The sequence below is a fragment of the Bacteriovorax sp. HI3 genome, assembly GCF_059738875.1.
Genome location: NZ_AP026946.1, coordinates 633,889 through 747,803, shown reverse-complemented (window position 1 = coordinate 747,803; position 113,915 = coordinate 633,889). Strand labels below are relative to the sequence as shown.

Genomic DNA, 113,915 nt, shown 5'->3' with positions numbered 1-113,915 from the left:
CTCTTAATGTCATCACATAGTGAGGTCGCCTTTGTAAAATCCCCTTGGTTTCAAAAAGAATTTTGGCCGCGCGTGCATGGGGCGGAACATTTTTTATATATTCTGAAAGAGGTTTGGAAAGACGTTTACTTAAAACCAACTGGTCATCAAGCTCATGCGACTCGAGCTTTTTCATGGTTTCATCGATATATTCCTGGATGTCTTCTCCATAAAAGACTCGTCTGACGAGTTCGTATTGAAAGTTGCGGGCCAAAAGCGACCAGTCAGAACGGACATACTCCATTCCTGTAAGAACGATCTCTTCTACTTTTTTCCCATCAACCTCTTTTTCCGACAGACCTGCGTAACGTTTTTTCGCCCCTTCTTCCATATTTCTAGTGCTAGTAAGAATCAGCGTCTTAAAAAATTTGTCATATTGGATTTCAAGATGTGACTCCACATCGAAGTCATCTTTTAGTTTTTGTGTGAGGAAGGCATTGACTTCGACCACCAATTTTTTTGCCTGGTCACTGTATTGATCATAAGTTGGCAATTGAACAAAAAGTGAGTCCGTGTCTCCATAAAGCACGGCAAATCCTTTTCCTTCTAAAAACTCAATCACCGTTTTTAAAATCCACTGCCCGCTTCCCGTGATTCCATCAGGTAAATCTTCCTGATAAAAGCGACAGCCACTTGAGCCCATCACTCCATAAAAACTGTTCATCAGGATTTTAACGGCCTGTGAAAGGTTGGCATTTTTTTCTTTTTTTGCCTGAGTCCTGCGCTCTAAGAGTTCTGTGATTTTTCCCGGCAAAATATGATGAGAGCGCGAGAATGTAAGTCCTACCGGAGTTTTCAGCGGATCAATATGGCGTTGAAATCGTGAAAGAGGATCAATTAAAAAAGTCCTGATCACTGTCGGGTAAAGACTTTTAAAATCCATGACCAGCACATTGGGATGAATCCCAACTTTTGGATTGAGAACAAATCCACCTTTGGCCTGTCTGGCCCATCCAATATCATCCACGTTCGGAGCCACAACTCCGGCATCATGCAAATCCGGTAAATAAAAATGGTCAAAGGCCGCCACAGATCCCCCGATTCTTTCCATCAGCATCCCTGAAATATAAGAACGGGTTAAAAGCAGGTCCATCAATTTAATTTTTTCAAAAATATCTAAAACCAAAACAGCATCTTTGACATTGTAGCGGGCAAGGGCCATTTTATCTTCGCGAAAACGCCTCTCAATTTCATCCCACTTATCGTAAGACTCATCTTCATCAATATCTTTTGCTTCTCCTAAAAGTTCTTTTGCTACACTGTTGAGCTTAAAACTTTCAAAAGAAAAGAAGTTCATCTTCATGGCGCGAGGACCATCGATCACCACTCGCCCTTCCAGGTTTACTTGCCATTCGCCACGTGCGTTTTGGAACATATCAAGTGAGCGTGTGCCTCTGCCGATATAAAGTGGAACTTTTAGTTGTTTTGATTTCTGATTAATAAAATGAAAGTCAAATCCAATGACATTCCATCCAGTGATAACGTCAGGGTCTAATCGAGTGATGGCTTCCTGGAAAAAAAGCAGCAGGCCTTTTTCATTCAATGAAAAACGCACATCCTGCGTATTTTTTCCTTCACCTAAAACGACAGTACGGTCTTCATTCAACGCTTTTGAACGAAAACTATAAGCGAGAGAAAGAAGTTTCCCATCTCTTCCTGTTTCAATATCAAAAGATAAAATTTTATAGTCGGGATAATAATTTCCCGGTGTGATTTTAGGATTGTTGAAAGTCAGAAGTCCATTGACGAGCTTTGCCTCTCCTTCAATTTTCACTTGGGCATAAATGCGTTTATCCATCAAAAAACGATCAACTGCTTTAACATCGGCCTCAAAAGTCCTCAGTCCATCGCTTTCAAATTTTTGTCGTTTCGTTTTCAGGTCGGCCTGATTGTGACACAGGACTTTCTCTACCCAAAAACCATCAAGGCTTCTGTAAGAGGTAGTATTTTTGCTTTCCACAAAAAAATAATTCTGGAATTGATCAATCGTGACAAGAAATGAGCCTTGATTGGACTGCCCGTAAAGTTTTAAAATCTGGCGATTCTCCAGATCAAAACTACTTCCAGTAAGAATAAATGCTTCGATTTGTGTCTGCATCTAGGCTAGAATACCCTCATCAAATTTGAATTAAAAGGAAATATCATGAAAGAAATGTATCCGGAAATTGAACCCTATAACACAGGCTTTTTAAAAGTTTCTGATCTCCATACACTTTACTTTGAAGAAGCAGGAAACCCAAATGGAAAACCGGTTGTCTTCCTTCACGGAGGTCCAGGCGGAGGATTGATCGCCAATTACCGTCGTTACTTCGATCCAAAAAAATGGAGAATCGTTTTATTCGATCAAAGGGGTTGTGGAAAAAGCACTCCGTTTGCAGAACTAAAAGACAACACGACGTGGGACCTGGTTGCTGATATTGAAAAACTAAGAACTCACTTAAATATTTCAAAGTGGGCCGTTTTTGGTGGCTCATGGGGATCGACTCTCGCTCTTTCTTATTCAATCACTCATCCTGAAAAATGCTCAGAGCTTTTCCTGCGCGGGATTTTCCTCCTTCGCAAAAAAGAAATCGACTGGTTTTATCAGGAAGGATGCTCGAAGATCTTCCCTGATCTTTGGGAAGAGTATGTTAAACCTATTCCTGAAAATGAACGCCACGATTTTGTGACAGCTTATTACAAGCGCCTGACATCTCCGGATGCAGCTGTGAGAAAAGCGGCTGCTCATGCCTGGTCAGTCTGGGAAGGTTCAACCTCAAAACTTATGTACGATGCTGAAGCCGCTTCTCGTTTTGGTGATGATGAATTCGCTGACGCTTTTGCCCGTATCGAGTGCCACTACTTCACAAATAAAGGCTTCTTCACTGAAGACAACTTTCTTTTAAACAACGTCGATAAAATCAGAAAGATCAAAACAGTTATTGTTCAAGGACGCTACGATGTTGTCTGCCCGACAGACAGTGCCTGGGCCCTCCACCGTGCTTTCCCTGAAGCAGAACTACATATTATCGGTGATGCAGGCCACTCGCTTTCTGAAAAAGGAATCACGTCAAAACTTATCGAATACACAGATAAGTGGGCGTAAGACAAAAAAGGTAAAAAATGAAACTCAACTCACTTTCACTTCGAACAAATATGATCTTTGCCAGAAATGAAAGTGAGATCATTGAGCGAGAAAGCTATATTGTTGTTAAAACTCTAAGTAACCCCACTTTTCATTGGGGGAATTACCTTATTTTTAAAAAAGCTCCGGTTGATGGAGACATCGTCAACTGGATGAATATTTTCCAGCGCGAGTTTTCTCATTACAAAACTTTTAGGCATTATGTGTTTGCCTGGGATCAGAGTGCGGAACCCCAAAGCGTTGAGTATTTAAGCTACGGTTTTTCTTTGGAGAAATCAGTATCGCTGCAAACGACATCGGTTTTTCCTCCGAAACATTACAATCGTGATCTTAAAATCAGACTTCTCACCTCTTCTTCTGACTGGGATCAGGCCCTGGAGCTGCAAACGATTACCCGAGACCCCAAACACTCTTATGAGGATTTTAAAGAATTCAAACGTAAGCAGGATGAGTCTTATAAAAAGTTAATCAAAGATAACCGCGGTGGCCACTTTGGTGCTTTTAAGGGCGATCTTCTGATTGCTGATTTAGGAATTTATTTTGAAGGAGACCTGGCCCGCTATCAAAGTGTCGTCACTCATCAGGATCACCGGGGGATTGGTGCTTGTGGGACACTCGTTTATGAAAGTGGTAAATACGCTCTGGAGAACTGGGGAGTTAAAACTCTTTGCATGGAAGCGGACCCGGATTATCACGCGGCCAGAATTTATGAGTCCGTAGGATTTGCACCTAAAGAAAATTCTTATAGTCTATACTGGTATCAACCAACTTAAGGAAAGCCGATGAAGTATTTACTGCTCTTACTGTTATCTCTTCCCCTTTACGCCGCCGACGATCAGTGTGCTTATAACTTCACCGATGCAAAAAGCATCTTTGATCAAAATCCCAAGCTTTACTTAAGCATCACTCCAGTTAACAAAGATCAAAAAAACAAAATACTCACCCAGACAATCACAACTCATAAAGGAACAGTGATCACTTATAAAAAAGGGGGATGTGCTCATTACACCTTTTCTTTTCTCATTCGTCCCCGCAAACTAAACACAAAAAAACCTGAGCGCATTTTCATTCAAGCGCTAAGAGAATTAAGAGCTATTCCGGCAGCAGATAAGTCAGAAATCAATATTCTCAATGAAGCTTTGGATAGAACTAAATGGAAGAGCATCAAGTTTGAAAATGGTCAGTACAATCTTTCTTGTGGTGATGCTACCTGTGCCCTTAAGACGATTAAAGTTAAGGGCATCGAAAGCGATATGGAAATAAGCTACGATTTTGCCTTATAGATTATTGGCCTAAATAACGAGTGGGGATTTTCTCTTCCAGAACTTTCCCACTGTCACTTTTCACATAGTACGACGAAGCACTTGCCACCGAAGAGACCGACTCCACAAAAACTTCATTCTCAAAATAAACGGCAGCACTGTCATCACAGGCATAACCACTTTTAAGACCATTAAGAATCAAGTTGTGATAAGCGGGGCGTCTCTCTGCTTCCCCGTCAAAGTGCGGGCAGAATGAGCCTTTAAGCATGTTCATGCACGAAAGTTTTGTCAGGCTCCCCGGGATAGAATCCGTTACACCTTCTTCAAACCAGCAAAGACCGCCGGCCGAAAGTCCTCCAAGAACGACACCGTTGTTATAAGCTTCCCAAAGAATCTTATCCAGCCCCCACTCTTTCCACAAAGTCATCAGGTTTCGGGTGTTTCCTCCTCCGACATAAATAACATCTTTAGAAAGAACGTAATCGCGAAGAGAACCAACAGGTGCTTTAAAAAGTGAAAGATGTGAAGGCGTCACATCGTGGTCTTTCATGTAATCATAAAAACGATCAATGTATCCCTGAGCATCGCCACTGGCCGTGCCGATGAAACAAACATTTGGTTTCTGTTTTTCTGCCAAAGAAAAGAAGAATTGATCAAGCAGCAGGTTTCCCGGCTCCATTGAAAATCCTCCACCACCCATAGCAAGAATTTTTCTCGTCTTCATTATTTGTTCATTTGTAGTGAATAAATAACATCAAGGGCCACGCCTCCAAGAAGCGCTGACTCAGTTGAGCATTTATCGTTGAACTTGTATGAATCTACAAATGGTTCAGTGGCAGCAGTTTGAGTTTTGAGCTGCTTTGTTACCATATTGGCCGACATCACATTGTAGTTGATCATGGTTGCCAGAGCGTGTTTTTCAACCAGCTTTAGCTCGTTGCCAGCGATGGTTCCGACAATCGCTTCATCTGAGAGAAGATTTTTATTTTCATCGACCTTCAAACTCAACTCTTTACAACCGGAGTTGTAACCTTTGCAGTTTCCATTCCAGAAGATTTTATTTTCTACAACTTCAATTGAATAAGGGCCCCAGTAGTTTTGGTCTCTCCAAACAACACAGTTTGCATTTTTATTGATGCTGTCTACAGACGCACATGAAGCAAGTAACCCAAGCATAATAAACAGAAGAGATTTTTTCACAGGGATTCTCCTTAATATCTTTTAGAGTTCGACCTGAACTCCGACTTCCATTACACGCTTTCTAGGCAACTGGAAGAATGTTGTCGCATCCTGAGCGTTGGCCGTCATGAAAGCAAAAAGCTTTTCACGCCAGATGGCCATGCCTGGCTTCTCCGTAGCAAACAGCCTCTCTTTTCCAATAAAGTAAGTCGCTTCATTAGGGTTCAGGAGAATGTTTCCAATCTGCAGACCATCAAGCTCTTTAGGAATGTTTGGTCTCTCCATATACCCGTAGTGAACGAAGACCGTATAACAGCCATGTCCGATGCTGTTAACTTCCACACGTCTCGATTGAGGGACTTGTGGAATTTCTTCTGTGACCACTGAAAGGAAAATCAGGTGTTCATGAATTGATTTATAGTGCTCATAGCTTTGAATTAAAGCATACGGTGTATCTTTTAATCCGCTTGCCATGTAAATAGCAATTCCCGGATTTCTATAAGGTCTTTGCGTGTCGATCTTATCCAGGAAAAGACTTAGAGGAATAACTTCATCTCTGATTCTTTGAGCAAGAAGCTTTCTACCTTTTTTCCACGTCGTCATCATCACGAAGATGAAAACCCCGACAGCTAATGGAACCCATCCACCGTCGACAACTTTAAGCAGGTTAGCACCCCAGAATGAAAGGTCGATCACCAGGAAGAAACCACAGATAAGTCCTGCTTTCCATCTGCTCCATCTCCATTTTTGTCTTGCGACTAAGTAGAAGAGCACGGTCGTCACGCCCATCGTAGTGGTAACGGCAATCCCGTAGGCCGCAGCTAAATTACTTGATGTTTTAAAGAAGAAAACCAGAAGAATACACGCCACCATTAACATGCGGTTCATACTCTTCACGTAAATTTGTCCAAATTCTTTTTCTGAAGTGTGCTCAATCAGAACACGCGGAATGTACCCTAACTGCACCGCTTGCATTGTAATTGAGAAAACCCCGGTGATTAGAGCTTGAGACGCAATAACTGTTGAAAGTGTCGCCAGGATTACTAATGGGGTCAACATCCAACTCGGTGCCATTAAGAAGAACGGGTTTTTCGCAGCAAGTGGATTGTGAGTTAAAAGAGCACCTTGTCCAAAGTAATTTAAAACCAGACAAGGAAGCACAACTGCAAACCATGCACGTTGAATCGGCTGTCTTCCAAAGTGACCAAGGTCGGAGTAAAGAGCTTCACCACCCGTCACTACCAGAAATACAGATCCTAAAACTAAGAATCCATTCCATTGGTTTTCAGCAAAAAAGTGAAAAGCGTAATAAGGGTTCATCGCCATTAAAACAGATGGCTCCCTAACGATGTTGTAAATCCCTAACCCACCAAGAGTCAAAAACCAAAACAATGTTAATGGCCCAAAGATTTTTCCTACCGCATCTGTTCCGTATTTCTGTACGGAGAAAAGACCAATAAGAATCGCGATAGTAATAGGAATGATATAGGGAGAAAAAACCGGTGTGATAAGTTCAAGCCCTTCCACTGCAGATAAAACTGAGATCGAAGGCGTGATCATCCCGTCACCATAAAGTAGGGCCGTTCCAAAAAGACCTAAACGAATCAGGTTTTTTCTTTTCGTTGCATGCTTATCTGTTCTTGGAGTTACCAGCGCAGTAAGAGCAAGGATTCCTCCCTCCCCTTTATTGTCTGCTTTTAAAACGTAGCGAAGATATTTAAGAGAAATAACAATAATCAATGACCAGAAAATCAGTGAAAGAATGCCGAAGATGTTATCGTGAGTGATGCCAATGTTGTGGCCATGGTGAAATGATTCTTTAAGTGCGTAGAGTGGACTTGTTCCAATATCTCCGTACACAACACCTAATGCTGAGAGCGCCATTAAATACTTATAGCGCGTAGAAAGATTTTTTTCGTCCTGCCTAGCTGACACGGGCCACTCCCAGAAAAATACCAAATCCTAAAATAATGAATTAAAACCCATTTTATAAAATCTGGTATGAAATGTCGCTATTCCTTTTCAACAATAATGCACATAAATGTAGCCAGTTTGGAATATTTCCCAAACTTGTAAGGATCTAGTGTGCGAAGGGCATCTATCGGCTTTAGGTCTTCAACCTTAAGAATTTTAAACCCGGCCTTAATTAAAGGGTTAATCACCTCTTCAAAAGAACGATAGTAATCCGGCATAATGACAGGCTCTTCAGTAAACCCCTTCCACGAGGCTTCTACATATTGAACCCCAAAAGCAGATGTTGGTTTGTACCAATTCCAAGACCCAATTGGGTGTTGGATTGTGAAAACAAATTTCCCTTTTGGTTTTAGCAGTCGATAAAATTCGCTTAGAGGTACACTCCAATCTTCGATATAATCAATTGACAGACTCGCCACTACCATATCGAACTGCCCATCCTGCTCAATAGGAAGAGGCTTGGCCATATCAGCAACGAAGAAAGTTGCATTATCAGGCACGCGTTTTTTTGCCAGGTCAATCATCTTAGGGCTTACATCAAAACCCACAACCTTTGCCCCTTCATGCACTAAATACTCTGCTAAAATTCCCGGGCCACAGCCTGCTTCGAAAATTTTTTTCCCGCGCACATCCCCTACCGCTTTTCTCATCGCAGGTTGTTCAATGTAAGCGTTTTCCGCTTTCGCCGGAGCGATTTCAGAAAAAGCTTCCGCAAGTTTTTCGTAAGCTTCTAGAGCTATCGGTTTTTTAGTTTCAGTGTCACTCATGAGCAGGCCTTTATTTTAAAACGTTGAGTATATCTTTGAAGTACGCTGGCATTTCCGGACGCGGATACCACGCCAGGCAAATATCAGTTAAATCCAGGAATTTTCCGGGTTGTAAATCGACGAGGAGTTTACGATTAATCAGGTCACTTGCCAACTCTTGGGCCAGGACACTATAGCCTGCGCCATCGGCGATCATCGAGGCCAGGGCATCGGTGTTATTGACGTAGTGACGCGAGCTTTGAACATAGTCTTGAAGTTTATACTTCTCTAGGAAATCAAAGGTATATGTATCATTTTGGTCGAAATCAATGATGCTTTCATTTTGAAGAATGTCCTTAATCCCGCGCTTTTTCCAGGACTGTGGCCCTACCAAAATATAGCGCTCTGGTCTTAAAATCCGCGAGTCCATCTCCAGGGCGACATTCGGGCTGCGCACCAAAACAATTTGGGATGTTCCATTTTTTAGTTTATAGACCGCTGAGAGCTGGTCCATCAGGTCAAACTGCAAGCGTAAAAAAGGATATTTTTTGAGAAGCCCCGAGACATTGGGAATCACTCGCGAGCGCATTAAGCTCGAAGGCCCACTGATAGTCAGTGCGATTTCCTGTTGAGTGGATTCAAAAACCAATTGCCCTTCAAGCTCAACGGCACTCTGGCAATAGCGGTGCAAGGACTCACCTTCGGTAGTGAGCTTCATTCCAGAACGCGAACGGATAAAGAGCGTTGTCTGCAGCTCTTTTTCCAGCGCACGGATTCTCTGGGTCACACCTGTCTGGGTGAGCCCGATCTTTTTGGCGGCATCTTGAACGGTCTTTCGCTCAACAACGGCCATGAATGCAACTAAGTTAGGATGAAGTAAACTCATTTATATTCATATATAAATCATTATTATGAATTTATCAAATACATGATTAAAAGTTACATTGCCTCTACTTTCAAAAGGGGGTTAACAATGAAAGTACTAATGTCTTTTCTTTTTCTTTGCTTACTGTCTCTTAATACTTATGCCGTCGAGGCCACGCATGGCATGGTCCTTTTCGGCCAGGAGAAGCTAATGGCCTATCACCTGCCGATGTATCACAAAATCCACAACAAGCAGGTGGTTTTAGAATACTCTCTATCGGCAGAACTTAAAACAAAGCTTCTTTCACACATGACTGAAGGCCAGTTTTTAACTTTCGTTCCGGCACCTTTTGACCTGGAAGCTTTTTTACTTAAGCCTCACGCGCTGGTTGGCGACGTTTATGCCGGTCACTTTGAAAAAGAAGGTGTTGTGGTTATGGAGAATGTCACTTTGGACAATGTGAAAGTTCTCTACCAACGCACGCTTATTAAGCCTAATGCTCAGGCCAATCATTATCTTTTGTTTGGAACACCTTCTGACTTATATGAAGTGCACCTTTTAAACGGCGGACTACAAGTCGATCACATTCTCAAGGCCTCTGTGAATGCCAGTGATCGTGCGACGGTCAACTTAACAAATTATGCGATGAATACTTATTCACCAGTTATTAGTGAAGAGCTTTTAAATGACAAAGAGGAATCAAGCATTGAATTGTTTTATGAAGTCCCATGCCGTCGTAGACATTGTGATACTGTGACAAAAAAACTTAAAGTGACTGCCGAAAAAACCTATTTTAAAGACGATGTCATGTAATAAAAAAGGCCCGCTTCAAACGGGCCTTTTTTTATTTTAATGAGTTTTCTTTTGCACCAGAAACATCCCATCTCTAATCGGCATCAATGTCCCATAAAGATCAGGATTCCCAGCGATATAGTCATTCACCGCGCGGATGAACTCAGTGTTGCGGTCGCGCAGGTCACTGCCTGTCGACTCACTTCCCGGAAGAACTTGTCCACCCCATAAAACGTTGTCGATAACAATCATTCCATGCTCTGAAAGCATAGGCACAGTCAATTTCAGGTAATCAATATAGTTTCTTTTGTCTGCATCGATGAAAACAAAATCAAACTTTCCAGTTAACGTCGGAATGACTTCCAATCCAGGTCCAAGAATACTTTTAATCTTATGTCCGTGAGCTGATTTTCCCCAAAAGTCCTTAGCAAGATTCACTGTTTCCTGGTTAACATCGACAGTGATAATTTCAGATCCTTCCGGCATATTTTCGGCCATCGTCAGCGCCGAGTAGCCAGTGAAAGTCCCTAGCTCCAGAACTCGTTTTGCTTTAATTGAACGCAGAAGAAAACCAATGAAAGACGCTTCCATCTTTCCAATCAACATCCCTGCCCCATGGACGTTTGCCCTTGTATAGTCTTCGATCTTCAGGCAGTCCGTTCCCGGAATGTTACTTTTAGAGATACAGTATTCCTCAATTTTTTTATCGGTGATTTGCATATAAATTCCTTAGGTTTAGCCGCGTTTTGAGAAGAAAAAACCTTATTACAGGCCCCCTTAACATTAGCCTAAAAAGGGAGTAAGGTACAGCCCAAGGACATATATGAATATCGACGCACTTAATGAATGGCTCCCTCTTCCCGCTCCAGGTACACCGCTGGTTATTGCTGGCCCGTGTTCTGCTGAATCTGAAGAGCAGGTGCTAAGAACAGCTCATGCATTAAAAGAAATCCCTGCAGTAAAAGTTTTCCGCGCAGGAATCTGGAAGCCGAGAACGCGTCCAAATAACTTTGAAGGTCTGGGAGAGCTTGCCCTTCCATGGCTGGCAAAAGTAAAAAAGGAAACTGGTCTTTTAACAACAACTGAAGTGGCGACTGCAAAACACGTTGAACTGTGTTTAAAAGCAGGAATTGATATTTTATGGATTGGTGCTCGCACGACGGCCAACCCATTTTCTGTTCAGGAAATTGCCGACGCTCTCAAAGGCGTAGACATTCCTGTCATGGTAAAAAACCCAATCAACGCTGATCTACAATTATGGATTGGTGCTTTAGAAAGAATGAATCAAGCAGGGATTTCAAAACTCGTTGCTATTCACCGCGGGTTTTCTGTCGCTGAAAAATTAGAATTTAGAAATGATCCTCTTTGGAGAATCCCGATGGAACTGAAAGTAAAGTTCCCGGAGCTTCCTCTTCTTTGCGATCCTTCTCACATTACTGGAAAAAGAGACCTGGTTCAGAAAGTCTGCCAAAAAGCGATGGACTTGGATATGAATGGTCTAATCATCGAGACTCACCCAGATCCGGATAAAGCGTGGTCAGATGCTTCTCAACAGGTGACTCCAGAAAAACTTTTAAACATCATCTCGTCTCTTGCACTAAAGAGAGAATACTCTCAGGATAAAAACTATACTGAAGAGTTAAATGACCTGCGCGAACAAATCGACCGCCTGGATAATGAACTTATCCACACGCTGAAACTAAGACAGCAAGTGGTGGAAAAAATCGCGACTGCGAAAATCAACCAAAACATCACAGCTCTACAAAAAGGGCGTTTTGAAGAACTGATGAAAGACCGTTTAGTCTCAGCTGAAAAGATGGGGCTTTCTCCTGACTTCATTAAAGAAATCTTCGATTCTATCCACGAGCAATCAGTTCAAATCCAGACAGACCTTTTTGAAAAGAACAACAAGTAGTCATGAACTTTCTGCCTAAAGGCTTTATCGACATCATTACTGAAGACGGAACTCTCCAGTATTTCGAGCAGTATTCTGATATTAAAATCGACGACGTCATCGAAGGCATTAAATGGAGAAACGACTCCATCACTCTTTACGGAAAAACGTTTCCTCAACCTCGCCTCACCGCCTGGTATGGCGATCCGGGAGTAAAATACAGCTATTCTAACATCCACATGCAGGCCTTGCCCTGGACTCCTGTTCTTTTAAAACTCAAGACTCAGCTAGAGAATGATTTGAATGTGCGCTTTAATTCAGTCCTGGTGAACTACTACCGCGATGGAAACGATCACATGTCTTATCACTCTGACGATGAAAAAGAGCTGGGGCCTAATCCAACAATCGCCTCTTTGAGTTTTGGTGAAACCAGGTCTTTTCAATTAAAGCATAAATTCGACTTGGAGAAAAAAACCGTCATCATCCCTATCACGGATGGAAGTTTAGTCGTCATGAAAGATGAGCTCCAGCATTTCTGGCAGCATAAAATCTCCAAAACCAAAAAACTTATTGGCCCCAGAGTTAATCTGACATTTAGAATGATCTATTAACGACAAAATGTGTGATAATAATTGCCTTCAATTAGGGCACAATGATACTCGGCCTGTAGTTCGATTGACTCTTCGCTTTTATCGAGAACATTGTTGAGTTTGACGATATCTACTAACAGTTTTTGCACATCGTTTGCACTCAGTTTAATGAGCCCATGACTGATTCCCGTTACCGTGACATACGCACCGGCCATGGCCCTGAATCCCGGAGGGAAATAGGCCTTATAACTTCCAATAATAATTCCAATCACAATCAGTGAGCCTGCAATACTCTCAAATTTTAGATAAATGCTTTGTCCCTTTTTAGTGCGACGTAAATTGGTTTCAATATTTCCCAGATCGGAACGTTGCTTTTTCACCGTTAAGTATCTTTCTTCGAGTTTTGAGAGGGCCAGAGCACTGTCTTCGAGTAAAATATTTTCTACGCGCTCTGAAGAAAACGCAGTCTCTGTCACCATGGTCAGCGACAAACAAAGGCTCATGAATAAGTGAAAAATGGTTTTCTTCATTCCTCACTATCTTAAACTCTATTGATCTTCAGATGAGATGATCATGAAAAAAAACCAACCCTGTTCAAAAACAAGACAGTCTCATAAGTTCCCGATTTATCTCTCCTCAGCATTATTTTATGCAAATTAGTCGCATAAATTAATTGCAAATCAATCGCATAAAATATAGAAGTTCCAAAAACTGGAGGAACTATGAAAAACACTATCCTTGCTTTAGCCCTTCTGGCTTCGGCCAATGTTATGGCACATGTTGAATTTGTTGGAACAATTAAAGGTGGAACAGAACCTTGTTCTTTAGAGATCGAACAAACGTATTTTGAAAATAACTCAAATCGCCCGGAAGATTTCCGTGCCGAAGTTGTCGTTCATCTAGAAGCTGATGATCACAACCACCTAAAGCACAATGAAGAACACACTTTTATTATCAAACCTGGAGCAAATGCACTTGTTCTTAATGGAGTCGGAAGCAATCAAAAAGATCAGCTGAACGTTTTAAGACAAGATCAAAACAGCTTTATTCCTGTGAGTTTTGCTATGAAATGGCTTCACATCAATCACTACCACACAGTTCAATGCGTGAATCTAAAGCCAGCTCATGATTAATCTTTTCTTTATTTTTATTTCAAGTTTTCTTGCCTACGCTCACAACCTGGAAACAGATACGATTGTGGTCGTAGGCAAAAAAGAAACCTCTAAAGTCGACAAGTCCTCTGTAGTCAAAAAAGAAGTTCTTTCTAAGAATGAAATTCTACACAAGAACGCCACGAGTTTAGCTAAGGCCGTTGACTTAGAACCGGGAGTGCAGACGACCTTAACCTGTGCCAATTGTGGCTCACAACGAATTACCTTAAATGGACTGCGTGGCGAAAACACAACTGTTCTCATTGATGGAATTCCTGCCTTCTCTTCTGTCTCCTCTTTTTATGGAATGGAGGCGATCCCCATGGCGGGAGTGTCTTCACTGGAAATCATGAGAGGCGCGGGCGCTTCCTTAACGGCACCTGAATCTATCGGTGGGGCCATTAATATTGTTACCACTCCGGCCAATGAAAAACGTTTTATTTATCAGATCAAAGGCGGTAATCACCAATTTCTTAATCAGGAAGTCTTAGGAAGTTATGGAAACGCTAACGGCGGAACACTGATTGCCGCTCAATCAAATCTACTTGGTGCTTTTGATGAAGATAAAAACCATGTGGCCGAGTCTTCACGCCAATCTCAAAAATCTATCTTTATAAAACAAGAAAACCGCCTGAGTAATCAATTTAAATTCTCACTTCGCGGAGGTTATCAAGACCTAGAATTAATCGGTGGAGCAACCAGCGCTTACCGAGTCACCAAGTATCCTTCCGACATCGACACTCTCGATGATTTTGGAGCTGACCGCGATGTACGCAATCCCTACACCGGTGATCTAAGTAAAATTAGCGATCGCATCAGACTTAACCGTCTTGATACGGGAGGAAGTCTGACATTTTCACCTTCAAGTGAAATGGATATTAAAGCTTCATTTTCTCTGGCCAAACAAACACAGAAATCTATCTACTCTCACGGGTATGACTATAACAACGAAGACATGTTTCGTTTTTTTGATTTAAAAACAAACATTCTGCTCAATGATGCCCATTACCTCACAGTCGGTGTTGATCACCGCAATGAAGATATGCAATCAGACTCTGCTTATTTGTATGATCTGATGAACTATAAAAAAGACTCTTTCGCCTTTAAAACGATGGGAATGTACATCCAGGATGAATGGTACCTGACAGACAAAGATGAACTCAATCTCATCCTGCGAGTCGATCATTTAAAAGTTAATTGGCATGATCCACGTCTATTGCATACAAAACTCAACAAAACGGCGATTGCCCCAAGAATTCATTACAAACATTCGCACAATGACGAATACTCATCACGTATTGCCTATGGTGTAGGTTATCGCGCACCTCTTTCAATGTTTGAGTCTCAACACGGAACAAATGAAGAAGGTTTTGAACTCAACATTACTGAGCTTGAACGCGCTCACAACCTGACTTACACCTTAAATCGCTCGAGCGGAAACTCTGAATCCGCTTTTTCTTTTGCCTGGACGAGATTAGAGCACATGGCCTATGCAGATGAAGAGTCTTCACCTGTCTTGTTTCAAAACTCTTCCGAGGTCATGAATATTAAAACCCTTGGGCTTCTGCATATTCAAAAGATCACCCCGGACTGGAGCATGGAAGGAAGTTTTGACTGGTTTATCATGCCGGATAATTACAAGAGTAAACTTCCAACAGCGGCCCAGGAAACAAGGGCCCGCTTAATCTCTGATTTCCATTATGGGTCTCAAGAATTTGTGACTACTGTAAATGTGATTGGTCCGAGGAATTTATCTCCCTATGGTTACCAGAAAAATTACAACACTCTTATGGACGACCCCGATCCTATGAGCTTTGACAAAATCCCGGTGAACCGCAAAAAACAGCGCTCGCCTCTTTTTGCAACAGTTGATTTCTTTTACCAAAAGCAATTTCAAAAATTCAGCTGGATACTGGGAGTGAATAATTTACTTGATTACACTCAGACCAAAAAGGGTGAGTCTCCTCTTTCATGGAGAACCCATTTAAATCATGCCCATCTGGATAACCGCCATATTTGGGGACCAAATACCGGAAGGATTATTTACACTGGTTTAAAAATTGAGCTTTAAAGAATCGCAGGACACAACACCGGTAAAAGATTTTTTAGAATCTTTGCCGGTGATCCACATCATGGGAGTGACGCCTTTAAATTCATAAGCTGCGCGGGCAGCTGAATCCAAAAGGTAAGCTGAATAAGGAATTTTCTTTTTAGCCACTAAGCGCTTTAACTTGTCTTCACTTAGTTTAGATAGATTTTCCATCAGGACAATCACATCCCGATCAGCAACACAGTCTTTCATTTGATTAAGCTGATTCATGCAATGAGCACAGTTATCAGCAATAATGAGTTCATACTTGTGGGAAAAAGGCGTTACTTCCTCAACCTTTCCCGATTTAATTTCGAGTAAAGGCATGGCTTCGACAGAAAATGAAAGAAGAATTAAGCAAAGAAATTTCATGAGGACTTCATACACCAAACAACAAGCTTGGTCTATTCAGCTGGAGGATTTCTCATATTTCTACGGTTTAAAATGGTCTGAATCACCATGAAAACCCCCATGACGATAAAGAGCCCCGCCGTTTTAAAGAAGGCCCAAAGTGAAGTTGGAAACCACAGAGCTAGGACACCCATTAAAAGCCCATAACAGAAAAACAGGATGACCATGTTTCTTTCCATCGACAGGATAATATGATCCGGTGGCATTTTCCCATCCGGCCTCATCTCCATCATCATCTCTTTAAAAAAGCCCGAGCCTTTTCTAAGTTTTACCCACATGTAAACGGCCACGGCCCAAAGAGAAAATGTCGGTTGAAGTTTAAACCAGATTCCGTTTTCTTCCATCAGTGAAAAACCACCGAGGAAAACGACTAAGAAAAAGTTAAATCGTGAAAGCTGATGAATATGTCCGGTGAAGATCTTTTCAAAAAGAATTTCACCAATAGAAAGAGCAATACCACCCATTAAGGCGATTTTTACCGGATACTTCGTTTCCAGGTACCAATATAAGATGGCCGGAAGAAATGAAATAAGGAAAAAGTTATTGGACTTCTTTTTAGACTGCTGTTCCATTCACCAAGAATAATGCGAATTCGCTATAATTGGAAGAACTCTCTGATCTCTTCTGCTCTGTTATGAGCATCTTTATGGCCGATTTCCACTAGTTTTTGAGTGTAGGCCTTATCAAAGGCGATATAGCTTAAAAGATCTGCTCCACGGGCCTCTGTCGCACCAATACCGCTTAAGAGATAACGAAGCATTTTAGGAAAACGATGAAACTGATCTCCGGCCAGTTCACCCAAATCAACAGAAGGTTGAATAAGTAATGTCGGGATCTTTTTTAGCTGCCCGGGGTGAGAAGCAAGAGCATCTTCGCTAAGAAGAGAAACTGTTTTATTAATACGCTGAAGTCTCTCATAATCAAATTCGATAGCATCAAGAAAAAGAGAGTTAAATAAAACTCCCACGATATCAGCAAGGACAATATTGTTCATCTCTACTTGCTGATTGAGTTCTTTGACTTCCATCTCTTCTCTAAAATACCTCACTCCAATCGCCAGAAGTTTATCCGCGCCCAGGTGAATCGCCGGGCTCAAAGGGGCGTTGGACCTGATTCCTCCATCTCCGTAAAAACTATTTTTTATTCTTACCGGACGAAAAATGAAAGGAATCGCCGATGAAGCAAGAACATGCTCTAAACGCAAAGGTCCCTTTAAACCAATGCGTGCACTTCGCGCATAATCTTTGACTGACGGAGAATCAAAAAATGTCACGCTCGTGCCTGTTGCATAGCTCGTCGTCGAAACGGCGACACCATGAAGCTTGTTGTTGATAATATTTTTTTCAATTTGATCAAAGTCGATGCTCTCTTCTAAAAGATCGCGCAGTGGTGTTGAATCGAGCAAATGAGTGGACTCAGATCTTCCAAACATCCCGCCAAAGCTTAAGTCTTTTATCCAGCCGGCACTGAGTTTTCCCAATGAGGCAATGTCGGTTCTTAAAACATTCTCAGGGGTGAGTTCTTCCCAAATCCGGATAAGACTTTGAACCTGTTCATTAAAATTATTTTTTGCTGAAGCGAGATAAGCTGCATTGATAGCACCGGCAGAAATACCGGTGATTATTTGAAAAGGATCATCGCCCATTTTGTCGCCGACAATTTCAGTGATGCCTTTGAGTACGCCGGCCTGATAGGCTGCTCTTGCGCCCCCACCGCTTAAAACCAATCCGAATTTTGGATGAGACATGTGAACCCTCGACCAATGAGACTAAATCTAGTCTTTCGCCTTTAAGCGCTTCTGTCGAGGGTCATTGTGTTATGGCGTTATGACGCTTTCTTATTGCTGCTTTCTTTTTTAAGTTCGCAGTAATGAGAAAACTCTTTTCTGATATGCCCAGGGTCCAGGACTTCAACTCTGTCTCTCATTTTGTATAACCAATGAAAAACATCATCACACATTTCAAGCGTGGCGGCCCAAATCATGTCCCCTTCAGTGCTGGAGGTAACAAAAGGGTTGCCAAGAAAATGGTGCTCAGGAAGAAGATCCGATTGATCCTGGCTATAAATTTTTAGAACCAGTCTTTCTTCTTTGCCATTAATTAATCTTAGGTGTCCGATAAATTCGTTAACTTCAATCTGACTCAAATTCGGTTCATACATGAGGTCCAGATTTTCAACATCCTTGATGTCTTCAAGTCCGAAGTACACCAGTGTTTTATCGGAGATATTTTCTCCCACCACACACAGGACTCCGTCGAGATAAACCTGCCTATGTGGAAAAACGTCGCATTCTTTTTCTGTGAAAAATTTAACTTTCATGGATTTGCGACAGATAATATCGTAATCAATTTTCTTTTTTAACATTTCAAAGGAAGTGAACTCAACAGGAGTTCCTTTCGGAGCTTTATAAAGTGAAAATTGAGCATGGGCCAGTTGGGCCATTTTCATTTTATCTTGCACAATCTGCTGGAAATAAGCCGTTGCCTGGGAGTCCTTCGGCACCACCGCCTGAAGGGCCAGCCATTCGGCCAACGTAAATTCCATTTTAATTCTACATTGTTCTTTAAGCGGATAGATGTACTCTGCATCTCTGAAAGCGGCGACTTTAAAGCGCGCTAAAAATTCGCAATACGTCGTAAGAGTGTCTTCATCAATAGCGAGCGAAGAGCAAAACAACACAAGTTCTTTTTTCTCTTTGAGCTCTTCAAGCGACACTAAAAACTTCCAGAAACTGTTCTCTAAAATAATCTGCTGGTCCGACATCGATCTTCCTAAAAAATAGGGGTTTAAGAAATCATACCAATCTTGTCGGCTACTCCATTTTAGGGCTTAAACTTTTTCTTGATCAAAAACGTTGGTCTTTTAAAAACCGTCGAAATTTAAGGGGGTTGAGTCGTATGAATAATCCTTTCCATCCACCTCCAGGCGGTAGGTCTGGGCATGGAGATAAAGCCTCTTGGCCTCTTTTCCTCCATAAAATTTATCGCCGGCCAAGGGGTATCCTAGATAGGCCAGCTGGGCGCGAATCTGGTGGCGAAGGCCAGTTTTCAACGCCACCTCCACCAATGTACGGTTTAAACTCTTTTCATAACGAAGGGCCTTTAGAGCAAGTTCACCTTCCTGCGAATGAACTCCTGCCTCGGCCACTAACACCCGCTTTCCTTTTTCCTCGCCTGAAGAGAATGAATGTTTAAAGCTTCCTGAGAGCTTCATTTCGCCTTCCACCCAGCACCAGTAGATCTTGGCCTTGGCAATAGTTGAAAAACTCTCACGCAGCTTTTTATAAAGCTCATCGCTCTTTACATAAATCATCACACCTGAAGTTTCGTAATCCAGGCGATACAACAGTCCTCGGTCATACTGAGTGCGGTTAACACTCAAGAGTTCAGGTCTTTTGGTTCTGATAAACGACAAACAATTGTCACTTTCATCATAGGTCAGCGGGTGAACAAATTGATTGGGATTTTTATTAAAGACAAAAAAGTTTTCATCTTCAGCAATGATCCTGATCTCTTCACCTTCATAGTGCGGATTGATCTCGCCATCATTAATAAAATTAAGTGGCAGAGAAAGTGTGGCTTTTTCTTTGAAGCTTCTTGCAAGAAAAGGCTTCTTAAAATGTTTTTTTAATTTATTGGAACTTGCGTGGAACGTAGATTTAAGAAAGTCTTCGACTGAGTCGATTGATTGAAGAAGACAATAATCAGTAGTTTTTGGTTCCATAAACTAGAAAGCCTAGCATAAGCTAGGCTTTTTAGTAACTAAAACCAAAAGTCCTACTGACAAAAGGTTTAATAATTCATTTTTTAAACTGCTGCAGAATTAAGGTAAGCAAGAACTCTTTCTCTTAACTCTTCAACACTCAGGTCTTTTTCGCTATCTAAAAGAAGTTCCCTTTTGATGTAATCAATCGGAAAGCCTGTTAGTTCAGCAAGTGAACCTAAAGAGACTCCTGTCTCTGATGACTCTGGTTTACCCGTATCCTTTAAACCTAAAGTTCCCATTCAACACTCCTTTGTCTTATTTAATCAGCCAATCCGCTTAATCCTTTGTCGATCCGTCGACGGAGATTATGTGGACTTTTTCTTGGCCAAAAAAGTCAATTACTATGACGCAAAAAAATCATATCGAGTGTAAGAAAACAGTGTCAATGTTTCTCGGTCAGAAACATCTGAATGTAAGTTTTTATTAGAATCAAGCAATTTTATAGAGTTAGGGTATCAATATAGCTGTCATGCTTGTAAGTCATCTCTAAAAACTCGTGTTGAGGTTGGCTTAAGAGTGTAATACCGCCCCCCGCTTGATAAGAAAGTGATCTTTTTTTGAAATCAACAACACTAGATCTGATATTAATCGAAGCTTCTATTTGCCCCTTAGAAAAAAGCAAAGTCGATCCACAATAAAAACCGCGAGAGCGTGATTCTAATTTTTTTAGAATCTGCATAACTCTTTTTTTAGGTGCACCAGTGATACTTCCACCAGGAAAAATTTTTTCTAAAATATTTTTCAAAGTCACATGCTGTGAAAGAGGAACTTTAATTTCTGAATACTGATGAATGAGTCCAGGAACAAGTAGCATTGCTTTTTTTCTTGTGACGATGGCCCTTGGAAGATCAATGCGACAGAGATCGTTACGCAAAAGATCGGCAATCATAAACAACTCGCCTTCACTCTTCTTATCCAAGACTAATTCTTTCCAGAGACTTTTAATTTCTCTGGGATCATCAGTATTTCGTTTCATTGTGCCTTTAATGGGCATAGTTGAAAGCATTCCGCCTTCATAACGGAATAAACACTCTGGTGAGTTACTTAAAAAAAGCTGCTCGAAGTGTTCGATGTAAGTCGCAGAAGCAAAAGCTCCACGCTTCTTTGGGTCTTTCCATAAGGCCGAAATAAAATCTTCCGCCTCGATATCATCTTCAAAGTCGTATGTGTATTCACCTGTCAGGTTGAACTGATAACAATTGCCCTCTGTCAGCTCTTTATGGCCCTTCTGGAATTGTTTTTCATAATCGTGGTAGTGAGGAGCACTCTTAAGTGAAAGGATGATTTTCTTGTGGTCTGGATTGATCTGGAGTTCTTCTCTCTTTGTGTATTCGATATCAATGGCCAGAAGATCAGTGCTCATGATTTCTTCTGAAAGATTTTCAAAGAGAAAACCAAGCTCATAAAAAAGATGAACCACACGTTTTTCAATCGGATGCTCTGCTACCGGAAAATTTAAAAGTGATAGCCATCCTTCAACTGCAAACTCGTGAGACTCGCCAGTTAAGAGATCAATGTAATGGTCTTTGTAATACGCGCGCGCCTCTTTGGCCCCGCTTAACATTAGCAGTGAATCTTTATACGGAAAAACTGTATAGAGATTATGGTCCGTCACGGTGAGCGAGGTTTTCAAAGCTTGTGTAGGCACCAACCCACGCAAGTTTTGCCGTTCCAATTTCCCCTGCACGGTTTTTACCTACGATGATTTCGGCAACACCTGGCTCTTTTGTATCCGGGTAGTAAACCTCATCGCGGTAAACGAACATGACGATATCCGCATCCTGCTCGATTGCTCCAGATTCACGAAGATCGGCAGTTGTAGGACGTTTGTTTGGACGGGACTCAACACCACGGTTAAGCTGAGACAGGGCGATAACCGGACAACCAAGTTCCTTGGCCATGGTCTTTAACCCTCTCGAGATCTCGGCGATCTGCTGCTCTCTTTGAAGAGACTTGTTGGTAGAACCCATTAGCTGAAGGTAGTCGATAACAATCAGACCAAGACCTTGGTCAGCTTTGATTTTTCTACACTGCGATTGAATATCAAGGATTGTGGTATTCCCTGAATCGTTAATGAAAATTGGAAGCGCTGAAAGCTCTTGAGTTGCTTTAGCAATACTTCGAAGGTCAGTATCCAGGAAGGCCTTCTTACGAACGCGTTTTGAATCCACCTTCGCTCGACCTGTTAGTAATCTCATTGAAAGTTCCGTCGCTAACATCTCGAGAGAGAAGATCGCAACAGGAAGTCCTGATTGTAGACATGAACTGATCGCCACGTTCAGTGCCAGAGAGGTCTTACCCATCGCTGGACGGGCAGCTAAAATAATCAGCTGACCTGGCTGCATTCCCAGAAGAAGTTCATCGAGACGCGGATACCCCGTCGAGAGCCCTGAGATTTCTCCCATGATTCTTGTAGTGTCTTCCAGTTCTTTTAAGTTTTGTCTTAAAGTGGCATTGATCTTAACCATACCGCCAGTTTTGGCTTCGTTGGTAAGCTTGAAGAAACTCGATTCAACATCCTGGATAAAGTCATCAGCTTCACCTGTATAACTCATCCCCATCTGCACCACTCGCATGGCCGTTTTGATGATCTCTCTCATCGACGCTTTATCTTTGACGATTTTTGCGTACTCATAAACGTTGGCCGATGAAGCCTGGTCTTCTGTTAAACTCGATACAAAAGATTCACCACCTACTTCTTCCAGCTTTCCTTTGTCTTTGAGCTTGTTACAAACAGTAACGAAGTCAATCGCACGGTTGGCTAAAGAAAGATCGGCAATGATATCGAAAACGATCCCGTAACGAGGATCATAGAATTGAGAGGAATTGATTTTAAGGTTGGAGATCTCATCAAAGACTGAACCATCGATAATTAAACAGCCTACTAAGGCTTTTTCGGCCAGTAGATCGTGAGGAAGTTCATTGTGTTGATTCATTGAAGCCATGATTGCTCACCTCAAAAAACAAAGAAGGACCTCATAACGAGGTCCCTCTTATTATAACATCTTTTTAAGCAGAAATTAAGATCTTAGAAGTTTATCAACTTCCATTTTTAATCTTTGCTCTTCAGTCATTTCAGCAGCAGGAGTTGCAGACTCACCAGCAGCTTTTGCGTCAGCAGCAGCTTTCTTACGAGCTTCAGCAGCTTTTAGAGCTTCTTCTTGAGCAAGTTTTAGTTCTTCAGCTTGCTTAGGATCGATAGCAACTTTTACTTTGAAAGTAGCTTCGATATCTTGGAAGATTTTAGCTTTTGCAGTGAAAGTACCAAGACCTTTGATTGGTGCATCTAGGTGAATTAGTCTTCTTTCAACAGTTAAACCGCGGTTTTCTAGTTCTTTAGAAAGCTCAGCGTTTGTAACAGTTCCGAAAAGTTTCCCAGAAGCTCCAACTTTCTTGATAAGTTCGATTGTAAGACCTTCGATTTTCTTTTTAGTTTCGTTAGCAGCATCTCTTTGAGCTTGGATTTTCTTTCCAAGGCTTTTTTGTTGAGCAGCTAGTAGTCTCTTGTTTCCTTCGTCAGCAACCATTGCGAAGCCATTTGGTACTAGATAGTTTCTAGCATGACCAGCTGATACGTTAACGATCTCTCCGATGTTCCCTAGAGTAGGAACTTTTTCAGTTAAAATAACTTTCATATAGTATCTCCTTCATCTTTTTTTGAATTTGTAAAAAATCTTCTAAAATCGAACCATAAATCAAATATGCCTAAGATCGCGAGGAACTTAGACGCTAGAAGAAATGTAAAAGCAATAAACAGAGTCTTAATAAATCCGCCGATTCTTAAAAACTTCAGGAAGTCGTTATAGACTCCAAAACCCTGGAACAGATAAAAAACGCCAAGACAGTATAAAAGGTTTCGACCAATTACTTCTGACTCTTTTGGAAGTCCGTAGTCAGCCCCTAGCCATAAAACCAGAGAAAGAATCAACGGGTACACAAAAAACTCAGGTGCCTTGAAATAAGTCAGGTCGCGCAGACTGTATTTATAAACAGCTTTGTATCTCCATACGATGGCGTTGCGAAGAGTAACATACAAGCTCACCCACAAACCAAAATAAGAAACACAAAAAACAATCAAAGGAAGCGAACTGTAAATGTCATTCGTTAAAGCTTCTGGCTTATTAACAAAATCATCAAAGGCCCTTTCTTCATCTCCAGAAACTTCTGAAGACTCTTGTTTGCTTTTTTTAAGCTGCGATAAAACAGACGATACATACTGACTGATTTCGCTTTTTAACCCTGTCGGGCTCAACCTGTCGTAAGCTACTACTAAAGATCCAGAGATGATCACAAGGATCAGTCCCATGTAGATCAATCCTTTTACCGGATTGATGTTTCTCAGGACAATCTCAGCCGTTACTAGTGCGTATAAAAAGGCCGATCCATAGTATCCCACTAGTGCCGGTGGAAAACCTTTCACAGTTAATGAAAGACCCCAAAGCAGCGCCATTGAAAAAGCTCCTAAACCAAACCCGATTAAACGGCCGTAAAGAAGAAATGCAATAGCTAGTGGAACTGAAGCAAAAATACTCATTGGACCAAATGAACAAAGCGCAATAGTCATGATCGCCAAAAACAACAGTTTTGGAACTGAAGCCTGTTGATCAAAGATCTGTGAGGTTTGTTCGACTTTAGTCATCGCTATTACTCTAACTAAGCTCTATCAGCTGTACGGTTAGATAGGTAGCTTGAAATCCCAAGGTTTCTAGCGTGCTTAATAGCAGCGTTAGCAAATCTTTGGTGTTTTCTAGAGATACCTGAAACGCGAGCTGGAGAAATTTTTCCGAACTCAGAAACTAACCAGTTCCAAGTTTGAGGATCTTTCCAGTCAGCTTTGATTTTCTTAGCTGTAAACCAGCAAGACTTTCTCTTAGCGAATTTACGACGGTCGTCTTCCATATCTTCGAATCCTGACTCATCGTCGTCTTCGTTCTTGTTATCAAGAACTGAACCACGGTGTGTTTTCGAAAGTGGAGACTTGAAGTTCTTCACTAGAGTTTCTTTTTCTTCATCAAGACCGATGTTGAAGATAGCTGTACGAAGAACGCCTTCATTGATACCAAAACGACGAGTTAACTCAGTGTTAGCTTGTGTGTTTGATTTGTACATGAAGTAATGGAAGTGTCCGTGACGAGCACCGTTTGCGTATGGTTGAGCAAGAGCAAGTCTTCCCCAATCGTCTGCGATAAGAACTTCACCATCGAAGCCTTTAAGTGCGTCTTTCACGATCTCTGCGATCTGTGCGTGAGCTTCAGCGCCAAGCTCCGGCTTTGTCACTACTGACAATTCATAAATCATAAATCCCCCTGGACTAATAAAAATTAGGTCCTGACCCACCATGGGCCAGGACGAGTATGTTTTTAGACTGAGGAATTTAACACTAAAGGTGCGACATAGGAAGGAATTTGAGAGTGATTTCCTTAGATGGGCTTGTGCACAAAAATACGTAATTGTACTGAGTCTTGTCCGCTAGGGTTTCTGGAAGCAGAGGCACACACCCAGAAGGAATCCCGATCGATAGTGAAAGTGGCCTAATAAACCCATTATTCTCAGTATCTACCATACTATACAGGCGCTCTCCGTAGATCAGAGTTGAATTGATATAGACCCCAGGACGGCCTTCTGAAAGGATTGGAGTGATCGTTTCTGAGAAGCTCTGGCCTGGAAAACTTGAGTCACGGTAGATCGGAAGTGACGCTTTTTTGCCGTTGTCACGTAGCACCGTAAGGCTCGAGCGGCTTTCTACTAAATAAGTTTTAGCGCCATTTTCAGCAAAAGTGGCCGTTAAAGCGATCACTGGGTTTTCCCAATCTTCGTTTAAATGCTGAATTGATCCGATTTCGTGATCATTTTTCACCAGGAACTCTGCCGTTGCTCTGTTGAGTAAAGTTGTAAAAATCGCTTCATCAGTCACGTTGCCGTTTTTCGAATCGATGATTGGGTAAATCAGCGACTGATCAACAGCTTTTTCCGTCGATAAACTTGAAAGCTTTGAAAAATTATTTCCTTCCAGTGAGATCGTCGCCTGGTGAAGTTGACCGATACCATCTTCATCTACAACAATCAGTGACCTGATCACACCATTTCTCGACTCTTCCATCGTTTGTGGGAATGGTTTTAATAAGTAAACTGACTTCGTATCAAATGTTCCAAGGATGCCCATTTCTTTGCGAAGAGCGGCCATCATTTTTACTGAGTCCACTACGCGAAGTTCGATCTCAACTTTTTTATCTGTCACTTTTGGATTCAGATAGAACTGGTGAGACATCGCTCCGATCACGCGCTCAGAAATCTGTTTTGAGTTATCAGCTTCCGGCATTGTGTACGAACGGTAAATTGAAGGAACAAGAATATTTCCAAGTGTAGGGTTCTTCACCTTAATCCACTCAAACTTCTCCATCCCACCATCAATCGGTAGACCTTCAAAAGTTGAAAGGGTCATCGACCATGTCGAGTTTTCTTTAAACAGTGGGTTTAGTTTTTCATCAAGAATATAGAACTGAAGTTCATCTTTCTTGTTTGAAAGTGTGTAGATGAAATAATCCAGCTTCCCGTCCATATTGATGTCTTGGCGGTGGATTGAAAGCACCTTGTTTACTTTTGGAAGAGTGATCGTCTTCACCGTAAACTTTCCACCTTCACTCGTTAACAGAGACACAACTGAAGCGTTTTCAGTTTGCTTTAGTTTTTCCTGGTAAAAATACTCAGGGAAAGCAATTTGTCTGTGTTTATCAAAAACACGAGTCATTCTCGAAAGGCGTCTGTCTCCACTGATAACGGCCATATCATCAAAACTTGCTTGACCAAGCGACTGACTGATTAAAGCGGCATCGTTATTTAGATTGCGGCTAAAAACTAAGCTTGTTGTATAAGTGCGATCATCAATCTGCACAGTCAACAGAATGTGTGAGTCCCCTGCCAGGTCTTGAATCAATCCGCTCACCGGAAAGCTCAATGATTTTTTGGCCTGGATGTTTTCTACGCTTACACAGTTTTGATCCAGCTCAATCGCCTTTGATCCTGAACGCAGGCACACGAGTCCTTTGTAATCAATGTTTGAAAGATTTTTTAATTCAAGATTAAAGGCAAACCTTCTGTCTCCTGCATTGAACTTAACTTCCGTCAGTCCTTTCATTAAAGGATTAACGAAAGCTTTCTCTTCTTCTTTAGAAGCAAGTTCAAGTAATGCCTTCATATCAAGAGAGCCAAACTTCACAAAACGAGAAGACGATTCTTTTGCCAGTTTCTTTACACTTCTAAAAAGCAGGCTTCTCACCTGGTCATTAGTTAAACCAGGGTGAAGAAGTTTTAAGTTTGCAAGTGCCGCTGTCACGTAAGGAGCCGCCTGACTCGATCCACGTTTTGTTTCGTAGTTTTTAATACGAAGAACACGCGACTCAAGAGCGCGCGGGTAAGTACTGATGATTGATTCACCTGGAGCGACGACGTCGACTTTTGATCCATGGTTCGTGAAATCTGTCAGGTCACCGCGGTTATCGATAGCACCAACGCAGATAACGTTTTCGTAACTACATGGGAAAGTCGGCAGGTCTTTATTGTTGTTTCCTGAAGCCGCAATAACGATAACGTTATTTTGTTCAGCATAGTCGAAGGCCTGGCGAACTTTTGCCAGGTCAACTAGTTTTGGCCATCCCAGAGAAAGGTTGATAACTTCTGCGCCATTTTTCACTGCGAATGTCATCGCATCAGCAATAACGTCAGTAATAACTTTTCCGTTATACACAAATCCGTTAACCGAACTGTTGATAACTTTTAAAGGCATGATCTTAATGCGTGAATCGGCCGCTCCGGCAATCCCCGTACTGTTGTTTCTGTTAGCTGCGATTAAACCTGCCACGTGCGTTCCGTGACCAACATCGTCTGTAAGGATCGTGTTGTTATCAAGGTAGTTGTAACCGTAACAAGGACGGTTGGCAGCGTTGGTTGCTCCGGCACAAAGTTTTTCGTTGTACCAGATACGGTCTTTTAAATCCGGGTGTTCTAAATCCAGACCACTATCTAAAACGGCCACGATTAATTCTTTCTTTTCAGTCTTCGCTTCTTTTGTGTCTACCCAATTGATATCCACACCGGGAAGACCTTTAACCTGCACGCGTTCCAGGTCAGAGATATTCTTTAAGATCACCTGACCGCTGTTTTCCAGCGCCCATTGTTTGTTATAAAGCGGGTCATTAGTCCCAGCGAGCGCTGTTAAGCTTTGAAGAACAAGTGTTGTAAAAATAATCTTTTTCATGAGGGCCACCTATAGTCCTTCGCGAATCCAGCCACCGCTGAATTCTCCGCCAGAAAGTCCTAATAAATCCTTCACAACGTCAAGTGGACCATTCCACTGTTTGCTGCCAATTTTTCCAATTGTGTTCGAGTATAGAGTGTCGTTTAACACTTCTGACTTTTCTCTGAACCCGTCGATTGTTCCGTAGATGTACATACTGTCTTCACCAATCAGTTTCTTGAAGTCGTTGAAGTCCAGGTCATCCATCATTTTTTCAAAAAGCTCGACACTACAATCGGCCATGGCCTCGTCGTTTTTCGACTTTGGACATTTTTTAATTAAGCTCTTAAGCGACCACAGGTCTCCACAAACTGCGCTTCTCTTTCTGTTGTCGTCTTCTGAACACCATCTTTCTTTTTTGTACTTCACTTCTAAAGGCAAGATCTCTGACTCTTTAATTGAGTGCAGACGCTCGATCCCTTTGTTATAAAGGTTCATGTGGTAACCAACATTAAACAGACGAAGCTTCTTGAAATCGATCTGACCGATATCAAATAGTGGGTACTGGAATTTTTCGTTCACTTTAGTCATGAACTTTCTCACTTTCTTCTCACTCATTCCCCAACCTTGTTTGACGTCAGAAAGAGACAGGAACTTCTGGGCAAAACGTTTGTTGGTATCAAGACTTGCTTCATAACGAAGCTTCTGCGTGTGTGAACGCCCAAAGAAGCTCTCTCCCGGGTTGCGGTTTCCGTCTTCTGTGATTCTTACGTCCTCAATTTCTTCCTTTGCCAGGTAATAATTCAATAATTGTTTCGAGAAAGCTTCCGGGTTAAGACCTGTTAAGAAGTCTTTTTCCAAACTATAGTAAGTTCCCTCGACACCGTCTTTTGCTTTTAGGTCGTAGTACGTTTTTCCTGTAAGAGATTTCATTCTCCAGAAAAGAAGCGATAAGCTTCTGGTTCTATCTTTAAATTGAACATCCAATTTTACCGGAGGATTGTTCTTATCAAGAAGTTCAAAATCTTTGTTCTTTAGAACGTTGTAAACCCCTAGTGCATTTGAGAAAAGATTTGGGTTTTCAGAAAGGTCAGTTGAAAGGTTAACCATGTACGAATTAACGTTGTAGTGACCTTTATCCAGTTTTGCACTTACTTTAAGCCAGTTCACATAACTGCTTACTGTAAAGCTGATATCAACATTTCTTACAAATCCTGAGTCATCATAGATCTGAAGAACTTTAGGACTCTTTTTGTATAAGTGGATACGTTTTAAAACAGTGACACTTCCAGAAACTCCAATCCCTGCTCCAATGAGCCCTTGGTTGAAGTTCAGGCGCACGCTTGCTGAAGGGACTAGTCGGTCAGTGATGATAAGTGATTCACCAACGTCCAGGTTCTTGTCAATTTCTGCAAACATTTCTTCAATGCGCTTTTTCTGCTCATCTTTAGCAGACCCTGCTTCGTCGGCCTTCTCTCCAAGTTTTTGTAGCTCAGAGAGCGAAAAGAATTTTTCTTTTAATGAGCGCTTTAAAAGACCCACGAACATATTTTTGTAAGGCTCTTTTAAACTTTCTTTTAAGTTCTTAACTGGTTTTAAGTGAGAGTATGAGCGCACCAGCGATACAGAAGCTTTTGCACTTCCGGCCAGGTCATAGCCCAGACCTTCAATACCGGCAAACATACCGACATCAGCACTTGCTCCAAATGTATCAGCAAGCTGAACTAAGTTATCTGTCCCCAGATAGTTCCCCAGGATGATATCTCTTGAGAGAAGTAAATTAACGTCAACCACCGGGCTGTACCAAGCTCCAACTTTAATTGGAAGAAGCTCACCAGTTTCCACGAAGTGATCCAGACCTTCCTTAAATTGCTTTTGGAAGTATTCAGTTCTCTTTTCACCTAAGTCAAAGATCGACATTTCACCGTTTAACTTATTAACCAGGTTATCAATGATGTTACTTTGAATTTTTGAGTAAAGGAAAAATCTCATCTGCTCAAGCGGAGACTCAGCGTCACCATAAGCAAAGCGAGAAGCATAATCAGGGTACTCTTTTTGAACAATCTTTCCTTCTCTTAAAGCAGAACCCATCGTGATTTTAGGGTTGAATGCAATTTCAGCAGTCTTTAAAGAAAAGAGTTTATTAAGAGAGTTTCTTCTTGAAATGAGTTTTTCAACAAGAACCAATTCAACTTCTTTTGGAAATTGTGCATCGGCAACGATTTTCTGAAAATCAGCGCGAGAGAGTTTATTTAAGCGGTTTAACATCCATACAGCATCGTCTACTGTTGTCGCAAAATCGTTGGCCGTAAAATGCGAAAGGATAACAGACTTGTTATCAATCTTTCCATCAACCCAGCTGAACTTGTTGACACTTTCATAAAGGTCGACCAATGAGTACGGGATAACCAGCGCTCTTAATGAACGACTGTTAATTGTTTGAGTCGGGATACCCATTGAGACGTTATAAAAATCGTATTCATTAGGTTCTGTTACTGCAACGTCTTTTAAAGTTACCGTCAATTGATCGGCCTTTACTAAATCAGTTGCGGCCCATCTATCGGCCGCTCCAAGAGTGGCTTCCGGGATTTCTCTCTTTAGAAAACTTTCCATGGCCGCTTTTGAATTAAATTGAATTGTGACTTTTCTTAAATACTTCATCGCCGGGATTTTATATCCAAGGGCACGCAGAAGATTCTTTCTCATCAACATTGTGTGAAGAGTTTTATCTAAATGGATGGTATAGACCTTATTCCCATTAGTCGGAATCGCATTAAAGCGGTAAAGTCCGGTGTTGGAAAGAATAGAGCCTTCATATGAAAGAACATCGTTGTCGCGGATAGCGATTTCGCTTTGGTCATCGACATTAGTGACAGTGCTGTCCCAAAGATCATTAGGGCGCGGATTTAAGAGCGATAAATCCACTTTCTGGGAATTTCCTAAGATATCCGCTTCACGGCTGGATAAGACTTGATCGTTGTATATCAAATCGTCACTGGCCATCCTCAATCCCTTTTGCAGAGGAATGAAGGACTCTCCTGCATACGCTTGCACGTAAACAAAAGACGTAAAAAGGACGCAGAAACTCATTAGCCTATTAAATTTTGTTTTCATAGTACGGTCCTTAAAGCAAGAAATGATCCAAATAATGGGTATTGTAGCGCTTTATTAAATCAAGAGATTGAGACCGGGTAATTTTAGGAGCAGGTGTCTAAAGTTTAGACACCTGTATTTTTGCTGTTCGTTTATTTAGAAAGACTTGGAAAGGCAGCCAGGTAAGCTTTGTACTCGCGAACCAGGGTTGTCGCAGGAGCTGGAGTGTTGTTTTTGAGTTCACACGTTCCTGGTTTTGGAACTCCAGTGAAAAGAACCTTCTCGCAATCGATCTCAACCTTACACTCTTTAAAGCTACACTCTACTTGCGGGCGAGAGAATGGGTTGTACGTCATATCCCCAGTCACTAATGCTTCATCAAGCTTTGCTTCACACTCCCCTCTTAAGTCTTTTTTCGAGCTTACCGGGCAAAGAAAATCAAAGACTGCTTTTTTGTACTCAGCAAGTGAGCTGTTCTTTTTTAGATTAATTGTCAGTGTATGAGACAGCATTGATTTTGCCATCACTCTCTGACAGTCAGCTTCTGAGTTTTTCACACAGAAGAACTTGTAGAAAGGAAGTCCACCAGCTCTGTATGCTCCCCAGAATCCAACATAAGGAGTGTTGTCTGGCTTAAGTCTTTGACATGTTCCAGTTTTACATTCAACTTCTTTATCATATGAAAGGGTATTTGTTTTTGCCCAGTCAGAGTTTGGAGCATACCCTTCTTCTGAAAGATAGAAATTTCCATCAGAGTGCAGTCTCTGGAAGTTTGTTGATGTCATCGACCCCGCCACTGGAATTCCCCAGATGTTTGATAAGAATGGGGCCAGGTTAAATCCTGAGTTACATCCATGAAGGTAAGCAAATGCATCTTTCATGAAGTTCGGTTTTAGCGCCTCAAGGCCTTTAGTCGTAATATTTAAACGGTTCGCTCTTCCATCCAGGTGAATCCCGAATTGGGCAGAGCTATGGCTAAAAATATCCAGAGAAATGATCTTCTTAAACTTTGAAACTTCCTTGATAAATTCTTTTCCATCAAGTGTTGAACTATCGTTTCTTTCGATTTTAAAACCATAACGTTTTAAGTTCCACTCGCTCCCCATTTCTTTTTCATTGATAGCAATCAAAGCAATCTGGTCTTGTGGATAATTTTCTGTGTATTTAACGGCCTTTGCTTTTGCCACTTCTTCAAATAGAAGTCCCAGGTCATCACCATTACCAACCACCATCACACGTGTCGGTCTGTTAGGATCAAGGTTGTCAGTGTTATAAGAAGCTACATGGTATGAAGCATGAGCTGTAGAAATCACGGCCAGAGCTAAAAAAGCAACGACACTTTTAAACATACATCCCCCAAGGAATTAAATAAATCTCGCATGGTTCTACCTCTGTCGGTGTAGGCAGAGAAGATGGGTGGTAATTTTTACGGCCACAAAAGAAAAGCCCCCGCAATCTCTGCGGGGGCCTCAAGGACTTAGCCACGATAGTGTCTAAGAGTTGATTAAAGTGTGATACCGAAAACTTCTGGAAGAACTCTTTGCTCTAGGTTTGAAGCGCTTGTTCCCAGTTTTTCAGCGATTTTGGCGATGACGTCTTCTTTAGCATCGGCCGATTGAGTTGCTTTTTGGATCTCTTCAAGACTTACACCAGTAAGTGTTTTCATATCCCCAAGAAGTGCGAGTTGGTCTTCTTGAGTTAACTCACCGTTAGCACGTGAAAGCATTTTCTCGATTTTTGATCCTAGAGTAACCATCGACATAGATGTCTCTAAGCTTACGTTGTATACGAAAGACACTTTTGATGCTTTCGCGAAGAATTTTTGTTGTTCTTGTTCTTTGGCCATTAGAGATACGTCAGTTGATCCAACTTCGTCCTCGTATAGGTAACCAGATTGTCTTCCTTCGTAGTATCCAGATGAAAGTCTGTCTACAACTTCGTAGTCGTTACCGTAGTAGTCACCGTTTAGGTTACCTGCTGTCACGTCACCAGTCTCGATTTTTCTGAATTCTGAAGCCACTGCTCTGTTGTTAGAGTAGTAGTCGTAGTAAACGATTGAACGAACATATTGAAGTGATACGGCCTTGTATTCCTGGAATTTAGCATCCCAGATAACAAACCAGTCATCCTGGCCTGCTTGCTTTGATCTTAGTGTTTCGTTTGTATAAAGCTCAACTCTTGAAGAGTAAGTGCTGTCTACAGAGTTAAGTGATGAAACAAATTCTGAAGCTAAGATGTTGGCCGAAGAATATTGTCCATATGTAGATGTTGGAGTTGTTGGTGTTGTTGGAGTTGATCCACCACCGCCAGTTGTTGGAGGTGTATACGTTCCACCGCCTCCTCCGCCACCGCCGCCGCCTGAACAGCTAGCTAGAGTTACTAATAGTGCGAGCATTGATAGTTTAAAAAGCGATTTCATAATTAATTCCCCCCTCAGGAAATGTCGGTTGATTAATTCGACATAATCGATTTGTAACAGGGGTTAAAAAAATAGTCGATCTTTTCACTCAACTTGTAAGTATTTAAGATTTTTGCAATTTTTTTCGGAATCAACCTGACACCAATGATGAAAGTTTAGTTTCTTTATGACACCAATTTGGTCAGGTTTTATGGATTTTGGGCAAAAAAAAAAGGCCCGCTGTAAAGCGGGCCCTGTTAGTTTTTAGCTAAACTGTCTTTGAGATTAAAGTGTAATCCCGAAAACTTCTGGAAGGAATTTTTGCTCTAGGTTTTGAGCAGAAGTTCCAATCTTAGCAGCAACCTTAGCAAGAACTTCTTCTTTAGCTGCAGAGTTTTCTGAAGCTTTTTGTAGTTCTTCTAGGCTAACACCTGTAAGAGTTTTGATGTCTCCAAGAAGGGCCGCTTGGTCTTCTTGAGTTAGCTCACCGTTAGCACGTGAAAGCATTTTTTCGATCTTTGATCCAAGAGTGATCATCGACATAGATGTCTCGATGCTTACGTTGTAAACAAGAGATACTTTTGCAGCTTTGTCGAAGAATTTCTTTTGCTCTTGTTCTTTAGCAAGAAGAGAAACGTCTGTAGAAGTTGCTTCGTCTTCGTATAGGTATCCAGAGTTTCTTCCTTCGAAGTATCCAGATGAAAGTCTGTCTACTACTTCGTAGTCATTTCCGTAGTAGTCACCGTTTAGGTTACCAGAAAGGATATCCCCTCTTTCAATAGATCTGAACTCAGAAGCTACAGCTCTGTTGTTAGCATAGTAATCGTAGTAAACGATTGAACGGATGTATTGAAGAGACACAGCTTTATATTCGCTGTATTTCGCGTCCCAGATTACGAACCAGTCTTCTTGCCCTGGAACTTGAGATCTAAGAGTTTCATTCGTGTAAAGTTCAACGTGAGATGAATAAGTTCCATCTACTGAGTTTAGTGAGTTAACGAACTCACTCGCTAGGATGTTTGGTGAGTAGTATGTCCCGTAAGTCGAGTGTCCACCACCGCCGCCGCCACCGCCGCCTCCGCAGCTAGCAAGAACAGCTAAACAAGCTAACATAGATAATTTTAAAAATGCCTTCATTAAAACCCCTCTTGTGAAGTGTGTCGGATACCCGACAATTATTGTCTCTCTAGTAACACTATTTAGTTTCAGTAGTCGACTTTTTCACTCAACTGTCAGCTTTTTCTTGCTCGTGAAAGAAAATTAGTCGCATATCGACCCCGATTCTTTTAAAGATCGCGTCGATTTTTGCCGTTAAACCACGAGGAACTATGTTTAGGAACAGGTCATGAAAAATTTACTTGTAATTGTGCTGACTGGGTTGTCATTTGAGTCATTTTCTGCGGAGCTTGATTCAATTGCGTTAATTACGCCGACGAACTACGAGAGGCCCTCATCATTCACGCAAACAATGACATCTAAGGTGAAGGCCGGAGCGGCCGACCTGTTCAACATTAATATTGAAAAGAAAGTTATGGAGAAAATCACTCCATACCAAAAAGACCTTCTTGGTTACTATTCAAGTCCAACAGAGCTGAATACTTTTATCAAATCGACTATTCAGGATGGGATGAAAAAAACCCTCAATCCTCTCACTGACGAAAATCTTATACGATTCTATGGATATTTAGGAAACAACCTGATTGGAAAGTTTGCCGACAAAATCCTGGAAAAAGAAGGTGTCGCTGATCCGGCCCGACGTGCTCTGTGGGTCAATAAAATGACCGAGCCGTTTAATGGTTGTATCGGAAAATCAATGAACTCTCAGTACGATGCCAGCCATTGTATTGATGCCCTTTCGGCCAGCTTAGTTCCAAGTGCCGGGATCGGGATCGTGTACGAATTATCGCGCGCGAGTCTTAACTCTTCTCTGCCTTCTGGAGAGCGCACTCCATTTAACAAGGCCCAGGCCGATCTTTATAAGGCCTGTATTGCTAAAACAAAATCGACAGCAACAGATGTAAAAAACTGTGCACTCTCAACTATGAAGACAGGTGTAAGTAAAGTTACAGACATCTCTCTTTCTAAAACAATTAATGAAAAAGCTTCTTCAAAAGCGTCTGCTGACCTGATTAAAAAATCAGTGTGGCCTTCGTTTGATTCATGTACGCAAAAAGTTGGAAACAATCCTCAGAGCAAAGAGTCTTATACTGACCAATTTATGGGATGTATCGACACACTGGTTTCAAATACCGGATCTCTTCTGGTTAATGATAAAATTACCAGTACACCTGCTATCAAGTCGGTGCTGACGCCGGCAGAAGTCAAAAAACTTGCTGCAGATAAGAGTGCCCAGTTTAAAACATGTGCTGAAGCCCAAAAGAAAAAAGGGGCCAGAGCAGACGGAATGCTGGATATCTCCCCTTGTGAAAACAGCATCACCAACGAAGTGACATATAAAGTTGTAAGCGCGACTCTAAGAGACACTGCCAGCGACTCACTCAAAAATAATAAATCATTATCAGTCAAAGTTGGTAATGAAGGTGTCGCCCTTCTTGATAAATGTTGGAACAATCAACAAACACCCGCGGCCCGTGAAGCCTGTCTAAGAAAGACGATTGTCAGCTTCTCTGGAAATGTTGCGACTCTTAAGCTCAATGACGCCATCCCGGATGGAATGCCAGGAAAAGCAGAACTGAATAAGTCTTCAGTTGCTGACCTGGGAAAATGTATCGATAAAATCCTTCCCGATAATATTTCTGAAGCAAGCGACCTTAATAAAAGATTAGGAAGCTGTACAGGAAAACTGACTCACAATGTGGCGATGAAAGTTGCCGACTACCAAATCAGAGACACTGCAAAAGGCAACCTCACAGAAGCTGAGACAAACGCTCTCGTTAAGACCCTGGTTCAAGGTGAATTCGAAAAGTGTATTGGCAATGAGCCCTCTGATGAAACGCTGGAAAAATGCAGTAACTCGCTTACGACTAAAGCTGCTAAGCAAATCTCAAGCACGAGCTTCTCAAAAGAAGTGTACGGCTACCTGGAAAAATCAGGCGGACTTTCTGCTCTTGGTTTAACTAAACAACAAGTAGACTCTTTCATTGCTGATTTAACAAAATCAAACAACGAGTGTATTGATAAGAAAACAACAGGCGTGGTCATGGACCAGGTCAACACTTGTATCAAAGGCTCTGTTAAAAAGATCGCTTTCTTCTTTGGTGAAGTTCAATTCAACAAAAGTGTGGGAAGTATGTACGATGGTCGAGAGGGCGACAAAAAAACGGTTGAAGCTCAATTTAAAAAAGCTCTTGGAGATTGTCTTGGAACAAAAGACGGTAAAGAATTCTCAATCTCTGATTACACAAAAAACCTATACACTTGTTCAGATAAAGTCTCTTCTTCAACGACGATGATCGTTGGCCAGGATCAGATCGACTCTTCACTAAACTCTTACCTGAAAGACCGTCCGGGAATGGACCTTTCAGAAAAACGTAATTCAATCAGAAAAACCCTGATGGGCAACTTCCAGGCCTGTATGGCCAAAGAAGCCAAACAAGACAAATGTGTCGACAGCTTAAAGCGTGAAGCAACGAAATCTATCGTTATCAACTACGGCCGCGTGGAAACTCAGGCGCAGTTAAATACAACGAAGACTCCTTCTGCCCTGCGCCCGGTTGAAGATGAATTTATGGCCTGTGCAGATAAAGACCTTGCCGGCGATGCTCTTTCAGCTCACCTTGATGAGTGTACAAAAAACTTCGCCATCAATTTTGCAAAACAACTTGGGGCCCTGAAGTTAAACTATCTTCTAAAAGGTGCACTGGGTACAGCGGATTTCAATGCTCAAAAACCAGAGATTGACGATGCCCTAAAACAATACAACCAGTGTCTTGATGGTTTAAAGAAATTTCCAATGGGTGAAGTGACTGCGAAACTGAGCGTTTGTACTGATACGCTTACGGCCCGCGGGATGACTATTGTTAGAAGTAACATCAATACATGGATGACGACAGAGCAAAAAGACGCGGCCACAGTCATGATTAAGCGCGAGTTCTCAACTTTCCTTCCGTGCTTGAGTGCCCTTCTTCCAGCTTCTCCATACACGCAACAAATGCAGCAAAACATCGACTCGTCAGTTAAACCTCTGGCGATTTTATTGTCACATTACATCGAATACAACCCGGAGAATGCAAAGCACTCACTGGACGGGATCATTAAAAATCTTTCTGTCGATCTAAACGATGTGGCCAAGTCGAAAAAAGCGAAACAAGACCTGCTGGATTTCTTATACCAGAGCGGTGGGCTTGATCAGTTTATTAAAGCGATGGTTCGTGGAACAGTTAAAGACTCACTTGCCGGGATCTCAGATAAAGATGTTCCAATGGAATTAAGAGATGTTCTTCTAAAGAAAGAAAACTTTGAAGAAATCTTCAACACTCCGGAAGGATCAAAGATCAAAGATGCCGTTATGGAAAAGCTTCTAAAGCCTGCCCTCGTTGATGGTGCTGACATGTCTGGCTCTGGTTTCAAGGCCAATATGGATGCCATTAAAGACAACGTAGTGAAGCTTTTAATTGATGCTCCATCTTTTGGTGAAAAGGCCATCAAGATGAGTATTCAAAACCAGATCAACGAAATGAATGGTGTGACGAAATTTTTCGCCAAGGTTCTTTATGGTGGTGAATCTCTTCAATGGGAAAAAGTGCGCCTGACAGAAGATGGTAAAAAAGCTGAAGCGTACATTAAAGAGCACGTTCTTGAGCCAAAGTTTAAAGGAACGATTCAGACTGATGAAGAAAAAAAGAAGGCCATGAAAGAGGCCGAGAAGTTAGTTACAAAAGCTGTTAAAAATTACGGATAAGCTATGGCCATTATCAAAGAGCAGACATTTAAAATTCTTATTGCCAGCGAAAACATCAATTTCAGAAATATCCTGGCCGGAAAGCTGCGCATGCTTGAGAATTTTGAAGTTGAATTTGCCACCGGTGGCTTTCACCTCCTCTACCTTCTGGAACACAAGAAAGACTACAACATGATTATCTGCAATGAAGATATGAATGATATGTCGGCCCAGGAGATCATCTCCCTTGTCAGAATAGAAAAAGCAAAAGCAGAATTACCAATTTTATTTATATCTAAAAATGGCAACGAAGAAGAAATTTGCGACATGGTTTTCATGGGCGCCAATGACTATATCGTCCAAACAGCAAACTTTCAGCCCATTCTGGAGCGCGCCCAAAAATATCTTCATCAAATGAAGGCAAATGCGGCTTAACCCACGGCAACGAATATAGACTATCCTCTCCTCCTCTCATAGAATCATCTCAAATTATAGCAACGTACAAACGTAAGGAATATGCGCATGACAAAGATCAAAGTAGCTAACCCTGTGGTGGAGCTTGATGGCGATGAAATGACCAGAATCATCTGGAAGTTCATTAAAGAAAAACTAATTCTTCCGTACCTTGATGTAGATATTAAGTACTACGATCTTGGAATGGAGCACAGAGATGCAACTAACGATCAAGTGACTGTTGATGCTGCTGAAGCAATCAAGAAGTACAACGTTGGTATCAAGTGCGCGACAATCACTCCAGATGAAGCACGTGTAAAAGAATTCAACCTAAAAGAAATGTGGAAATCACCAAACGGTACAATCAGAAACATTCTTGATGGGACTGTATTTCGTGAACCAATCATTTGTAAAAACGTTCCTCGTCTAGTTCCAAACTGGACTGCTCCAATCATGATCGGTCGTCACGCTTTCGGTGACCAGTACCGCGCAACTGATTTCGTCGTTCCAGGAAAAGGAAAACTGACTGTGACTTTCGTTGGAGAAAACGGCGAAAAGATCGAAAAAGAAGTTTATAACTTCAAAGGCCCTGGTGTAGCTCTTTCTATGTACAACACAGATGAGTCTATCCGTGGATTTGCTCACTCGTGTTTCAACATGGCCCTTTCTAAAAAATGGCCATTGTATTTTTCATCGAAAAATACAATTTTAAAAAAGTACGATGGTCGCTTCAAAGATATCTTCGAAGAAATCTACCAAGCAGACTACAAGAAGAAATTCGAGTCTCTAGGAATCGTGTACGAACACAGACTAATCGACGATATGGTTGCCTCTGCTCTTAAGTGGAATGGTAACTTCGTTTGGGCATGTAAAAACTACGACGGAGACGTTCAGTCAGATACAGTAGCTCAAGGTTTCGGTTCTCTTGGACTTATGACTTCAGTTCTTGTCACTCCAGATGGAAAAACAATGGAAGCTGAAGCAGCTCACGGCACTGTAACTCGTCACTACAGAATGCACCAACAAGGAAAACCAACTTCAACGAACCCAATCGCTTCTATCTTTGCTTGGACTCGTGGTCTTAACCACAGAGGTAAGTTAGATAACAACCCTGCTCTAGTTCACTTCTGTGAAACTCTAGAGAAAGTTTGTGTTGAAACGGTTGAGTCTGGAAAAATGACTAAAGACCTTGCGGTTTGTATCTACGGTGACAAGGTAACAGCTGATCAGTATTTAACAACTGAGAAGTTCCTTGATGCTCTTGATGAAAACCTAAAAAAAGCACTTAAAATGTAACTTTGATGAGGGCCTCGAAAGAGGCCCTTTTTTTATCTTAATATTCTAAAAACTCTAATCCTTTTACTACTGCTACAATTTTCCTTATCGCCAGATTGTCATCCGGGGTCGCCAGAGCTTCTTTAATCTGTACGCGTTTACCTTGATATAAGTAATACAGGTACGTTTGAATATTCTCTTCATTGATCGCTTTGTGATTTACACCTAAATTTCTCAGCTGCTTTAAAAAGTCAGCACTAATAGCAATCGTCGCGACCGCTGCATTCTCTGGGTCTGTCAGATTGGTCTTACTAATCCCATACGCTTCCATAATTTCTTCCGGAATCACTTTTAACTGAGTTGGGCCACGGCTATTTTTGCTGGTATCAAGTCCGTTTCCTTTAGCTAATGATACGGCCCCAGGTAAAAATTCTTTCAGGACATATTTCCAGTTTTTACCGAAATCTGATTCAGGAGCGAGAACACCAATGGCAAATCCTGCCAGGATGTTATAATCGTCGTTATCCACTTTTAAAATTTGCATCAAGCGACTTTTCTCTTTTTCCAAAGTATTGATGTAATCAGCGACGAATTTCGATTTATAACTGTGTCTGATCTCAAGCTTGAACTTAGTATTACTCTCGATTGAATAATTTAAATTTCGGCTTTTGCGATAGAACTGATACCCACTAAAGGCAAGTCTCTTATTCTTAATCCTAAATTTATGAGCTCCTGTATCTTGAGGAAGAATATAAAGAGGTCCATTAATTCTGATTGCCTGCCCTTGCCTGCTTTTAAAAACTTCTCTCATTCCTCTGTCAGATAAGGCCTTGGCATAATAAGTATTTCCTTTATCAATAAGACCGTAGTAAATACCCGCACCACCGGCATTCATGCGGTCATCAGTAGAAGCAATATCGATCGTTATTCTTTTTTGTACTCTTGCCGATTCATCAAAGAAGGTCAGTGTCTTTTCTTTTTTATTCAAAACTGCAAAGTCAGACAAGCCATAGAACTTATGAAAGTGCTTGATTGTCTCAAGGTTTGAAACACTATGAATAACAGCATTGGAATCTCTATATGAATTAAATGATCCTCCAACTTCTGAAAGAAGTCTGAATCCCACGTGCAATGAATCCACATCTGCGGGATCGTATTTCGTTTTTACCACTTTTAAAGAAGGCATATGCATAAGTGAAGTTTGAGCAAACCTGACATACTCACCATCAATACTGACATCATTTAAGTTTTCAGAGACGGCCATATTCAGTTTATTAATTAAATTGACCAACTGGTTCTTGGGAATTTTTTGTAAACATGCAGACGGAAAATCTCCCAGCAATTGATCCAATTGCCCGCTGGTGACTACGGTCAAGTTATCCCCTTTAGAAATTATTTTAAAAATCGCTTCGCTAAAGGAAATGCTCGGATCTCCTTTATTGGCAAGATAAGCTAAGTTAAGTGCGGCCAATTCCGCCTGGTCCAGTCCCATCAAAGAGGCAACTAAAGAGAAGTCTGCATTACTAATGCGATTATTTTTTTGCCAGTAATTAAAATTCTTGGCCCTGCTCTTTAATGACTCAAGACCTCTGCCTTCGGCTTTACTAACGATATCACGAGCAGCATCTTCAAATGTGCCATAGTTTTCCAGCACTGCTGCTTTGGCAATATTCAACATCGCTCGGGCATAAAGATTTCCCAGCATCTCTGGAGAGATGGTAGACCCCAGCTCGCGATTAGAGACAATACTTGGGTTACAGCTTGCGGCCTGGGCCTTGGGAAGATTCACCATTGGAAAGGCCAAGAGAGTAACTAAAAATAATTTTGAAATCATATTCAATGTCCTTTTAAGAAATAAAATATAATTTCATATGCAAACCAATCGCCACGAATAATAAAAATAAGCATTTGATAATTAGAAACGAAGCTGACTATTTTTTTGACGATGATTGAAATAAAGACAAAAAAAGGGAAGCTTTCGCTCCCCTTTCATTTAGTAAATGTTATTCATTTTCTTTTAAAAATTAGCGACAGATTGTTTCTCTATCGATGATTTTTTCAGACTCAATTCCGCGAGCTGGAAGGCTGGCGATAACTGCTGTTGAGTTCTCTGGCATAAACTCAAGACGAACTTCGCGGTCTGTTCTCTTGTAGTGGTAAGAAATATCTTTTAGTCCGTATAGAGTGATCACTACGTCTTTACAAACAACATCACACTTTCCAGTTTCTTTTACACACACTTTTTCACATCTTCTTTCTGTGATTTGTCTCTCACATTTTTCAGTTGTATCTGTGTATCCCCAGTGATCAACATTTGTTGTGATTGTCCCGCTTACGTTGAATGGTTGCTCGATTTTTCTTCCTTCGATGTAGAATTGTCCGTTCAGTGGAAGGTTTAAGCTGTCTTCAGACTTGATTGGAATATCCACTTCTCCCAATGATCCACCTTTAAGTTCAAGGTTGATATTTTTCTGGCTCTTTACTTTCAGCTCTGCTGAATAAGACCCTGGCTCAATTTTGATTGTTTTTGTTTTTAGATTTAGAAATCCTGATTTCTTCTTCACGCTCATAGCTTCACGAACTTGAAGTGAACCATTTAATTCAACACATGATACAGATAAAAGTAGAACCCCTAGTAACAACATTGCTTTTTTCATGAAAATCCCCCTCAGAATTTTTTGCTTTATTAAGCACGAGACTCCTAGAGCAAGGCCTGTGCCAACAAAAACATCAGTTGTTTGAATAACATTTCAATAAGATCGCCTATTTTCTTGCAGTGACTATATATCACTGGTGCCAGAATGATCCTGAGAAAATGGTGTCACTATCTTTTTTACACACGCTCTTTACTGATCTTTATAGAAGTCATAAAAACGCCGCATATAACCACACGGGGGAACTATGAAGTACTTAATGCTACTTAGCTTAATGTTTGCTTTTAATGTTAAAGCTGACACTGACCTGACAATCAACGATGAACTAACACTTGCTGACGAAGCAATCCAAGCTCCTACAATGAACATTGAAGGACAATACCAAGTAGCTGAACCAACTCCAGCACCTGCTCCAGCTCCAAAAAGAGTTTTAGTAAGAAAACCAGCTCCTAAGAAGTTAACGGCTTCTGACCGTTTAAAACTTCTAAGAGAGAGACTAGAAGAAAGAAACCGTATTATGGTTGAAAAGAAAATGGAACAAATCAGATTCCAACAAGAGATGGCGCTTGCTCGTCAACTTGAGCAATCAATGAACCAACAGTTAAAAGCACTAGATAACTTAAAGTAATTATTCTTTTAAAAAGGCGCCTTAGAACCACTAGGCGCCTTTTTGTCTATCTCTTAAACACATCTTCTATGTAATTCTTTCAACTCTCCACTCTTTCCTAAATAAATTGCGATAATAATCCAAATTTTAAACCTAAACGGGATTTCTTATGAAAAAGATACTTCTGGCGACACTTGCCCTGACAACAGTTATGCAGTCATGCGCTCCTAAAAAAGCAGAAACAGCAGGTGCTTATAAAGATAAAGTGATCTTAGGAAAATTCTACGATGCCGTTTCCAACTCTACTTTTAATGAGTCTCAACTAAAAGACGTGCCAAAAATTATTAATTTAAATGAGCAGACCACTTCGGCAAAAAACCAAAGTGACCGTGGAACTTGTACTTTCTTTGCCACGACGGCCCTTTTAGAGAGTGCGATTAAAATCGACCTGGAAAAGGATGTTAACCTTTCTGAAGAGTTTATGAACCTAGTGACTAAATACTCTGGCAGTTATGCAACTGAAGAAGGATCAACTGTCAGCTCTAACCTTTCGGCCACTAAAAATTATGGAGTGATGCTGGAGAGAGACTGGGGTTATCAGCCTTCGTGGTTCCAGAAAGGACTTCCATGTGAAAAGTATGAATCGTCAAATTCAGCTGCACCTAAAGAGTGCTTCATGCACAACGTACCAAGTGAAGAAACGCAAAAGAGTATTATCGCTTTTGACGGAATTGAGTACGGAAGCCTTCAGAAAAATACCAACGAAATTATCCGATTCCTGGCCACATACCAAAGACCACTGACAATTGATGTTTCAGTTAACTTTGATGGATGGCCGCAAAGCGGAGATGTTTTTTATAATGCTGAGTTAAGAAAGGCCTGCCTGCAGGCACCGGATAAATGCGGTGGTCACTCGGTTCTAATCACTGGGTACGATCTTAATAAGAAAGTTTTCTTCTTTAAAAACAGTTGGGGTAAAGACTGGGGTAAAGATGGTTATGGGACAATGACCTTTGAAATGGTCGACCGTTACGTGACAAGTCCTCTTTACTGGGCGCAAGCAACAGAGAAGTTCTCTGTTCCTGAAGACCATGCTGAAACCTATTTTAAAATGGATGGCTTTGCAGCGACAGCATCACTTGATGAAGACTCATTAAAGGCAGAAGTCACAGGAACTGTTTCAAATATCAGCGGGCAATTAGTTTATGTGAGTTCATTCCTGGCAAAAAAATCTCGCCTGATCACCGAGCTTCCAGGTGATGAGAATTCAACAATTGTTCCTCTTTCATCGTCAGAGTCTACTCTTCTAGGAGAGAGCTATTATAAGACCTACAAATACTTCATCCCTCAGACTGAACTAAGTATGGGGTGGTCTGCTGAGACTCCTCTAGTGCTAGAATTCCCGGCAAAAGGAAGAAAGATAAAGACCCTGAGTGACCTTTTAAGCTCTTCTGGCGAAGAAGCCGTGCTTAGAACAACCATCTATGTTCACACGGACGATCAGTCATATAAGATTTTAAAAAGAACGTACCAGACAGTTGAATAGGTATTTGAAAAAAATTTCAACCCGATCATTATTCCTATTGTATTTTTTTCAAGAGACCTGTTGAACATTATATTCTTTTGGTACTTTAACAATAAATTAGGAGTCTTTATGTTAAAAATTATGAGTTATATTGTTTTTACGAGCTTAATCACAACACAAGTTTATTCAGCAACATCTCCGTCATGCCCAGGAGAGCAAGGTTTTTTTTATACTAACGATAGGGTCAGAAATCCAAAACAAGGCGGATTTGTTTCAAATGAGGCATATGTTGATGACTCTCATGATGTGTTTATTGGTCCTCAAGCTGCTGTATGTGGCTCATCCGAGATTTTAGGTAGAGCAAGAATCATGGGGAACGCTATCGTTATTAACTCTAAAATCATTGATCAAGCTTCAATAAAGGAAAATGCAATCGTTAATAGTGCTCGTCTCAGTGACGATGCTGAAGTTTCTGGCAATGCCAGAGTTAATGGACCAGAAGTTATTATTCGAGGGAAAGCCCGTGTTTATGGAAATGCAATCATAAGTGGTGATGCTATTATTGAAGGAAATGCTGAAGTCGCCGGCTTTGCCAAAATCTCTACGGGGGTAATTTCATCGGGAGTACTAAAACCTAGTAAATCAGATGAAGAAATCAATGACGATTTAAGACGTAAGACAGAACAAGAAAACAATTTAAAGAAACAAAGAGAAAATGATCAGAAAATTTTATCGGAAAAGTTTTTAACAATTTATGAAAATTATTTCAATAACAATAAATTTAAACAAATGACATATTCACAAACCTCTTTATTTATAAACGAGATTAAAAACCTAACTAATGCTTTCTTCAATAAGTACATTCAAAAAGATATTCAAACATTATTAGAAAAAATGCAGCAAAGAGAGATGGTATTAACTAGCACTCAGAAAAATGAAATTGATGCCACTATTGCGAAATTGAATATAGATATTTCATTTTTGTATAACCTTTTACAGAAAGGTGCATACCTATATGAATCTTTCGAATATTTTGGTTTTAAGAATTTAGCTTTGGAAATTGAACATATCAGACTTCAATCCTTTATTTATTCAAGAACATATATTGGAAAAAGAGGTAATGAAACTGGTCTTTCTGCTATTGAGGCTGAATATAAGATTAAAGATAGTATGGTCAAATACCAAAATCAAACATCTCAATGGTAACTCTATAAATCGTCTAAAGTTTTAACAGGTATTTTTTATCTGTTAAAACTTTAGACAGTCTCTCCCCTTACATAATCTTTACTATCAGCCCCTTACCACTTGGCACATTAGTTGTAATAAGAACTGCATATCACATACGTTTCTCACCAAAGGGGATTATATGAAAAAGCAGTCGATGATGTTCTTTACGTTCTCCGCTCTATTAACTGTGAGTGCATTCGCACCGAAGACTTTTTGGGATCAGCAAAAGACAAATGGTCGCGCTCCTTCTAGCTTAGAAGAAGATCGTCTGGAGAAACTTGAGCTTGAGAAAAAAGAAGCCACTAAAAAAGAAGAATTAAAAAAGAACGAAATCACCGTTCAATGTCTTAAAGACGATAAATCATCAAAGCTTGATGAAGAAATCAAAAAACTTATGGCCGATAAACAGGCGATCATAAAAGAGCTTGAAGAATTAAAGAAAGCTAAAAAAGAAGATACAAAAGAAGACGCTCCTAAAAAGGACGAAGCAAAAAAAGAAGTTGTTAAGACAGATTCAAATCAGGACGTCCTGATGATCATGTCTCAATTAACATCACTGATGATCTCTCAGCAGCAACAACAGCAAATGATGATGCAGCAGATGTTCTCAATGATGGCACAACAAAAACCACAGTATCAGTCTCCGTATGATTCATTCTCACCAGTGAGTGAATACATGAGTCCATACGCTTATATGCACGATAGCTTCAATAACTTTGGTTATATGCCATATGCTCCATTCAGTGAAATGGGTGGATACCCGGGAATTGGAATTGGTTACCAGCCTTCGCGCTCTTTTTCTCCATACCAACAAATTGGTGGGATGGACCGCGCTCCTTCTCAGGAAAAAATGGAAAGATACTACTTCCAGCCACAGTTCCAGGAGCAGGCTCAACAACAGCAGCAACAGCCACAGCAGCCAATGCCTCACGATGGATTCAACTTCAGTGTTAATTCATCAAACGACTTTAACCGCGTACGCTTTGAATAATTAGCTTCTTTCCCCCAGGAAGCTACACACATAGGCCGAAGGAGTTCCCCCTAACTTCTTCGGCCTTATTCTTTTTATCCGACTAAAATACTCCAGCGAAAAAGTGGAAATATTTTCCGCTTTTCCCTAAATCTTTTCCATTACACTCACGACAAGACAGTACAAGCATTCTTGAGCTAAGGAACGGTTCGGGAACAACTAGTAGGGACGCAACTCGTGAATAGGATTTCACCATGAAAGTAGAACTAAAAGGTCAGATTAAAAACGATAAACTTATTATTAAGAAGTGCCATATTTGCGGCCAAGTTAATGAGTCTCATCAGGAACCGCAAAAATGTACGCAATGCAAGAAATCTTTCCTTCCTTCTAACTACTTTTCAAAGGTTCACTCTAAAAATCAATCAGATTACGAAAAACTTTTCGCTTACAGTCATGAACTTCATGACGAAGATGTCATAAAAGGTCTTACAGTTCTTTGGTAGTTGCTCCCTTTTCGTAGTTTTAATGCTATGAATAGTTATGCAACAACTTCATCCAGTCGTCCTTAGGCTCTTTCAGAAAAAAGGCTTTACTCATTCAATGATTGAAGACTTTCTGTCATGGGATTTAAAAACAATTCCCGATATGGGCTCGCTTAAAGATTTAGGAAAAGCTTCAGCGCGAATTATTGAGGCCATTGATAAAGAAGAAAAGATTGGGATCTACGGCGACTACGATGTCGATGGGACAACATCTTGCGCCCTTCTCTATCACTTCTTCCACATGCTGGGAGTAAACGTCAGCACTGTTCAACCTTCTCGTTTTGTAGAAGGTTATGGTCTGCACCTTTCAAGCATCGATGAAGCTGTTGCCAACAATCTCAAAATTTTAATCACTGTAGACTGCGGGATCACAAATAATGAAGCCGCCGATTACGCTCGTGAAAAAGGTCTCGACCTGATTATCACCGATCACCACAAAGATGCACGCGAAACAATGCCGAATGCTTTTGCGGTTATCAACCCCAACCGTCGCGATGAGATTGATAACCCACACTACGACCAATTAAAAACGATGGCCGGAGTAACAGTCGCTTTTGCCCTTGCTGTGCAAATCAGAAACGATTTGATCAAGATGAACCAAAAAATTCCTTCGATCTACTCTCTTCTGCAATTTGTGGCCATTGGAACAATCTGTGACCTGGCCCATTTATCACCACTAAATTTAAAACTAGTCCGCCATGGACTTAAACTTTTAAAAGACACTGAGTACCCGGGGCTTCGTGCCTTCTTTACCAGTGAAGAATTAAAAGCAAAGAGCATTCCTTCTGAAAAACTTGCTTTCCATGTGGGGCCACTCATCAACTCAAAAGGAAGACTGGAGCATCCAGAAGCTTCGCTTCAACTCCTGATTTCAGACAACGCAGAAAAAGCGCGTGAGTATTATGATTTACTGGTGAGCTGTAATGCTGAAAGAAAATTCATTCAGAGTGAAGTTTACAATGAAGCCCGCGAACAAGTCGTAAGAGAATTAAAACACCACGACGGCGAACACTTAATCACGATCGTTTATCAGCCTCACTGGCATGAAGGCGTTATTGGGATTGTTGCTTCTAAATTAGTAGAGGCCTTTAAAGTACCGGCCATCGTTTTCACAGACTCTGAACACGAAGGAATCATCAAAGCTTCGTGCCGTAGTGCAGGTGATTTGGATATCTTCTCGCTTCTTAAAAAAGAGTCAGAACTCTTTATTAAGTTCGGAGGCCATAAGGCCGCAGCGGGACTTTCGATGCCAAAAGAAAACCTTCGCGCTTTCATTGATAATATGAATGCCAGTCTAAAAGACATTCCGGCGATCACTCGCACGAGAATTGATTTTTATGACCTGGATATTGATGCCACAGAAATCAATCCACAACTTATGCGCGATCTCGACCTGCTTGAGCCGTTTGGAATGGGCAACGAGAAGCCAAAATTTCGCATTAAAGGCGTTAAGCTTGATTCTTTTGACCTGATGAAGGACGTCCACGTAAGATGGAGCCTTTCAAAAGAAAAAGTGAAATTAAAAGGAATCAGTTTTAATTATATCGGCAAACATGAGGCCATCACTCCAAGTGAGGTCTACTCTACTCAGAACTTAAAACAGGAAGACTTGTCGGTTTACTTTACGCTTGGACTGAATCGTTTTAACGGGAATGAGTCGATACAGCTAATGGTCGATAAATTGGAATTCAGTTAACAAATCACAAATAAAAAAGGGAGCTTTCGCTCCCTTCTTTTTTACATATCGTCAGTAATAATTACTTAAGAATGTTGTAGTTGAATGCAATACCAGCGTAGATTTTTTGCTCTTCAGTTTTTGAAGAAGCTGGTTTTGTTTCTTTGCTTTCAGAGTTCGCGTATACAACGTGGTAACGGAAATCTTCATCTTTGTTTGGAACGTACTCAAGACCTAGTTCCCAAGCAGTTCTTTCAGACTCATTTGAACCAGATACGATTCCATCAAATCCTTTTTCCCCGTCTTCTTTAATGAATTTAGCGAATGGCTTGAAGTTTTCGTGGTTGTAACGAACTGTAGCTACGATAGAGTTAAGTTTTGCGTCTCCAGCAGCTGAAAGTTTTTCTTGTTCAAGAACAAGGTAGTCAGCTTCAACTGTGAACTGAGCAACGTTTAAACGTAGACCAGCTGACATGAAAGTGTCGTATTGACCAGCGCGAGTTGTCCCTTGCTTGTGGTAAGAAAGAACTGGCTCGATCATTTTGTTCATGAATGAACCGTAATAAGCTGCACCCACAACTTTCTTATCTGTGAAAGGAGTTTGAGCGTTATCAGCTTGTTGTAGGTACTGTAGGTAGATGTTTTGTTCTGCTACAGAGTAACCTGCTGTAAGACCCATTAGGTTATCAGCAATGTTGTCGTTGAAAACTGAAGTCGAGTAAATATCTCTTGAAGAGTATTCGTTCTCATGTCCACCAGTTAAAACAGCTTGCTTACCAACCATTGCTGAAATTCCGTGTCCGAAGTCCTTAGTTAGGAATGCTTCGTCTACAAGGTTAGTTAGACCATTGTCTTTTGAGCTGTCAGCTTCTTGGAAATCAAGAGTTAACTTAGCAGTCATTGTATCATTTAACTTAGCGTCTGTTACCAGTCTAAGGAATGATGTTGTTAATACACCTGAAGAATCTTTTCCAGGGTTGTTGTCAGTTTCAGTGCGAACGTAATCAAAACGTCCTTTAAGTCCCATTACAGTGTCTAGTGCCATTGCCGAACCTGAAGTAAGTGCAAGAGCAGCTACGATAGTCAAAGCTTTCATTTTCTCTCCTCGAGATGTTAATAATAAAAAGAAACAGCAATTAATTTTGATCCCGCCTTAGCGTCGGTGTCAAATAAAAAATTAACAAATGCTTATCTCTTAATTGTTACTTTCTCGATCTTAACTTCTTTTACCGGACGATCCCCTGGTCCTACGGCCGTTTTTCCAATCGCTGAAACCACTTCCATTCCACTTACGATTTTTCCAAAAACAGTGTGTCTTCCATCTAGGTGTGGAGTTGGAACAAGAGTGATGAAGAACTGAGAACCGTTAGTTCCTGGTCCTGCGTTTGCCATTGAAAGAATCCCCGGGCCAGTGTGTCTTAGGCCTGGTTGAGTTTCGTCTTTAAATCTGTATCCAGGTCCGCCTCTTCCTGAACCTTCTGGGCATCCACCCTGGATCATGAAATTGTCGATTACACGGTGGAAGATTAAACCGTCATAGTAAGGGCCTTTTTTAGCTGGAGTTTCTTGTCTGCCTTCAGCAAGGTTAATGAAGTTCCATACTGTCTCAGGACATTCTTTAGCGAATAGTTCTACTTCGAACTCTCCCATAGTCGTCGTAAAAACTGCGTTTACGCGATCAAGGTTTTCTTTGTGTTCACTTTTTTTAACATCTCCAAATCCAAACATATTGTTCTCCTTCTAGTAGTTTGTTGTTTTAAATGTTCCGCGGATATCATCCGCATTTTTCTTTGTATCTTGTTTGTAGAAAATGAGCTTCTGCCCTTCTTGAAAAAAAGCATTCACATTAACGTGCAAGCTCGGCTGTCTTACGCCATTAGTGTCGTAAATCGAAAAGAGCTCAGCGCTGATAACTTTTAGGGCCAGGTTCGGAAATTTAGCTTCGGCCTCTTCTTTAGTCAGACAGGCCGACACGAGAACAGGCACTCCAGTATCATGGACTGAAGACTGCAAAAACGCTCTTAAGCGCTCTTCTTGTTTTTTTCCTAAAAGGGCCTCATCCAGCCAGATCAGGTGAATTTCTTTAAACGTCGGGGCATCAAAGAAATTAATCTTGCTGTTAACTCTATCGCTTGCTTTAAAATAAAGGACCTCTTCGTCTTTTAAAGTCAGGTTAACTTTTGGATTTTTCTTCATCACCAAAAACTCTTCGTTATACGAAGCCTGAATTTGCAGGGCCTGGTTGTAATTTAATGAAAAGCTCTTCATCATCGCTTCGATATCAAAGTAGCGAATCCCTTTTGATCTAAAACATCCGGCCGACTGACTGAAGTTGGCCCAGTCAGGGATGTCTGAAAGAAAATACTTTTGAACACCTGTGCTGGTATAATACTGATCGACTTCTCTAGGTTTCAAGGCCTTTGATGAGCAACCAGCAAAAAGAAATAAAGCAGACACAATAATGAAAGAAATGTTTTTCATAAATCTCACGCTTTTTTAAAAAATTTTAAAATATCAGTTTCGATATCTTTGATCATGCCAAGACCTTCATTGAGGTCGCGGGCATTCATCACGTAATGGCCTGGCTCTTCATTTAAAAGAGCAGAGCCTGCAAGCCTCTCTTCTTCCACTCCACGGGCCACACAGATAGCGTCTGCGGCCAATGTCATCATATCAGAAGGCACTCTTGAGTGGTCTCTAAAGTCAGGTGACTCAATCGTAGCAAAGACACCTTCGCGGTCTAACAGGCGGTCTACTGCCGTCACATCATACCCAGAGTGCACAATCAGTGGTGGTGTTGGCTCAACTGGCTTTGGCACTTTAACTTTGACGTAGTCTTCAAGGTCGCGCCACTCGCGAAGTTTTGTTTCAAAAACCTCTTTATCTTTTTCAAAGCGAGCTTTAATTTCTTCAAGGAACTTCTCTACTTCCTCATCAAGCCAGCCAATCCCACAAGACGTGTAAGCGGTTTGATAAGTCACCCAGTGAAGCTCATGTTTTGGTGAAGAAAATAGCCAGTCTTTCATTTTAAGAAGAGCGAGCTTTAAAGAGACACCTTCGCCCACCAGGACGATCGTCTTTTTGTTGCTTAAATCAAGCTTAGTAAAAATATCTTTTTCATAATACAGAAGAGAACTCTCCTGTAGATTGTATTCATTTAAGGCCAGGCTTCTGCCCGCTCCCATTGGAGTTGGCTTTTTTCCTAACCCTTGAGCTTCAATCACGATATCAAAGTCTTCAAAATTCTCTACCGGGCGGTGAAGTGAATTGATGACGTCTTCACCTAATTGCTTAAAGAAGTCTGGGTTTTCTTCTAATTGTTTTAAAATCGTTTCTTTTGGATTCAATGTATAAACCACGCGAAAAAGGTCGTGCATGCGCGTACGCCCAGGTACCACTTCATCGCTATGAAGAAAACGTTTGTGCACGCGAAGAACATCTCCACGTTTTGTCAGATTGTATTTTTCCAGCTCTAAAACGGCCGGGACAATTTCGCTGTCAAAGAACTCTTTTACGGTCACGATGCTTTTTTGGTAAGCGATCTTGAAGTCAGGATAGTGATCCAGAAGAAAGCGCATATTTCCACCCAAAGGCGCGCGCTGAAACAAGGTTACAGTCGCTCCCATTTGATCAAAATAATGTGCGGTTAAAATTGCTAGTGGACCAGAGCCAACGATGGCCATTTTCATAAGATTTGTACTCCCGAATCAGGAGTACAAATCTAACATATGAAGCTTATAATTGAATATGAAATTACACTAAATAGCGCGGTGCTATTACTTGAAATAGACCTTTGTGTCACCCTTATCGATCGCTGAGTGCTCTGCAAACTTATAAATGAAGTCAATAAAGCTCTGCATAGCTTCAAAACTAGCTACAGATTTATCGAATTCACACCCGTATTGCATGTAAGTATTGCCATCTTTACCAAGGACTTCTTTCCCGTGGCGAACTGACATGATCACTGGAATGTATGAGGCGTTTGTGAAGTACATTCTCATGTTTACTTCAAAACCTTGAGCAAGTTTTTTATCTGTTCTTGGGTTCCACGGAACCTGAAATGAACAACCATCCCCTGCGATATCAACCATCGTTACTGGATAGATTGAACCATTATCATCGATTACCGAGTATGCTCCCAAAAAGTTTTGGAACACGATACGGTTAAAAGCTCTGCGCTTTTGCTCGATTGTATCTGCTTTCTTTTTATTGAAATCTAATACTTTAAAATCTGACATGCTAGTTCTCCCAATTTGACCATAAGGTCCGTTCTATTGGTCTCATCGGAAGTCCTGCGAATTTATTTATTATCTTTTTAGATAACTTGGGGTCTGGGAAATTTCTTCTTTCATTCGAAGAAACGATTCTAATCTCGACATGATAAGTGTCGTTTCGTAAGCGTTTTGGTCAAGTTTTGTATAGAAAAAACACCCTGCCGTTCCCGGCTCATGGGTGCAATTTGAGAACTTGCATTGAACCGCACCTTCTTCGATATCCGGAAAGTACGTTATTAAGTCTTCTTCGAGTAAATCTTCAACCCCAAAAGACCTGATTCCTGGTGAATCGATTAAAGACATACTCTCGCAGTCAACAATTTCACTCCAGGTTGTCGTATGAGTTCCTTTTCCAACCTTCCCCACTTCGCGGGATAAAAGTTTAATTTTCCCCTCTGAAGAAGCGGTGATCAGTTTACTTTTCCCCACCCCTGACTGGCCCAGGAAAATAGATGTCTTCCCTTGAAGTCTCTCTTTTAAATCATTAAGCCCCAATGAAAGAACCTGTGGTTTGTAATCAGTGTGGGCCGCTGAAACTTCAAAACACTCAATCCCTAAATTATTCATGCGATCGAATTCAAACTTCATATCAAGAATGTTTGGATCGAATTCATCCATTTTGTTAAAGACGATCAATGGCCTGATTCCCCACTGGTGAGCGCGCACTAAAAAGCGGTCTACGATTCCACGTTTGTACTCAGGACGAGACACAGAACTCACAATAACCATCAGGTCACAGTTTGAAGCTGTGACTTTTTTCTTTTGTTCGCGAATGATCAGTCGGTAAATTTCATTATTGCGCGGAAGAACTTCCGTAATGACATTCTTCTCATCAATCATCACGTAATCACCAACAACGATTGAGTTGTCATCCCCTTTTAAAAGATTCCCCAATGCTGTGGCCACAACCATGTCATTGGTGTCGATGATTTTGCAATCAAACTCTCTCTTTGCTGATTTAAATACGCGTGCCTTTTTTAACATGTCATAAATCCTTCAGGAAAAAATTGTCCCTTAGGATCAAACTGTTTTTTCAGAGCGCGGAAAACACTTTTTTCCGTCTCAGCATAAAAAGGAGCGATGAATTTTCTTTTTAATAAACCAATGCCATGTTCAGCAAAGGGCGAGCCTTTCCACTCTAAAACTTTGGCGTAAAGAGTTTCCAATTGCTCATTACAAAAATCATTTTTATCCGGAGTCGGCATAAAGTTGAAATGCAAATGTGCATCTCCAAAATGCCCGAATAAATTGTATGGAATACCTTTAGTCGCCATTTCTCTATAGAACGAAAGAAGCTCTCTAAACTTGTCTTCCCCTACTTGGACGTCAGTTCCTTTTTTCGTCACTCCCATGCGGCTGTTGACTTCAAAGATTGCTCTTGGAACACTGACACGCAGGTCGCGGCATTTAGACGCATTCATTTCAAAGATATGCTCTTCGTTAATTAACGTCAGCGTACTTAAAAGGTTTTCGTAGATTGATTCAAAATTATCTTTTTTAATTTCTAAAAAAATAACGTCCTGATTATTTCCTGGATTTTTATCTGCTGGCAGGTAAGAAAGTGAATTCGCATCAATGAACTCACAGGCGCGTATCTCGTTTCTAAACTTTTGAACAGCATGGTAAATCTCCAGGTGCGGTTCAAAGTTTTCTTCCCAGCGAGGAAGAAGCATAAAGACATATGTTTCCGGAAAATGCTCAACCGTTTTTAATACGGCCGAAGTGATCACTCCCAACTGCCCTTCCGTCCCTGTCATCAGGTCAGTTTCAAACTCCAGGCGCGGGTATGGTGCATTCTTAAAATTTTTATAGTGATTAAAATCTTTTTGGTATGAAGACAGATCAATGCCACACTCTAGCTTTTTATCGGCCAGGAGTTTTTTCTCTTCACCATTGTGATCAAGATAACTCACTTCCACGATTTGCGAGCGCAGGTTTTTAAAACCAAACGACCTCTCACCAGTACAGCTCGTTGCAATTCCCGCTAGAACGCCGGCCAGCTCTTCAGTTGGAGATGTCATGATCTCTCTTCCCTGACTTAGACAAAATTCTTTAGCTTCTTTCCACGTCACAAAACCTGTGACTTTTAAGTTTCCATCTTTCATCATTTCAAGGTGCCCCTTAATCGTTGAAAGATTTCCCAGAACTGTTTCGCTATTAAGACCGCTTAAATTTTCAAACGGAATAACCGTCGAAGTCTGTGACGAATGAAACAGCGTCGGCTGCCCAGTCTTCAAATGGGCCACGACCTCAGGGACGGAATAAAAGCTTTTTGTCTTCATCCCTCTAGTTTAAGGAAGAATCTCGAATTGGGAAAGATTTATTTAAAATTCCAAGGACTTAGAAAGCCTAAAACCTCATCTTTCGCTTGACATTAGGCCTTCAAACCATTAATTTTCTTCTCACTTCGAAAATTATCCAATCATGCACTCGTAGCTCAGCTGGATAGAGCAACCGATTTCTAATCGGTAGGTCTCAGGTTCGAATCCTGACGAGTGCGCCATTTTAAAAATCCTTTCATATTCAACAAATTGCAAACTGACCCGAGTCGATGTCTCGAACTTTTTTACTAGTGACCTCTCTAGGAATTTTCATTAGAGTTATAGAATGAATTCAGCAAATGATATTCTCAACGGCTTAGACAGATTTGGAATTTCCATAACTGAACATGGTCAGATAACACTTATCTCCCACCTAAAAGGCACATTCGAAATATTAAAAAAATGGAATTGCGATGAAGAAATCTCACTGGCGGGACTATGCCATAGCATTTATGGGACTGAGTCATTTCTAAAAGTTTCTGCAACACTCGACAATAGAGAATATGTACAAAATCTTATAGGCGATAGAGCTGAAAGATTAGCTTATTTATTTGGTGCTCACAAAAAAGAATCGTTATGGGAAAATTTAAATCGAGATTCAAATTTTTTTATTATGGATCGCTTTCTCGACAAAGAAGTTACGCTTTCAGACAAAGAGCTAGCTGATCTCATTACGATAACTCTAGCCAATTGGCTTGAGCAAAGACCACGCTCTAAACCAGAACATCACTTCATCCGACAAGCTGAATTCATAAGATCAAAAATACATCTTCCCAAAAGTGCATTTGAAGACTTTTGTACTGCTTATGGTCTAAAAGATCTATAGAGGTTCGAAAATTCCCCACTTGAGTGCACCATTAAAAAAATCCTTTTATTTCAATGACACCCAAAACAGTCGACTGTTTATCTCGAACTTGTCATAAACATTTCAGCTATATAAAATTTTGTATGCACAACTTATCTGCCAAACCAGTTCAATTAGACTTACATAAAGATATTTGCATTTCATTTCGTGAAGACTCATTTGTTGTGAGCTTTGGTGATGCAAAAAAATTCTATGAAGAAGATGGAAAAGGAGCTGAAAGATATATTGAATGGCTGCAAGGTAAAATTAATAAAGATCCTTTATCTGCTATTCATATCTGGGAAGAAAATCAGATCATCGGACAAATTGAAATGGGTGGACCTTTTCAAGATCCAACTTGTGGTTACATAAATTTGTATTACCTAATTCCTTCGAAGCGAGGAAAAGGTCTAGGAAAATTTTTAGATGAGCATGCAATGGATTATTTTAAAAATAAATCAATGCAAAAGGTCCATCTAAGAGCGAGCCCAGATAATAGCCAAGCAGTTTCATATTATAAAAAAATGGGATGGAAGGATCTAGGGCCTAGTGCAACTTCGGCCGATGTCCATTTAATGGAAAAAATCATTAGTCCGTAAGCATTATATTGAACAAGAAGTTCGAAACTCCCCCAAACGGGTGCGCCATTTTAATCCATATATTTATTCATCTCCGGCGTCTCACTCTCAGCTCAACCTCGTCACATACTCCTTTGGCAAACCCATAGCTAACTAATAAAAATGCTTCGCATTTTTTTGCCAAAGTATGCTCCTCGGCTTCGCATCGGTGATCCTTGGATCTGAACAAATCTATAGATTAAAACAAGTTTAAAGAATCCTTTTTATTCACAAGACGCATAACCACCATTTCATAAATAAAAAGCATTCCCTGTTAAATTAATTAAGAGTTACTAAAATTTGTTTTGAGAATTAAGTTCTCCGTCAAATGAGAATAAAATGAACATCTCGAACTATCTCAAATTGAAAGAATGATTTACGTTATCAGAGGTCAGAGAGTTATGCTTGATTCTGATCTTGCAGATCTTATCAAGTCGAAACGAAACAACTCAATCGTCAGGTAAGACGTAACATTTTAAGGTTTCCTGAGGACTTCATGTTCCAACTTACATCCGAAGAATATAATGTTTTGAAGCGCCAATTTGGCACTTCAAAACCTGGAAGTGGTGGTAAACAAAAGTTGCCACTGGTATTTATTGAAAACGGAGTCGCAATGCTCTCTGGGATTTTGAATTCTGAAAGAGCAATTCTTGTGAACATTGCCATTATGAGAATTTTTATGCGCCTGAGAAGCTTTTTGCTCTTAGAACAGGAGTTAAGAAAAGAAATAAAGGACCTTAAAAAAGGAACAAGTAATATGTTTAAAATCGTATTTGAGAGACTTGACTCTGTCGAAGCTGCTACTCCGGCATTAGTTCCTAATCGCAAGAAAATTGGTATAAATGTTAAAGATTAAGACACAAGTTCCGAAAGTCCGGCCAAACGCGCCATTCCACCCTATTTTTTATTTTAATTACTTCCAAGCAATTCCCGCTGTGTGTCTCGTACTTTTCACTGTATGATTTATGAAATATTTTTTTAAGAGGCTTCAGTGAAATTTATAATTGCAACTCTATTTCTTTTGTTTTCATTCTCTGCATACTCCATGCAAATTTTTATCAAAAAACCAACAGGTACAAAGATTGCTCTGGAAGTTGATGCCAACGACACAATTGAAAATGTGAAGGCAAAAATTCAAGACAAAGAAGGTACTCCTCCAAGTCAACAACAGCTTACTTTTTCTGGTCGTATATTAGAAGATGGAAAAACGCTGGCAGATTACAACATCCAAAAAGATTCAACTCTTTCCCTTGCAATACTCTGTGCTTTTAGCGAGCGCATAAGCTTAATCTCCCCTGAAAACAATGAGACAATAAACTATCATGAGAGTTTGCATTTCAAGGTTTTAAAAGAGCAGACCGATGCCGAGTATATCGTTGAGTTTTGCGATCAAAGTGATTTTAAAAACTGTGACTCTTTAAATAATTCGTTTATTACCCGAACAGGCAGTGGAAAGACCGCTACCAATAATGGCCTGCTCAGTCTATTTATTCTTCCTGCTGTTTTTGGCCTTTTTCATCCGAAAAGAAAGAAATACCTCGGTCTGATCATTTTACATTTTTTAGTATTATCCTGTGGCCAAGGAGGTTTTGCACCGAGCTTAACTTCTTCTAAATCGAGTTGCTTTGTTTCTCAGGCATCTGTCCAAGAAAAAGAAGCTTTTCTTCCTCAATCATTGGTCGCACAAAAAAATTACTATTGGCGAGTCAAAGGCATCATGCCCTCAGGCGAAGTTTTTTACTCGGAAACAAGAAGTTTCAAAGCTACGCTCTGACAATCGTCTCGAACTTCCCAACCGTAAATCTCTTCATATCAAAGGGAATAAATTTAAAATTTTCCGGCCTCATTCTCGGGTCGTTATGAACTTTTTTATTCACTTGGGCAGCATGGGCCTTCGATTTATAAACGATGAAAGCAAAAATCACGGTTTCGTTAGACTTAAGTTTACATAATTTTGTAAAGGATACACCAAAAGGAGTCTCTAGCGTCTCTCCAACACATTCATAGTAATCAAGAGCACCGTGTTCCATCCAGACTTTACAACCGAGTGTGGCCATCTTTTTGTAAGCTTTCAGATCTTTCTTTTTAATAGGAATGATAAAACCGTCAACATAACGTGCCATAGCTCTCTCCTTACTTTATGTTCTTGTTAAAAATATTATGGCAAGAAGTTCAAACGCCATCAAGGCCAGCGCGCCAAAAGGTTGCTCTGGACTTCAATTCCTTTTGCGCTAAGATAGTGGGAAGCAACATTTATAAAAGGCGACCATGAGATATCTTCTTCTTTTACTTCTACCAATCATCACGAGCTGTACTACGCATACAAACAATGAACGAATGCCAAGAGAGTTAGGAGTTGAATCATGTCAGGAAGGAACAACGAGGACAGGATACGACTCTCCTACCGCCACTGGATCAGCAACGTGTTCTCAAAGCACGCAAATCTGTGTCCGCGGTCAATGGCAAGGGCCAGCACTTTATGATTTCTGTACAGAGCAATTTAAAAATTGTGGGGCCATTCTTCACGGTACGGTTGAAAGTGGTTATCAGTCTCCGACAGTTCCCAATGGCAGTCCCTGCATTCCAGCATCGAGAACGTGCATAGAAGGTTCTTGGAGTGGACCTGAAGTTTATAGTAGCTGTAGTGAACTTCCTTAATTAAACGTTCATGAGAGGATGCTTAATCACAAACGTCGTCCTCTCAAACCCATTTGAATCAAAGTAAAGCTCCCCACCATGATCTTTCATAATCGTCTGAGAAATTGAAAGCCCAAGACCTGTGCCACTATTTTTAGTAGTGAAGAAAGGATTAAAAATTCTCTCGGCCACTTCATTGGAAATTTTTTCGCCCCCGTTTGAAACCAGGAAGTAAAAAAACTGATCGTCTTGTTTGAAGTTGATGGAAATCCAGCGCTCGCTTGCTTCTGGCTCACCTGCAACAGCGTCTGAAGCATTTTTGAGCAGGTTTAAAAGAACCTGTGAGATTTGAACTGAGTGACAGTGAATTTCAACATCAGGAATTTCTTCAATATTAAAAGTAATGCCTAACGAATTGATATGCTCCTGACAAAAAGGCGTGGTTTCACTCATGATCTCATGAATAAAATATCTACCTTTAGGCACGCGGTCTGACTGATTAGCGAAATGCTTAAGTCCTTTAACAATCGCCGAAATTCGTTCAACAGATTTGTAAATTTTTTCTGTGTGCTTAATTAATAATTGATTGTCGACTTTATCGGCCTTTCCAAAGCGCGTGAGCATTTGAGCGCATGAAGAAATGATGGTCAGAGGATTGTTGATCTCGTGGGCCATGCCTGCAGACATTTCCCCTAGAACGGCCAGGCGTGATGTGTGGACAAGTTTAACTGTCTGATCAATGATTACACTTTGGCTTTCATTAAGTTCACGATTTTTTCTTTCCAATTCAATTTGATAAGTAAAAAGTTGAACCAGGTCTTTGCGGTAAGCGCGGAATTGCTTTATTTGATACCCGTAATACATCACATATAAAACAATCAATGGTAGGAAATTAAGGCCCTCAGCAAAGTAGTAATAAAGAATAATTCCGACTTGAGGCAAGAGCAGAAAAGTTTGAAACGGTAGAAAGAGAATTGGAAAATAAGAGAGAGTCACAGTTGAAGAACCAACTAATCCAGCAAGCAATGTCGTGGCAACAACAAAATGCACACCACTGAGTTTCAACTCAAAAGAGGCCAGGCTCAGAATCACGGCAAGCCCCAGTCCATTCAACGTTACCAAAGCAATAGTGTAAAGCCATTCTGAATGGCTGAGCGTGCCTTGATAAATGATTTTTCTGTAGTGGAAAAAACGGAAGATACTCAGAACAAAAAGGGCCAGAGAAATAATCTTAATAAGAGAAAGGAATCTCTCACAACCGTAGCCATAGAAAAAAGAAAACAAAGCAAAGCCAGCAAATGCAAACGTCGCCGATTGTCCTTTTTTAGCAACCTCAACTCTTAAGAGATCGTTAAGCAAATTTTCCTTTAGATTCATTGCATAGGTATATAACAATTATTCCTGAACGACTATAAAGAGTTTGATTCCGTGAAATAATTAAACCTGACTCCACTTTTCTCTATCAGTCCTTGAACAGTCAATTTTAAAGATAAGGCATTATTGCGATGGTTTTCCAAGTCATTGGACAAACGTTCCAGGGCCTTAAATTCCCCCGCTTGCAATGGTTTCTTTGAGTTATACAAATTGCCAACAGCAGCAGCGCTTTCATAGGCCATTGATAAAGCACTCAGTGGAGGTTTTGCTTTATAGCTATTAAGAAAAGATGATCCAAAAATCACACACTCTTTATTTCTCATTGGTGACACGCACAGAGCATCTCCTGAAAAACTATAAACGAGGCTGGCCGTCGGTTGTCCTTTTTTTATATCAGCACTAATCGTCTTTGTTCTTTCAAAAATCTCCTCTGCCATTTGCATCCAGTAAAAGGCCCTTAACTGAGAGCTGATTAAAAACAGCTTTTTTATTCTTAGTGACTGTGGTCTCGAGATAGAAATTCCCTGAAAGAGACTATCCTCACAGTAAAGCCCCGTTCCCTCCGCACGTCCAGTTGAAGCAAACATTAAAGGCAGTCGAGGAAATTTGTCTTTATTCCTACAGATCGCTGGCATATCCTGCAAAAAGATATGTTCACTTATCGTATCTTTAATTAGCATTCCACAGCTCTTCCCAAACTCCTGACCAACTCTATTGGCCCAAGGACTAAATCCTTTTTCACACCCAAATTGGATACCATTAAGTGAACTCTCCAGACCCAAAGAAAGTGCATCTCTGGCCATGGGACTCACAATCTCTTCAGTATTCATCATTGATGAGAGTGTAAAATTCGTCATGTGTTCAAAATGATCACGGTAATTAACCAGCTTGCTGTAACAAAGAAAATTAGTATTTACACATACACCGTGCTCAATCATGCTCGTTGGACACATATTTTCTGGATCGTTTATTTTATCAGTGATCACCTTTTTATATTTCTCATAAACCCCATTACAATTTGCCAGATTTTTAAACTGCTCACTGCCCATCAATAGACTCGTCTCTGCGGCCATATAAAGTAGACTCGCACTGGCCCGGTCCAGGCGTGCGTTCAAGACAGGATCAGAAGACCGACTTCCTTTTAAAAGGGAGACTCCCAGCGAAGACAAATAGAAGTCCGTTGGGACATTCTCTGATAGGGACCAAATCCCATCCAGGTTAGAGGCATAGACATCAATAAGCTCAGAGCGCTTATTGCTCAGGGTTTGTCCGTATAAAGTTTGTGAGAATAATAAAGTAAGAATGAAAAGCTTCATTCCCCTATTGTAATGGAGAAGGACTCTGGCCAAGTTTTTTAACGTACTCCTGAACCCTTAAAGCTCTTCTCCTTAAAAAGGTGGCACATTTGAGGAGGCGCTCTAGAGCTAAGTCCCTGCTTTTTTGAAACTTTGCAATCTCTCTTAAACTGTAACTCCCAAGGCATAACAAAAGAGGTATTTTAGTCACATTCCCAATTAACCTAGATCTGGTGGAATGGATCACTATTAACAATGGAACTCCTATGAGGTTCTTTTAGGTAATACAACGATTCTTTCCGAACTTACCACTACTTCCACCTAAAAGCGGACGACGGACCCCATCTCCTCGTCCGCTTTTTGGCGTTTGGTAAAATCTACATATAACCAAATCCTGACAACCATTCTGAGAAAAAAGTGATAGAACGTGGCTCATAAATCACCCTTATGAGAGGAATATATGAAAGCACTTTTAATGTCAGTTCTAGCTTTTGGTATTATTGGTTCAAACGCAATGGCTTCTTCTGGTCGCGACTATGAATGTATCGCCAACCGTCTTCAAGCTTATAACAGCAGCATTTACTACAACCTTTCAAGCTCAGATATCGACGCGATGATCACGATCCCGGAAATGTTCGGACATATCGATGCCATCAATGCTGAAAAAGCATGTATCACTGAAGAACAAAAATATCAGTGCACAGCTGATCGTCTTCAAGCTTACAATAGCGACATCTACTACAATCTTTCAAAAACAGACATCGACACTATGATCTCAATCCCAGAGATGTTTGGTCATATCGATGCTGTAAACGCAGCTAAGAGCTGTGGACTTCTATAATTCATTCTTGTCATCCTTTTGGACGACAAATAAAAAAAGCCCATCTTCAAGATGGGCTTTTTATTATAATCTTTTCAATTTCCAGGGAATAATACTAATCCATATGGACTAGTTACAGTCTTTGCCTGATGGCCCATGCGCTGATCTCAGCAGCATTTTTCAGTCCCAACTTTCTCATTAAGTTACTTTTATGACACTTAACTGTGTGCTCAGAGCAATTTAAAATGACACCGATTTCTTTATTTGTTTTCCCTTGAGTGATGTAGCGAGAGATTTCTTTCTCTCTTTCAGTCACATCTACTGTCTTTTGTGATTCAGCTTCGAACACTGGATTCATTTTTGTTTTTTCCAGTAGAACATTGCTCACTTTAGGACTTAAGAACTTATCACCTTGAACAACTGTATCAATGGCCCTCATAACTTCGTCAGTTGAATCACTCTTAAAAACAAACCCATCGATGTCGGCCTGAATGATTTGAGTGAGAACTTCATGACTTTGATATTGAGAGATAAAGACGAATTTAGCTGGAGAGCGGGCCGCTTTCATCTTAGTCATGAACTCAAGACCATTCATGTCTGGCATTAAGTAATCACAAATAATAACTTCAGCATTGTTTCGAGATAAAAGATCCATCGCATCTGTAGCGCTTTCAGCTTTTCCTACGACATTGTATCTTTCGTTTCTAGACAGGACAGAGGTAATACCTTCAAGAAAGAGTGGATGATCATCCACAATGACAACATTTATTTTATTCATATAACTACGTTAGAAAAAAAGCTCATTTTGTGCAAGCAAAATCAATAAAAATAAGGAATACTTGAACATATGCCTATCTTGTTCAATGTCCTTCACTGGATTTCTGGTTTAATACTCATCTCTTTGAGTTTCTATTGCTTGAAGAAAGCATCTAACAAGCTTGGACTTTATCTCTGTCTTTTTCTCTTTTTACTTTCAGTTTGGTCATTAGGAGCTGCTCTCATCTTTAATGTTCCCTCTCTGGATTTAAAAATAGACTTGATGAGAATAAGACAAGTCGGCATTTGCATGATCCCTGTCAGCTTACTTTATCTTATTCGCTCTTTAGGGGATTATAAACCTCTTCCGCTATACGTAAAAATAAGCTTAATCATTGCACCATGCGTTTCAATACTAACTATTATCAGCCCGTATCATGAATATTTCATCAAGCAATATGAGATTCGGAATATTTATGGATTCAATGTCCTGACATTTCATAACGGCCCCATTTTCTTTTTTAATCATTTCGCGGCTAGAGTCACAGTGCTGTGGTCTCTTTTTCTTTTAATGACCTCTACAAAAAGACAGAACCATATTCAACAGCATTATAACTGGATCCTTTTTACCAGTATCCTGGTCCCTTTTGCCATTGATACCGTCGCCGTGGCGCTGTCACCGACCTTGCGGTATCTTCAAATCGTTCCTGTTTTTTTAACTCTTTCGGCCTTATGCTTCTGCTACATCATTTTAAAAGGTGAAGTTCTAAAGATTGTTCCTGTGGCCAGAGGTCTGATTCTCGATTCCATCAGCGACATCTACATCAGTCTTGATCAAAAAAATAAAATAGTTGATTTCAATGCTTGTGCCAAACAGCAATTGCAGCTCAATGATTCATCCTATGGCAAAAACTTGTCTGATCTTCCCTTTAACAAATTTATCTCGCATATAACTGCGGCCATAGAAGACGGCAAACCAAGCAGTGAGTTCTTCCTTAATTATAAAACTTATAAAGAATACTACTCCATTACTATTGAAGACATTCTCGCCAACAACAATACTTTTGCCGGAAGAATCATCATTATAAAAAATATTACCGAGCAAAAAAATTATGAAATCCAACTCACTCAGATGGCGGAAATCAGAACTAAATTCATCAGTGTTATGGCCCATGACCTCATCGGAAATGTCGCTAGCCACACGCTTTTAGTCGAATCCCTGATGGATCATCCGGCCATTCAAGAGGATGAAGATTTGAAGGCAAGCTTGAGCCTGTTGCATGACTCTTCTCAAAACGTCACCAAGTTTGTTGAAGGTCTCCTTCGTTGGTCAAAAGACAGTTTGGAAAAAATTCAATTAAAAACAACTCAAGTCGATCTTTACGATCTTATCGATGAAGCCATTCTTTACCTAAGTCCAATCTCAATGCAAAAAGATATCGGCTACACTCTTAACATTCAAAAAAACACATCGGCTAAAATTGATGTCAACATGATCCAGACTGTAGTGAGGAATTTAATTTCAAACGCTATCAAATACTCCCCTCAAAATGGCAATATTCATATTGAAGCTACGATGGATGCCGAGTTGGTAACGATCACGATTTCCGATGAAGGCCCGGGGGTGAATGAAATGGAAATGAATCAGTTCTTAAGCCGCTTTCATATGAAATCTTATAAAGGAGGGCTAGGCCTCACTCTTTGCCGTGACTTTGTTCACTTACATAAAGGTGAAATCAAGGCGCAGAATAAAAATCCTAATGGAACTGTTTTTAGTTTTGCTCTACCTGTTACTTAATTAATGATTGATGTAATCCTTAATCACTTCATCCAGCCAATCCATAAAAACCTTTACTCTTCTTGGTAAGTTCCTGCGATTTGGATAAACAATAGACACAGGCATCGGCTCAGAGATGACCTTGGGAAGAATTTCTTGCAGCTTTTGTTTTTTGATTAAATCTCTTAGCCCAACTTCCGGGGCCTGAATAATTCCCAAACCACTCAAGCAGGCCGATTGATAGGCTTCAGTGCTATTGACGGTTATCGTCCCTTTCATTTTCATGGTTTTATATTTGCCGTCTTCAAAATACTCAAATCCAAAAGGCCTGCCTCCTAATGTAAGCGTGTAATGGACTAACAAATGATCAGCGAGGTCTTCAAGCTTTTTTGGCGTTCCAAACTTTTTTAAGTACTGGGGACTAGCGCAATTAATAACTTTCATTTCACCTACAGGTCTGGCAATAAGACCTGAGTCGGCGAGGCTTCCCACTCTCACAACACAGTCAAAACCTTCCTGAATCAAATCCACACGCCTATCAGTGCTGCTAATTTCTAATTCGACTTGAGGATTCTCTTTGAGAAACTCAGGCAATCTTGGAATGACAACATTGCGAGATAGAGCAACAGGCATATCTACCCTGATTCGCCCTTTCACTCCCAAACCTTCGTCGCGAAACATGCCCTCGGTCTCTTCCACATCCATTAAGAGATCTTTGCACCTTTCATAAAATGCCAAACCGTCGTTAGTCAGTTGAACATTTCTTGTCGTGCGATGAAAAAGACGTGTGCCAACCTGCGATTCCAGCTGTTGCACGTAAGTAGAAACGCTGGCCTTAGGAAGCCCCAGGCTTTCGGCTGCCTTAGTAAAACTATTGAGTTCAGCAACCCTGACAAAGATCTGCATTGAATAAAAACGGTCCATTATCCCTCTTTCTATTGTTCGTTTTATATGAACAGTATATCACAATATCTCATATTTATCCGTAATTAATAATCAAATAGAATAAAGTCATCAAGGAGAATAACATGACAACAAAAATTGCTCTTATTACTGGCGGAAGCAGAGGACTTGGAAAAAGCATGGCACTACATTTAGCTGAAAAAGGTGTAGACGTGATCATTACATACAATAGCAAAAAAGAAGAGGCCAATGAGGTTGTCTCTCAAATTGAAAAATTAGGACGCAAGGCCCATGCTCTTCAACTCAATGTGGAGAACTCAAAAACTTTTGGCGACTTTGCAGGTCTGGTTGGAGACGTTTTAAAAAGCAAATGGCAAAGAGAGAATTTTAATTTCTTAGTTAATAATGCTGGCATCGGAATCAACGTCAGCATTATGGAAACAACAGAAGAACAATTCGACCAATTGACAAATATTCATTTCAAAGGAGTTTTTTTTCTGACACAAAAACTTCTTCCTCTGATGAGCGATGGCGGCCGAATTATCAATATCTCTTCAGGACTTGCTCGCTTCTCATTTCCTGGATACTCAGTTTATGGCGCCCTAAAAGGTGCTATCGAAGTGATGACTCGCTATATGGCCAAAGAACTTGGGCCACGTCGAATTGCAGTTAATACAATCGCTCCGGGACCAATTGAAACTGATTTCCGTGGAGGAGATGTCCGAGATAACAAAGAGATGAATAAGGCCCTGGCAGCTCAAACATCTCTTGGCCGTGTTGGACTGCCTGATGATGTTGGAGGAGCTGTCGCGGCTCTGCTATCTGATGAGAGCGGTTGGATAAATGCTCAAAGAATCGAAGTTTCAGGCGGAATCATGATTTAACTCTTGTCCCATACGTTTCCTGAGAGCAAAATTGTTCTCAGGAGACTTTTTATGAACGCCTGGCCAGGGCAAATGAAGCGTTACTCAAGCTTCGTTAAGCTAGCGACCTGGAGCCTTCCTTCAAGGCCGTGGTAGAGGACTTTTCGACCAACATCTCCACCTATATGTTCACCTACAATTTCAATTCGAAATTGTTTTAAAATCTTTTTGGCCATTTCAATATTTCTTTCGCCTATATCATCCAATCCACCCTTTGAATTGCGAATGAAGCAGTTGGCTCCGCCGACGATCTTTGCTTTTAATCCAGTGACTGGCTCTTTGGTTGCTTTGACCATCTCTTCAATTAAAATAGGGATAGCGCGATCCCCATAACGAAGATCATCTCCCTCTTCGCTATTTTCCAAAAAACAAGGAAGTGCATAGTGGATCATCCCTACAATTTTTTTAGATGAAGAATAAAGACAAACTGAAACGCAAGACCCAAGAGTTGTGCTAATCACTACATCATCGCCTGTGACAATGAGTTCTCCAATGTTCAGGCAAAGGATGTTTTCATTCATCTTCTCTTACCGGTGGCCGTTTTTTTGTAAATAGATGGAGCTGCCGTAAACCATGAACTCTTAATCGCCTGCAAAGACTCTGAATGCCCAATAAACAAGCATCCTTCATTAGTTGTCGCCTTATAGATTTTATCTGCGACAATTTTAATCACTTCTTTTGGGAAGTAGATCATGACGTTACGACAAAGAACTAAATCAAAAAGCTCATCGCTGGGAAGATTGTCTTCAATCAAGTTATAAAGTTTAAAATCGATGTGATCTTTTAACTTCTTCTTGACTCTAAACCATTCAGAGATGGCCCCTGTTCCCATATCAAGCGAATCTTTTTGAAACTCTTCTGGAATTTCATTGAACTTAGAAATTGGATACACACCATTTTTTGCACGGCTTAAAATATTTGTATCAATATCTGAAGCCATGATTTTAAAAGTCATTCCGGCCGGAAGTTTCTTCTTTAAAAACATTGCCAGCGTATAAGGCTCTTCGCCAGAAGAACATGCTGCAGACCAGATACGCACTTCCTTTTTTCCCATCTTAACCCATTCAGGAATCAGCTTGGTCTCGATGTATTCAAAGTGTGCAGGCTCTCTAAAAAAATCAGTTTTGTTGGTTGTGATAAGGTTAATTAAATTCTGCCATTCTGGATGCTCTTCTGGCAGATTTTCAAGATAGCGGCGGTACTCTTTATAATTGCCGTGATTGTTGTCGCGGATATAAGGACCTAAGCGCGTCTTTAAAAGATCGCGCTTTTTCTCGCTTAGGGAGATCCCTGCAATAGAAAGGACGAGGTCCTGAAAGTAGGCAAAATCCTCGTCCTGAATATGTTTCTCTTCTTCAAAATTCTTTGAAAAATCTGGCAATGCAAAGTCCAACTCTTAAACCTCTTCAAATCCTGGATGGTCGTAGCTTGGTACTCCATCTTTCGTTCCACCATTGGCGGCTTTTTTCATTGCTGGCGCAGGGGCTGCAGTTGTCGCCACCTTAGCTGCTGCTTTTTTAGGAGCTGGCTTTTTCATATGGATAACATTCGTTGTTGTTGAAGTATTAACCGGAGCCTTTGCTGCTTGCTTTGGTGCATTTGGTTTTTTATCAACAGTTGTATGCACTGGTGCATTCGATCCGTTAATAACGGCTACAAGAGTTAAAACCTGATTCTTTAGAGAGTCTGCCTGAGCAGACAATTCTTCTGCTGCACTCGCCGCTTCTTCAGAAGTTGCCGAGTTGGTCTGAGTGACCTGGTCAAGTTGTCCCATTGCCTTTGTGATTTCTTGAATCCCTTTAGACTGTTCTAAACTTGCGTTTGAGATCTCGCTCGCCATTGTACTAACACTCGAAACATTCGTTACGATATCAGCAAGAACCTCACCACATTCTTCAGCAACTTTTGTACCCATTCTTACTTTTTCAGCACCATCCGTAATCAGGATATCTACTTTTGTCTTTGTTTCATTAGCGATGCTTTCTACTTTGTTAATTGAAGACGCTAGCATTTCAGAAATCTCTTTAGCTGCGTTACCACTCATCTGTGCCAGGTTACCTACTTCTTCAGCTACAACCGCAAATCCTTTTCCTTGCTCACCAGCTCTTGCTGCTTCGACAGAAGCATTAAACGATAGAAGCTTTGTCTGGAATACGATGTCGTTGATGACTTTTGTTTTTGATTCAATTTCCTGGATAACTTTTACGATCTCACCCATTTGCTCGTTAGAAGCATTAATCTGAGTCATAATATTATTGTTACTTTCATTGATTTGGGCCATTGAAGCCACCATTTCGCTAACAACTTGGCGGCCTCTTTCTGCTTGTTTATGTGAAGATACAGAATTTTCAGAAGCTTTTTTTGCATTTTCTGAGTTAATAGAGATCATTGAGCTCATTTCTTCTACTGATGCCGATGTTTCTTCCAGAGAGGCGGCCTGCTCTGTTGCTGCCTGAGAAAGTTCTTCAGAAGAAGAAGCAATTTGTCCTGCCGCTGAAGATACTTGTGTACTTGATTCATCTAGAGCGTCGCTGATGGCTTTAAGTGCTTTTGTTAATGCATTTGAGAAGATGAACGAAGCGGCAATTCCCAGAAAGCCTAAAATGGCAATTGTAACAATCATGATAAATGTAGCATTTGCAGCTGCATCTTTAGCTGTCTTTTCTGCCAGCTCTGCTTGCTCGTAATGAAAATTTCTAAGTTTATGAGAAGCTGTTCTCGCCTGTACACCGATGTCACCAAGTTTGAAATTTACAATCTGAATCATTTTTGCATGTGATTCAGCATCAACTTTTCCTTTTTTGTACATTTCCATTACAGTTTTAACTTCTGCAATTGATTCATCAATATACTTTCTAAAATCAAGATAAAGAACTTCTTCGCCAGGTAAATACTCTACTTCCTGATATTTTTTTTGAAGTTCTGCATCTGACTTAATATTTTCTTCAAGAGTATCATAAACTTTATCTTTTATATCTGTCGGCACTTCAGATGAGATCAGTTGAGTCACCTCAATTCTCATAGAACGATAGTTCGAGAACATTTGAAGCATGTTTGATGTGTTAGGATAACTTGTATCAGAAATAACAGAAAAGTTTTTAACAACTTTACTCAAACTCCAATAACTAATGCCTCCAATTAAAAACGAAATACAAATTAGAAAGGTTGAAAGCGAGAGCAACTTTGCCTTTAAACTAAAATTTTTCAAACTGATTTCCTTGGTTAAGCCGCGCCTATTGCGAACATAAGTTTATTTGCAGGGCTTATCGATAATGAAAAAGAATAGTTAACCCAGGTCAGTAAAATTGATAATAGCTTAAGAAACCATTAAGTTTGGATTCGTGAGTGGTGAAAGACTGAACAAAAATAGAAAATCCATTTAGGGTGAAGTAAGCTGAAATTTATTTAGATCTTAAGGTTCTTATTCTTAAAAGACTATTAGACACTCGCTATAAAAATAATATTTGTCTAAAAACTGTCATAACTCTACAAGGCCATGCAGTTTTCGTATTCGCGGGTTCTTTTTTAGTAAAGATGAGAAGACCGATGCCCAAAGAAAGGCAACTAGAAACTCATTGCTTCTAGTTGCCAATAAGGATTACTTAATATCTTTAAATGAAACGCCAATCTCTGCCAGCATGTTCTGGATCTGATCAACGCTTAGGCCTTTTCCACACCCTAGAGCAAAAAGAAAATCGCCAGGTGCGCGCTCACTCATTAGGTAAAGACCGTAATTTGGAACTCCATCAAAACGGTTTTGGATGACCATTTCTGATCCTGCAGGAATCACAATAAAAGGTGCTGCTTTCGTATTGATACTTAATTCACATTTTTTACCATTTTCTTTAGAGATAAGAATAATGAATTTCCCTTTTAAAGCTTTTACATCTTTAGAGAAGGCAAGTTTTGAAAGACCAGGTGTCACTCTATCATAATCTTCTACGGCCACTTCACCTGCTCCACTTTGATTAACAGCTTTAAGAATTAAATCCTGTAGAGGGGCCATCGCACCATAAAAGGCTTCTAATGTGCTAAAGCTGGCTTTTTTCTTTCCACAATTAGCAATAGCACTCTCTCCGTTAATCAACATTGAGTTTAAAAGATTCTTAACTTCCGTAGAGTCGTTAGACACTAATACAGAATTCGCTTGTTTTGCATAAGTCGAAAACTCTTGAAATGGAACTCCAAATTCGCCTTGAAGAACCTTACAGTACTTATTAAGGTCGAAGATATCTGTCGTCTCAGAATAAAGACGCGCGCTGGCCATAGCACTCGCATACTCTGTTCGACGATTCGTCAGAGATGAACTGATAGCATTTAATTTTGCTCTCTCTTCTGCTGAATACTCTGCAAAAGCACTAAAAGACATCATACAAATAAATACAGCTAAAATCTTTTTCATATTCCCTCTCATAGGTGATGGATAATTTTTCCGATCCTAGCCGATGCTTAATCACAAAGGAATATCAAAATAAAAAGCGTATAGATATTACAATATAAAGTGTTTAAATTAGTACTTTTGTTGGCTTTTTATTTTCGTCTATGGCCACGAAAGTGAAGTCCCCTCTAACGGCAAGCTCCCTGCTTTCGCCGTACATGTCTTCAGTGAACATTTCCACACCGACCACCAGACTTGTCTCACCAACCTTTTTAACTTTGGCGACTAGTTCTGCGATTTTCCCTGCAGGAATTGGTCTTTTAAAATCGATCCTGTCTGTTGAAACAGTGACAACTCTTAAACGTGAAAAACGAGTCGCGCAGATAAAAGCAATTTCATCCATCCACGATAAAGCAGTACCACCAAATAATGTTTCATAGTGATTGGTGACATCGGGAAAGATGGCCTTGGTTTGTTTGGTGATTGAATTTTCAATTTTGGCAGAAATAAGGGCAGATAAAGAGAATGGCTCAGTCATAAATTCCTCCGCGGGATGAATGGAGATAAAAATAAGGATCGGACTCTAACCGTTGCGGGACAGTGCTGGAATCTCACCAGACTTCACTTGATTTTTATCTTTGGTTTTTGTTGGAGTTAATATACTTCGACAATTTCGTACTGTCTTGTCTCTTTTGGAGTTTCCACTTCAAAACTCTCTCCAGCGCCAAGGCCTAAGGCCGCATCGCCAATAGGAGAAAAAACTGAAATCACCAGAATTGGATAATTATCGATCATCAGCATTGATCCACCAGACGTGGTCGAGAGAAAATACAATCTCTTCTGTCCGTTGCAGTCAATAAGACCTAAAGAGCCCAATTGAAGTTTGCTGGCCGGCTCAATCTGAGTCACCAGGTCTTCGAGCATCTGAATGTCCATTTTGATTTCTTCGACTCTTTTATTTTGAGCGCTGGCAAGATACCCAGCTTCGATGGCACGAGTGTCGTACTTTCCTTCCGACTTGAGATCGGGGGCTACGGCCAAATCACGAGTGGATTTGGCCGCGCCTTCGACTTCTTTTAATTCTGTATTTAACTTTTCAATTAAAACTTCAACGATCTTTTTTTTATCAATTGTTTCTAGCACTACTGAAGCTCACTTTCCTCTTTTGGATTTTTCTTATCAAAAGTTTCTCTCGAAGTGATGATCGTTGTCCAGTTTCCTTCGATCCAGGTAACAATTTCTCTCATTGGGTTTAGAATGCTCACTCCAAGTTCAGTTAGTTGATACTCAACTCTTGGTGGCACTTCAGCAAACATCTCTCTTGAAATAAGACCATCTCTCTCAAGGTTTCTAAGAGTCGCAGTCAGCATTCTTTGTGAGATATCCGGAAGGCTTCTTTTTAGCTCAGAGAAACGTGCACGCTCTCCTGGCATTCTTGCGAGAGTAAGGATTAGAAGCACGCTCCACTTGTCTCCCAGACGGCTTAAAAGCTCTCTTAGAGGGCATACGCCGTGGCCTTCGCTGTCCTTCTTATCTTTACATGTGTTCTGTACGAAGAAGTCCTTACCAGACTGTTCCGTAGTGGCCGTTTTAGCAGTATTGATTGTATTAGTTTCCGCTACTTCTGGCGTAGACTGACTATAAGTATCTAATTTCATAATAACCTCTCATTTTAGACTCAGTTCCTAACGAGAGCTTAGTATACAATCGTAACCATGTAAAGGGGGTTTGAAAAATAGTTTGCGGCGCGAACTAAAAGCCCCTCAAATGAGGGGCTTATGAAGTATTTTATTCTTTTGCTTTGGTCGGATCTTGGGTCTTAACTTTCTCAAACAGGCGTTGGTAACCTGTGCGTTGGTAGCGGTTTGAGATGAGTTCAAAGATTGAAGTTGATGAGTCTTTTGAGATTTGATTTTCTTTTAAATCGTAATCGTCCATTGTTGCACCTGCATTTTTCTGAGCTTCATTAAATGCAGCTAATTCTTCAGGAGTCATTGTTTTAGAATTATCAGTTACACCAGTAAGACCTAGATCTACCTTCTCTCCCGAAGCACCAGCACCGCTCATATCTATCACACCGGTACCTGCCGCCGGAGTCTTTTTTAACTCTTCAACTTTTTTGTCATCTGTAGAAGCGGTAGATGAACCAACAGCAGATGCGCCACCTCGGCCACCATACATTGAAGCGTACATCTGGCCGGCAGTAGAGTTAGATTTTTTTAAAGAATCATTCACACCCTTTTCAATCGAATCCGAAAGCGCTTTAGCCTGTTGAGCTAAATTGATCTTACTTTTTTGTTTCAACAAGCGATCAGCTGCATTTTTTTGTGCTTTATCTAAAGCACTTCTTAAAGCATTAGCTTGGCCGGCAAGGTTTGAAGCGCCCTCCAGTGATCCTTTCGTGATTTTACTTGTCCCGTTAAATCCATTTGCATTTTTTAACAAGGTTGATAACTGCATTTGAGAATCGGCATTAAGACCATTGTAACTTGGAAGATTTTTAACTGACTCGTCAAATGACTTACAGTTTTTCGAATCACCACCAGTATAACAAGGTAATGCCACACCATTAGCTGATTGTGACAAATCTACCTCTTCATAGTTAGCACCTGCAATCGCCAGATTCGAATTTGGCTTAATGGTCGTTTGAATCATCGGCTGTTTTGCCGCTATTTGTGTAGTATTCGCTCCCAATGTTAGAGATCTCATTGATTGCAAAATGGTATCAATTTTTTTAATGTTTGCATCTATCTGGCTGATGACATTATCTGTTGCCGATGTTGCAGCAAATGTTAAACCGGCCAGTACTCCCCATGCAATCGCACGTTTTTGTGGGATAAGTAGAAACATATCAATTGATGGCCCAAGTGTCGCTGACGTCGCTAAAAGGAAAGTAACCGCTGCACTTGAAGCAATTCCCATTGCACTAAAAAGTTCAGCATGCGCTGGAGGGAAAATTACATTGAATGCTTTTTCAAAATAAGCAGAGAAATGGGCCTTATTCTTTTCAATAACACTTGCCATCTCTCTAGCATCCATCTTGTTTTGCATGTAGTACTTTTTTAGAATAGGCGGTAAATCCTGCACAGAATTGTTTGCTGTCATAAGCCCGGCACCACCGCTGGTCCCGATATCATTATTTGGAATAAGAGGCTGACAAGCTCCCTGGAGTGATCCGTTAGCCGCTTGAGTGTGCATTGGACAAGACCCGGTCAATGCACTTAATTCTGCTTGAAGAGCTTTTCCTTGAGCAGTCGTTGTCGCTAATCCTTGTGCTGATGGTCCAGAGGCTTGTCTGGCCATTTCATATGTCATTAACGATTGTTGATACTTGGTGATAGCAGCAGTACATGTACCAACTTCACTCATACATTGCGCACCCAGCGGCTGTGTACAAGGCCCGGGACAAGGAGCACTTAACCAAGCTTGGCATTGAGCTGTGACTGCTCCGGAAACTGTAGATAGAGCTGTTCCAATTCCCGATGTACATGTAGTTAACGCCGTCATATCACCGGCAGCCATTGTATAAGCGGCCACACCTGCAGCTGCGAAAGCCGCTGCTGCAGCCATTTGAAGCATTTTTTTTGTGTTTGCAGTTTTCTTTGCTTCTTCATAAGACTTTTTCAATCTCTCTAAAGCTGCAATTTGTTCTTGATTAATGTTTCCGTTTTTATCCCTAGTGATTTCTTGTTCCATGCCTTTCATCACTTCTTTTAATTTAAGATAAGCAAGAACCTCACCTGCAATAAAAGCAGCACCACCGGCAGCTGCAAGCATCACATCCGTTGTCATCTTATAAGTATAAAGTCGTGAGGCGATGGTCCCAACTGCTGTCATGGTCAACGTCCCCATTAAGTCTTTATCCTTAATGGCCTCAGTTTTTACAGTTTCTGCCTGCGCAGACTGAAGAAGTGCCCCTTTATAACTGAAATCAATCAGCATTAAGGAACCGGAAAGAATTGATACCAAACATACTTTGTAAAAAAACTTCAACATACGTGCCTCGATCTTGTTAGAGAGAACTTAGTTTTTAGCTGGTTCTTCCTCAAGAAGTTTTGGGTAACCTGATTTAAAATATCTTCTAGAAATTAATTCAAAAATTGATGGCCCATTCTGGCCGTTGATCTCATCGGTTTTTACATCTAAATGATCCGAGCCTGAAACCATCGGAGCTCCAAGAGCCAGACCATCACCTACTGGTGCAGTATCTTTAAACTCAAGTTTTAGTCCTTCTTCTTTTTCTTTTTCACCAGTTGCTTCACCTGCAGCTAAGTTGACAGCATTGCCTTCAAAATTGACACCCTTGCCAGAACCCGAGTCCTTATCATTTTTAGAATCGGCTGAGTTCATTGGAGTTGAGCCAATACTTGCCATGAAACCAGTTGCTGTCATTCCATGCTTTTGCAATTCTTTTTTTAAAGCTGCATTAACTTTATCTTTGAATTTATTTTCTTCTTTACCAGCATCAAATTTTCCATTGGTAATTTTTGTCAGTTTTGCCTGCTGGTTCTTTAATGCTTTGTTGATCGCGTTTTGCTTGTTCCCTAGAGCTTCGGCACTTGTTAGTGTTGAACCACTGATTCCTGATGATCCACTTAAGCTGTCACCAAGACTTACTGACTGAGAAGCAATCCCCTTCAACGAATCAGGTAAATTTGCAAAGCCTGGCATAGAAGATAATTTGTCCGCTAATTTCGCACAATTTTCAGAGCTGTTGCCTGTCATACACGGAGTTTTAGCAGAACCATCTGCAGAGAAAGGCTGAGCACTCTGGATAGAAGGATTGATTGTCTTAATAGCGACAGATTGATTTTGTAAGTTCTGGGCCTTAACCCCTTTGTTTAATTTATTCATGTCGGCCAGAATTGCATCGATTTTCTGGATGTTATCATCAAGCTTCTTAATGATATTATCAGATGATCTTGAAGCCATGTATGAAATTCCAGCAAGGACACCAAAAGCGATCGCTCTGTTCATTGGCACAAACATGTACGTATCAACTGAAACTCCCATTGTTCCCAGGATTCCGGAAAAAGCTAAGAGTGTCCCAGCCCCTAAACCAAGCATTGGCAACCAACCAGCCTGAGCTTCTGGAAAAATAAACGATAAGCTTCTCTCTAAGTAGTTTGCGAAAATATTTGTTTTTATCTGAGGTGAATTCACAAAATGCTGAGCCGCTGGCAGTCCTAATATTTTTCCGGCATCAACAATATCACCAGTAATTGGGTTAGGTGCAGACTGCTGATCTTTAATTAGAAGATTAGCTGCCGGTAAACATGCCCCTTGCACACTTTTTGATAGTGTCGTAACAGTTGCCCCAGCGACAATTTCACTACACATATTCATAGGATTTTTTGCTGTCAGCTCATAAGGGAACACCGCTTTATCTTTCATTCCTGATGGTTGCCCAGGAGGCGTTCTGGCCTTAGAGTAGGCCATGAAACTTGCACGATACCCTTCCATTAAAGGCTTACAAGCAGTACAAGCACCAGACTCAGTTGCTCCGACACCGGTCGCCCCCGCAGCAATACACTTATCTAGTGCACCGGAAGCATAATTAAGTGTCTGTAGACAACTTTGAATTGCCCCCTCTTCACTGTAGGCCATATAAGTTGCAGTTAAAGCGGCAGCACCAAAAGCAGCTGCTGCAGCCAATTGCAATGTCTTTTTTGTTTTAGTCGTTTTCTTTGCTTCTTCATAAGATTTTTTTAAATCTTGAAGTCTTTGGATCTGTTCTTCATTGATTGTACCGTCACTCTTTTTTTCCACTTCAACGGTCATGGCATCAATAGTGCCTTTGAACTTGATATTACTCATCACCTCGCCTGCAATGAACGCAACACCACCAGCGGCTGCAATTGTTACGTCAATAGACACAGGCGAATAAGCTTGCCACATCCTTCCTGCAATAAATCCACCGGCAAGCATGGTAATCGAAGCCAACATGTCCGTGTCACTTACTTTCTCAAAAGAGACACTCTTCTTAGCAGTGATGACACCATTAGAATCTGTTGTGACAGTTGCTTTACTTTCAGTCGCAGCCGCAAAAACAACAGAAGATTGAACTGTTAAAAGCGACCAAGAGATCACTGAAATCAACAATGTCTTATAAAGATGCTTTAACATATTCGTACCCACCGATATGGTTCTATAAATCTATTTTACATTATAACCGTATAACGTCTTAAAAGATGGAAGGTAATATTGACCTAAAGCTAAGGATTTCAGTCGGATATATGAGATGGATAGGCTTCTTTGAATGCCCACTTTTTGTGTTATTAGTAGGATAAGTTAAGGCGTAGCTAGAAGAAATAAAAAGGCCGTTAAATCAACGGCCTTTAGGCAATTTATTTATCTAACGTGGACAGCGAGCTTCATAATTTTGCCAAGCCCATACTATTTGCCCCCATTGGTTACGCACCTGAGCGTAGCCTGAGCACCTAACCCCTACTCCCGGTTCAACATACCATGAACATGCATTGCTATTATCTCCACTGCTAACGTAGGCTGAACCAACAACAAAACATTGTGCCACTCCTGCCGGTCTACCATAATAGTCAAAGCATGGTGTTTTAGCTGCACACTGTGTATAGCTTGAGAATTCTTGTGCAAAAACACTAACTGAAAATAAAGAAAGAGCTAAAATTAATTTTTTCATTTGTACTTCCTTATAATGTTGAAATGAAATTTTCGTAAAGTGATTTCATGTTGGATAAAGATTGTTGAGCTTGAAGAGCATTATTCTCATTTTTAAATTTAAATATAAATTTATTGTTAAAAATAATTAAATTAGAAGACAAATCAAATCTTACATTATCGTTTAAAAATCTTACCGTATTTACATCATAGGTATTAACTCCTACCGTAACAGTGATAGACATTTCATTTTTTTTACTTACAAAATTTTGCGAGATTTTCATCTCGTATCTTTCAGCTGAGGAATTATTCAATAGTTCAAAAAATAGATTATAATTTTCAAGATATGACCTACGATAACTTAAAATCATTGATGGAGTTAAATTTTGTGAATTTGCTAAATCAATTTTAGCTCCACGTTCAATCAAGTATTCATAAAGTGACATGTCTAAATTCGTATCTAAATTTTTGGCTGCGTGATGTAATGCTGTATTACCATTGGCATCTCTTAAATTTAAGTTTGCACCAGCTTCTACCAAAGTTTTTACCACTTCTTTCGAATTCCAAGCAGCAGCTAAAATTAAAGCAGTATATTTATTTCCAAATCTAACATTTAAGTTTGTGTTAACTTTTAAAAACTCTTTAAGAGTTGGAAGCATTCTTTTATCAATCAGTGATGCAATTAAAGGTTCTGTAGAGCCATCTTTCAGAGGCATCAACACATCAGTATTTGCTCCAATACTGATAAGCAGAGTTGCCATTGGTTCATTTTTATCAATCACGGCCTTTAATAATGGTGTAATTGGACCAAGCTCAATATCAATACGAGATTTTTTATCTAATAAAATAGACACGCATTCATTACATGTGCGAATAGCGATATAAAAAGAAGTCTGATTATATTTGTCTTGGACATTGTAATCAATTAACGCGCTCAATGGATAAGTCGTCGTAAGAATTTTAACAATATTTGGTCTTTTATAGAGGGCTGCATAGTGAAGAGCTGTTAACCCCTCTGCATCTTGATAATTTATGTTGATGTCTTTTCCCGTTTCGAGCAATTCAACAAGATCATCTTCATAGCCATTTTTTACATAACTAATCATGTCTTCATTTGGAGTTGCAAAAGCAAGCGAGCTACAAAATAACAACATTACAGGAATGAGTTTGAACATAAGTTACTTCCTTTTTAAATTTTGCGTTTGATACAACGCCTCCCGAGAATATGTCAAAAGGAATTAAACATTGAATCGCAAAACACTTGTCTCTTTGAATTTCGATATTTTTCAATGATTACAAGTTAATAGGCGCCTTAACTCTTGTAAGTCTTAAAATTCCAAACATACTGAAATAAATTTGAACATAAATTAAGAAAAATTAGCGATCAGGGAGAATAACAGAACGACTTTTCGTCAGCCACTTCTTGGCCTTCACACGGTCTTCTTTTTTAGAGTACCCCAACTTTGATCCACGTTTATAAGACGATCTGTTCGGGTCTAGAGCACAGTCCATTTGAAACTTGATCATGGCCTTGAAAACATCAATAAGATTGTCCTCGGCCCCGGCCGTATTTTCAACTCCACGGCGGCTGCACTCTTGAATAAAGAAGTGGATAGACTCCAGAGTTGAAAGGCAGTAATCGGCAGGCTGCTCTTTAATTTCAAAAATAGAAGTATGAGTCGCTGTAAAAGAGATGCGAGGAAGAGACTGGATGTTTTTAGATTCTCTCATCATTTTTTTAGCGCAAGGCCAGGTGCCATCAATGAGGAAAAGAACGATGGTTTTATTCTCATCTAGAAGCTTATTTAAAGGAGCAACATCGTGCTCAGAAACATTGAGTGAACGCTCTCCCGGATACATCGTAAAACAGTAATTATTCGGGTCATTAATAAGAGCGTTGACCTCTTCGTTTTCAGTGAAGTCTACACCCATGATCATGTGCGAATTTTTAAGCGTGGCCAGACAGATTCTTCCAGTGCCCTGCTTTTCTTTTTTTGCTTCCATCGGATGCATCAGGATAACGAATTTCATCTTGGTATCGAAAGGCTTAATCAGTGGGCACAGGCAATACTTCTGCAGACGATGGCACTTAAAACAAAAATCTTCCTTGGCATTTTTACTTTCTAAAAATGCTTTTTCTCTTTCGGCCTTAATCTTGAGGTAGGTCGCCTTATCCAAACTAGAGCCCGCCGTATGTTTCTTCGTCAAAACCAATCGCGAGCGTTTTGCCATTTTTTTCTAAAACGGGCCTTTTGATCATTGAAGAGTTTTCGATCATGAAATCAATTTTTTTAGCTGGTGTCAGAGCCTCGAATTCATCTTTTAATTTTTTGTAAGTCGTTCCTTTTTTATTAGCGGGAAGCTCCCCCATAAAATCGGCCCATCTCTTAATCTGCTCTTTTGTCGGTGGTGTTTTTTTGAAATCCACAAATTCGTAAGCGATCTTTTTCTTATCTAAAAAAGTACGTGCCTTCTTAACAGTGTCACAATTAGGGATTGCATACATGGTAAACATTAATAGCCTCTCTTTCTAAAAATCACGACTGACTTGTGATCGTTGTAGATCATATCGAGTTGATAAGTTTCCGCCAGGTAATTGAGTGTTTTTTCCTGGTAAAATGCCACATGTGTTGGGTCGTTTTTATACCACCACTTTTGGAAATCAATAGACTCGTCGTAAAACTGGGTCATGATTCCTAAAAGACCTCCGTCTTTAACGAGTCCAACTAAAAGTTCCCAATCTTTTTTTGGCGTTTTAAAGTGCTCAACAACTTCAGTCGATGTCACGACATCATAAGTTTCAGGGATGAGTAAATGAGCGTCTGGAAAAAAAATGGGATCGTAAATTTCGACCTCGCCACCCTCTTCTTCTAAAAGAAGTGAAAGAGTTGGCCCCGGGCCACACCCGAAATCGAGTGCATTAAAATGAGGGGGAAGAAAGTCTTTTAGTGGGTTGAGAAGTTTGCCTAAAAAATCGCGGTATCCCTGGTCTTCACTATTGTTTTGGTGTTGAGCATAGCGATCGTGATCATCTGTAGCGCTCAGAAAGTCAGCTGGATTTTTAAACACCAGTGCGCATTCCGGACAAATAAAAGTACCGGCAACAAAAGATGTTGAATCAGAGTGACATAAGAGGCAATCCATTGGGGATTTTTACTATAATCGGGTGTCTTTGGGAACTGGTTTTCGCCCGGTAAAACGATCGAAAATGGTCTTGAAAAAGCCAATATCTTCGCTGGCGTTTCTTTCTTTTAATACCTTAGAGAGCATAACTGGCAGAGTTCCGCTTTCTGCCACAGCAAAAGCTGCGACGATGGCCATGTCGGCCTTAGGGGTTTTAACTAAGCGAAGAGGACCTTGGGCCTGTGAGCTGGTATCGCACTGAGAGGCTTCACCTACAACAGCGTTAGTGCGGCAAACAGAGGGACGGTCTTTATACACTTTGCACGCTCCGTTTTCATCGAGGAAAACACAAGCGCGATCTTTATAAGAAAGTTTGTAAAAATCAGCGGCTTCATTGCCCACTTCACTCTGAAGACTCAAGCGATTGTAATCAATCACGACACCTTCATCAATGTTATGCAACAGGAGTTCGGCCTCATCTTCTGTCACGCTCACCTGAGTGTGGCAGCAACCAGAGCATCCAGCTTTACAAGGAACAAACTCTTTTAAAAGTGGGTGTGCGAAGACTTCTTTATTGCATTCATCGACAACGTTATGAACGAAACGGGCCTTCTCAAGTTTGCTTTTGATTTTATTTAGGTGCTCTACCACCGACTCGGTGATATTCATAAATTCGGGCTGATTTCGAAGCAACTCAAAAGTGTTTTTTGCGATTGCTGGAATGTTCATACTCTCTCCCGCAGGGAGCCACCCAAAAAGGTAACCTAACTTAATGGTAGCACGTTACAGGAATCTCCCTGTGCAATTGGGAATTAATTGCCGATTGATATTCAAGTCATTATAATCGCTGAATGAGTTTACTTTGCAGCATCAAGAATATTCACCTTACCTTTGGTACTAAAACCATTTTTAAGAATGCCCAGCTCTCTATTTCAACAGGGGACCGCATTGGTTTATTAGGTCTAAACGGGAAAGGAAAATCGACGCTGTTTAAGATCCTCTCAGGAGATGTGGTTCCAGATCACTCTACGCCTCCCTTTGAATTCAATAAGGCGCGCGGAGATGGAGACGACTCAAAACGCTTCACTCTTTTTTATGTCCCTCAAGAGCTTCCAGTTACCGGCCATGAAAATGTCTCGATTAAGGACTACTTTTTCGTTTTTTATCCTGAGTTAAAAACTCTTTATGAAACTCACCTCGATGAATTCGAAAGACTTCACGGATGGGAATTAATCCAGGATTACGAATCATATTTAAAATATTTCGGTCACGAGAATTTAGACAAAAAAATCACCGACCTTTCGGGTGGTGAGCAAAAGAAAATTCTCTTGAGCCTTGGTCTTTCAAGCAACGCCAATCTCATTTTATGGGATGAGCCGACCAACCACTTAGACATTGAAACCATCAAGCTCTTTGAAGACGAACTTAACTCAACTTCAAAAGCTTTTATGCTTATTACTCACGACCGTTACCTGCTTTCCAAATTAACGAGAAGAATCCTGCATATTCAGCACGGGAGAATCGAAAACTTCGACGGCTCTTACACTGACTACCTGGCCTTCCTGGAAAGATCAGAACAGGCAAAAATGAGTTTACTCAATAAACTTAAAAACAATCTGGAGCGCGAACAAGCGTGGATGCGCCAGGGTGTTAAGGCCCGCGGAACAAGAAGTAAAAAGCGCGTAGAGAATTTTCTCGAGCTAAAAGACCGTGTTTCGACAATCAAGAGTGAAGCCAAAAAGACCCTTGATTTAAGTTTACAAAAATCCGGCCGTCAGACAAAAGTTCTCGTCTCCTTCACTGATCTTGATTTTGAATACTCAAAATCGAAAGTTCTCTTTGAACAAATCAGCGGAGAAATCCACAAAGGCAATAAGATTGGCCTTTTGGGACAAAACGGTGTGGGGAAAACCACTCTGTTAAAATTAGTCAAAGGTGATCTTGTTCCAACTGGTGGCAAGATGAAAACTGCTGATAATTTACAAATCCAATATTTCTCACAAAAGCGCGATGAGCTCGATATCGATACAACTCCTTATCAATTGCTCGGCGACGGAAATGATTTCGTGGCCCTTCCGGATGGATCGAAAAAACACGTCATCTCTTACTTTGAAAGTTTCCTTTTTGAGCGCGACGATATCAACCGCCCACTTAAAACATTTTCCGGTGGAGAAAAAAGCAGGCTTCAACTTGCTTTTAACTTAACAAAACCGGGCGATATTTTAATCTTCGATGAGCCTACCAACGACCTCGATCTTGAAACGATCCAGATCCTGGAAGAAAAACTCGCTGAATTTCCAGGTGCCGTTATCCTCATCAGTCACGACCGTGCTTTCTTAAGTACAGTGACCAATAAAGTCTGGTTGATTGATGACAAGAAACTACAGAACTTCGAAGGTGGATACGATCAGGTTTCCCCTTACCTGGATGCCCTGGAGATTGAAAAAGAGCTTAAGGAAAGCACTAAAGAAGCTCCCCCTGCTCCTTCTGCTCCTCAACCTGTTGCAGCTCCTAAGGTAAACAACAACAAAAACAAGCTTCGTCTTGAAACGATCTATACCGACATTGAAGCAACTGAATCCAAGGTTAAAATCATCGAAGAAAAGATCGCAGGCCTCGACTACACGAAGCTCGCCGATCCTAAAAATGGTGAATTAAAAATCCTGACAGACGCCCAAAGCGTTCTGGAAGAAAGACTCCTGGCGCTTTATCAAGAGCTTGAAGAGCTCGAAAAATAAAATACCCGACTAATTTAATCTTTTCCTTTTTCATTTCGATAAGACTTATAGAGAAATTTTTCTCTGGAGTTCACGATGGAAAAAAAGATTTGCGCTCTATTATTCGCTTTCACTTTTATCACTCTATCGAGTGTTGTTCACGGACAACCTGAAAGTGTTCATCGTGGTCCATCGGTGGAACCAGTAGTTGAAGTTGATATTGAAGACGCAAAAAAAGTTGATTCAGGGTATGACTTCGCTAAAACCGAAGCCCCTGCACCCAAGCGTTTCCCGGCCAACATTGTGGCCAAAGCAGACGCAACAACTCCATCTAATTACGTCGGCCCGCTTATTTTCTTAATCGCTCTTCCTATTGCTCTATGGATTATGGTTTCAAAGAAGTTCAGCAAAAAGTCTGATGAGAAAGCTGTTGGATACTATCCAAAAACTCAGCAGTTCAAACCATACAAAACGGACTATCAGCAAAATTCTGAAGACGACGATGACGTCGATTTCCCAAAGGCCTCTTAATTAATTTTGGTTTTGATTAAAAGTCTGCCACTTCCCTTGTCCTTTGTAGATAAAGACAGTGCTGGCATTTCTATGCTTGATGATGAGCTCTTTAGTCTCGTCGCGGTTTAAGTCTTCAAGATACACTTCGTAATTTCTTTTATGATAATGCCCTTTGAAGGTTTTCACCTCATCAAAGAAACTTGATCCCTTAAAGATACTCAGTGTTTTTAGATCGCGGTTATCGATAGTGATGGCGTAAATACGTGCCGTTCCCTGAAAGTCGATATATTTGCTCACCCCTTCGTAATAATAAAGGATCAGCACATCTGTTCTGGCATTAAGAGTTTTAAGTTCAATCCTAAAAAGTTCTGAATCGTAACCCTTGTTTTCAAAAATATGCCCGAAGATTTTATTCTTCTCGCTGTCCAGGATCTCGATCCAATCCTCATTGTCTTTTTTAACAAAGACGATCTGCTCTTCCTTCCCATCGCGGTTTAAGTCCAGTGAGTAATAAGGAGTGTGGACAGTCCAGGAATACTTGCGGGCATCAGACTTGCCCTTTTTATTGAGCTCTCCGGAGAATAGCTGCCTAAAATAGCGCTCGTCTTGCGCCAGGACCTGCCACGACACAACACAAACAATCAGTAAACTTAGCAACTTATTCATATATTCAAGTCTATACGAACATCAAATCGCGAGCAATTTCGCACATTTTTCCTAGCCAAGTGGCGGATTTCCTTAGTAAAATGCTTAAACTCTATAAGACTTTTGGGTAAAAACATGGATTTTAATCTCCTCTACACTAAGAATAAGGAACAAGGAATCGTTCGCTCTTTCAAGCACAACGAAACACCAAGTTCAAAAATCATCGACATCAGCGAAGCTAAGAACCTTCCACTGCAAGGGTTTATCTTCTCTGAAGAGCTAAAGAACGATGAATTCCTGGTTGGCCTTGAAAACGAATTAAAATTCTATCCAATCCGCTCAAGCGCAGAGTTCAGTCTTTCAGCGGAAAGATTCGACAAGCTAAGTTACGATGAAGCAAAACCTATTTTTGATAAAATGCGCGAGAATTGGATTCTACAAAACAATATCTCGCTGATCGAAGAGCTTTTTAAAGTCAGGACTCACCTGCTTGGTCTATTTCCAAATGACCGTTCAGGATTTTTTGAAGAGTTATGGTTTATCTTAAAATCAAACCTAGGTGCTACAAACCTGAAGCTGATCTACAACGATATGATCAAAGCAAAAAACGAAAACGAAAAAAACAAACTTGTAAAAGTTAAAATCGTTGGAGAGCGCTTCCCTGAAATGACATCAATTGATGACATGGATGAAATGGTTTTAAAGAGCTACGAAAAAGATTTCGGAAACATTTTTGAAATCACTGACTACAATAAAGACAAAGGCCAGCTGGTCATCTGTGCTTCTATCAAGAAGTCACCTGTTCTTATCATGACTAATATCTATCAATTGACTAGACTACAAAAAGCTATTCTAACTTCCCTTTTTGAAGGGCTAAACAGTTAATAAAAAAATGCAGCCTCGGCTGCATTTTTTTTATAATTTAATATCTTTTAACTTCTCACCTCTTCCCAGCATTTTCACTTTTAAACTAAGCGACGCTTTTGATCCTAAAGTGATATACCCTTTAGGAACAGAAGCACAATAAGTGAGCTCCTCTACATTTTCTGAAATCCTATAAGTCGGCAAGGCCTTCTTTTCTAATTCCACTTTAAGCGTGACAGAAACATCCAATGCCTGTGGAGCAAAGTGAAAAACTACTGAGCCAGGAGCAAGCATTTCTGCGGTTAAATCTCCCATTTTAATTAGCTGTCCATCAAGCCTTAACCCAACTCCCAAATCATCCAGTGAGGGATTGGCAATTTTATCAAAGCTTCCCGATGGAACACTTTTTCTGTATTCACAGCGCCCACATGTACCGGCCTCAAGCAAATCGCGGGTGCACTTAATGGTCGCTCCGGTAAAGAGTTTTGTGATATCTCTTTCTTTAAAAAAATCATAATTCATGCTTAAAACCATTTCTTTATAGCTTTCAACATAAAAGGCCGATCTTTCCTTCAAGTCTTGAAGATCAAAATTCTCCTGATAAAACTTTTTATCGTTTTCCATCAGGTCTTCATGATTCACGCTAACCAAGTAAAGAGTGTTTCCCTCTTCTGTGTAGTGCCCGTTGGGATTGATTAGTTTAAATTTTCTTTGAGCTTCAGGGGTAAGTTTTAATTGAGATATAATTTCAGGAACCACAACTTTCTTAGGAACAAAATAAATTTCAAGCCTATCAGTGAAAGAAACAATAACCTTGGCCATTGTGCGCTCATTATGTTCATAAAAAACGCGGTCGCGCTCACTCATTTCATAACCTAAGAGTTCATCTCCTTTTTTAATCTCAAAATCTGGGTTGTTTGCAGGAAACTTGGTCTCTACGATTGAATTGAGTGCTTTGTTTCTAAACACAGAGCTTCCTTTTTCATGAGCAATAACAATAAAACTTCTCTGCTCTGAAGTTGAAACGACGGAAGGAGTGCTGATGCTATTGCTTTTTTTTCCGCAGGCACCAAGAAGTAAACATAAGAGTAAGAGGATATAAGGCATAAAAATCTCCTGTGTTTTGTGAGAACACAGAAGATTTAACAAATGATGGACTTAGATTAAATAAAAAAGACGGCAAGCAATCGGCCATTTTCAAAAATGAACTAGCTACCGAAACGCCCCAATTTCTCTCCACTTAAAACGTGGAAATGGGTGTGAAAAACTGTCTGGCCAGCATCTTTGCCAAGATTAGTGACAACTCTGAATCCACCTTGATCAAGGCCCTGGGCCTTCGTGTACTCGGCGATTCCTTGATAGACTTCACCAATACTCTGTGGATCTGCTGACATATGATTAATGTCTGACGTGTGGTTTTTGTGAATGAAAAGCAAATGGATTTTTGCCTGTGGAAAAATATCCACAAAGCCCATCACATTTCCTTTTTCATAAATCTTTGTTGAAGGAATTTCGCCCTTCAAAATTTTACAGAATAAACAATCAGCGCTCATTATGTTGGATTCCCTGGAACGCGTTTAATCTTCGCTCCTAAAGCTGAGAATTTATCTACTAAACGCTCATACCCTCTATCCAGGTGGTAAACGCGCTGGATTTCTGTATCCCCTTCAGTTGCCAGAGCTGCAATAATAAGGGCCGCACTTGCGCGAAGGTCAGTACACATAACTGGAGCGGCCGTCAGCTTCTCTCCACCTTGGATGAAAGCAGACTTTCCTTTAAGAGTGATATCAGCTCCTAAACGAACAAGCTCAGGAACGTGCATAAAGCGGTTTTCAAAAATATGTTCCGTAATCACTGAAGCACCTTTAACTTGCGTACAAAGAGCAATCATCTGGGCCTGAGCATCTGTCGGGAACCCCGGAAATGGTGCTGTATCAATCAAGCAGCCTTTAAGTTCACTCTTGAAAACTTTAATTGAGTTCTCACCAGTGACGATCTTGGCTCCCATTTGCTGAAGAACTTCTGTGACGAAATCTAAGTGGCGAGGATTTACGCCCAGGATTTCGATCTCTGATCCTGTTGCAAGAGCGGCCATTAGGTAAGTGGCAGCTTCAATACGGTCACCGATTGCTTCGTATGTCACTTCTTTAAGTTCTTTTACACCAGTGACAACAATCGTTCTTGTCCCGATTCCTTTAACGTTAGCACCCATTGCATTTAAGAAGTGTGCCAGGTCATCAATCTCTGGCTCAAGAGCAGAGTTTTCAATCGTCGTTACACCATCACTGAAAACAGCGGCCATCATCAGGTTTTCTGTCGCTCCTACTGATGGGAAGGCAAGTGTGATGTGAGTGGCCTTCATCTTGTCTACTTTGGCATCAACATAACCAGAGTGAACGTTGATTTCGCAACCAAGTTTTTCCAGGTTAGTTAAGTGAAGGTCAATCGGTCTTGTCCCGATCGCACACCCACCAGGTAGAGAAACTCTTGCGGCCTTTCTTCTTGCAAGAAGAGGCCCAAGAACGAAGATAGAAGCTCTCATCGTTTTAACGATGTCGTAAGTGGCTTCGTGAGAGTTCAGAGTTGAAGCATCAAACGTCGTGATATCCCCTTCCTTCTTGATAGTGACACCAAGATTCGAAAGAAGTTTAATCATTGTTTTAATATCCTGAAGTTCAGGAATGTTTTTTAAGTGAATGGGTTTATCTGAAAGCAGGACCGCTGCCAGGATTGGCAGGTAAGCGTTTTTCGCTCTTGCGATTCTAACTGTTCCAGAAAGTTTTGCAGGTCCAGAGATAATTAATTTGTCCATGATCCTTCCTTTATTTTTTTAACTTTAAAAATCTGTTTCTTTGTGTGTAGTCCTGAATCACGACGGCTTCGCTAAACCCAGTGGATTTTGCCATAGCTGCCAAATGTTCAAGATGGTGTTCGTGTCCTTCGATCAATGATACACCTGTGGCCGATAACTTTTGATAAATACTTTCAAAAAATTCCTTAAACCATTGGTCATACGAATCATCGTCCAGGAAGAGGGCCAGGTGTGGTTCAAATGACGCCACTTGCGGGTGTACCTCTTTTAGGTCCGCCTCTCTCTTAATGTAAGGAGGGTTGGAAAGGATCAGGTCGAATTCGCCAGTAATATTGGCAAAACGATCGCTAAGAACGAAGTCGATCTGGTGAATGCTTGAAAGTCCGTAGCGTTGATTAAAGTAGTTTTCCTTGGCGATCTTAAGTGCCTTCGGAGAGATATCGCTGGCAACGATAGAAAGAGCGGCGCTCTCTTCGGTCATAAGCGATAAAGCGATGGCCCCAGTTCCCGTTCCAATATCGGCCACACGGCATGCCCTCTTGCGGTAGTTTTTTTTGATTTCCTGAGAGGCCAGCTCAACCAGGATTTCAGTTTCACTACGTGGGATAAGAGTGTCGCTGGTAACTTTAAAAATTGAACGATAAAAATAAGCGTAGCCCGTGATGTATTCCAGAGGAACACCTTCTTTAAGTTTTTCGAAAAAAATGGTCAGTGGATGCGTGCGGTGAGGGAGATAAGGGAAATCAAAAATTTCCTCTGAATCAATCCCGTGCAAAAAAGCATGCAGATTGATGTCCTGGCGAAGTCGGTGCAACGTAAGCCCCGGGTAATTTTGCATCAGATTCTTTTTTTCCGAATCAAAAAACCCCTTCAGGTAATTATCTAAACTGACAATACTCACGCGCACTCGCTTGATTAAGAATTATTATTCTTCTTGCCCTTTCATTAGTTCAGCCTGGTGATGAGCAATTAGAGCGTCAGTAATGTCGCCTAAATCGCCGTTCATAACACCTTCAAGGTTGTGAACAGTCAGTCCAATTCTATGGTCAGAAATTCTGTTTTGAGGGTAGTTGTACGTTCTGATTTTTTCAGAACGGTCCCCTTCACCGATTTGTCCGCGGCGTTCAGAATCGATTTCATCTTTTTGTGCTTTAACCATTTGCTCGTAAATTCTCGAGCGAAGAATCTTCATCGCTTTTTCTTTGTTTTTTAGCTGAGATTTCTGGTCCTGGTTAGCTACCGACATCCCTGTAGGAATGTGGGTAATACGAACTGCAGAGTCCGTCGTGTTAACCGACTGACCACCTGAACCACCTGAGCGGTAAACGTCGATACGAAGATCATTCGGGTTAAGTTCGAATTCAACTTCATCAACTTCCGGCATAACGGCGATAGTGATGGTTGAAGTGTGTACGCGTCCCATTGTTTCAGTTTTTGGAACACGTTGAACGCGGTGAACTCCCGCTTCCCATTTAAGTTTTGAGTAAACTTTATCACCTGTAACAGTGAAGATAATTTCTTTTAGACCTTGATCACCTTCAGACATTGAGTCCACTTCAATCTTGTAACCTAGGTGGCGGAAATAGTTTTGGTAAAGACGGAACATATCAGCTACGAAAATCGACGCCTCATCTCCACCTGCACCAGCTCTCATTTCCATGATAACGTTGCGGTCATCTAATGGATCTTTTGGCAGAAGAAGAACTTTTAGCTTTTCTTCCATTGGTGGGATTTGCGCTTCAAGTTCAGAAAGCTCCATTTTTGCCATTTCACGCATATCTTCGTCTTTTTCATTGCGAAGAATTTCTTTAGACCCTTCCAGGTCTTCTTTCATTTTTTTGTATTCTCTATAAACGTTTACAACTTCTTCGATGTTTGAGCGCTCAGATGAAATCTCTTTGAATTCCTTCTGGCGATCGTAGATCGACGGGTCTGCAAGTTTTTCTGTGAGCTGCTCATAACGATTAACAACTGCTTCTAATTTATCAAACATTGACATGGATATTAGCCTTCTAAAAAGTCTTTAAGTTTAAAGTTACTGTTTTCAATATCACCTAATGTGCGAAGGTCGATTTCGTCCACTGTGATTGTTTTTGAGCTAGCGTCTTTCAAGTTGTACTTCTCTTCTAAGAAAAGCACCGCTTTGATTGAAGCAAGAGCGATTTCCAATTGCTGGTCATCTGGCTCTTTAGTCGTAAGCTTCTGAAGCATCTTTCCCGGGTAGCTCAGGAATCTTCCAAAAGATGAATCCGGATTTTTGCCCAGGAATTTGATTAGTTCATAAGAAATACCCGCGATCGGGAATGTTAAAGCAACTTTAAAAAGAATGGCATAAAGGTGCTTTAAAATAACCGGAGAATTTGTTCCTACCGGAATGATCGCGAAGATAATGGCAAAAAGAATGATCGAAACAAACATTAAAAAGAAAATGAACGTCGTCCCACAACGAGGGTGGAATGTCGGAAATTTTCTAGCGTTAGCAATCGTCAGTTCTTCACCTGCTTCAAAAGTCGAAATCGATTTATGTTCAGCACCGTGGTACTGGAACACTTTTTTGATATCCGGAATGAAGCTGATTAACCAAATGTACGTCAGGAAGATGAAAGCTTTAATGGTTCCGTCTACTGCGTGGAATTGCCAGCTTTGAAGATCCCAGCTCGCTCCCGAGTATTTTTCAATCAGCGCCGTCGCGGCGTGCGGAACAAAAACGAAAAGCCCGATACCAAATAAGAAAGAAACCGCAATTGAAAGGAAAGTCTCAAGACTAACTTTCTCTTTTGATTTTTTTGTTTTTTCGTACTCTTCTTCCGTTTGACCTTTTTTTAACGCTTCTTTTTTATTCTCCTCGTCCATAGCGATGTTGGCCGAGTAATTCAGAGAAACAATTCCATTGGCCATTGTTTCTACCAGAACTAAAACACCTCTTAGAAACGGCTTCTTCAAAAAAGCGAGCTTATTTGAAAGTCCGTACCATTGATCGCGTCTTAGACGGATAGATCCATCCGGTTTTCTGACAGCGACAACAAAAGCGTTTGGCGATCTCATCATTACGCCTTCAATCACGGCCTGGCCGCCGATTGAAGCGTATTGCTTTGAGACGAGAAGAATTAATTTTTTAAGTAGCGTCTTTTTCATATTTTCTCTTATGAGTTCATTGAATCCAGGAAGTCCGAGTTCGATTTTGTTTTCGTTACACGGCTTAGGATAAATTCCATAGCGTCGATTGGCGCCATTGGGTGAAGAACCTTGCGAAGCAGGTACGATCTTTGTAGATCGTTTGGTGCCATAAGAAGGTCTTCCTTACGAGTTGAAGACTTGTTGATATCAAGAGCTGGGAAAATTCTCTTTTCAAGAAGTTTTCTATCAAGCTGGATTTCAGAGTTACCTGTACCTTTGAATTCTTCAAAGATAACTTCATCCATTCTTGAACCTGTATCGATAAGAGCTGTAGCGATGATCGTAAGAGATCCACCACCTTCGATGTTACGAGCAGATCCGAAGAATCTTTTTGGTTTGTGAAGAGCGTTTGAGTCAACCCCACCCGAAAGGATTTTACCTGATGGTGGAACAACTGTGTTGTATGCGCGAGCAAGACGAGTGATCGAGTCCAGAAGGATGATGACGTCTTTTCCAGCTTCAGTTAAACGCTTAGCTTTTTCGATGACCATCTCAGCAACTTGAACGTGGCGAGTAGCAGGTTCATCGAAAGTTGAAGATACAACTTCAGCGTTAACGTTTCTTCTCATGTCAGTTACTTCCTCTGGACGTTCATCGATTAGAAGAACGATCAAAACAGCATCTGGATGGTTAGTTGTAATAGCGTTAGCGATATCTTGAAGAAGAACAGTCTTACCAGCTTTTGGTGGAGCTACGATAAGACAACGTTGACCGAACCCTTGTGGGACAAACAGGTCGATAAGACGAGTTGAGTAGTTTGTCGGGTGGTATTCAAGGTTGATTTTCTTTTCTGGGTAAAGCGGAGTTAAGTTATCAAAGAGAACTGTCTTCTTGTGTTTTTCAGGAGACTGTCCGTTGATTTCGTTTACTTTAACAAGGGCGAAGTATCTCTCCCCCTCTTTTGGTGGTCTGATTTCACCTTCTACTGAGTCCCCTTTTCTTAGACCGAATTTTCTGATCTGAGATGGTGATACGTAAATATCATCGGCACCCGGAAGGTAGTTATAGAGTGGTGATCTAAGGAATCCGAAACCATCTGGCAGAATCTCAAGAACGCCGTTTCCGAAAATGGCTTTATCATCTTTTGCAGTTGCTTTTAAGATAGCGAAGATGAGTTCGTGTTTCTTTAAGTTACTTGGGTTTTCAATCTGTAACTCTTCGGCCATGGTCGTGAGTTCGGCAATTTCTTTTTCTCTAAGATCGTTAAGATGCATTTGAAGGTGACTCCTGTTGCGGTGAAAATTAGTTATCTAAATGTTGATTGAATTTTAATGAACGAAAATAAGACCGAATTTTGAAAAACCTCATGGTGTTGAAAATTTCGGGGATTGTTATTAGCGGAAGGTACTTGTAAATATATATCCAATATTATCCTTGTAGGGAAAACTGTCAAGATAAATGGCCTGAAACACGTTTTTTTTCGAGGTAAAACGAACTCCTAACCCATTAAAAACAGCTACTTTACAGAGATTGCACCGTAAGATATACCCCAGTGCATGGAAGATTACTCTTTTTATCCCCGCTACCAACAATTCATTGCAAAGCGAATCCTGGCCATTGATTTTGGCAGCAAGGTCATTGGGACAGCAATGTACTGCCCGGGACACGACCCTTTTCCCTACGCTTTTGAAAAGATCATCTACCGCTCTCATGAAGAATCCATCAAAACCATTCAGGCCATGGTTGATAACGAAGGCATCGACATTATCGTTTTAGGTGTGCCGTATTTTGTCGACGGAAAAGAAAGCGACAACACCAGACGCATGAAAGAGTTCGGCGCTCTTTTACAAAAGGCCTGCCCGGATCAGATGTTTTTTGAACAGGATGAAACGCTGACGACCAAAGCAGCGGAAGACAGAATGAAGAACTCTCCCCAATTCAACTTCAAGGTTGATGTCACTAAAATCGACTGCGTTTCAGCGACCATCATCCTCGAAGATTTTATTAAATCTTAAATTATTTACAATTTCTTTCGTAGACGGTTTCGTACGTTTTTAAGTACTGAGCAATCCCGTAAGCTTCGCGGTAGAGCTCCAGCGCTCCCTTACATCTCTTTTGGTACATTTCCAGCGATGTTTTTGAACGATCGAGTTTATCTAGTAAGTCTTTTCTCGTCATATCCGCTCCCTTGGCCGGAAGCTTGGCAATTTTCTCTTCGTATTCAGTGATAAACTTTCTGGCCTTCGAAATACTCTCCGCATCCGAGTACATTGAAGCCTGGACATCAAAGCCATTGGTCTTTTCCAGCTTCTTCATCAATTCTTGTGCTTCTTTAGTTCTAGCGCGTTTTTTTGCTTCAAGTGCTTCACCTGTTAACTTTCCGTCGATTTCCATCGGCCTATACTGAACAAGTTTATCGTCTTTGAAGTTGTTTAAGACAGCTTTTCTTCCAGGAGAATCAACCACTGCTTGAACTGGAGTTTCCACCGGTTTTACCGCCGGAGTAGTTGGTTGAGGTTTGGCCACTTCTGCTACCGGCTTAGCCGCCGCTGTTTCCGTTTTCTTTTCTACGGCCGTAGCGACAACGGTCTTAATGCCATTTTCTTCATTTGATTTTGCTTTTAAGATTTTAGCGATTTGATCATCAGTAAATTTCGCTTCTTTTAAAAGCGCTTTGGCCTTATCGGCGAATCCTGCTGCTGATGATTTCCCCAATTCGTGAATGGCCACCATCGCGTCTTTTTGAACTTCAGTCATAGTGAGTGCGACTGTTTTCTCAAAGTGCTTCACCATCGCATTTTTAAAGAATGGATCGCGGAACATTCCGGTAATACCATTTTCCATCAACTCGCGGGTTTCAGCAGGTGAGAGACCTGCTTCTCTTAGGATGCGTGCTTTTTTCGAAATGTCTTCTTGCGTATAAGAATAGAAACCACGTCCTTCTTTAATCCCTACTTCGTGGGCCTCCATCACCGCTTTCTTTTCTGCTTCTGTCAGTTCACGTTTTAAAACGGCCTGAGCTCCTTTTAATCTGTCTTTCGTTAAAAGAGCGGCAGAATCTTTTAGGTCCGCTTTATTTCCAGAGGCCACTGCTCGCTCGATGTTGCCCAGAGCTTTTTTAGATTTAACGACCATACTGATTTTTTTTGCGGCCATCAGCACACCGCCACCCAAAGCAGCGTCTGCTAAAAGTGAAGTCACGCCGGCACAAATCATCTCAGCTTTTACTTTCGGCGTATAACATTGATAAACAGCACCGGCCTCTTTCATTGCCGACTTTAGAAGCTCCATTAGACCTGGACCCTGCTTCTCTGCCTTTATGGCCGTCGGTTTTTTTCCGGTTAAAATCGCGGCCTGTCGCTCGCGCATCATCGTATTCTGATAATTTTGATAACGGTTAAAAACTAATTTTTCAATTTCCGAACAAGGAGCTTCTTCAAGCCAGCGTCCTAAAAATTGTTCTGTTAATTTGAAACGCGAATCTTCGATTGTTAAGTTGAAAGCGTTTAAGATCTCTCTTTTTTTCTCAATGCTCTGGTTGCACATTTGAGTTTCACTAAAACCTTTGGCAATACTCTCAGCAATTTTCCCCGGAAGTTTTCCCAGGTCTACTAATTGTTCTCCACTGATTTTTAATCCGTTCCAAACACAATCGCTCAAGCTCACATTAGAAAGTTTATTGGCCTCAAGTGATTTGCTGTCGCATTTAATAACTTTATATTTCTCGTTTGCTTCAAGTTCATCTTCAAGTTTTGCACATTGGTACTCTTCACGAGTTGCCGCACATGCCATACCGGCTGCATCTTTAGCAAAATTCTCTACACCTGTTTGCGGAGGAACGGCCGGGCATGAAGACCGAGCAAAGACATTGGTTATTGAAAACATCATTATAGTAAGAGCTAAAATAATTTTCATTCACTTCTCCAGCCTCCATTCTAGAGCTGAACGAACATACGCAATACTAGGAATTTATGGCCATTCGTTGTAAGCCCGGATGTTATTCATTAACCTCTAGATATTATGAAAAAAAATCTATTATTTCTTCTGGGTGCCCCATTATTTGCCTTATTGTTAGTAGGACTTAGGATTTATTACTCTGCCTACATTTGGAGATATGAGGGGCCCGATACCTTCTTTTACATCAAACCGAGCGAGAGCTTCTCATCTATTAATGCCCGCTTAGACAAAGAAAAACTTATTTCTTCTCCAAGGCTCTTTCACCGCCTTTCTCAAATGAGAGGAGTGATGACGAAATTTAAATCAGGACAATACCAGATCAAAAGTGGCTCTAACTTGATGGATGTTTACAACACTTTTATCAATGAAAAGTCCCTGGCAATGTACTTCACTATCCCCGAAGGAAAAAATATGTATGAGATCGGGCGCATGTTAGAAGAGCGCTCAATCACTACGTACGATCAGTTTGTTGAATTATGTAAAAGCCCGGCCTTCGTTCAAAGTTTAGGAATCAAAGGAGCTACTGTAGAAGGGTATCTCTACCCGGAAACATATGACTTCGCTCCAGGTCTTCCAGCAGAAGACGTCATCAAAGCGATGGTCAGAGAGTTTAATAAAAAGACAGCTGGAGTTGATTACTCTTTGGCCGGAATGAGCAAAGAAGATGTCATCACTCTTGCTTCAATGGTTGAAAAAGAGACTGGAGATAAGAGCGAAAGACCCCTCATTGCCGGCGTCTTTTTAAACCGACTTAAAATCAAAATGAGACTGCAGTCAGACCCTACGACGATCTATGGTATTTATGAAACTTATAATGGAAACATTACAAAAAAAGACCTGCTGACTCCAACTGATTACAATACGTATACGGTTAAAGCTTTACCAAAAGGGCCGATTGCCAATCCAGGAATCGAGTCAATCAAAGCGGTGCTACACCCTGCTCAACACAAGTATCTCTATTTTGTGAGTCAAAACGACGGAACACACATTTTCTCAGAGAACTATGGAGCTCATCAGGAAGCGGTCAATAAATGGCAGAAGAATGCTAAGAATCGTGAAGGCAGAAGCTGGCGCGATAAGGATAAGAAACCTGAAGTTCCACAGGCGCCAGCTCAACCGTAAAATTTAGTTTTGAGCAAGTAAAGTTCTGCGAGCGTAATCTCTTACCAGCATGTCTTTATCGCTTGCTAGTCTTTGCAGAGTTGTCACCGGAGTCAGAGGGTTTTTTGCCACTTCGTGACGAACAGTGATTGATACATGGCGAGTGAGAATATCAAGAATGCGCGGGCTCACGTTTTTTGACTTAGCTAGTTCCAGGGCCACTCCCGGCTTGTCTTCTTTTAGGAATTGAAACATTTTTTCTTCGTCACGGCATTCACGCACTAGCGCCAGATACTCTTCAGCAAACATATAAATCGTCCTCTCTATAGATTTCCCCAATAATAATGGCTCCCCAAAACCTTGTAAACTTTTTTGACAAAATGGCGCCTAAACTTGTCGATTATTCAGTCAAAACTCTGGCCCAGATGAAAGGTAATGGTAGTTTTTTCCCTTGTGTCAAATTCAAAAAACAAGGTAAACTATTTGGTAAGTTTCTTCTGGCGCACACGTCAGACCGAGTTTCTTAGGTTACTAGTTTAAACGAGGAATGTATGGACAAAGCTAAGATGGAAAAATTCAAAGAACTACTTCTTCAGGCGAAGATGAAGATCATGAACGGTGGTATTCTACGTAGTACAGAAGACCTTCAAGTATCTTCAGACGACCTATCTGATGAAGCAGACCTGGCCACTTCGGTCATCAATCAACAAGTAACATTTAATATGCGCCAAAGAGAGCTGGTAAAGCTTAAGGCCATTGATGAAGCCCTTTATAAGATCGAGCAGAACGTTTACGGTCACTGCGAAGAGTGTGATGAGGCCATCGGTGAAAAACGCCTGGAAAACCAACCGTGGACAACTCTGTGTATCACTCACGCTGAAGAACAAGAAAGAGAAAACCAAAAATTTATCAAAGCTATCTAATTACATTTCTCTCACAACAAGATCTAAATAGAAAAAGCCTCCAATTGGAGGCTTTTTTATTGATACCGGGCAATCAGTGCTGAGGGGGGAATCAGCACCAGTTGCTCGATCTCGAAATGTATTTACCGCGGGACTTCTTCCCTTTTTGAGGTTCAGCTGGTGCCTCATTGGGCTCCACTGGATGACGCATGTCTGGCTTTCTGTCGATAATGCTTTGCTTGGCTTCTCTGGCATCGCTGCTTAGGTCGCGATTTTCACATGAAAAAAGCGCTAAACTGACGAACATAAAGACGAGATAAAATCTAAGTAATCCATTTTTCATACAGTAACCTCTACATCCTTGAGGGGGTGGCCCCACTTTGGGCCTCTTACCAATATATAGAGCAAGCCGCTTGCCATTTATTTAGTGTCATTTTTTCACTGCCAATCCTCCTCGCCACTATTTAATGTAGATTCGGAGTCAGTAGGGTTGTCGGAACTCTTAAATTAAGCAGTAAAAAGGCTGCGCCTTTTTTCCGCCAACTGTTTAAACTTTTTACAGCTCACTAGTTTTTTATCAACTCTTTAATCACTTTGAACCTTAACCCCCTAGATTATTAGGGGAACTCCTTGGCAAGAAGCTTGCTTTTTAAGGGGGAGAACCAATTAGGCCAGAATGAACCCTGGCCGGATCGAATTAAGGGATTAGTATGAAGAATCAAATGAAGAAGATGATCACCAGACTTGTTGTACTTAATGTAGTGGCAACAATCTCGTTTGGAGCATGGTCACAGACTGCCAACATTCAGGGAAATCTTCCAAGAGTTCAATCTCAAAAAATGGAAGAGAAGTCTTATTTTGATCCACGTGATTTAACTTCTAGTTATGTAAGCTGGGGTGTTAATCCAGAAAACCCATCGAGCATTAATCTTCTAGAAGCATGGAAGAAATTTAAGAAGAAAAAAGAAATCGTCGTTGCCGTAGTTGATACAGGTATCGATCCGATCCACCCTTTCCTTGAAAAAAACATCTTCGTAGAAAATGGAAAAGTTGACGAGAACAACTTCGGTGTCGACTTCTCTAAAGATAAAAAACTAAAAGGTGCTCCACTTGATCAACACGGACACGGAACTCACGTATCTGGGATCATTAAGAGTATCTATCCAGATGTAAAAATCCTTGCTCTAAAATACTATAACCCAAATGCTTCTGGGATTGATAACCTGAACTCTACGGTTGAAGCTCTTAAGTATGCTGTTGATAACAACGTTGACGTTATCAACTATTCTGGTGGTGGACCTGAGGCCGCAGTAGAAGAACTGCGCATCCTTAAAGAAGCTGAAAGAAAAGGAATCCTGGTTGTTGCGGCAGCAGGTAACGAAGAGTCTAACATTGACGATAGAAAGAAAGCTTACTTCCCGGCAAGCTACGGACTAAAAAATATCATTACAGTAACGGCTCACGATGAAGACCTAAGAATCCTTAGCTCTTCAAACTACGGACGCTCAAGTGTAGATATCTTTGCTCCAGGTTACCGTATTAAATCTTCTCTACAAAACGGTCGTGCGGGATACTTAACTGGTACTTCTCAAGCAACAGCATTCGTAACAGGTGTAGCTGCTTTAATTAAGTCTCAGTTCCCTAACCTTCCGACTGAAAAGATTAAAGAAATCATCAAAGCTTCAGCTAAAAAAGAAGTAACGATGGAAGGAAAATGTGCAACAGGTGGACGTCTTGATGCTTCAGCTGCGATTACTCTTGCAGCTCAATACGAAGACACTCCAAACCGTCAGCTGGCCAACGACTCTAAGTCTCAGGCTAAAAAAGAAGAAGGGAAAATTATCTACCGACTTGCGAACTAATCACACCATAATAAGCGACGGCCATTGCAACCACAGTGGCCGCGATTATAACCGTCTTAAAGATCCGGTCCACTTTCAAACCAAACCAACGATGATTTAAAAAGCGCACTCCCCATGAAGCTTCGAGCTTATTTTCTTTTTTCGTTTCATTCAAATACAGAAGCAATTGTTCAGATAAAAGAGAACCGGTCTCAAATGAGCTGCCTTCAATTTTTTGCTGAAGAATCACTGGACTAGTCCCGTAACGAAGAAGCTCATCCATAAGCTCCATGATTTCGACATAAAAAAGCCTGCGGTTTTTTGTATCCATGGCCTCTTCATCACCAAAGGCCTCAAGCAAATCATCAAAACGCTTCATCAGTTTTCTAACGTAGCTCTTGGCTTCATTGCCCGTTTTGTTTTCAAAAACCGGGAAATACTTAATGAAAGTTGAGAAACTCTCATAGTAGCGCTCTTTAAAACCATAAAGGCTTTTAGCACTAAAAGGATCTCCGATCGGGTGATAAAGGAGTGAGCGCCCACAGGCTTCGCAGTTAGTGTCGGTTAAATAAACCGACTGGCAGTTCGGGCAGCGCTTGACTGGTTTGTAAGCGGCTTCAGGGATGGATGAACGAAGCCCCTCAAAATAATCGAGAGACTCTCCCCTTCCTGGAGTTATTCTAGAAACATCATTGTTCATAATAAAATTCTAAAGTGAGAGTCTCTCATTGGCAAATAATCTGAATAAAACTAGTATCTCTTTATGCCAATTTTATTAAAATACCGAACAATTATTGTCTGTCTCCTGGCCGGAATGCTTTATGCTTTGGGCTTCCCACTTTTTAACGGCTCATCGCTGTTTATTGCTCCGATCATCGGGTTTGCTCTTTTTAACTGGGCCCTGGATCAGGAAACTTCTCTCAAGAAACAATTTGTTTTAAGTTTAGCCTACTCACTTGGTTTTTACCTGCTTGGTTTCTACTGGATCCCACACACTCTGCAAGAGTTCGGCGGTCTCTTCTTTCCTTTAAACCATCTGCTTGGCCTGGTGTTTTCTTTTGTTATCATTCCTCAAGTCTATTGTTACGTGGTTTTAAAAAGCAAAATCAAGCACCCGCTTTTTCTTGCTGTAGGATATGTTCTGCTTGAGCGCTTTGTACCTCAGCAATTCCCGGCGCACTTAGGACATTCATTTCTTTCATTAGCACCGACAGTGAAACTGGTTTTTGCTCCATGGGCAGGGGCCGCTTTCTATTCATTCTTCACGGCCCTTTTATCACTGGCCCTGGTAGAGCACTTTAAAACAAAACAAAAACCTAAACTTTACTATGGTTTTGCTCTAGTCGTAATTGTGTTTCATTTGCCTTTTTTACACCCAAGCAGTGCAAAGGAATTGAGCACCTTAAAAATCCGCATGGTTCAACCCAATATCGGAAACTTCCTCAAAATTGATTCTGAACGCGGAAGTGTTAACTCAATCAAGAGCGTCTACGACAGCTATTACTTTTTAAGTACAGATAAGCTTCCCGGAAAAACAGACTTAGTAATCTGGCCGGAAACAGCGTTCCCCACTCTCTTTTTAAGTGAAGGGATGAAGAACAATAAAAATTTTCCTCCTCCATCAGTTATCGACAGCATTATCGAAAAAACCGGAGCTGAACTTTTTATTGGTGGTTATGATTCAAGCCTGAAGCCGGGTGAGCAAAATTACAAAAGCGACTACAACTCTGCTTTTCTTTTTAGCAGCGATCGCTACATGAAAGAGGTCTACCATAAAATGCGCCTGATCCCTTTTGGTGAAGGACTTCCTTTCGGACCACTTAATCAGTACCTAAGCAGTATCATTACCAACATCTCTTATTTTGCTGAAGGCGATACTTATACTGGCTTTAAAACCAGAGACAACCATAGTTTTGTCTCTGTTATTTGTTATGAAGTTTTATTTCCGGGTTTTGTTGCCGATATGCTCAACCACCAAAAAGATGAAGCTCAGTTTTTAATCAACCTGACTAACGATTCATGGTATGGCGACACGGCTGAACCTCACCAGCATTTGTTCTTAAGTAAATGGCGAGCACTTGAATTTAACCTGCCAATTATCAGGTCTACGAATACGGGAATTTCAACGGTCATTTACCCTGATGGAAGCGAGGGTCCTCGTCTATCTGTGGGTGAAAAAACATACCTCGATCAAGACTTTTCTTTTGTTAAAAGAGAAAAAACAATCTTTCAAACTTTTGGTCTGTTAAGTTTTCTTGCGATCGCAGTCGTTTTAGGATTGGTGGAATTAGCCCTTAAGAGAAAAACCTTCTTTCAAGAGATCATGAAGACGGATAAAGCCTAAAAACTTTTTCCCTTCCAGGACCGGCAGTATTTGAAATGACCTGGTCTTCGACTCCATTAACTCCAGTGCTTCATAGGCCAATTGATCCGGATGAATACTAGTCGGAGTCCTATTCATGATGGACTCTACACTTGTTTGGAGCCCTTGGTTTTCGCGAGTGAATGTTCGTCTTATATCGCCTTCAACCAAAATGCCTTTAAACTCGCCATTGTCGACAACAGCACAGCCCCCAACCGGAAACTTCGTCATCATCAAAATAGCGTCTTGAAGAGTCTGAGTACTCTTTAAAACCGGGCACTGATCATCTTTGATAGTCAGGTCGCGCACTTTCATGCGCAGAGATTTACCAAGGATTCCTCCCGGGTGATTAACAGCAAAACCTTCTTTTGAAAGACCGATGTATTTTTCAAAAAGCACGGCCATCGCATCTCCCATTGCCAGCGCCAGTGTTGAACTCGTCGTCGGCGCCTGGTTGTTGATGCAGGCTTCTTTTTCTACCGAGCAATCAAAAATAATGTCACAGTACTCTGAAATGGGTGAAGGAACTTTGCCAACAAGAGCAATGCGGTGGCTTCTTGGGATTTGTAAAAATGGCATCAGCTTTAAGACTTCTTCCGTTGTTCCCGATTTACTTAAAAGAACGATGGCATCGTTTTTCCCCACTCGCCCCAGGTCCCCGTGAAGAGCTTCTGTCGGGTGAAGAAAAAGGGCCGGAAGACCAAGAGAAGTGAATGTGGCCGCGCACTTTTGAGCGATAATGCCAGACTTCCCTACTCCACAAAAAATAATCGACGAACCTGTCGCTCTCAACTGATCAAACAAGCTCGTGAGTTTATCTGCATCTTTTGAGTAATCTTTTTCTAAAATCTCTGCGGCACGAAGAAGTGATTCCGCTTCCAATTTAAGAACATCCGCCATGGTTTTTGAGTGGGTCATACTTTCCCTTTTAAGTGAAAATCTTGAAACTACTGGGTCTTACGTTACAATATTAAGAAGATGATAAAAAGTTTTTCAAACAATTTAAAGCAAAGATTACCAAAGATCATGGCACAGACCATTGTAGTCACAGCTATTTTGTTTGGGACTTACAGCTGCTCTTCTTATGAGAATTTCAAGGAAGTCACTGAAGATCTTGAAATTCCAAGTCAAGTTTACCGTGCCGACTACAACAAGGTCTGGCAAGAGGTGATGAAGCTCACCAATAAATACGCCAGAGAAGTCTACAACCAGGATGCCGGAGTCATTAAAACCCGCTGGATCGACAACACTCTCGAGCTAAACTTCGCCGACTCTTTCGGCTCAAGTGATTCTGTAAAAAGAGCGGAATTCAAACTGATCATCAACGTCGTTAAAGGTTATCGTGGAACTAAAGAAGTGGCGAAGGTCACGGTCTTTAAACGCCAGAGAGTTGAGCAGGATTTCCTGCAAGGCTGGAAGATTATCAGGACTGACGGAATCTTAGAAAAGTCTATCCTCTACCGTCTTGAAAGAGCACTGGCGATCGAAGCCAAGCTTCAAGAAATCGAAGATAAGAAAACAAAAGAAGCTGAAAAGAATTTCTAAAACTTCTTAAAAATTTCTTTAAATTAAATTGTTGTATTTAGGGCCATACGTTGCCAGAAGATTCTCTTCTTGCTCATGTCCCCGTTAGGTGATTTCTGTCCAGTGATCTTTGCAAGACTTGCATCCATCTCCGGGAAGATATCGTTGTAGCGCTCTTTTTGAATCATCTTTAGAAGCGGCTGACGAGCTTTTTCAAACTTCAGATCCCCTACTGTCGCGATGACTGACTTAATGATGTTTGAACGTTTTGCTTTAAGCGCTTTTCCATTCATTGTCGGTTGGTAGTAGTTTTTCTTGTCGTACAACATCGCCCATACTTGTGGAGCAGCGTCTACTGTTTTTAGTGTCCTGATGTTATCCAGGGCCTGCGCACGAACGATGAATGAATCATCTTTTAAAAGGCTCGCGTACTGTTGTGAGTACCCTCTTTGTTTTAAGGCAAGCATTGTCTTTAAGCTGGCCATTCTCATAACCCAGTGAGGGTGCTTTAAGAATTTTGAAAGAAATGGTGCCGACTTATCGCCCATGATTTGTCCCAGAAGAAATGTCGCCATCCAACGGTTTTTATCCGGGTACTTTCCGTTTTTCATCACTTCAATCAAGGCCGCCACAGACTCTCCACCGTGCTTAAGAGTCTCACTCTTTAAGCTCGCCATCTGAATCTTGTCGTTATTTAGCATGTATCGTTGAAGAAGAGCATTCTTTACATCTGAGTTGTTAATCGCTGCTTGTGCATAAGCAGAAAAAGTCAGAGACAGAACACAGATAATACGAGCTACATTCTTCATCAAAAACTCCCGCGGGATTAACCCAGCATTTTTTCAAATTCAGATAACAGTTCTTCTGCAGATTTCTGCTCCCCTTCTTCCTGAGGAACTTCTTCAAGAGGGATATCCATTACCTGAGGAGCTTTTTCAGCAGCAGGTGCCGGTTTGCTGTCAGCAATTGCCTGGGCCATTGCTGCTTCTAAATCTTCTACTTCTTCAACAGGTGGAGGAGGTGCAACTGGAGCCGCTGCTGGTGCAGGAGCTGGAGCGCCCTTCTTTAAAGCTTGAAGTTCAGCTTTCAGCTGATCATTTTCTTGGTGAAGGCGTTTTAAGTTGGCCAGGTCTTCTTCGATAATCGCGTATTCTTTTAAGCGCTCACGGATTTCATTTCTTTCACTTGTTACAGAGGCTAGTTCTTTTTGAAGACCAGCGTCTCCACCAGCTTTTGTCATCGCTTCTGCTAATTGCGCCTCAAGGTCTCTCACTCTTTGTTGAGCTGTCCCTAAGTCTTTTTTCAGGATTTCAGTTTCAGCGCCCAGACCTTTTCCAGCAGAAAGCTCCTGAATTGTTCTCTCCAGGTCAACGATTTGTCTCTGGCGGTCGCTTAGCTTTTGTGTAAGTGCTGCGATCTCTGCATTTTTTTGAGTCACTTCTTCAGCGCCGGCACCAATGCCGATATTCATTGAAGATGGAAGATCCCCTACCGGTACAACAGACGGAACACCGTTGCCCATATCAAGACCACCGCCTCTAAAAAGAGACGACTTTAGTGAATTAGAATTTTGAATGATTGAATCTAAATAATTTTTTACAACACTCGCTGGAATTTCGTGTGAAAGCTGATGAAACTTTTTGCGGTTGTAAAACCAATAGATAATAATCGCCACCATCGTCAGCAGTAATAACAAACTAAACACTGTGATGGTTTCATCAGTAAATTTGGTGAGAATCAAACGTATTGTTTCTGTCACGGTCCCTTCCTAGGATTTAATCTCTAATCACATCTATATGGAATTATAATCTGTTCCCAAATAAAGACAACAATTCCTTGTGTAAAGGAGCTCTTGCCGCTGCGATTGTCGCTTGGAAAGGATGGAATTTCTGACCGTCATAATCAGTTACTAAAACACCGGCCTCAAGACAGATTAATCCGGCCGCAGAAACATCCCACGCCGCCAGCCCTCTCTCCCAAAAACAGTCGAATACTCCGCGGGCCACGTAACATAAATCCAGGGCAGCACTCCCCATTCTTCTGATCCCACGGCTTTTGCCCATAAGTTTTTTAAACAGGTCGAATTCCTGATCAAAGACCGGGCCTTTTTCTGTGGCAAACCCAGTAACCAAAAGTGAGTCACTCAGTGCTTTTTTCGTCGATGTCTTCTTCAGACTGATAGGTTTTGATTTCTTCTTAAAATCTTTTGAAAAGTTGATCAATTTTGTTCCTTTGCCTTTGATGGCATAAAAACAATCTCCGTTAGTCGGCCTGATCACCACTCCGACTACCGGCTCTCCGAAATGAACCAGAGAAATACAGACTCCATAATAATCGAGTCCGTTTAAAAAATTATTTGTTCCATCTAGTGGATCAATGATCCATACCCATTCTTTCTCTTTGAGAAATTTATAGCGGTTCATCTCACCCATATATTCTTTGTAGGCGCTCTCTTCTGCCAGGATAAAATGATCTGGGTATTTTTTCACAATCCCATCCATCACCAGTTTTTCCGATTCAACATCGGCATTGCTGGCAATTCCCTGAGCCACTTTCGTTGTGATTTTTAAGCTGGATAGTTTTTTTTGTTTTTCCAAAAGAAGCTTTGAAGCCTTAACTCCAAGGTCCATCGCCAGTTTGAGCGCTTCTTCTTTTTTTACAACTGCTTTTTTAGCTTTCGTATTCGCTTTCATTTCTTTCATCGCTATCCTGCTCGATTGATTGTTCCTCTTCCATGACGACATCTTTTGTCGGGACCGTATACGTTTCCTGGAACCAGTGTCCCAGGTCAATCTGCTGACATCTCTTTGAGCAGAAGGGACGAAACTCTGATTCGTAATAAGTAAAAACAGTGTCGCACTGTGGGCATTTAACTTTTAACAATTTATTCATACCTTTCTCCGAATCGGCCGAATTTCAGGCACGTAGTCTGGTAAAGATTTTTCTCTCTTACAAAATTGATCTTTTCATATTGATCAACCAAACGAATGCCTTGTATGGCATTAGTTAACCAAATTTCCCTGGAGCTTTCAAGTTCACTTTTAGAAATGTCGGATTCAATCACATGAAAATCTTCACGTTTTAAATATTCAATCAACTTCCTGCGAGTCACTCCATCCAATACCATAGAAGAAAGCTTAGGCGTCAGGACAGTTTTTTCATCTAGCCAGACAAAAACATTTGATGTGCTCGCCTCTGTCAAATTGCCCTGGTGATCGAAAAAAATCACATCGTCGAACTTTCTTTTTAAGGCCTCTTTTAGTTCGAGGTCAGCCACTAAATAGTTGGGAGATTTAACAAATGAAGGAACCAAGTTCGGTGCCTTGATTGATGTGGCATTTCCCAAATTTAAATAAGGATTTTTTGGAGCATGGGGCTTCTTGCTAAAAAGCAAAGTATCCCCAGCAATACTAAGACGAAAATAATGTGCCGGGACAAATTCAGCTTGTAAAAAAGCTTCAATCTCTCCCCTTAAATTCATCCAATTCGCTTTAGGAAACAAGTGATCTGCGCCTTTGAGCAATCGGTTTAAATGCTCGTTTAAAAAGACAAAATGCTGTTGCCCTGAAAGAAAAGAAGTGAAAGTCCAAACCCCGCGGTTTAGCTCTTCTGACTGGTAAAATGGAATTGAATCTTGCGATATTATTTTCAATGAAATGCTAGCCTCTTTCTTCCTAAGAGTGTAGCTTTATTCATGAAGATCTGACAAAGGAAAGTTTATGGAGTCTCTAAAATCCAGCGTGACAATCGTCGGTTTTGGCTCGCAAGCAAAAGCATGGGCATTGAACCTCAAAGATTCAAAGCAGGGCTTAAAAATTGCTTTAAACAAAGGAAGTAAATCGCGCGCTCTTGCCGAGCAAATGGGTTTTCAGATCATTGATCTGGAAAGTGAAGCCTTAAAAAACGAGCGCCTTCTGGTGATGCTGATCCCTGATGATCAACAGCTAAGCTTCCTGCAAAAAAATCAGTCTTACTTAGCACCTGGGGCCCATTTGATTTATGCTCACGGCTTTAGTGTTTCTAAGTTTGACTTGAAAAAAACTTATCCAAAATTTCACCACTCACTACTTGCTCCCAAAGCGATTGCCAGTGAAGTACGATACCAGTACGAGATTAAAGGAAAAATCGGGGCTGCTTATTGTGCCGACTCTGCAGAACTTGAAGCAGACCTGCGCATGGTTGCTAAGGCCGCGGGTTTCACTGCTCTTTACAAAAGCAACTTCGATGAAGAGTGTGCTGCTGATTTATTTTCTGAGCAGTCATTTCTTTGCTCGATTCTTCCCTACGTCGCTTTAAAATCTTTTAACACTCTTAGAAAAAACGGCATCTCTCAAGAAGTCGCTTTTATGGAATGTTTCTTAGAATTGAAATCGATCTCCCAGGCCATCGTGACATTAGGGCCTGAAGCTTTCTTCAACCTGATTTCTCCCAACGCTCTTTTAGGTTCACTAAAAGGCAAAGAGCTTCTTTTAGGCGAAGAGTTTGAAAAAGGTCTGGAGAAAATTATGAGTGATATCAACGACCGCACTTTCTACAAGGAAGTCGAAGGATACACTGACGAACTGAGAGCTAAAGTAACCAAAGACTGGGAGAAAGAAGAACTCTCTCAGGTTTATAAAAGATTAAAAGCTGATCTTATCAATTAGTGAGATAAATATGAAATTAGACACCAGAAAAATCCGCGCCTTTAAAAAGAAAACAGCAAAACGCACTCTGCAAATGCTGACTTGTTACGACTATCAAATGGCCCAGTTGATGAATGAAACGAGCCTTGATCTTCTTTTAATCGGCGACAGCGTTGGAAATGTTGTTTTAGGTTACGACCACACGATTCAGGTCGACACTCAGACGATGATCACTTTCTCAACAGCGGTTAAGCGTGGAGCCCCTGATAAATTTGTCGTCGCCGATCTTCCTTTTGGAAGTTATGCCACGATGGAGCTTGGTGTACAAAACGCTATTAAACTTTTTCAGCAATCAGGAGTTGAAGCGCTAAAACTTGAAGGTGCTTTCCCGTTTATCCTGGAAATCATCGAACGCCTGACTCAAATCGGGATTCCAGTTATGGGACATATCGGTCTGACTCCGCAGTCTGTGCACGAGCAAGGTGGATACTACACTCACGGAAAAGACACGGCTTCTCAAACTCGTTTAATGAAAGAAGCTCAGGCCCTTGAAGCTGCCGGGTGTTTCTGCGTTGTTTTAGAATTTGTTGAAGAGTCTCTATCGAAAAAAATCACAGATAAATTAAAAATCCCAACAATTGGTATTGGCTCAGGGAAACACACTGACGGACAAGTTCTGGTAGTGAATGACCTTCTTCATAACGGTAAAAAAGATCCACCAAAATTCTGCAAGCCAATTGGCAACCTGTACGAATACAAAATGAAGCTGATCAACGAGTACTTAAAAGCATGAGACTAGTTACGATCGATAACGGCAATACGAATCCGACAGTCGCCATTCACGACAATGGTGTTATGCAGAGTCTTGTGCCTCTTGATCAATACACTCCTGTCGCTTCTGATTTCATTCTGATTTCCAGCGTGGGAAAAAGCCTCTCTATCAAACCAAGCTTCGATTTAAAAACGAAGAGAACAAAAACTCATTTCTTTGATATGAAAGTGAACTATAGCGAAACTTTGGGTGAAGACCGAATGATTGCGGCCTATGGCGCTTACAAAAAATTAAAGCCTAATGAGAAAGTCCTGGTGATTGATGCCGGGACTTTTATCACTTGCGACCTCGTGACTAACGATGGTTTCCAGGGTGGATATATCTTTCCGGGACTAAACCGCTTCTTAAAAACTTATTCCGACAGCGCCCAGTTGCCGCATTTAAAAGCAGACCAGTTGTTTAAAAGTAATGAAGAATTGCCGCACACGACGGATGAAGCGATTTTAAAAGCGACAGAGGTTTATGTGAAAGCGGTGATTTTAGAGGTTATAAAAAAAACTTCCCCCGGAAAAGTAATCTTCGCCGGGGGAAGCGCTGAGGAATTAAAAAAAGTTCTTAGTTTAACAGTTCCTGTTGATTTAGATCGTCACTTAGTACATTCAGCACTGTCGTTGATCCATCAATCTCATCTGAGCCAAGGGTAGCTTTTAAACTATCAGGGATTTCCACTGCACGGTATTTTTTCCCGTTAGATGTTCTAATCCAGTAACCCATAACCAGCTTCTCTTCCACTACCATACGGATAGGCTTCAGGCTGATGATGTGATCAAGGTTGATTAGTAATGTTTCAAAAATGTTGTCGACTGACTGGCCATCTTTTGGCGAAACAATCTTAAATCTCTCTAATGCCATAAAATCCTCTAAAAAATTGTGTGATGCCTGAGTATAGAGCAACCAGTATGGCTTAATAGCCCCTTTGTAATTTTTATACTTGTTTAGGGCCTTCCCTCTTGGAAAAAGTCCATAAAATAGGTATAAACCGCCCATGACAATTGATTTAACCCCATCACAGGTCACCACCGACTACAACCAGCGCTTTGGCGGGATCGCCAGGCTCTATGGTGTCGAAGGGCTTAAAAACCTGATGAGGGCCCGCGTCCTCGTCGTAGGCCTTGGGGGCGTTGGTTCCTGGGCCGCCGAATCCCTTGCCCGCTCCGGGGTTGGGTATATCACCCTCGTAGACCTGGATGATATTTGTATCACCAATACCAACCGTCAGCTCCCAGCGATGAGTGGTCAGTATGGGAAACTCAAAATCCACGTGATGCGCGATCGCATCCAGGCCATCAATCCAGACTGCCACGTGCACCTGATTGAAGACTTCTTTACTGAGTCTACGGCTGAAGCGATTCTCGATGCTCCTTATGACTATGTTATTGATGCTATCGACAGTTTAAAAAATAAATCCCTGCTCATTTCTAAGTGCCATCAAAGAAAAATCCCTGTTGTCATCACTGGCGGAGCTGCTGGAAAAGTTGACCCGACTAAAGTTATGCTCGCTGATTTAGGCTCCAGCAAAAACGACTCTCTTCTTTTTAGGCTAAGAAAAAAACTACGCCGCGATTTCGACTTCCCGGCCGGAACAAAAACCAGCAACCTGAAGCCACAAAAATTTAAAATGATGTGCGTTTTCTCGCCAGAAGATGCAATCTATCCAACGGCTGACGGTGGCACTTGCAATATCCCCGATCCTGAAACGAACCTCAAGCTCGACTGTGAATCAGGCATGGGCTCGGTCTCTCATATCACTGCTTTATTCGGTCTTATGGCCGCAGGTCACGTCGTCAACACCATTGCTCGCAAGTAATTAAAGTTATTTACCCAAAAAGCCGAAACGTCTAAGGTGAAAATTACCTTTGCCCTACTTTTATTATCTTTCTCTTTTTCAGAAGCATTCGCCAAATGTAACAGCAATGCTATCGGCTACCGCAATGAAAGCGGCTTTGGGATCTCGTTTGGTGGTGGCTCAAGCAGCGCCGGCTTTTACGATAAAAACACAGTCAATGTTCCCGTTTCAATTAATGGCGAACAGGCCTGCTTTAAAAAAGTAAACGCTTTCAAAATGAAGAGCGAAAAGAAAAAAGATAAAGCGGAAGAAAACAGCATCGTCATCACTCCAATGAAAACGGAATTTGAAAAAATTCCTTCGGCCCATCAAAAACAATATATTTTTGTAGAGAAAAACCCGCAGAAGCTTTTAACGAAATTTCATGTGATGAGTTTTATCTGTTCAGGGGAAGTCCCTCTTTCAATTGAGGCGACGAGCGATACTGTTTTAAAAATCAATATGCAGCCTGACTCAGCCGATGTGAGGGTCTCTCACTCTTTTGCAACCGGTGCAGCCGCAGAAAATCTTAATAAAGGCAATAAAGGTAAAACATCCAATGCCGAGACTTTTGATTTCTTCTCAAAGCTTTATATGGAGAAGTCACAAAAGGAACTCGCTGTTGACCAGGCCTGTTGCAGTGATTTTAAAATCCCAAGCATTATTTCTGATACTTCCATCCACGCCTTCTCTGGTGTTGAGCGCGCCATCGCTTCAAGCTTTACCACAATGGCGAGCAATGTTCCCAATGGCTGCAGCAATGCTTTTGCTGAGACCATGAAGAACTATCAACTAGAAAACTACGAAACCAACGACTCACTTAAAGGTTACAAAGTTAAAAAGAAGTGGTTTTCGGACGACTTAGTTTTCGAGTGGTAATTCCCGCCGCCAGTAGATTCTTTAATAAATCCCCAGGCAAAAACGGCAAAACTCCAGCAATCAATAGTTTTTCTGTGGGGATAAAAAACGACAATCCTAAAACGCCACAAGAAAAAATAATCGCGCTTCCGATATAACAGGCAAGAAGAGCTTTCCAAAAACTTCCAGTCCATCCCCTATCGCTTAATTTTCCGACCACCCATGAAGCAACGAACATTCCACCTAAGTATCCCATCGTTGGTCCCATTAACAACCCAGAAGCTCCTCCTGCAAAAACCGGTGCTCCTAAAAAACCAAGTCCTAGGTAAGCAGCAAAAACTGAAAAGGATAAACGGCTTCCCCAAAGAAGTGCCAAAAGGGCCACGCCAAATGTTTGCCCCGTGATCGGAACGGGCGTCCATGGAAGAGTAAACTTTAATTGAGCAAGTGCACTCAACATTCCCAATCCTAATAAAAAGGAAATGACTGTAGCTTTTGTCTGCTCTGGGAATTTTATAATAAGTGTGGGAACCAAGGCCTTTGATGCTTGCATATTTTTCTCCTGTGTTCACAATTATTAGAGAATCTCCCAGTGAAAAACAATTGCAAAAGCACTCTCTCTGACATAGTTTAGCGCTAAACTATTTACCACTAAACAAGATGAAAAAACCAAAACTAGACAAATTTATAACTGAGAGCGCTACCATTTCTTTGATTTCCAATGGGATGAGATTGCAAAAAGAACTCAACCTTGCTCTTAAAGATTTTGGATTAAATCTCAACCAATCTTTGATTCTCTTGGCCATCTTTTTTGAGCCGGAAAAAACAATCCGTTTTAATGAACTCTCGGAAATTATCCCGACAACTAAAGGAAACATCAGCCATTGCACTTCTTTTCTGGAAGAGAAAAAACTCATTACAAGGCAGCTGGTAGATAATGATTTGAGAGGTTACTCGTACTCTCTTACTGCCAAAGGAAGTAAGTTGTCTTTGTCGCTGATTAAGTTTTTCGATGGGATTGAAAATGACTGCGATAAGAAGTTTTCGCAGACTAAGATTAAGGATTTTATTGGGATGGCGGAAGAACTCGCTAGCTGGAATTCTTAGTTATCGTCCAACCCCGCACGAAAAGCTTTATAAATAATCCCTTCAATGCGCTTTTCACTCGCATCTTTAATCGACCCAAAGCTCATCACTTCAACCGGACTCACTCCACAAAACTCCAGTACGGCCTTCTTCATCATATTCACCGCCGGGTGAAAATAAGTTAGGTAAAGCCACCAGACGGGAGCATCACTCGTCACAATCAGACGGGCACTTTTTCCGGATAAAAGTTTGTCCCAGTTGTGTGAATTCTCGCGGTATTTAA

Annotated in this window: 115 protein-coding genes, 1 tRNA gene and 1 riboswitch (2 of these 117 only partly in view); of the genes, 41 read left to right on the top strand and 75 right to left on the bottom strand. The window is 40.9% G+C overall.

Going from position 1 to position 113,915, the window contains the following annotated elements:
- Positions 1–2,137, bottom strand: the 5' portion of a protein-coding gene (locus AC6JA8_RS03535) for a DNA polymerase II (protein ID WP_497975782.1). It extends 146 nt beyond the left edge of the window; the window shows 2,137 of its 2,283 coding nt (coding positions 1–2,137); the start codon lies at positions 2,135–2,137; its stop codon lies beyond the left edge, outside the window.
- Between the two features lie 45 nt (positions 2,138–2,182).
- Here AC6JA8_RS03535 and pip point away from each other — a divergent pair, with 45 nt between their 5' ends.
- Genes pip through AC6JA8_RS03520 form a run of 3 tightly spaced genes read left to right on the top strand, consistent with a single transcriptional unit; the run spans position 2,183 to position 4,446 of the window.
- Positions 2,183–3,124: a prolyl aminopeptidase gene (gene pip / locus AC6JA8_RS03530; protein ID WP_497975781.1), complete on the top strand. Its 942-nt coding sequence runs from the start codon at positions 2,183–2,185 to the stop codon at positions 3,122–3,124.
- A gap of 17 nt (positions 3,125–3,141) precedes the next feature.
- On the top strand, positions 3,142–3,936 hold the full coding sequence (locus tag AC6JA8_RS03525; protein WP_497975780.1) for a GNAT family N-acetyltransferase: 795 nt from the start codon (positions 3,142–3,144) through the stop codon (positions 3,934–3,936).
- Positions 3,937–3,945: 9 nt separating this feature from the next.
- On the top strand, positions 3,946–4,446 hold the full coding sequence (locus AC6JA8_RS03520) for a hypothetical protein (protein ID WP_497975779.1): 501 nt from the start codon (positions 3,946–3,948) through the stop codon (positions 4,444–4,446).
- Position 4,447: 1 nt separating this feature from the next.
- On the opposite strand, the gene AC6JA8_RS03515 is transcribed toward AC6JA8_RS03520, so the two are convergent.
- The 5 genes from AC6JA8_RS03515 to AC6JA8_RS03495 all read right to left on the bottom strand — a co-directional run bounded on the left by AC6JA8_RS03515 (position 4,448) and on the right by AC6JA8_RS03495 (position 9,210).
- Complete coding sequence (locus AC6JA8_RS03515) at positions 4,448–5,149, bottom strand: Type 1 glutamine amidotransferase-like domain-containing protein (protein ID WP_497975778.1); 702 nt, start codon at positions 5,147–5,149, stop codon at positions 4,448–4,450.
- On the bottom strand, positions 5,149–5,625 hold the full coding sequence (locus tag AC6JA8_RS03510) for a hypothetical protein (RefSeq protein ID WP_497975777.1): 477 nt from the start codon (positions 5,623–5,625) through the stop codon (positions 5,149–5,151). The genes AC6JA8_RS03515 and AC6JA8_RS03510 overlap by 1 nt, the downstream gene beginning before the upstream one ends.
- A gap of 21 nt (positions 5,626–5,646) precedes the next feature.
- Positions 5,647–7,539 (bottom strand): potassium transporter Kup, encoded by a 1,893-nt coding sequence (locus tag AC6JA8_RS03505; RefSeq protein WP_497975776.1) that lies wholly within the window; start codon positions 7,537–7,539, stop codon positions 5,647–5,649.
- A gap of 77 nt (positions 7,540–7,616) precedes the next feature.
- Entirely contained in the window at positions 7,617–8,345 is a 729-nt protein-coding gene (locus AC6JA8_RS03500) for a class I SAM-dependent methyltransferase (protein ID WP_102242474.1), read from the bottom strand.
- Positions 8,346–8,355: 10 nt separating this feature from the next.
- On the bottom strand, positions 8,356–9,210 hold the full coding sequence (locus tag AC6JA8_RS03495) for a LysR family transcriptional regulator (protein ID WP_497975775.1): 855 nt from the start codon (positions 9,208–9,210) through the stop codon (positions 8,356–8,358).
- Positions 9,211–9,297: 87 nt separating this feature from the next.
- Here AC6JA8_RS03495 and AC6JA8_RS03490 point away from each other — a divergent pair, with 87 nt between their 5' ends.
- Positions 9,298–10,002, top strand: coding sequence for a hypothetical protein (locus AC6JA8_RS03490; protein ID WP_497975774.1), 705 nt, complete (start codon positions 9,298–9,300; stop codon positions 10,000–10,002).
- A gap of 36 nt (positions 10,003–10,038) precedes the next feature.
- On the opposite strand, the gene AC6JA8_RS03485 is transcribed toward AC6JA8_RS03490, so the two are convergent.
- The gene (locus AC6JA8_RS03485) at positions 10,039–10,701 is read right to left on the bottom strand and encodes an O-methyltransferase (protein WP_102242471.1); all 663 of its coding nucleotides are present in this window, start codon (positions 10,699–10,701) and stop codon (positions 10,039–10,041) included.
- A 103-nt stretch (positions 10,702–10,804) separates the two neighbouring features.
- Between AC6JA8_RS03485 and AC6JA8_RS03480 the strand changes: the two genes are divergently transcribed.
- Both AC6JA8_RS03480 and AC6JA8_RS03475 read left to right on the top strand, forming a co-directional pair.
- A complete protein-coding gene (locus tag AC6JA8_RS03480; protein ID WP_497975773.1) occupies positions 10,805–11,896 on the top strand; it encodes a chorismate mutase in 1,092 nt (363 codons plus the stop codon).
- Positions 11,897–11,898: 2 nt separating this feature from the next.
- Positions 11,899–12,486: an alpha-ketoglutarate-dependent dioxygenase AlkB family protein gene (locus tag AC6JA8_RS03475; protein ID WP_497975772.1), complete on the top strand. Its 588-nt coding sequence runs from the start codon at positions 11,899–11,901 to the stop codon at positions 12,484–12,486.
- Here the strand turns inward: AC6JA8_RS03475 and AC6JA8_RS03470 are convergent.
- A complete protein-coding gene (locus tag AC6JA8_RS03470; protein WP_497975771.1) occupies positions 12,483–12,995 on the bottom strand; it encodes a hypothetical protein in 513 nt (170 codons plus the stop codon). The genes AC6JA8_RS03475 and AC6JA8_RS03470 overlap by 4 nt on opposite strands.
- A 192-nt stretch (positions 12,996–13,187) precedes the next feature.
- On the opposite strand from AC6JA8_RS03470, the gene AC6JA8_RS03465 reads away from it, so the two are divergent.
- On the top strand, positions 13,188–13,598 hold the full coding sequence (locus tag AC6JA8_RS03465) for a hypothetical protein (RefSeq protein ID WP_497975770.1): 411 nt from the start codon (positions 13,188–13,190) through the stop codon (positions 13,596–13,598).
- Positions 13,591–15,687, top strand: coding sequence for a TonB-dependent receptor plug domain-containing protein (locus AC6JA8_RS03460; RefSeq protein ID WP_497975769.1), 2,097 nt, complete (start codon positions 13,591–13,593; stop codon positions 15,685–15,687). The genes AC6JA8_RS03465 and AC6JA8_RS03460 overlap by 8 nt, the downstream gene beginning before the upstream one ends.
- Here the strand turns inward: AC6JA8_RS03460 and AC6JA8_RS03455 are convergent.
- The 16 genes from AC6JA8_RS03455 to AC6JA8_RS03380 form a co-directional block, all read right to left on the bottom strand.
- Entirely contained in the window at positions 15,670–16,077 is a 408-nt protein-coding gene (locus AC6JA8_RS03455) for a hypothetical protein (RefSeq protein ID WP_497975768.1), read from the bottom strand. The genes AC6JA8_RS03460 and AC6JA8_RS03455 overlap by 18 nt on opposite strands.
- A gap of 32 nt (positions 16,078–16,109) precedes the next feature.
- Positions 16,110–16,688: an inner membrane-spanning protein YciB gene (locus tag AC6JA8_RS03450; protein WP_497975767.1), complete on the bottom strand. Its 579-nt coding sequence runs from the start codon at positions 16,686–16,688 to the stop codon at positions 16,110–16,112.
- Positions 16,689–16,711: 23 nt separating this feature from the next.
- Positions 16,712–17,863, bottom strand: a complete 1,152-nt coding sequence (locus AC6JA8_RS03445) for a patatin-like phospholipase family protein (RefSeq protein ID WP_497975766.1) — start codon at positions 17,861–17,863, stop codon at positions 16,712–16,714.
- Positions 17,864–17,940: 77 nt separating this feature from the next.
- On the bottom strand, positions 17,941–18,879 hold the full coding sequence (locus AC6JA8_RS03440; RefSeq protein WP_497975765.1) for a WYL domain-containing protein: 939 nt from the start codon (positions 18,877–18,879) through the stop codon (positions 17,941–17,943).
- Positions 18,880–18,978: 99 nt separating this feature from the next.
- Positions 18,979–19,839 (bottom strand): pseudouridine synthase, encoded by an 861-nt coding sequence (locus AC6JA8_RS03435; RefSeq protein WP_497975764.1) that lies wholly within the window; start codon positions 19,837–19,839, stop codon positions 18,979–18,981.
- An 83-nt stretch (positions 19,840–19,922) separates the two neighbouring features.
- On the bottom strand, positions 19,923–20,120 hold the full coding sequence (locus AC6JA8_RS03430) for a hypothetical protein (RefSeq protein ID WP_102242463.1): 198 nt from the start codon (positions 20,118–20,120) through the stop codon (positions 19,923–19,925).
- 200 nt (positions 20,121–20,320) lie between these two features.
- Positions 20,321–21,496, bottom strand: a complete 1,176-nt coding sequence (locus AC6JA8_RS03425; RefSeq protein ID WP_497975763.1) for a chorismate-binding protein — start codon at positions 21,494–21,496, stop codon at positions 20,321–20,323.
- Positions 21,483–22,826, bottom strand: coding sequence for a replicative DNA helicase (gene dnaB, locus AC6JA8_RS03420; RefSeq protein WP_102242461.1), 1,344 nt, complete (start codon positions 22,824–22,826; stop codon positions 21,483–21,485). Before dnaB ends, AC6JA8_RS03425 begins: the two co-directional genes overlap by 14 nt.
- A 75-nt stretch (positions 22,827–22,901) precedes the next feature.
- A complete protein-coding gene (rplI, locus tag AC6JA8_RS03415) occupies positions 22,902–23,516 on the bottom strand; it encodes a 50S ribosomal protein L9 (protein ID WP_497975762.1) in 615 nt (204 codons plus the stop codon).
- Complete coding sequence (locus AC6JA8_RS03410; protein WP_102242459.1) at positions 23,513–24,520, bottom strand: DUF2232 domain-containing protein; 1,008 nt, start codon at positions 24,518–24,520, stop codon at positions 23,513–23,515. Before AC6JA8_RS03410 ends, rplI begins: the two co-directional genes overlap by 4 nt.
- A gap of 14 nt (positions 24,521–24,534) precedes the next feature.
- Complete coding sequence (rpsR, locus tag AC6JA8_RS03405) at positions 24,535–25,179, bottom strand: 30S ribosomal protein S18 (protein WP_158649546.1); 645 nt, start codon at positions 25,177–25,179, stop codon at positions 24,535–24,537.
- An 82-nt stretch (positions 25,180–25,261) separates the two neighbouring features.
- Positions 25,262–28,135 (bottom strand): S8 family peptidase, encoded by a 2,874-nt coding sequence (locus AC6JA8_RS03400; RefSeq protein ID WP_497975761.1) that lies wholly within the window; start codon positions 28,133–28,135, stop codon positions 25,262–25,264.
- A gap of 9 nt (positions 28,136–28,144) precedes the next feature.
- Entirely contained in the window at positions 28,145–31,228 is a 3,084-nt protein-coding gene (locus AC6JA8_RS03395) for a hypothetical protein (RefSeq protein WP_497975760.1), read from the bottom strand.
- 131 nt (positions 31,229–31,359) lie between these two features.
- Positions 31,360–32,556 (bottom strand): hypothetical protein, encoded by a 1,197-nt coding sequence (locus tag AC6JA8_RS03390; protein ID WP_497975759.1) that lies wholly within the window; start codon positions 32,554–32,556, stop codon positions 31,360–31,362.
- 155 nt (positions 32,557–32,711) lie between these two features.
- Positions 32,712–33,626 (bottom strand): hypothetical protein, encoded by a 915-nt coding sequence (locus tag AC6JA8_RS03385; protein ID WP_497975758.1) that lies wholly within the window; start codon positions 33,624–33,626, stop codon positions 32,712–32,714.
- A gap of 264 nt (positions 33,627–33,890) precedes the next feature.
- Complete coding sequence (locus tag AC6JA8_RS03380) at positions 33,891–34,742, bottom strand: hypothetical protein (RefSeq protein ID WP_497975757.1); 852 nt, start codon at positions 34,740–34,742, stop codon at positions 33,891–33,893.
- Between the two features lie 208 nt (positions 34,743–34,950).
- Between AC6JA8_RS03380 and AC6JA8_RS03375 the strand changes: the two genes are divergently transcribed.
- The 3 genes from AC6JA8_RS03375 to AC6JA8_RS03365 all read left to right on the top strand — a co-directional run bounded on the left by AC6JA8_RS03375 (position 34,951) and on the right by AC6JA8_RS03365 (position 40,194).
- Entirely contained in the window at positions 34,951–38,466 is a 3,516-nt protein-coding gene (locus AC6JA8_RS03375) for a hypothetical protein (protein ID WP_497975756.1), read from the top strand.
- A 3-nt stretch (positions 38,467–38,469) separates the two neighbouring features.
- Entirely contained in the window at positions 38,470–38,880 is a 411-nt protein-coding gene (locus AC6JA8_RS03370; RefSeq protein WP_497975755.1) for a response regulator, read from the top strand.
- Between the two features lie 87 nt (positions 38,881–38,967).
- Complete coding sequence (locus AC6JA8_RS03365) at positions 38,968–40,194, top strand: isocitrate dehydrogenase (NADP(+)) (RefSeq protein WP_497975754.1); 1,227 nt, start codon at positions 38,968–38,970, stop codon at positions 40,192–40,194.
- A gap of 37 nt (positions 40,195–40,231) precedes the next feature.
- Here AC6JA8_RS03365 and AC6JA8_RS03360 read toward each other — a convergent pair whose 3' ends face one another.
- Both AC6JA8_RS03360 and AC6JA8_RS03355 read right to left on the bottom strand, forming a co-directional pair.
- On the bottom strand, positions 40,232–42,007 hold the full coding sequence (locus tag AC6JA8_RS03360) for a hypothetical protein (RefSeq protein ID WP_497975753.1): 1,776 nt from the start codon (positions 42,005–42,007) through the stop codon (positions 40,232–40,234).
- 190 nt (positions 42,008–42,197) lie between these two features.
- Positions 42,198–42,830, bottom strand: coding sequence for a hypothetical protein (locus AC6JA8_RS03355; RefSeq protein ID WP_497975752.1), 633 nt, complete (start codon positions 42,828–42,830; stop codon positions 42,198–42,200).
- A gap of 244 nt (positions 42,831–43,074) precedes the next feature.
- On the opposite strand from AC6JA8_RS03355, the gene AC6JA8_RS03350 reads away from it, so the two are divergent.
- From AC6JA8_RS03350 to recJ, 6 genes are all read left to right on the top strand, one after another.
- The gene (locus AC6JA8_RS03350; protein ID WP_497975751.1) at positions 43,075–43,455 is read left to right on the top strand and encodes a hypothetical protein; all 381 of its coding nucleotides are present in this window, start codon (positions 43,075–43,077) and stop codon (positions 43,453–43,455) included.
- A gap of 148 nt (positions 43,456–43,603) precedes the next feature.
- On the top strand, positions 43,604–44,980 hold the full coding sequence (locus AC6JA8_RS03345; protein WP_497975750.1) for a C1 family peptidase: 1,377 nt from the start codon (positions 43,604–43,606) through the stop codon (positions 44,978–44,980).
- A 108-nt stretch (positions 44,981–45,088) separates the two neighbouring features.
- Complete coding sequence (locus tag AC6JA8_RS03340) at positions 45,089–46,165, top strand: LbetaH domain-containing protein (RefSeq protein ID WP_497975749.1); 1,077 nt, start codon at positions 45,089–45,091, stop codon at positions 46,163–46,165.
- A 160-nt stretch (positions 46,166–46,325) separates the two neighbouring features.
- Complete coding sequence (locus AC6JA8_RS03335) at positions 46,326–47,177, top strand: hypothetical protein (RefSeq protein ID WP_497975748.1); 852 nt, start codon at positions 46,326–46,328, stop codon at positions 47,175–47,177.
- 233 nt (positions 47,178–47,410) lie between these two features.
- Positions 47,411–47,659 carry a hypothetical protein gene (locus AC6JA8_RS03330; RefSeq protein ID WP_102242444.1) on the top strand — a complete coding sequence of 83 codons (249 nt, stop codon included), beginning with the start codon at positions 47,411–47,413 and terminating at the stop codon, positions 47,657–47,659.
- 37 nt (positions 47,660–47,696) lie between these two features.
- The gene (gene recJ / locus AC6JA8_RS03325; RefSeq protein ID WP_497975747.1) at positions 47,697–49,394 is read left to right on the top strand and encodes a single-stranded-DNA-specific exonuclease RecJ; all 1,698 of its coding nucleotides are present in this window, start codon (positions 47,697–47,699) and stop codon (positions 49,392–49,394) included.
- Between the two features lie 61 nt (positions 49,395–49,455).
- On the opposite strand, the gene AC6JA8_RS03320 is transcribed toward recJ, so the two are convergent.
- The 7 genes from AC6JA8_RS03320 to AC6JA8_RS03290 all read right to left on the bottom strand — a co-directional run bounded on the left by AC6JA8_RS03320 (position 49,456) and on the right by AC6JA8_RS03290 (position 55,929).
- Positions 49,456–50,469: a hypothetical protein gene (locus AC6JA8_RS03320; protein ID WP_497975746.1), complete on the bottom strand. Its 1,014-nt coding sequence runs from the start codon at positions 50,467–50,469 to the stop codon at positions 49,456–49,458.
- A gap of 92 nt (positions 50,470–50,561) precedes the next feature.
- Positions 50,562–51,101, bottom strand: a complete 540-nt coding sequence (locus AC6JA8_RS03315) for a peptidylprolyl isomerase (RefSeq protein WP_102242441.1) — start codon at positions 51,099–51,101, stop codon at positions 50,562–50,564.
- Between the two features lie 12 nt (positions 51,102–51,113).
- Positions 51,114–51,854, bottom strand: a complete 741-nt coding sequence (locus AC6JA8_RS03310) for a hypothetical protein (protein ID WP_497975745.1) — start codon at positions 51,852–51,854, stop codon at positions 51,114–51,116.
- Positions 51,855–51,859: 5 nt separating this feature from the next.
- Positions 51,860–53,062 carry a hypothetical protein gene (locus tag AC6JA8_RS03305; RefSeq protein WP_497975744.1) on the bottom strand — a complete coding sequence of 401 codons (1,203 nt, stop codon included), beginning with the start codon at positions 53,060–53,062 and terminating at the stop codon, positions 51,860–51,862.
- An 87-nt stretch (positions 53,063–53,149) separates the two neighbouring features.
- Positions 53,150–53,611, bottom strand: a complete 462-nt coding sequence (locus AC6JA8_RS03300; RefSeq protein WP_102242438.1) for a PilZ domain-containing protein — start codon at positions 53,609–53,611, stop codon at positions 53,150–53,152.
- Between the two features lie 69 nt (positions 53,612–53,680).
- Complete coding sequence (gene rsgA, locus AC6JA8_RS03295) at positions 53,681–54,631, bottom strand: ribosome small subunit-dependent GTPase A (protein WP_497975743.1); 951 nt, start codon at positions 54,629–54,631, stop codon at positions 53,681–53,683.
- Complete coding sequence (locus tag AC6JA8_RS03290; RefSeq protein WP_497975742.1) at positions 54,625–55,929, bottom strand: FAD-binding oxidoreductase; 1,305 nt, start codon at positions 55,927–55,929, stop codon at positions 54,625–54,627. Before AC6JA8_RS03290 ends, rsgA begins: the two co-directional genes overlap by 7 nt.
- Positions 55,930–56,073: 144 nt before the next feature.
- Here AC6JA8_RS03290 and AC6JA8_RS03285 point away from each other — a divergent pair.
- The 5 genes from AC6JA8_RS03285 (at position 56,074) to AC6JA8_RS03265 (ending at position 59,203) form a co-directional block, all read left to right on the top strand.
- Positions 56,074–56,150, top strand: a tRNA-Arg gene (locus AC6JA8_RS03285).
- 104 nt (positions 56,151–56,254) lie between these two features.
- A complete protein-coding gene (locus AC6JA8_RS03280) occupies positions 56,255–56,794 on the top strand; it encodes a DUF6817 domain-containing protein (RefSeq protein WP_497975741.1) in 540 nt (179 codons plus the stop codon).
- Positions 56,795–56,916: 122 nt separating this feature from the next.
- Positions 56,917–57,411, top strand: coding sequence for a GNAT family N-acetyltransferase (locus AC6JA8_RS03275; protein WP_497975740.1), 495 nt, complete (start codon positions 56,917–56,919; stop codon positions 57,409–57,411).
- Between the two features lie 490 nt (positions 57,412–57,901).
- On the top strand, positions 57,902–58,285 hold the full coding sequence (locus AC6JA8_RS03270) for an ORF6N domain-containing protein (RefSeq protein ID WP_497976871.1): 384 nt from the start codon (positions 57,902–57,904) through the stop codon (positions 58,283–58,285).
- Between the two features lie 135 nt (positions 58,286–58,420).
- Complete coding sequence (locus AC6JA8_RS03265) at positions 58,421–59,203, top strand: ubiquitin-like protein (RefSeq protein WP_497975739.1); 783 nt, start codon at positions 58,421–58,423, stop codon at positions 59,201–59,203.
- Here AC6JA8_RS03265 and AC6JA8_RS03260 read toward each other — a convergent pair.
- Positions 59,193–59,552 carry a DUF1428 domain-containing protein gene (locus AC6JA8_RS03260; RefSeq protein WP_497975738.1) on the bottom strand — a complete coding sequence of 120 codons (360 nt, stop codon included), beginning with the start codon at positions 59,550–59,552 and terminating at the stop codon, positions 59,193–59,195. The genes AC6JA8_RS03265 and AC6JA8_RS03260 overlap by 11 nt on opposite strands.
- A 145-nt stretch (positions 59,553–59,697) precedes the next feature.
- Here AC6JA8_RS03260 and AC6JA8_RS03255 point away from each other — a divergent pair, with 145 nt between their 5' ends.
- Positions 59,698–60,087 carry a hypothetical protein gene (locus AC6JA8_RS03255; protein WP_142410047.1) on the top strand — a complete coding sequence of 130 codons (390 nt, stop codon included), beginning with the start codon at positions 59,698–59,700 and terminating at the stop codon, positions 60,085–60,087.
- Here AC6JA8_RS03255 and AC6JA8_RS03250 read toward each other — a convergent pair whose 3' ends face one another.
- From AC6JA8_RS03250 to AC6JA8_RS03240, 3 genes are all read right to left on the bottom strand, one after another.
- Positions 60,088–61,443 carry a sensor histidine kinase gene (locus AC6JA8_RS03250; RefSeq protein WP_497975737.1) on the bottom strand — a complete coding sequence of 452 codons (1,356 nt, stop codon included), beginning with the start codon at positions 61,441–61,443 and terminating at the stop codon, positions 60,088–60,090.
- Between the two features lie 32 nt (positions 61,444–61,475).
- Positions 61,476–62,756, bottom strand: a complete 1,281-nt coding sequence (locus AC6JA8_RS03245; RefSeq protein WP_497975736.1) for a hypothetical protein — start codon at positions 62,754–62,756, stop codon at positions 61,476–61,478.
- A 256-nt stretch (positions 62,757–63,012) separates the two neighbouring features.
- Positions 63,013–63,171: a hypothetical protein gene (locus tag AC6JA8_RS03240; RefSeq protein ID WP_185903047.1), complete on the bottom strand. Its 159-nt coding sequence runs from the start codon at positions 63,169–63,171 to the stop codon at positions 63,013–63,015.
- Positions 63,172–63,195: 24 nt separating this feature from the next.
- Here AC6JA8_RS03240 and AC6JA8_RS03235 point away from each other — a divergent pair, with 24 nt between their 5' ends.
- Positions 63,196–63,576, top strand: coding sequence for a hypothetical protein (locus AC6JA8_RS03235; RefSeq protein ID WP_497975735.1), 381 nt, complete (start codon positions 63,196–63,198; stop codon positions 63,574–63,576).
- A gap of 112 nt (positions 63,577–63,688) precedes the next feature.
- Here AC6JA8_RS03235 and AC6JA8_RS03230 read toward each other — a convergent pair whose 3' ends face one another.
- The gene (locus AC6JA8_RS03230) at positions 63,689–64,333 is read right to left on the bottom strand and encodes a response regulator (protein ID WP_497975734.1); all 645 of its coding nucleotides are present in this window, start codon (positions 64,331–64,333) and stop codon (positions 63,689–63,691) included.
- A 69-nt stretch (positions 64,334–64,402) separates the two neighbouring features.
- On the opposite strand from AC6JA8_RS03230, the gene AC6JA8_RS03225 reads away from it, so the two are divergent.
- Positions 64,403–66,109, top strand: a complete 1,707-nt coding sequence (locus AC6JA8_RS03225; protein ID WP_497975733.1) for a sensor histidine kinase — start codon at positions 64,403–64,405, stop codon at positions 66,107–66,109.
- Here the strand turns inward: AC6JA8_RS03225 and AC6JA8_RS03220 are convergent, their stop codons facing one another.
- Complete coding sequence (locus tag AC6JA8_RS03220; RefSeq protein WP_497975732.1) at positions 66,110–67,012, bottom strand: LysR family transcriptional regulator; 903 nt, start codon at positions 67,010–67,012, stop codon at positions 66,110–66,112.
- 104 nt (positions 67,013–67,116) lie between these two features.
- Here AC6JA8_RS03220 and AC6JA8_RS03215 point away from each other — a divergent pair, with 104 nt between their 5' ends.
- Positions 67,117–67,875, top strand: a complete 759-nt coding sequence (locus tag AC6JA8_RS03215; protein WP_497975731.1) for an SDR family NAD(P)-dependent oxidoreductase — start codon at positions 67,117–67,119, stop codon at positions 67,873–67,875.
- Between the two features lie 80 nt (positions 67,876–67,955).
- On the opposite strand, the gene AC6JA8_RS03210 is transcribed toward AC6JA8_RS03215, so the two are convergent.
- The 15 genes from AC6JA8_RS03210 to AC6JA8_RS03140 form a co-directional block, all read right to left on the bottom strand.
- A complete protein-coding gene (locus AC6JA8_RS03210) occupies positions 67,956–68,435 on the bottom strand; it encodes a chemotaxis protein CheD (protein ID WP_497975730.1) in 480 nt (159 codons plus the stop codon).
- Positions 68,432–69,307: a CheR family methyltransferase gene (locus tag AC6JA8_RS03205; protein WP_497975729.1), complete on the bottom strand. Its 876-nt coding sequence runs from the start codon at positions 69,305–69,307 to the stop codon at positions 68,432–68,434. Before AC6JA8_RS03205 ends, AC6JA8_RS03210 begins: the two co-directional genes overlap by 4 nt.
- 3 nt (positions 69,308–69,310) lie before the next feature.
- Positions 69,311–71,122: a HAMP domain-containing methyl-accepting chemotaxis protein gene (locus tag AC6JA8_RS03200; protein WP_497975728.1), complete on the bottom strand. Its 1,812-nt coding sequence runs from the start codon at positions 71,120–71,122 to the stop codon at positions 69,311–69,313.
- A gap of 390 nt (positions 71,123–71,512) precedes the next feature.
- Entirely contained in the window at positions 71,513–72,316 is an 804-nt protein-coding gene (locus AC6JA8_RS03195; protein WP_497975727.1) for a hypothetical protein, read from the bottom strand.
- Between the two features lie 103 nt (positions 72,317–72,419).
- Complete coding sequence (locus AC6JA8_RS03190; protein ID WP_497975726.1) at positions 72,420–72,830, bottom strand: acyl-CoA thioesterase; 411 nt, start codon at positions 72,828–72,830, stop codon at positions 72,420–72,422.
- Between the two features lie 29 nt (positions 72,831–72,859).
- Positions 72,860–72,930, bottom strand: a riboswitch (adenosylcobalamin-variant (AdoCbl-variant) riboswitch).
- A gap of 16 nt (positions 72,931–72,946) precedes the next feature.
- Positions 72,947–73,435: a GreA/GreB family elongation factor gene (locus AC6JA8_RS03185; RefSeq protein ID WP_497975725.1), complete on the bottom strand. Its 489-nt coding sequence runs from the start codon at positions 73,433–73,435 to the stop codon at positions 72,947–72,949.
- The gene (locus tag AC6JA8_RS03180) at positions 73,435–73,950 is read right to left on the bottom strand and encodes a winged helix-turn-helix transcriptional regulator (protein ID WP_142410060.1); all 516 of its coding nucleotides are present in this window, start codon (positions 73,948–73,950) and stop codon (positions 73,435–73,437) included. The genes AC6JA8_RS03185 and AC6JA8_RS03180 overlap by 1 nt, the downstream gene beginning before the upstream one ends.
- A gap of 130 nt (positions 73,951–74,080) precedes the next feature.
- Positions 74,081–76,234, bottom strand: coding sequence for a hypothetical protein (locus AC6JA8_RS03175; RefSeq protein ID WP_497975724.1), 2,154 nt, complete (start codon positions 76,232–76,234; stop codon positions 74,081–74,083).
- Positions 76,235–76,315: 81 nt separating this feature from the next.
- Positions 76,316–78,418 (bottom strand): hypothetical protein, encoded by a 2,103-nt coding sequence (locus AC6JA8_RS03170; RefSeq protein ID WP_497975723.1) that lies wholly within the window; start codon positions 78,416–78,418, stop codon positions 76,316–76,318.
- Positions 78,419–78,647: 229 nt separating this feature from the next.
- The gene (locus AC6JA8_RS03165) at positions 78,648–78,950 is read right to left on the bottom strand and encodes a hypothetical protein (protein WP_497975722.1); all 303 of its coding nucleotides are present in this window, start codon (positions 78,948–78,950) and stop codon (positions 78,648–78,650) included.
- A gap of 10 nt (positions 78,951–78,960) precedes the next feature.
- Entirely contained in the window at positions 78,961–80,103 is a 1,143-nt protein-coding gene (locus tag AC6JA8_RS03160; RefSeq protein WP_497975721.1) for an ankyrin repeat domain-containing protein, read from the bottom strand.
- A 202-nt stretch (positions 80,104–80,305) separates the two neighbouring features.
- Positions 80,306–81,106 (bottom strand): tRNA-uridine aminocarboxypropyltransferase, encoded by an 801-nt coding sequence (locus AC6JA8_RS03155; protein ID WP_497975720.1) that lies wholly within the window; start codon positions 81,104–81,106, stop codon positions 80,306–80,308.
- Position 81,107: 1 nt separating this feature from the next.
- Positions 81,108–81,443 (bottom strand): arsenate reductase family protein, encoded by a 336-nt coding sequence (locus tag AC6JA8_RS03150; protein ID WP_142410064.1) that lies wholly within the window; start codon positions 81,441–81,443, stop codon positions 81,108–81,110.
- Positions 81,443–82,072: a methyltransferase domain-containing protein gene (locus AC6JA8_RS03145; protein ID WP_142410065.1), complete on the bottom strand. Its 630-nt coding sequence runs from the start codon at positions 82,070–82,072 to the stop codon at positions 81,443–81,445. Before AC6JA8_RS03145 ends, AC6JA8_RS03150 begins: the two co-directional genes overlap by 1 nt.
- 12 nt (positions 82,073–82,084) lie before the next feature.
- On the bottom strand, positions 82,085–82,780 hold the full coding sequence (locus AC6JA8_RS03140) for a YkgJ family cysteine cluster protein (protein ID WP_497975719.1): 696 nt from the start codon (positions 82,778–82,780) through the stop codon (positions 82,085–82,087).
- 122 nt (positions 82,781–82,902) lie between these two features.
- Between AC6JA8_RS03140 and AC6JA8_RS03135 the strand changes: the two genes are divergently transcribed.
- Positions 82,903–84,789 carry an ABC-F family ATP-binding cassette domain-containing protein gene (locus tag AC6JA8_RS03135; protein ID WP_142410067.1) on the top strand — a complete coding sequence of 629 codons (1,887 nt, stop codon included), beginning with the start codon at positions 82,903–82,905 and terminating at the stop codon, positions 84,787–84,789.
- A 75-nt stretch (positions 84,790–84,864) separates the two neighbouring features.
- Positions 84,865–85,299, top strand: coding sequence for a hypothetical protein (locus AC6JA8_RS03130; protein ID WP_142410068.1), 435 nt, complete (start codon positions 84,865–84,867; stop codon positions 85,297–85,299).
- On the opposite strand, the gene AC6JA8_RS03125 is transcribed toward AC6JA8_RS03130, so the two are convergent.
- Positions 85,300–85,947 carry a hypothetical protein gene (locus tag AC6JA8_RS03125; RefSeq protein ID WP_142410069.1) on the bottom strand — a complete coding sequence of 216 codons (648 nt, stop codon included), beginning with the start codon at positions 85,945–85,947 and terminating at the stop codon, positions 85,300–85,302. It abuts the gene before it with no gap.
- A gap of 114 nt (positions 85,948–86,061) precedes the next feature.
- Here AC6JA8_RS03125 and AC6JA8_RS03120 point away from each other — a divergent pair, with 114 nt between their 5' ends.
- On the top strand, positions 86,062–86,811 hold the full coding sequence (locus AC6JA8_RS03120; RefSeq protein WP_102242410.1) for a hypothetical protein: 750 nt from the start codon (positions 86,062–86,064) through the stop codon (positions 86,809–86,811).
- A 30-nt stretch (positions 86,812–86,841) separates the two neighbouring features.
- Here AC6JA8_RS03120 and AC6JA8_RS03115 read toward each other — a convergent pair whose 3' ends face one another.
- The 7 genes from AC6JA8_RS03115 to rho form a co-directional block, all read right to left on the bottom strand.
- Entirely contained in the window at positions 86,842–87,897 is a 1,056-nt protein-coding gene (locus AC6JA8_RS03115; RefSeq protein ID WP_497975718.1) for a hypothetical protein, read from the bottom strand.
- 101 nt (positions 87,898–87,998) lie between these two features.
- A complete protein-coding gene (locus AC6JA8_RS03110; RefSeq protein WP_497975717.1) occupies positions 87,999–88,343 on the bottom strand; it encodes an HIT domain-containing protein in 345 nt (114 codons plus the stop codon).
- A complete protein-coding gene (gene murA, locus AC6JA8_RS03105) occupies positions 88,343–89,602 on the bottom strand; it encodes a UDP-N-acetylglucosamine 1-carboxyvinyltransferase (protein WP_497975716.1) in 1,260 nt (419 codons plus the stop codon). The genes AC6JA8_RS03110 and murA overlap by 1 nt, the downstream gene beginning before the upstream one ends.
- Positions 89,603–89,612: 10 nt before the next feature.
- The gene (locus AC6JA8_RS03100) at positions 89,613–90,503 is read right to left on the bottom strand and encodes a N5-glutamine methyltransferase family protein (protein ID WP_497975715.1); all 891 of its coding nucleotides are present in this window, start codon (positions 90,501–90,503) and stop codon (positions 89,613–89,615) included.
- Between the two features lie 24 nt (positions 90,504–90,527).
- The gene (gene prfA / locus AC6JA8_RS03095) at positions 90,528–91,595 is read right to left on the bottom strand and encodes a peptide chain release factor 1 (RefSeq protein WP_497975714.1); all 1,068 of its coding nucleotides are present in this window, start codon (positions 91,593–91,595) and stop codon (positions 90,528–90,530) included.
- Positions 91,596–91,606: 11 nt separating this feature from the next.
- The gene (locus AC6JA8_RS03090) at positions 91,607–92,737 is read right to left on the bottom strand and encodes a DUF1385 domain-containing protein (RefSeq protein ID WP_497975713.1); all 1,131 of its coding nucleotides are present in this window, start codon (positions 92,735–92,737) and stop codon (positions 91,607–91,609) included.
- An 8-nt stretch (positions 92,738–92,745) separates the two neighbouring features.
- Entirely contained in the window at positions 92,746–93,993 is a 1,248-nt protein-coding gene (gene rho, locus AC6JA8_RS03085) for a transcription termination factor Rho (protein WP_491634038.1), read from the bottom strand.
- 282 nt (positions 93,994–94,275) lie between these two features.
- Here rho and ruvX point away from each other — a divergent pair, with 282 nt between their 5' ends.
- Positions 94,276–94,734: a Holliday junction resolvase RuvX gene (ruvX, locus tag AC6JA8_RS03080; RefSeq protein ID WP_497975712.1), complete on the top strand. Its 459-nt coding sequence runs from the start codon at positions 94,276–94,278 to the stop codon at positions 94,732–94,734.
- A gap of 1 nt (position 94,735) precedes the next feature.
- On the opposite strand, the gene AC6JA8_RS03075 is transcribed toward ruvX, so the two are convergent.
- On the bottom strand, positions 94,736–96,634 hold the full coding sequence (locus AC6JA8_RS03075) for a hypothetical protein (protein ID WP_497975711.1): 1,899 nt from the start codon (positions 96,632–96,634) through the stop codon (positions 94,736–94,738).
- 105 nt (positions 96,635–96,739) lie between these two features.
- On the opposite strand from AC6JA8_RS03075, the gene mltG reads away from it, so the two are divergent.
- Positions 96,740–97,798 (top strand): endolytic transglycosylase MltG, encoded by a 1,059-nt coding sequence (gene mltG, locus AC6JA8_RS03070; protein WP_497975710.1) that lies wholly within the window; start codon positions 96,740–96,742, stop codon positions 97,796–97,798.
- Positions 97,799–97,801: 3 nt separating this feature from the next.
- Here mltG and AC6JA8_RS03065 read toward each other — a convergent pair whose 3' ends face one another.
- Positions 97,802–98,086 (bottom strand): hypothetical protein, encoded by a 285-nt coding sequence (locus AC6JA8_RS03065; protein ID WP_102242400.1) that lies wholly within the window; start codon positions 98,084–98,086, stop codon positions 97,802–97,804.
- A 242-nt stretch (positions 98,087–98,328) separates the two neighbouring features.
- Between AC6JA8_RS03065 and AC6JA8_RS03060 the strand changes: the two genes are divergently transcribed.
- Positions 98,329–98,700: a TraR/DksA family transcriptional regulator gene (locus AC6JA8_RS03060; protein WP_102242398.1), complete on the top strand. Its 372-nt coding sequence runs from the start codon at positions 98,329–98,331 to the stop codon at positions 98,698–98,700.
- Between the two features lie 91 nt (positions 98,701–98,791).
- On the opposite strand, the gene AC6JA8_RS03055 is transcribed toward AC6JA8_RS03060, so the two are convergent.
- A complete protein-coding gene (locus tag AC6JA8_RS03055; RefSeq protein WP_102242397.1) occupies positions 98,792–99,022 on the bottom strand; it encodes a hypothetical protein in 231 nt (76 codons plus the stop codon).
- A 367-nt stretch (positions 99,023–99,389) separates the two neighbouring features.
- Between AC6JA8_RS03055 and AC6JA8_RS03050 the strand changes: the two genes are divergently transcribed.
- Positions 99,390–100,541, top strand: a complete 1,152-nt coding sequence (locus AC6JA8_RS03050; protein ID WP_497975709.1) for a S8 family serine peptidase — start codon at positions 99,390–99,392, stop codon at positions 100,539–100,541.
- Here AC6JA8_RS03050 and AC6JA8_RS03045 read toward each other — a convergent pair.
- The gene (locus tag AC6JA8_RS03045) at positions 100,519–101,220 is read right to left on the bottom strand and encodes a hypothetical protein (protein WP_497975708.1); all 702 of its coding nucleotides are present in this window, start codon (positions 101,218–101,220) and stop codon (positions 100,519–100,521) included. The two genes, AC6JA8_RS03050 and AC6JA8_RS03045, sit on opposite strands and share 23 nt — an antisense overlap.
- Before the next feature lie 63 nt (positions 101,221–101,283).
- Here AC6JA8_RS03045 and lnt point away from each other — a divergent pair, with 63 nt between their 5' ends.
- Positions 101,284–102,864 (top strand): apolipoprotein N-acyltransferase, encoded by a 1,581-nt coding sequence (lnt, locus tag AC6JA8_RS03040; protein ID WP_497975707.1) that lies wholly within the window; start codon positions 101,284–101,286, stop codon positions 102,862–102,864.
- Here the strand turns inward: lnt and AC6JA8_RS03035 are convergent.
- The gene (locus tag AC6JA8_RS03035) at positions 102,808–103,800 is read right to left on the bottom strand and encodes a KpsF/GutQ family sugar-phosphate isomerase (protein WP_497975706.1); all 993 of its coding nucleotides are present in this window, start codon (positions 103,798–103,800) and stop codon (positions 102,808–102,810) included. The genes lnt and AC6JA8_RS03035 overlap by 57 nt on opposite strands.
- 60 nt (positions 103,801–103,860) lie before the next feature.
- On the opposite strand from AC6JA8_RS03035, the gene AC6JA8_RS03030 reads away from it, so the two are divergent.
- Entirely contained in the window at positions 103,861–104,427 is a 567-nt protein-coding gene (locus tag AC6JA8_RS03030) for a hypothetical protein (protein ID WP_102242392.1), read from the top strand.
- A gap of 23 nt (positions 104,428–104,450) precedes the next feature.
- On the opposite strand, the gene AC6JA8_RS03025 is transcribed toward AC6JA8_RS03030, so the two are convergent.
- From AC6JA8_RS03025 to AC6JA8_RS03005, 5 genes are read right to left on the bottom strand one after another with little or no spacing between them, the layout of a single operon-like run.
- Positions 104,451–105,215, bottom strand: coding sequence for a HEAT repeat domain-containing protein (locus AC6JA8_RS03025; protein ID WP_497975705.1), 765 nt, complete (start codon positions 105,213–105,215; stop codon positions 104,451–104,453).
- A 17-nt stretch (positions 105,216–105,232) separates the two neighbouring features.
- The gene (locus AC6JA8_RS03020) at positions 105,233–106,165 is read right to left on the bottom strand and encodes a hypothetical protein (protein WP_497975704.1); all 933 of its coding nucleotides are present in this window, start codon (positions 106,163–106,165) and stop codon (positions 105,233–105,235) included.
- Positions 106,166–106,208: 43 nt separating this feature from the next.
- Positions 106,209–107,108, bottom strand: a complete 900-nt coding sequence (locus AC6JA8_RS03015; RefSeq protein WP_497975703.1) for an inositol monophosphatase family protein — start codon at positions 107,106–107,108, stop codon at positions 106,209–106,211.
- Positions 107,077–107,298: a DNA gyrase inhibitor YacG gene (locus AC6JA8_RS03010; protein WP_497975702.1), complete on the bottom strand. Its 222-nt coding sequence runs from the start codon at positions 107,296–107,298 to the stop codon at positions 107,077–107,079. The genes AC6JA8_RS03015 and AC6JA8_RS03010 overlap by 32 nt, the downstream gene beginning before the upstream one ends.
- Positions 107,291–108,058, bottom strand: a complete 768-nt coding sequence (locus AC6JA8_RS03005) for an aminotransferase class IV (protein ID WP_497975701.1) — start codon at positions 108,056–108,058, stop codon at positions 107,291–107,293. The genes AC6JA8_RS03010 and AC6JA8_RS03005 overlap by 8 nt, the downstream gene beginning before the upstream one ends.
- Before the next feature lie 67 nt (positions 108,059–108,125).
- Between AC6JA8_RS03005 and AC6JA8_RS03000 the strand changes: the two genes are divergently transcribed.
- Genes AC6JA8_RS03000 through AC6JA8_RS02990 form a run of 3 tightly spaced genes read left to right on the top strand, consistent with a single transcriptional unit; the run spans position 108,126 to position 110,507 of the window.
- Positions 108,126–109,052, top strand: coding sequence for a ketol-acid reductoisomerase (locus AC6JA8_RS03000; protein WP_497975700.1), 927 nt, complete (start codon positions 108,126–108,128; stop codon positions 109,050–109,052).
- Between the two features lie 10 nt (positions 109,053–109,062).
- Positions 109,063–109,824: a 3-methyl-2-oxobutanoate hydroxymethyltransferase gene (gene panB, locus AC6JA8_RS02995; RefSeq protein ID WP_497975699.1), complete on the top strand. Its 762-nt coding sequence runs from the start codon at positions 109,063–109,065 to the stop codon at positions 109,822–109,824.
- Entirely contained in the window at positions 109,821–110,507 is a 687-nt protein-coding gene (locus AC6JA8_RS02990) for a type III pantothenate kinase (protein ID WP_497975698.1), read from the top strand. The genes panB and AC6JA8_RS02990 overlap by 4 nt, the downstream gene beginning before the upstream one ends.
- Here AC6JA8_RS02990 and AC6JA8_RS02985 read toward each other — a convergent pair.
- Complete coding sequence (locus AC6JA8_RS02985) at positions 110,419–110,715, bottom strand: hypothetical protein (protein ID WP_133566691.1); 297 nt, start codon at positions 110,713–110,715, stop codon at positions 110,419–110,421. The two genes, AC6JA8_RS02990 and AC6JA8_RS02985, sit on opposite strands and share 89 nt — an antisense overlap.
- 133 nt (positions 110,716–110,848) lie before the next feature.
- Between AC6JA8_RS02985 and AC6JA8_RS02980 the strand changes: the two genes are divergently transcribed.
- Complete coding sequence (locus AC6JA8_RS02980) at positions 110,849–111,670, top strand: tRNA threonylcarbamoyladenosine dehydratase (protein ID WP_497975697.1); 822 nt, start codon at positions 110,849–110,851, stop codon at positions 111,668–111,670.
- Between the two features lie 36 nt (positions 111,671–111,706).
- Positions 111,707–112,567, top strand: a complete 861-nt coding sequence (locus tag AC6JA8_RS02975; protein ID WP_497975696.1) for a hypothetical protein — start codon at positions 111,707–111,709, stop codon at positions 112,565–112,567.
- On the opposite strand, the gene AC6JA8_RS02970 is transcribed toward AC6JA8_RS02975, so the two are convergent.
- Positions 112,524–113,099: a biotin transporter BioY gene (locus AC6JA8_RS02970; protein WP_497975695.1), complete on the bottom strand. Its 576-nt coding sequence runs from the start codon at positions 113,097–113,099 to the stop codon at positions 112,524–112,526. The genes AC6JA8_RS02975 and AC6JA8_RS02970 overlap by 44 nt on opposite strands.
- Before the next feature lie 107 nt (positions 113,100–113,206).
- Here AC6JA8_RS02970 and AC6JA8_RS02965 point away from each other — a divergent pair, with 107 nt between their 5' ends.
- Entirely contained in the window at positions 113,207–113,653 is a 447-nt protein-coding gene (locus tag AC6JA8_RS02965; RefSeq protein ID WP_497975694.1) for a MarR family winged helix-turn-helix transcriptional regulator, read from the top strand.
- On the opposite strand, the gene AC6JA8_RS02960 is transcribed toward AC6JA8_RS02965, so the two are convergent.
- Positions 113,650–113,915, bottom strand: the end of a protein-coding gene (locus tag AC6JA8_RS02960) for an NAD(P)H-dependent oxidoreductase (RefSeq protein ID WP_102242378.1). Its footprint extends 310 nt past the window's final position; only the last 266 of its 576 coding nucleotides appear in the window; its start codon lies off the right edge, out of view; its stop codon occupies positions 113,650–113,652. The genes AC6JA8_RS02965 and AC6JA8_RS02960 overlap by 4 nt on opposite strands.

What these genes read in the sequence shown, in the direction of transcription:
- AC6JA8_RS03075 (WP_497975711.1), bottom strand. Translation starts at nt 96,634, where the DNA reads ATGAAAATTATTTTAGCTCTTACTATAATGATGTTTTCAATAACCAAT.
- AC6JA8_RS03175 (WP_497975724.1), bottom strand. Translation starts at nt 76,234, where the DNA reads ATGCTGATTGATTTCAGTTATAAAGGGGCACTTCTTCAGTCTGCGCAG.
- AC6JA8_RS03120 (WP_102242410.1), top strand. Translation starts at nt 86,062, where the DNA reads ATGGATTTTAATCTCCTCTACACTAAGAATAAGGAACAAGGAATCGTT.
- AC6JA8_RS03065 (WP_102242400.1), bottom strand. Translation starts at nt 98,086, where the DNA reads ATGTTTGCTGAAGAGTATCTGGCGCTAGTGCGTGAATGCCGTGACGAA.
- AC6JA8_RS03025 (WP_497975705.1), bottom strand. Translation starts at nt 105,215, where the DNA reads ATGAAGAATGTAGCTCGTATTATCTGTGTTCTGTCTCTGACTTTTTCT.
- AC6JA8_RS03210 (WP_497975730.1), bottom strand. Translation starts at nt 68,435, where the DNA reads ATGAATGAAAACATCCTTTGCCTGAACATTGGAGAACTCATTGTCACA.
- panB (WP_497975699.1), top strand. Translation starts at nt 109,063, where the DNA reads ATGAAATTAGACACCAGAAAAATCCGCGCCTTTAAAAAGAAAACAGCA.
- AC6JA8_RS03475 (WP_497975772.1), top strand. Translation starts at nt 11,899, where the DNA reads ATGAACTTTCTGCCTAAAGGCTTTATCGACATCATTACTGAAGACGGA.
- AC6JA8_RS03115 (WP_497975718.1), bottom strand. Translation starts at nt 87,897, where the DNA reads ATGCCTTATATCCTCTTACTCTTATGTTTACTTCTTGGTGCCTGCGGA.
- AC6JA8_RS03145 (WP_142410065.1), bottom strand. Translation starts at nt 82,072, where the DNA reads ATGGATTGCCTCTTATGTCACTCTGATTCAACATCTTTTGTTGCCGGT.
- AC6JA8_RS03375 (WP_497975756.1), top strand. Translation starts at nt 34,951, where the DNA reads ATGAAAAATTTACTTGTAATTGTGCTGACTGGGTTGTCATTTGAGTCA.
- AC6JA8_RS02990 (WP_497975698.1), top strand. Translation starts at nt 109,821, where the DNA reads ATGAGACTAGTTACGATCGATAACGGCAATACGAATCCGACAGTCGCC.
- AC6JA8_RS03225 (WP_497975733.1), top strand. Translation starts at nt 64,403, where the DNA reads ATGCCTATCTTGTTCAATGTCCTTCACTGGATTTCTGGTTTAATACTC.
- mltG (WP_497975710.1), top strand. Translation starts at nt 96,740, where the DNA reads ATGAAAAAAAATCTATTATTTCTTCTGGGTGCCCCATTATTTGCCTTA.
- AC6JA8_RS03190 (WP_497975726.1), bottom strand. Translation starts at nt 72,830, where the DNA reads ATGACTGAGCCATTCTCTTTATCTGCCCTTATTTCTGCCAAAATTGAA.
- AC6JA8_RS03350 (WP_497975751.1), top strand. Translation starts at nt 43,075, where the DNA reads ATGAAGTACTTAATGCTACTTAGCTTAATGTTTGCTTTTAATGTTAAA.
- AC6JA8_RS03450 (WP_497975767.1), bottom strand. Translation starts at nt 16,688, where the DNA reads ATGGAACAGCAGTCTAAAAAGAAGTCCAATAACTTTTTCCTTATTTCA.
- AC6JA8_RS03255 (WP_142410047.1), top strand. Translation starts at nt 59,698, where the DNA reads ATGAGATATCTTCTTCTTTTACTTCTACCAATCATCACGAGCTGTACT.
- murA (WP_497975716.1), bottom strand. Translation starts at nt 89,602, where the DNA reads ATGGACAAATTAATTATCTCTGGACCTGCAAAACTTTCTGGAACAGTT.
- AC6JA8_RS03280 (WP_497975741.1), top strand. Translation starts at nt 56,255, where the DNA reads ATGAATTCAGCAAATGATATTCTCAACGGCTTAGACAGATTTGGAATT.
- AC6JA8_RS03030 (WP_102242392.1), top strand. Translation starts at nt 103,861, where the DNA reads ATGATAAAAAGTTTTTCAAACAATTTAAAGCAAAGATTACCAAAGATC.
- AC6JA8_RS03455 (WP_497975768.1), bottom strand. Translation starts at nt 16,077, where the DNA reads ATGAAATTTCTTTGCTTAATTCTTCTTTCATTTTCTGTCGAAGCCATG.
- AC6JA8_RS03520 (WP_497975779.1), top strand. Translation starts at nt 3,946, where the DNA reads ATGAAGTATTTACTGCTCTTACTGTTATCTCTTCCCCTTTACGCCGCC.
- AC6JA8_RS03045 (WP_497975708.1), bottom strand. Translation starts at nt 101,220, where the DNA reads ATGAACAATGATGTTTCTAGAATAACTCCAGGAAGGGGAGAGTCTCTC.
- AC6JA8_RS03160 (WP_497975721.1), bottom strand. Translation starts at nt 80,103, where the DNA reads ATGTTCAAACTCATTCCTGTAATGTTGTTATTTTGTAGCTCGCTTGCT.
- AC6JA8_RS03485 (WP_102242471.1), bottom strand. Translation starts at nt 10,701, where the DNA reads ATGCAAATCACCGATAAAAAAATTGAGGAATACTGTATCTCTAAAAGT.
- AC6JA8_RS03305 (WP_497975744.1), bottom strand. Translation starts at nt 53,062, where the DNA reads ATGAAAATGGCCATCGTTGGCTCTGGTCCACTAGCAATTTTAACCGCA.
- AC6JA8_RS03385 (WP_497975758.1), bottom strand. Translation starts at nt 33,626, where the DNA reads ATGAAATCGCTTTTTAAACTATCAATGCTCGCACTATTAGTAACTCTA.
- AC6JA8_RS03220 (WP_497975732.1), bottom strand. Translation starts at nt 67,012, where the DNA reads ATGGACCGTTTTTATTCAATGCAGATCTTTGTCAGGGTTGCTGAACTC.
- AC6JA8_RS03275 (WP_497975740.1), top strand. Translation starts at nt 56,917, where the DNA reads ATGCACAACTTATCTGCCAAACCAGTTCAATTAGACTTACATAAAGAT.
- rpsR (WP_158649546.1), bottom strand. Translation starts at nt 25,179, where the DNA reads ATGATTTATGAATTGTCAGTAGTGACAAAGCCGGAGCTTGGCGCTGAA.
- AC6JA8_RS02970 (WP_497975695.1), bottom strand. Translation starts at nt 113,099, where the DNA reads ATGCAAGCATCAAAGGCCTTGGTTCCCACACTTATTATAAAATTCCCA.
- AC6JA8_RS02965 (WP_497975694.1), top strand. Translation starts at nt 113,207, where the DNA reads ATGAAAAAACCAAAACTAGACAAATTTATAACTGAGAGCGCTACCATT.
- AC6JA8_RS03490 (WP_497975774.1), top strand. Translation starts at nt 9,298, where the DNA reads ATGAAAGTACTAATGTCTTTTCTTTTTCTTTGCTTACTGTCTCTTAAT.
- AC6JA8_RS03090 (WP_497975713.1), bottom strand. Translation starts at nt 92,737, where the DNA reads ATGAAAAAGACGCTACTTAAAAAATTAATTCTTCTCGTCTCAAAGCAA.
- AC6JA8_RS03400 (WP_497975761.1), bottom strand. Translation starts at nt 28,135, where the DNA reads ATGAAAAAGATTATTTTTACAACACTTGTTCTTCAAAGCTTAACAGCG.
- AC6JA8_RS03435 (WP_497975764.1), bottom strand. Translation starts at nt 19,839, where the DNA reads ATGGAACCAAAAACTACTGATTATTGTCTTCTTCAATCAATCGACTCA.
- AC6JA8_RS03345 (WP_497975750.1), top strand. Translation starts at nt 43,604, where the DNA reads ATGAAAAAGATACTTCTGGCGACACTTGCCCTGACAACAGTTATGCAG.
- prfA (WP_497975714.1), bottom strand. Translation starts at nt 91,595, where the DNA reads ATGTTTGATAAATTAGAAGCAGTTGTTAATCGTTATGAGCAGCTCACA.
- rsgA (WP_497975743.1), bottom strand. Translation starts at nt 54,631, where the DNA reads ATGTTAAAAAAGGCACGCGTATTTAAATCAGCAAAGAGAGAGTTTGAT.
- AC6JA8_RS03525 (WP_497975780.1), top strand. Translation starts at nt 3,142, where the DNA reads ATGAAACTCAACTCACTTTCACTTCGAACAAATATGATCTTTGCCAGA.
- AC6JA8_RS03215 (WP_497975731.1), top strand. Translation starts at nt 67,117, where the DNA reads ATGACAACAAAAATTGCTCTTATTACTGGCGGAAGCAGAGGACTTGGA.
- AC6JA8_RS03300 (WP_102242438.1), bottom strand. Translation starts at nt 53,611, where the DNA reads ATGTCAGATTTTAAAGTATTAGATTTCAATAAAAAGAAAGCAGATACA.
- AC6JA8_RS03245 (WP_497975736.1), bottom strand. Translation starts at nt 62,756, where the DNA reads ATGAAGCTTTTCATTCTTACTTTATTATTCTCACAAACTTTATACGGA.
- AC6JA8_RS03380 (WP_497975757.1), bottom strand. Translation starts at nt 34,742, where the DNA reads ATGAAGGCATTTTTAAAATTATCTATGTTAGCTTGTTTAGCTGTTCTT.
- AC6JA8_RS03355 (WP_497975752.1), bottom strand. Translation starts at nt 42,830, where the DNA reads ATGAAAAAAGCAATGTTGTTACTAGGGGTTCTACTTTTATCTGTATCA.
- AC6JA8_RS03410 (WP_102242459.1), bottom strand. Translation starts at nt 24,520, where the DNA reads ATGACTAAAGTCGAACAAACCTCACAGATCTTTGATCAACAGGCTTCA.
- AC6JA8_RS03180 (WP_142410060.1), bottom strand. Translation starts at nt 73,950, where the DNA reads ATGAAATTAGATACTTATAGTCAGTCTACGCCAGAAGTAGCGGAAACT.
- AC6JA8_RS03150 (WP_142410064.1), bottom strand. Translation starts at nt 81,443, where the DNA reads ATGTTTACCATGTATGCAATCCCTAATTGTGACACTGTTAAGAAGGCA.
- AC6JA8_RS03060 (WP_102242398.1), top strand. Translation starts at nt 98,329, where the DNA reads ATGGACAAAGCTAAGATGGAAAAATTCAAAGAACTACTTCTTCAGGCG.
- AC6JA8_RS03050 (WP_497975709.1), top strand. Translation starts at nt 99,390, where the DNA reads ATGAAGAATCAAATGAAGAAGATGATCACCAGACTTGTTGTACTTAAT.
- AC6JA8_RS03310 (WP_497975745.1), bottom strand. Translation starts at nt 51,854, where the DNA reads ATGAAAAACATTTCTTTCATTATTGTGTCTGCTTTATTTCTTTTTGCT.
- AC6JA8_RS02980 (WP_497975697.1), top strand. Translation starts at nt 110,849, where the DNA reads ATGACAATTGATTTAACCCCATCACAGGTCACCACCGACTACAACCAG.
- AC6JA8_RS03010 (WP_497975702.1), bottom strand. Translation starts at nt 107,298, where the DNA reads ATGAATAAATTGTTAAAAGTTAAATGCCCACAGTGCGACACTGTTTTT.
- AC6JA8_RS02985 (WP_133566691.1), bottom strand. Translation starts at nt 110,715, where the DNA reads ATGGCATTAGAGAGATTTAAGATTGTTTCGCCAAAAGATGGCCAGTCA.
- pip (WP_497975781.1), top strand. Translation starts at nt 2,183, where the DNA reads ATGAAAGAAATGTATCCGGAAATTGAACCCTATAACACAGGCTTTTTA.
- AC6JA8_RS03165 (WP_497975722.1), bottom strand. Translation starts at nt 78,950, where the DNA reads ATGAAAAAATTAATTTTAGCTCTTTCTTTATTTTCAGTTAGTGTTTTT.
- AC6JA8_RS03390 (WP_497975759.1), bottom strand. Translation starts at nt 32,556, where the DNA reads ATGTTTAAAAGTGTCGTTGCTTTTTTAGCTCTGGCCGTGATTTCTACA.
- AC6JA8_RS03260 (WP_497975738.1), bottom strand. Translation starts at nt 59,552, where the DNA reads ATGGCACGTTATGTTGACGGTTTTATCATTCCTATTAAAAAGAAAGAT.
- AC6JA8_RS03290 (WP_497975742.1), bottom strand. Translation starts at nt 55,929, where the DNA reads ATGAAGACAAAAAGCTTTTATTCCGTCCCTGAGGTCGTGGCCCATTTG.
- AC6JA8_RS03140 (WP_497975719.1), bottom strand. Translation starts at nt 82,780, where the DNA reads ATGAACATTCCAGCAATCGCAAAAAACACTTTTGAGTTGCTTCGAAAT.
- AC6JA8_RS03360 (WP_497975753.1), bottom strand. Translation starts at nt 42,007, where the DNA reads ATGATTTCAAAATTATTTTTAGTTACTCTCTTGGCCTTTCCAATGGTG.
- AC6JA8_RS03250 (WP_497975737.1), bottom strand. Translation starts at nt 61,443, where the DNA reads ATGAATCTAAAGGAAAATTTGCTTAACGATCTCTTAAGAGTTGAGGTT.
- AC6JA8_RS03470 (WP_497975771.1), bottom strand. Translation starts at nt 12,995, where the DNA reads ATGAAGAAAACCATTTTTCACTTATTCATGAGCCTTTGTTTGTCGCTG.
- AC6JA8_RS03330 (WP_102242444.1), top strand. Translation starts at nt 47,411, where the DNA reads ATGAAAGTAGAACTAAAAGGTCAGATTAAAAACGATAAACTTATTATT.
- AC6JA8_RS03365 (WP_497975754.1), top strand. Translation starts at nt 38,968, where the DNA reads ATGACAAAGATCAAAGTAGCTAACCCTGTGGTGGAGCTTGATGGCGAT.
- AC6JA8_RS03460 (WP_497975769.1), top strand. Translation starts at nt 13,591, where the DNA reads ATGATTAATCTTTTCTTTATTTTTATTTCAAGTTTTCTTGCCTACGCT.
- AC6JA8_RS03395 (WP_497975760.1), bottom strand. Translation starts at nt 31,228, where the DNA reads ATGAAAACAAAATTTAATAGGCTAATGAGTTTCTGCGTCCTTTTTACG.
- AC6JA8_RS03340 (WP_497975749.1), top strand. Translation starts at nt 45,089, where the DNA reads ATGTTAAAAATTATGAGTTATATTGTTTTTACGAGCTTAATCACAACA.
- AC6JA8_RS03480 (WP_497975773.1), top strand. Translation starts at nt 10,805, where the DNA reads ATGAATATCGACGCACTTAATGAATGGCTCCCTCTTCCCGCTCCAGGT.
- AC6JA8_RS03135 (WP_142410067.1), top strand. Translation starts at nt 82,903, where the DNA reads ATGAGTTTACTTTGCAGCATCAAGAATATTCACCTTACCTTTGGTACT.
- AC6JA8_RS03315 (WP_102242441.1), bottom strand. Translation starts at nt 51,101, where the DNA reads ATGTTTGGATTTGGAGATGTTAAAAAAAGTGAACACAAAGAAAACCTT.
- AC6JA8_RS03230 (WP_497975734.1), bottom strand. Translation starts at nt 64,333, where the DNA reads ATGAATAAAATAAATGTTGTCATTGTGGATGATCATCCACTCTTTCTT.
- rplI (WP_497975762.1), bottom strand. Translation starts at nt 23,516, where the DNA reads ATGAAAGTTATTTTAACTGAAAAAGTTCCTACTCTAGGGAACATCGGA.
- AC6JA8_RS03445 (WP_497975766.1), bottom strand. Translation starts at nt 17,863, where the DNA reads ATGTCTCATCCAAAATTCGGATTGGTTTTAAGCGGTGGGGGCGCAAGA.
- rho (WP_491634038.1), bottom strand. Translation starts at nt 93,993, where the DNA reads ATGCATCTTAACGATCTTAGAGAAAAAGAAATTGCCGAACTCACGACC.
- AC6JA8_RS03195 (WP_497975727.1), bottom strand. Translation starts at nt 72,316, where the DNA reads ATGAAAAAGATTTTAGCTGTATTTATTTGTATGATGTCTTTTAGTGCT.
- dnaB (WP_102242461.1), bottom strand. Translation starts at nt 22,826, where the DNA reads ATGGCTTCAATGAATCAACACAATGAACTTCCTCACGATCTACTGGCC.
- AC6JA8_RS03000 (WP_497975700.1), top strand. Translation starts at nt 108,126, where the DNA reads ATGGAGTCTCTAAAATCCAGCGTGACAATCGTCGGTTTTGGCTCGCAA.
- AC6JA8_RS03440 (WP_497975765.1), bottom strand. Translation starts at nt 18,879, where the DNA reads ATGTCGGACCAGCAGATTATTTTAGAGAACAGTTTCTGGAAGTTTTTA.
- AC6JA8_RS03035 (WP_497975706.1), bottom strand. Translation starts at nt 103,800, where the DNA reads ATGACCCACTCAAAAACCATGGCGGATGTTCTTAAATTGGAAGCGGAA.
- AC6JA8_RS03110 (WP_497975717.1), bottom strand. Translation starts at nt 88,343, where the DNA reads ATGAGCGCTGATTGTTTATTCTGTAAAATTTTGAAGGGCGAAATTCCT.
- recJ (WP_497975747.1), top strand. Translation starts at nt 47,697, where the DNA reads ATGCAACAACTTCATCCAGTCGTCCTTAGGCTCTTTCAGAAAAAAGGC.
- AC6JA8_RS03130 (WP_142410068.1), top strand. Translation starts at nt 84,865, where the DNA reads ATGGAAAAAAAGATTTGCGCTCTATTATTCGCTTTCACTTTTATCACT.
- AC6JA8_RS03235 (WP_497975735.1), top strand. Translation starts at nt 63,196, where the DNA reads ATGAAAGCACTTTTAATGTCAGTTCTAGCTTTTGGTATTATTGGTTCA.
- AC6JA8_RS03125 (WP_142410069.1), bottom strand. Translation starts at nt 85,947, where the DNA reads ATGAATAAGTTGCTAAGTTTACTGATTGTTTGTGTTGTGTCGTGGCAG.
- AC6JA8_RS03500 (WP_102242474.1), bottom strand. Translation starts at nt 8,345, where the DNA reads ATGAGTGACACTGAAACTAAAAAACCGATAGCTCTAGAAGCTTACGAA.
- lnt (WP_497975707.1), top strand. Translation starts at nt 101,284, where the DNA reads ATGCCAATTTTATTAAAATACCGAACAATTATTGTCTGTCTCCTGGCC.
- AC6JA8_RS03430 (WP_102242463.1), bottom strand. Translation starts at nt 20,120, where the DNA reads ATGGGAACTTTAGGTTTAAAGGATACGGGTAAACCAGAGTCATCAGAG.
- AC6JA8_RS03240 (WP_185903047.1), bottom strand. Translation starts at nt 63,171, where the DNA reads ATGAGCCACGTTCTATCACTTTTTTCTCAGAATGGTTGTCAGGATTTG.
- AC6JA8_RS03465 (WP_497975770.1), top strand. Translation starts at nt 13,188, where the DNA reads ATGAAAAACACTATCCTTGCTTTAGCCCTTCTGGCTTCGGCCAATGTT.
- AC6JA8_RS03370 (WP_497975755.1), top strand. Translation starts at nt 38,470, where the DNA reads ATGGCCATTATCAAAGAGCAGACATTTAAAATTCTTATTGCCAGCGAA.
- AC6JA8_RS03015 (WP_497975703.1), bottom strand. Translation starts at nt 107,108, where the DNA reads ATGAAAGAAATGAAAGCGAATACGAAAGCTAAAAAAGCAGTTGTAAAA.
- AC6JA8_RS03055 (WP_102242397.1), bottom strand. Translation starts at nt 99,022, where the DNA reads ATGAAAAATGGATTACTTAGATTTTATCTCGTCTTTATGTTCGTCAGT.
- AC6JA8_RS03320 (WP_497975746.1), bottom strand. Translation starts at nt 50,469, where the DNA reads ATGAAAGCTTTGACTATCGTAGCTGCTCTTGCACTTACTTCAGGTTCG.
- AC6JA8_RS03170 (WP_497975723.1), bottom strand. Translation starts at nt 78,418, where the DNA reads ATGTTAAAGCATCTTTATAAGACATTGTTGATTTCAGTGATCTCTTGG.
- ruvX (WP_497975712.1), top strand. Translation starts at nt 94,276, where the DNA reads ATGGAAGATTACTCTTTTTATCCCCGCTACCAACAATTCATTGCAAAG.
- AC6JA8_RS03515 (WP_497975778.1), bottom strand. Translation starts at nt 5,149, where the DNA reads ATGAAGACGAGAAAAATTCTTGCTATGGGTGGTGGAGGATTTTCAATG.
- AC6JA8_RS03495 (WP_497975775.1), bottom strand. Translation starts at nt 9,210, where the DNA reads ATGAGTTTACTTCATCCTAACTTAGTTGCATTCATGGCCGTTGTTGAG.
- AC6JA8_RS03335 (WP_497975748.1), top strand. Translation starts at nt 46,326, where the DNA reads ATGAAAAAGCAGTCGATGATGTTCTTTACGTTCTCCGCTCTATTAACT.